Origin of the sequence: Enterococcus sp. UD-01 (assembly GCF_044909655.1) — a bacterium.
Classification (GTDB): domain Bacteria; phylum Bacillota; class Bacilli; order Lactobacillales; family Enterococcaceae; genus Enterococcus_L.
This window is the reverse complement of the sequence record NZ_JBIYEU010000013.1, coordinates 1-104,954: the sequence shown is the minus strand read 5'-3', so window position 1 is coordinate 104,954 and position 104,954 is coordinate 1. Positions and strand designations below refer to the sequence as shown.

Here is a 104,954-nt window from a genome sequence, read left to right as displayed (position 1 = left end):
TAATTATGCTTTGCCATTAGAAAAACACCTCCAAATTTATTTTACTAAATTTGAGGTGCTCTTTTTTAATTGTATCTCATTATAGTGTCAGTTCCAATGTCTTAGGCTCTTTTTTTATATTGATTGTAGTACCGCTTTCATAATTCGTTTGCTATACTTAAAATAGATAAAAAAGGAGTGGGTTTATTTGTTAATAGTATTATTGATTTTAGCAGCAGTTAATTTAATTGTCTCATTGATTGCACAAGTAATCGTTAAAAAGCAAAAGAGAGAAAAAATATATTTTATTCTGTCAATTATTCAAGGTGCTGTTGGTGGCGCAATGGTGGGATTACTGGCAATCCTCGTTTTAAAAGGTTATACATTATAGGCGTTACGGCATTCATTATCTTAATAGAGATGACAGCAGTAAAAGTAAGAACTTTTTTCTTATTTTTGCTGTTTTATTTTTGTTTTGAGCTATTTAAGACAGTAAAAAAGAACAGAAGTGGAAAAATAATTGCATATACGCTAACATAGAAAAGAATAGAGGAAAATGTGTTTTTTCGCTTGGCGCGGAAGGGACAGAAAAGGCAGTGAATAAATGAAAAGAAAACTCAAACAGCTGTTTCAATTGATGAAAGAGCATAGTCTATTATTGAAATTAATTTTTCTGGGTTCAGTACTGATTTTCGTTGCGAATCAGATCACGCATATTGTTCAAGGGATGTCTTGGCAGGATGTTTTTCAAACGATGGGTGCGCAAAGTCGGCTTCGGATTCTAGGGATGATTTTAGCAGGAATTTTTGGCGTTTTGCCAATGCTTTTATACGACCGTGTTGTTGTGCGTGTACTGCAAAAGCAGGGGAAGCCTAAGATGCCGTTTTGGGATTGGTTTGTATCGGCTTGGGTAACAAATACGATTAATAATTTAGCTGGCTTTGGCGGCGTGGTTGGAGCGACACTGCGGGCTAGTTTTTATGGGAAGGATGTTCCTAGGAAAAAAGTTGTAGCCACCGTTTCAAAAGTTGCCTTATTTATGATTTCAGGCTTATCAATGCTGGCTTTCGTAGCGTTTGTGGATGTTTTTTTCATTCGACCGGATAGTATTTTTCGAGAGTATTGGGTTTGGCTCCTAGCTGGGAGTCTAATTGCACCGGCGTTATTTTTATTTGCGCAGTTCAAAAAATATACATTGTTTAAGGATTTTTTCCCGCGTGAGATATTTTGGTTGTTTGGCGCTTCATTGGGACAATGGCTGGGCGCTATGTTTGTATTTTTGAGTGTGGGCGCCTTAATGCAGGTTGATGTTTCTTTAGTAGCTGTGTACCCGATGTTTATTATTGCGACATTAATCGGGATGTTGACCATGGTGCCTGGAGGTATGGGAACTTTTGATGTACTGATGATTTTGGGGCTCTCTCAATTGGGTGTAGGGCAATCGAGTGCTGTGGTTTGGCTGATTTATTATCGCTTGTTTTATTATGTGCTGCCGTTTATTACTGGAATTATTCTCTTCATTCATCAGGCAGGCGTTAAAATTAACCGCTTCTTCGATAATTTGCCACGTTTGTTTTCGCAAAAGGCTGCGCATTTTATTTTAGTAACCGCTCTTTATTTTGCGGGAATTATGATGGTTTTATTGTCTACAATTACTAATTTATCGAATGTGAGTCGGTTATTTGAGCTACTTCTGCCTTTTTCAATTAATTTTTTAGACCAAACCTTAAATATGCTTATTGGTTTTTTATTGCTTGGACTTGCTCGAGGAATTTCTATGAAGGTACGCAAAGCATATTGGCCGACGATTGGGTTATTGATTTTCGGAATTATCAATACGATTTCCAGAACGGCTTCCTGGCAGTTAATCTTAGCTTATTTAGTGATACTTTCCGCCGTATTTTTAGCACGTAAGGAATTTTATCGGGAAAAATTTGTTTATTCTTGGGGCGCATTAGCTTTTGATGGTGGCTTGTTCAGTCTTTTGTTCATTATTTATGCAATTGCGGGCTATTATAGTTCACATCCGGAAAAAAACGGACCGCTGCCGCACATGTTTTTACTATTTCCTTCCGATGATGTGTGGTTTTCAGGATTGCTTGGTTTGGGGATTTCTATGATTGGATTAATTACACTTTATCATTATTTAGCTGAGACAAACAAACGATTAGGTGAAAGCTATCAAGAGGAACGTTTAAACGCATTATTGGCAAAATACGGCGGCACAGAAGGCAGTCATTTTCTGCATTTGAAAAATTATGGCTATTATTACTATCAGGAGAATGGCGAGGATCAGGTGTTATTCGGCTATCAAATAAGAGCCAATAAATGCTTCTTACTAGCTGATCCCATAGGAAATCCGGAGAAGTGGATGCAGGCGACTTTGGCCTTTATGGATGAGGGGGATTTGCTTGGCTATCAGCTTGTATTTTATCGAGTCAGCGAACGATACATTTTAATTTTGCATGATTTAGGTTATAATTTTATGAAAATTGGTGAAGAGGGCTTGATTGATTTTACACAGACAACTTCAGCTTTACTGGCTTCTGATCAAATGGAGCTAAAGCATTTAAGCAATCAGGGCTATTATTTCACTATGTATCATGAGCCTGTATCGTCTGAGCTGTATCAGGAATTAGTACGTGTTTCTGAGGAGTGGCTGAAAAATCAGCGGGAGCGCAACTTTATTAGCGGACACTTTGACCGTAAATATTTAGACCAAAGCGATGTGGGTATTTTTCGTAATGCTCAACATGAAGTGTTGGGCTTTATCACGGCTAAACCAATCACCGCAGGCAAGGAGATTTCTTATGATCTTTTACGTTTTACAGAAGCTGCGCCAGAACAGACAACCGATTTTTTATTGAGCCACTTTATTGCTGAATACCATCATTTGGGCTATACATTGATGGATATTGGCACTGCGCCTTTGGCAAATGTGGGTGAAACGAAATATTCCTTTTTGAAAGAGCGTTTGATTAACATTTTTTATCAGTATGGGGATCGAGCGTATAATTTTAAACATACACGGATTGCTAAGGAAATGTATGTTACCCATTGGGAAGCCCGCTATTTTGCGTATTACAAGCAAAGCAGTGTGCTGTTTGCCTTTATTCAAATGGCGCTCCTAATTGAATATGGTAAAAGGCAGGCCGTTTCTTTAGTAGAAGAAGTCATGTATACTATTTAAAAACACTTAAATGGGAGGAAAAGGATGACAATTGAAAGAGTAACTGTAAACAGTAAAGCAGCGCTAATGGCGGAACTGGACAAAAAGACGGATGAAATCGTGATTGTTGGTGATTTTACTAAAAAAATTGCAGAAATCAAAAAGGGCCAGCTAAATGAAAGTGAAAATCTAGGCTACTTGGTTGGTGCTGAAAGTGATGTTTTTGAATATGCGATCAGCAGACTCTTAGATATGTTTGATCCTGCACCGAAAGAAGATAAGAAAATTTATCAGCAAATAACACGTTTATATACGATTAAACAACAGACAGATAAATCGTTTCTTTTACATTTGAAGCAGTTGGATTATTAAGCAAAGAAGAGCGAAACAAAACTAAAAATGGTTTTGTCTCGCTCTTTTCTTATGGATAAACGGTATCCAAAAGTCATGCTCTTCGGTAATTTCATAAAATCCGCCAATGCGAAAAGCACATTGGTCGTTTTTTATTCCAATTACTCGAGCCTGAACAACTTTTGGTTCAACCTAGGATAAACGGTGTCCAAAAGTCAGGTTCTTCGGCAATTTCATAAAAGCTGCCAATGCGAAAAGCGCATTTGTCATCTTTTACTCCAATTGCTCGAGCCTGAACGACTTTTGGGCAACTTCTTTTTTAAGGTCGTTTGCGTTTACGTGGTCGTGATTGTTTCACTACCTTTAGATCCGGACGTTCGATGAAGCGAACGAAAATGATGAACCCGCCGATACAAACGATGAACAACACAACTCCTGCTACAAAGCCTTCCGGTAGGTAAGTGAAGGTAATCGTGTGTTCGCCTTTTTTGACAGGAATGCTGACAAAGGCTTTTTTAAAGGCTTTAACTGGTACCTTTTTACCATCCACATAAGCTTTCCAGCCTTTATCATAAGGAATAGTTGTCAAAAGTACTTGGTCTTTTTCAGCAGTGACGCTGCCGGTTGCCTTCCGACCTTTCACGTGTAAATCTGCCCCTTTTTCTTGAATAGCAGTAACGGAGCGTTCAAATGCTTGGGTATCCATACCGACAACTTTAGGAGCTATAAAGCTAACTGCCGCTGTTCCGTAAAAGCTTGCTGTAAAGTTTACCGTAGTTTGTTTATCGTAATAGCCAAGGTTGTAATATTGGCCTGTAATGCTAATTTGTGATTTTTGACTTGTTCCGTTTACTGAAATAGTGGCACTAGAGCTTTCTAGCTGACCGAAATCCGTCGGGAATAGACTTAGATAAGCTTGAGTATGCGCTGGCACAGTAACCGTCCAGGTAATATCTTTTGCTACATTGTTTTGCAGCTCCCGATAGGTTACTGAGGTCCCAGTGTCTTCAATTTCGACATTATTTTTAGCGATAATAGTTGGTTGGTAGAATTTAAAATAGTTTTCTTGTTGTCCCGCTAAAGCATTGAATAATTCGGTTTGACTGCTTAGATTATCGTTGGCCGGCTGCTTGACACTATAAATATCGGGATCGGCTAAAAAGCCTAACGGTAAAGCGTAACTATTTTCGTATAATGAGTACTTACCAGCCTTTTCAGTTGGGAAAAACCCGAACTTCAACGGATCATTTTCAGAAATATTGTACTTGATGCCAACAAGTGAATCCATTAAAAGTGTGTTATTCGGATAGCGAATATTTAATGCTGTTCCTCGCGATCTAAAGCCAAGATCATTCAAATACGCGGATGAATGACGGTTTCTGATAGAAGAAAACAAGCTGATGCCGCTATAGCCGTAATTGATACTATCGTTGGAAGACACCGGGTTTAAGTTTTCTAAACGATAAAAGGTGTCGTTGTCTTCTTTGGTTTTATCCACCAGTTTTTTCAAGTCAGGGTATGGCTCACTGTAAAGACTACGGGAAGCGTAATTCCAATCCTCCAGAATCCCATTCAGCATTAGATTTGTATTGATAAATGCTTCAGCGGAAACTAGCAGCAGCAGTAAAACAAGCAGATAATGCATTGGTACCTTTTTCAGCTGATAAAAGATGATCGCCGTGAGATAGAGAACTAAAAAGACGACAGTCAAGATAAAAGCGGAAAGAGGCGCAAAGGTATAAGCATCTGCTTTTTTAGTTCCTTCTGCAAGAGCAAAAACAGCTACCAGCATAATTGTTGAGCCTACTAACAAACCGAGGTCGTCTATCTTGAATTTTTCAAAACCATAGCCTGCCAGTAATACGACCAGAAAAGAAAATAAGAAGCTATAACGGAATAAAAACATATTTGGCGCATGCATGCCGTGCCAGAATAAATTCAATGGCGTAATGTAAAAGCTGGCAATTAAAATGACAAATAAGCTTCCGTATAAAAGCTTGTTTTTTAAGGGGATCTCTCTGGTAACAAAATAGAAGAGACAGAAAATCAGTGGCAATAAACCAACATAAATGAAGGGAATTGATCCGTATTTCGTGGTATCGTAAACCCCAATCATATTTTTAATTACAATATCCCAAAAGGCCGTTGCTTCAGTTTTAAACTGAGTAATTTCAGAAAGTGTTTCACCATTAGCACGTAAATCAAGCACAGCAGGTAAAACTAAAATCATTGATGCACCGCCGGCAAGCAGGGATGTAATGCCGTAAGGAAGAATTTTTTTCTTGTATCGCTGCCAATTAGTCAATGTTCGGGCGACAAAATACAAGACAGAAAAGACGCCGATCATAAAGCCCATGTAAAAGTTGGAAATAAATAATAATAAATAGCTGACGAATAAAAGCTTAGGTTTCTTTAAATCCATTAAACGATGAATGCCTAGAATAACTAAAGGTAAATAAGTAAAGGCATCCAGCCACATGATAATTTCTGAATGTGCAGTGGCAAAGGACATTAACGCATAAGGAACACTAAGCATAACATGTCCCCATTTAGGGATTTTGTAGGTATTTCTGGCGAATACCCAAAAAGATAAGCCAGCTGCACCTATTTTGAGCAGCGTGATGACATACAACGCATCCGGAATGTTCTGATTATTAAAGAACAGCACCAATGGAGTAAAAAGTCCGCCTAAATAATAGGAAATAAGCGAAAGATAGTTTAATCCCAGCGAAGCATTCCAAGTATAAAAAATACTTTGCTTGCCATGCAGCACATTATTAAAGCTGGCATGAAAATTGGAAAACTGGGAAAAGGCATCACTAGCCATCACACTGCGGCTGCTGCCCGGGTAAATGCCCAAACTCAAATAAACAATGACCATTACCAAAAATGGAATAAAAAAGCTGGCAGCCATATACCGCCAATTTTCTTTTGTAAATGCACGAATTCTCTTCTTCATATATAAACCTCACCACGTAATCAATATATCTATAGTTTAGCATATCCCTTGAAAAATTGATTGTCGGAAAGAAAAAATTAAAGAAATTCAAAAGAAGAGGTTAATTTTACTGAAAATCACTCATTAAAAAATCAATAACTAAAAAAATCAAGCTGGAAAAAACTTTGGTGCTTTCTTTTAGCTGAACGGGCGAAAAGGAGACACGCGCAATATCCGTCAGCCAATTACCGTCAATATTAGTGAAGCCGACAATAGGTGTTTCTTTCATCTGCGGCACCGCACACCATTTTTTCAGCTGGTCGTTTTCACCGGAACCGGAAAAACAAATGAGTAGATCTTCTTTAGTCAAATTTTCCATAATGAGATTGGTCAGATCCGAGAAGGGCTCATTCAGCAGAATAAATGATTCTTTTCCCTTTTTCATTAAACAATATTGAAAATATTCAGCCTGTACTTTTTGACTGTAGCCAGTGTAGAGGATGAATATTTTTTTACTAGTTTTCAAAAGTGTGTAAAATTCGCTAAAATCTTGTTTATTCAAGCGTGTGGTTACCTTATGCAAAAAGATGGAAAGGAGCTCTGAGCCTTGAGTATCCTGCAGGCTTGATTCATCCCAATCAATAGAAAATTTAAATTCTGAAAAGGTTTTAAAGCCTAATTTTTCGATGGTGCGCCAAACAGTGGAGTTTGAACTATAGGTGTTTGAACTGATGTCATTCAGTGTTAAATTGATAATTTCATGTTTGTTTTGAATAAAATAAGTACAGATCTTTTTTTCTGTTAAAGATAAATACGTTTCTTTTTGTTTAATTAGATTTTCAAGCTTCATAGTTTTGATAACCCTTTCAATCTGTTGTTACGCTTACTATAGCATGTGAAAAGGGATTAGGATAGTAGGTACAAGAATGCCAAATTTCCTTTATTTAGGAAAAATTTTCAAAATATTTAGCTTTTATGGTAAACGCTTTCTTTGGATAGTATTATTTGTAAAACAGGCCTGTTTTGTAATGACTATCGAAAGGTGATGAAAATGAATATTAGTACTTTTGAAAACCGGTTAGCGGTGATTGGAGATAAGATCTCCCAGCAACGATTTTTATCCACGATTAAAGATGCATTTATGATTTCGCTGCCGCTGACTTTTATCGGCTCTATCTCGCTTTTATTATCAAATCCGCCAATTATGGACGATGCAGCGCCATTTTTACTGCGTATAAGGGAATTCCTTGTTTCCTTGTCATTTTTAAATTTGCCTTATCAGTTTACGACTGGCATTTATGGGTTGTGGATTGCGCTGCTTGCGGCTTATTTTCATGCGAAAAAGTTTGAGTTAAATACAGTGACTTCGATGTTTATCAGCGGTGTATCATTTTTAAGCATTTCAGCAGTTCCGAAGGAAGGCAGCATTCCGATGGACGGCATCGGCTCAAAAGGGATTTTTTCAGCGATGATTGTTGGAATTGCCTGTGTAGAATTGTATAAATTTCTATTGGATAAAAACATTCGCATAAAAATGCCGGACACCGTGCCGCCGATGGTTGGTGCATCATTTGATTCGATTATTGCGTTCTTTATTGCATTGTTTATGGTTATCTCTATCAATCAATTGCTGCTGTTTGCGGTGGGCATGAATTTGACCAATAGCATTTTTGCGATTTTCCGACCATTGGTTTCTAGTTCGGATACCTTAGCTGCAGTAATTATTTCTGTTTTGATTACACGGCTGTTATGGTTCTTTGGCATTCATGGCGGAGCTGTAACCGGCGCTGTGATGACACCATTTCTATTATCTAATCTAGTAGAAAATCAAGCCGCGTATGCAGCAGGAAAGGCGCTGCCGCATGTATTGACGCAAACTGTTTTTCAAGGCAGCTTTTGGGGACAAAGCTTTCTGCCTGCAGCCATCGTCATGATTTTCTTTTGTAAATCCGACCATTTAAAGGCTATTGGGAAGTTAGGCAGTATCCCGGCATTTTGTGGAATTGGCGAGCCGATTAATTTTGGAACGCCCTATATTCTTAATTTTTCGCTGATGATCCCGGGATTACTACAGCCGGTGTTAAATAGTTCGATTGCGTTTCTTTGTATGAAGTATGGACTAATCAATCGAGTCGTTGTTGATCCGCCTTTAGGAACACCGGGGCCTATTGCGGTATTCATCGCTTCGATGGATTGGCGTGCAGTTGTGCTGTGGGTGCTTTTATTGATTGTGAATTGTCTTATTTTACTACCGTTTATGAAAGCTTACGATAAGCAATTATTGATGGAAGAAAGTGGGGAAGCAATTTAATGAAACAGCCGAATATAATCATGTTCTTTTGTGATGAGCTAAGAAAAGACGCTTTAAGCTGCTACTCTCAAGTAAGTCCTGTTATTGATACACCGAATATTGACCGGATTAGTAACCATGGCTTGACGTTTGATGAATGCTACTGCGCTTCACCTGTCTGTGTTCCTTCACGTACAAGTATTATGACAGGCTTGTTGCCGGAAGAAACGGGCGTCTATCACAATGAAGCAATGTTTCCGGATTTTGAAATGGAAAGGCTAGCAACGCTAACCTCTGTTTTAGAACAAAATGACTATTTGACTGTCAACTTTGGAAAAACCCATTTAGCTCATGGCGTACAAGGCTTTATGCTTGATAATCCGGACGGATCGCAGCAATCCTTTACCAAGAAAATTGACCAAGCTATTTCGCCCAAGGGAAAATTTCAGTCTATTATCGGTGGTATTGACGCTTCAAAAGAATATCTTCCTGAACGTGTAACACAAAACGCACTTGCTTGGTTGAAAAATTATTCAGAGGAGCAGCCTTATTTCTTGCGGGTTTCCTATTTACAGCCACATACACCTGTAATCGTCAAAAAAGGTTTTGAAGATCATTATGCTAATGATCCGTTCAAATTAGAGGAGGCAGATAAAGATCAGCTGCAGCTGTTGAGTGCCTTTGAACAGCGTTTTTCAGAAATTATTGAATTAGGTACGCTTTCAGAAGAAAAAATTACTGAAATGCGCAAGTATTACTTCTCATTAGTAGCATGGATTGATCAACAAATCGGCCTGATTATGAACTATTTAGAGGAAAATGATCAGCTGGAAAACACGATTATTGTTTTTAGTTCGGATCATGGGGCTAATAAAGGGGAGCATGGCTGGCTGGGTAAGCAGATTTTTCATGCTCATTCCCATGCAATTCCTTTAATTATTAGCTATCCCGAAAAAATCAAAAAAGGAAGTCGTACCAATCATCTTACAAATACGATTGACTTTGCACCAATATTGTTTAATTTAGCAAATATCGCTGAAATTCCCGCTCAATTTAAAGGAATCAATACTATTGAAGAGGATCAGGAATACATCTACTCGTCGATTGGTTTTGGACAAACTGCAAGTCGCGCTTTTCCTTTAAAGGGCTACGGCACTTACACTAATGACAGCGGCTGGCCAAGAAGAGCCTGTATTCGTACAAAAAATTATCGATTAGATATGAACTGCTTAATTGATGGGCGCAAACCTGTTGACGAAGCGCAAGAGGATATGTTTTTTGTGGATTGTAAAAAATGTCCTCAAGAAAACCGTAATATGAAGGATGATAAAGAATATCATGAAGTGGTTGCTACACTGAAGCAAAAGCTTTCCGAGCATCTGAATTCTATGAAAACAAGTGATCCGCAAATGTTGGCAAAAATTTATACACAATTACAGAAGAAACAGTAAAAAAATAGCTCAAAAACAATGAAAAATTCTGCTTGTTTTTGAGCTATTTTAATCGGATTGTGGATAATTTTTTTAAGAGTTATCCACAATCTTGTTCATATTTAGAGCCAGTGGGTAATTTTATCATAGCCACGTCCCACATCAGATAAGGCATGAGTATCAGATCCATAAATAAAGGGAATCTGTAATGCACCAGCTTTTTGTGTTATCCACAGCTGGGGATAACTCTGTTGATAACCCTGTTTATAAAATCCGGCAGTGTTCAAATCAAGACTATACTGCTTTTCTTTTACTCGGGTTAAAAGCTCAGTAACCAAGGCTTGGTTTTTTGCAGAATAAGCGGTCGGTTCATCGAAAAAACGTTCAAATTTTTGGCATAAGGAAATATGTCCAAGTCGGGTCGGCTTCCATGGGCCCAGATCTGCTTCTAAAGAGCGTAAAACCGTTTGATAATAAAGGGTTTGCGCCTGTTCAAAGCTACCTAAATAATCTGTCACGCCTGTCTTATATTCCTCAAAAGAATAGTCGATTCCCCGTAATCCGTCCCGTCCTTCCAGAAAGTGAACCGATAAAACACCATCATCTGTTTGCGGACCATATTCAGCTAAAAAATCAGTGGTCCAAGCTTCAAAATCAGCAAAATAATCCAATTCAAAGCCGATGTGGATAACAATCTCGGAGGCATATTTTTTTCGTAAAACATTCATCCGTTTGAAATAGTTATCCACATCATTTAAAGCCATGGAAGCAGTTGACCAAATTTCTGAATCTCCAGCCGCTTTTGTATCTATAGCCGGCGGTAAAGGGGCATGCTCTGTAATACTGTATTCCTTAAATCCCAGAGCGATCGCCTGACGAATTAATTGTTCCGTATCCTCCACGTCACTATGAGGACAAAATTCTGTGTGTGTATGACCGTCACGTTTCATGTCGCTTCCTCCTAAACACTTTTTTAAAGGGCTTATTTGCGGTACTGACCTTCACCGTAGACGATATATTTAGTTGACGTCAATTCAGGTAAGCCCATTGGTCCTCTGGCATGTAGTTTTTGCGTGCTGATGCCAATTTCGGCACCAAAGCCAAAAGCAAAGCCATCGGTAAAACGGGTGGAAGCATTCGCGTAAACTGCTGCTGCGTTTACTTGTTTTAAAAATTGCTGCGTAGCAAAATAATTATCACTGACGATACTTTCAGAATGCTTTGTATTATACCGGTTAATATGCTGAATGGCTTCGTCTAATGAATCCACAACCTTTACTGCTAGAATATAATCGAGAAATTCAGTCGCCCAATCTTCTTCCGTTGCGGGAATAGAATGTTCAAATATCGCCGCTGCTGTTTCATCTGCACGTAATTCTACATTGTACTCATTCAAAGCTTTTTCAATGACTGGTAAAAATGCTGCTGCAACTTCCCGATGGATTAGCAGAGTTTCCGCAGAATTGCACACAGAAGGACGCTGGCATTTCGCGTTAACGATAATATTGGTGGCCATCTCTAATTGGGCATCCTTGTCGATATAAACGTGACAGTTGCCAGTGCCCGTTTCAATCACAGGAACGGTCGCTGTCGTTAATACCGTTTTAATTAGATTCGCTCCGCCGCGTGGAATTAAAACATCTAAATAGTCATTTAATTTCATCAGCTGTTGGGCGGTTTCGCGTGATGTATCAGCAACGAACTGGATTGCAAAAGGTGAAATATTTTTTTGTTGTAGCGCTTGTTGTAAAACAGAAACAAGTGCCTGATTAGAATGAAAGGCTTCTTTGCCGCCGCGTAAAATCACAGCATTGCCTGTTTTAAAGCACAGGCTGGCTGCATCCGTAGTGACATTTGGGCGTGACTCATAAATGATGCCGATAACGCCTAGCGGTACACGCTGTTTACCGATCAGTAGTCCGTCTTCATTTTTCCACATTTTTTCTACTTCACCGATTGGGTCAGGCAAAGCCGCTACTTGGCGAATACCTTCCGCCATATCCTTGATTCGTTCTTCGGTTAAACGTAAACGATCAAGCATCGTGTCAGTAATCCCGTTTTCTTTGGCTTGTGCGAGATCTTTTTGGTTGGCTGTCAGGATCTTCTCCATGTTTTTTTCTACTGCCGCTGCCATATGTAGCAAGAGTTCATTTTTGGTTGCTGTCTCCATCAGCTCCAGCTCATAGGCTGTTTCTTTTGCTTGTTTGCCTAATTGAATCAAATCTACCATTGAAGTCCCTCCTTAATAATAATCAGGATCAAGCGGCAAAGCGCTCGCTATCCTTTGAATAAAGTTCCAATCATTTCGCCGTTTAAAATATCAAAAATAATCTTCGGTTGCTTGCCATTTGCCAAAATCATTGCTCCGTTGTGCGCCAAAACACGTTCTGCAGCTTTTAGCTTGCTGTACATACCGCCAGTACCAAAACGACTGCCTTTTCCGCCGGCCAGCTGCAGTAGTTCCTCATTAATTTCGTTAATTTCAGTAAAAAGCTGCGCATTTTTATTCGTATTGGGATTATCTGAAAAGAAACCGTCGATATCAGACAACATAATTAATGCATCAGCTTGAATCAGCTGGGTAACAACCGCTGATAATTGATCGTTATCGCCAAACTTTGTCAGGTGATCCAATTCGTCAACCGCTACTGTGTCATTTTCATTAATGACGGGAATAATGTTCATTTTTAACAGTTGCTCCATCGTGTTGGTAACATTTTTGCGGCTTTCAGGATATTCGATCACATCTCTAGTTAGTAGAAGCTGCGCAATCTGCTGACTGTAGGTTAGAAAGCGCTGATTGTAAATATTCATTAATTCCGCTTGTCCAACTGCCGCAACCGCTTGTTGTTCAGGGATTGTCGGTGGTCGTTTGTCCAGATTGAGCTTGTTTAAACCAACCCCAATCGCACCGGAAGATACCAGTATAATTTCTTTCCCCTGATTGCTCAGATCAGATAAAGTAAAAGCCAATTGATCAATGGCGCTTAAATTAATATTTCCATTAGGGTAAATTAACGTACTTGTTCCCACTTTGATGACGATACGTTTAGCCGCTTTTAATTGTTTTCGCATAGGGTACCTCACTGCCTTTAATTAGCATGGAAAATCCTGCTGTTCTTTAATTGCAAGAAAGCCTGGACAAAAATGCAGCTTTCGTCCAAGCTTCTTTTCTATTCCATTTTACAGCTTTATTCGTTATTTGTCTTTAAATCATGGACAAATAATCCGCTTAATAATTTAGGTTCAAACCAAGTTGATTTTGGCGGCATGATTTTTCCGGCGTCCGCAACATTCAGTAAATCATCCATAGTCGTTGGATATACCGCAAAAGCAACTGTCCACTTGCCGCTATCTACCAGCTGCTCAAGCTCGTTCATTCCACGAATTCCGCCGACAAAATCAATCCGCTTATCTGTTCGAACGTCTTGAATATCAAAAATATCCGCAAAAACGTATTCTTGAAGTAAGGAAACGTCCAGACCCTTGACTGGATCAGCAGATAATATGGTTTCTTTGGCTGTTAACTGGTACCATTGTCCCGCTAGATACATGCCAAAGCTTTTCGGTTGAGTCGGTTTTCCCAGCTCCGTTTTCTTAAGAGTGAAATTTTTTTCCAGCTGCTCAAAGAAATCTTCTTTGATTGTAACTTTCAATACACGATTATAATCCAAAATTTCCAGTTCTTCTTTTGGAAAAATAACGGATAAGAAATAATTAAATTCAGCGGTGGCATCTGCTTCTGGATGAGCGGCCTTTTTCTTTTGACCAACTTTGACCGCTGATTCCGTCCGATGATGACCGTCAGCAATATAAAGAGCCGGTACATGCTGGGCGAAATTATCCACCAGCTGTTCAATGACTTGCGCATTATCTATCAGCCAAACCCGGTGAGTGACCTCATGAAAACCGGTAAAGTCATAGACTGGCTGCTGTGTATTTTTCCACTGATCCATCACTTGTTGAATCGTTTCGTTGCGACGATAAGTCAAAAAGATGGGGCTGGTATTGGCATCGCAGGATTCGATATGTCGGATGCGGTCGACTTCTTTTTCCGGCCGCGTGAATTCATGCTTTTTGATTTTTCCTTCGGTGTAATCGGTAATGGACGTACAAGTAACCAGACCGGTCTGAGCGCGTCCGTTCATTGTTAACTCATATAAATATAAAAGTGGTTGGTTGTCTTGAATCAACCATTGCTTTTGTAAAAAATCCTGTAAATTGCTGGCCGCTTTAGCATAGACTTGATCGTCATAGGGCGAAAGACTTTCCGGCAAATCAATTTCCGCCTTGTCGATGTGCAGGTAAGAATAGGGATTGTTTTCGCCTAATTCTCTAGCTTCGGCAGAGCTGAGGACGTCGTAAGGCAAGGTCGCGATTTGAGCGCTAAATTCCTGTGCGGGACGAATGCCTTTAAATGGATGAATTTCGACCATCAGTAGCTCACCGCCTCGGTATTTTTAATTGTACGAACACGGATGATATTGTCTGCGGCTTGAATTTTTTCTGCAGCCGCCGCTATTTTTGCTTCATCCGTTTCAGTAATATCTACGATGGTATACGCATATTCGTCACGGCTGCGGTTAATCATGTTGTCGATGTTAATATCTAGATTGGCGATTCCGGTAGAAATCTGACCTAACATATTCGGCACATTGCGATGAATAATGGTAAAACGAAACGGTGAATTAAATGACATCTCAACGGTCGGAAAATTAACGGAGCGTTTGATATTGCCGGTTTCCAGAAATTTCTTTAGCGTCCGTGCCGCCATTTTAGCACAATTGACTTCGGCTTCTTCAGTTGAAGCACCTAGATGTGGCAGCACTAAAATATTGTCATTATTCAGTAAACGCTCGTCAGCAAAGTCAGTCACAAAATTACTAATTTCGCCTTGGGCAATTGCTTCAATAACTGCTTCCGTTTCAACCAGTTCACCGCGGGCAAAATTAAGCAAAACAGCAGAGTTCTTCATTTGAGCCAGTTGCTCTTTGCCGATTAGATGATGCGTATTTTCAGATAAAGGTACATGGATAGTGATAAAATCGCAGGTTTTCAGCACCTCATCCATACTTTGGGCACGCTTCACTCGACGGGAAATGCTCCATGCAGTATCCACGGAAACAAAGGGATCAAAGCCTGTCACTTCCATGCCGAGACGATAAGCATCATTAGCCACCATGGCGCCAATTGCACCCAATCCGATGACACCCAGCTTTTTTCCTTCTAATTCAGTTCCGGCAAACTGTTTCTTTTGTGCCTCTGCTTGTTCTTCAGCATCTGGACCGGTTAGTGTTTGAACCCAATTGGCTCCTTTTAAAATAGGTCGAACAGATAAGAGCAGACAAGCGATGACTAGCTCTTTCACCGCATTGGCATTGGCGCCGGGCGTGTTAAACACAACAATGCCCTCTTCAGTGCATTGTTTGACCGGCACATTATTCGTTCCGGCACCTGCACGAGCTACTGCTAGAACAGAGGCGGGAAAATCATATTCGTGAAGCTTTTGGCTGCGCAGGATGATACCAGCCGGAGTGTCTGTTTGATTAATGGTAAACGATTCTGTATCGAAACGCGCCAGCCCGGCAGGGGCAATGGCGTTAAAGGTTTTAATATCGTACATTTATTTCGCTCCTTTATTTTCTGCTTCAAAGGTTTTCATAAGGGCAACCAACGCTTCAACACCAGCTTCGGGAAAGGCATTGTACAAGCTGGCACGCATGCCGCCCACAGAACGATGTCCTTTTAGGTTTTCAAACCCGGCGGCAAGGGCTTCTTGATTGAATTTTTTGTCCAATGCATCGTCACCCGTGACAAAAGGGATATTATTAATAGAACGATCCTTTTTGTTGACCGGTGAAGAAAATAGTTGAGAAGTATCGATTTCATCGTAAAGCAGAGCGGCTTTGGCTTTATTTTGTTTTTCCATTTGGCTGACGCCGCCTTGCTCTTTGATCCATTCAAAGACTAGTTTGGCCATATAAATACTAAAGGTTGGCGGTGTATTGTACATAGAGCCGTTTTTCGCTTGAATCTCATAATCCAGCATGGCACTAAGAATATCTGATTGTCCAATTAGATCCTCGCGTACAATTACAACAGTTAGACCGGCAGGGCCAATATTTTTTTGCGCACCGGCATAAATCAAACCAAAATCAGCTACATTATAATTAACGGATAGGATATTTGAAGACATATCTGCCACCAGCGGAACATCACCGGTATCAGGTAAGTCATAAATCGTCGTTCCTTCAATTGTGTTGTTTGTCGTAATATGCACATACGCTGCATCTTGCGGAATGTCTTCTTTATGAATTTCAGGGATATAAGTGAAGTTTTGATCCTCGCTTGATGCGATGACTTCCACCGTCACATTATCGAGCTTTTGCGCTTCGCTGATGGCTTTTTTTGACCATGAGCCTGTATTGACGTACAATGCTTTTTTATGTTGCGCTAAATTTAAAGGCACCATTGTAAACTGTAAGCTGGCGCCGCCTTGTAAAAATAGGACTTTATAATTATCGGGAATATTCATTAATTCTCTAAGTAAAGCTTCAGCATCTTGGATGATCTTGTCAAAAAGGGAGGAACGATGACTCAACTCCATCACGGACATACCGCTGTTCTCGTAATTCACCAATTCGGATTGTGCTTTTTCCAAAACACTTTTTGGTAAAACGGCAGGACCAGCTGAAAAATTGTAAATAGTTTTCATACATCTATCTCTCCTTTAAGCTTTTCTGTTCATCCACTAAAAATTGTTAGTAAATGTGAAAACCATTATAACAGAAAGCATATATTAAAAAAAGATTAAAATTTGTATTTTGTAATTTATTTCACGGATTTCTCATTTATGTAAAAATAAAAGAGAAATTTCCATGAAAAATGAAGAGTTTTGCGTATTTCTATTTAAAGCACCTTCTAACTCAGTGGATTAATTCCTCTTTTTACTCTAAAGTGGTAGACTATCGTACATAATAAACCGTTTTTTAAGGAGTAGAGTCCATGTCTGTAATGAAACAGTTCTTTCGCAGTGCTTTTCAGGTTACGCCTTTTGTCTTAGCGAATACGATTATTTTTATCCCTTATTTTTTGTTTTTGAGTTTGAATAAAGGCGCGGTATTAGAAGCAGTTTTGCCCTTTGTTTTGTTTTATACGTTTCGGATGACAGGTATTTTTCTTTTGAAAAGTTTTCGGTTGTCTTTATCAAGCTTTACTATTTTAATTATCGCAATATTGTCAGGAGGCGCTGGAAGCTTAATCGGTATTATGGGACAATTTTATTTTCCTTTGTATCTAATTTCTGCGGTGTTCGTAGGATTGAGTGCTTCTTGGCTGCCTGCTGCAAATACTACAGTAAATTTTCATGAAAAGCAGCAAGGAACCGCATTGTCTATTAAGAATAAATATCTCTATATTTTGTTGATATTAGGGGGCTTACTTGCGTCGTTAGCACTGGGAAACGAATGGCGGATTCCATTGGTTTTTGCGGAGTATACTTTGCTATATGTGGGCGCTTACCATACAGTGACACATTATGCTGACTACGTGATTGACTTTAATGAGGTGGATCAGCAGACTATCTCTATAAAGGAATTATTTCTTTTCTTTTTCTTTTTTATTTTGCTATTGCTGATTCGTTCAGCTCGGTTGCTATTTGAGCCTGATTTGCTGACCATGGCGATCATTGTTTTTTCAGTTGTTTTTATCTTGGCAGCATGGTTATTCAATCGTCAGCGGAAAAATTGGCAGCTGCCTCTCTGGTTGAATTTATTGACCTTTGGTAATGGAATGTGTATGAATTTTGTTTTTTTATTCGGTACTTTTTATGTAGCATTGCGATTTGGCGCTGCGTATTTGGTCTTACGTTTGTACATTCCTTATATTTTGGGCGTGCTGGCAGCAGCGCTATTTATACGACTACTTTATCAGCTTTTGCCAAAATTTGAACCGAAAGTCATTCATGCAGGAGCTTATATTATTTCATTATTCTTGTTGCTGTTTCCTTCTTTCTTTTCGCTTGGTGTCTTTTTCCTAAGCTGCAGTATGAATGCAACTAGCAGCTTTTTGAATCGAGTGTATTATCAAGAAACGATACTGCCTAAAGAAAGCCGGATTATCACTAAATACAGTACGCAAACAAAGGGCAGTATTACACATCAGCTGCTTTTAATGAGTGTTCTTTGGCTGATGGTCAAAGAAGAGCATTTGCCGGTTCAGGTAGTCTTACAAATTACTGCCCACCAAGCAAACAGCGCTACAGCAATTCAGCTTGTGGAAGTGATTCATTTGTTGAGCGTGAGCGCATTGCTGTTGTTTTTTGGCGTTGTTTTCTTCAAATCATGGAAAGAGTCTTGAAAATCATGTGAAAACACTAAAAAAGCACAAGAGATTATTAAAGATATTATAAAACTTGAACTGGTTGTGTGTGTAATATGGTAAAATAAAAAATAGTTTACAAGTAGAGGAGATTTTTCATGAAACAACGTGGATTCGAAGTTATTTCTAAGTATAAAGAGCAAGGCATTGTGCTTCCAGAACGAGCAACAAGAGGTGCAGCAGGCTACGATTTTCAAGCAGCAGAAACTGTTACAGTACCAAGTATTTGGCAGCTGCAGTCACAAGGGATTGCACCAAAACCTGTATTGGTTAAAACCGGAATCAAAGCTTATATGGCTGAAAATGAATATTTAGAGTTAGTCAGCCGGTCCTCCAATCCATTGAAGCGCTTTTTAATGCTGGCTAATGGTGTGGGCGTTATTGACAGTGATTACTATAATAATGAAGGCAATGAAGGCCATATCATGTTTCAGTTCTTAAACTTTGGTTATGAAGAAATGGTCATCGAAAAAGGGGAGCGTATCGGTCAGGGGATCTTTAAGCCTTTTCTTTTAGCAGACGAGGATCGTGTGGAAAATGAGCGCATCGGTGGTTTCGGTTCTTCAGGCACAAATTAAGCCTATTTTTGTCTAATATAAAAGGTTAGTTTTAGTCAGGACTATAGATTATATGATAAAATAATAGAATATAGAGACGAGGGGATGACGCATGGCTAAAAAAGCGAAAGTTCAATTTGAATGTCAAACTTGCGGGTATATTTCCCCGAAATATTTAGGCCGTTGCCCGAATTGTGGTCAATGGAATACTATGACAGAAGAAGTAATTCAGGATACGTCGGATCGGCGGACACGTGTTAGTCTAACCGGTAAAAAGACACAGCCTCAGCGTCTGGCAGAAGTAGTCCCTAAAAAGGAACCTAGAGTCAAGACGAAGATGATGGAGCTTAATCGGGTGCTAGGCGGCGGTGTGGTTCCCGGTTCTATGGTATTGATCGGCGGCGATCCCGGTATTGGTAAGTCTACGCTACTTTTACAAGTATCACAGCAGTTAGCCGAAATCGGCGGCAAGGTTCTTTATGTTTCTGGAGAAGAAAGCGCTGAACAAATCAAAATGCGAGCGGAACGTTTAAGTGCTATTGATACAGAATTTTATTTGTATGCTGAAACAGATATGCATGAAATTGCCAGAGCGATCGAGAATCTCGAGCCGGATTATGTCATTATCGACTCAATACAAACGATGACACAGCCGGATGTTACAAGTGTAGCCGGCAGTGTAAGTCAGGTGAGAGAAACAACGGCCGAGCTGTTGAAGATCGCTAAGACCAATGGTATTGCTATCTTTATTGTAGGACATGTGACCAAAGAAGGTTCTATTGCCGGTCCTCGAATGCTGGAGCATATGGTTGATACTGTGCTTTACTTTGAAGGCGAGAAGCATCATACCTTCCGAATTTTGCGAGCAGTGAAAAATCGGTTCGGGTCAACGAACGAGATTGGCATTTTTGAGATGCGGGAGCAGGGCTTGGAAGAAGTAGCCAATCCGTCTCAAGTATTTCTGGAAGAACGGCTGGCTGACGCGACTGGTTCTGCCATTGTGGTAGCGATGGAAGGAACCCGACCGATTTTAGTGGAAGTGCAAGCATTGGTGACACCTACGATGTTCGGCAACGCCAAGCGTACAACAACTGGTTTGGATTTTAATCGTGTGTCTTTGATTATGGCTGTTCTAGAAAAACGAGCAGGCTTGCTTTTACAGAATCAAGATGCCTATTTAAAGGCTGCCGGCGGCGTAAAAATAAATGAACCGGCGATTGATTTAGCCGTAGCTGTCAGCATTGCCTCCAGTTATAAAGAAACGGGGACAAAGCCGACGGAGTGTTTTATCGGAGAAATTGGTTTGACTGGTGAAATTCGGCGAGTCAGCAGTATTGAACAGCGTGTTCGAGAAGCACAGAAGCTGGGCTTTACCAAAGTTTATTTACCAAAGAATAATTTGGGCGGCTGGACGCCTCCTAAAGGCATTGAAATTATTGGCGTTGCCACTATTGGAGAAACGCTGAGAAAAGTATTTCGCTAAATGATAAAATGAGGAAGTGCGGCGGCTGCAAGGTTCAGGCAGATATCCGCTCCTCATTTTTACAAAGAATATATTTATATTGGAGGATGAATCTATGCAAAAACGTGTCATTACGTTGCTGATGATCGTTGCCGGTGCAAGCCTGGGTATTTCGTTATTACCAATGGCTTGGGAAATGGCAAATCAGGCAGATAATGTATGGCTGAACAATAACTTTACAAATAGTCTAATTGGAGCACTTATTTTCTTTATTTTATCTTTAGGACTCGCTAAGTATATTGTTTCAGGTGTTAAAAAGATCGAAATGACTTTAAATGAAATGAGCTTGACCTATCTCTTGTTTGGGAGTGTCGGCGCTATTCTGGGCTTAATTTTAGGGGTAATTATTTCAATTCCTATGTATAATTTGAATATTCCTTTTGTGAACAGTGTCCTGCCGATTTTAGTAATGATTATTTTCGGTTATTTAGGTTTTCGCATGGGAACCACTAGAATTGATGAGTGGCGGAAAATTTTCACTACGAAGCAAAAGAAAGCAGCGACTGAATCAGAAGGAGAAGTCCTTGAACGTAAGGTTGAAGATAATTTCCATAAGTACAAAATTTTAGATACCAGTGTGATCATTGATGGTAGAATTTATGATATTGCCAAAAGCGGATTTTTAGAAGGCGTTATTTTAATTCCTAATTTTGTGTTGTATGAGCTGCAATATATCGCGGATTCCGGGGATAGCTTGAAGCGTGTAAGAGGTCGTCGTGGACTGGATATTTTAAATGCTCTGCAAAAAGAAGATGGTATCTCTGTTGAAATGTACGACGGGGACTTTGAAGATATTTCCGAAGTTGACAGTAAATTAATCAAATTGGCGAAGCTTTTGGATGGTGTCGTTGTAACAAATGACTATAATTTGAACAAGGTTTCAGAATTTCAAAATGTGCCAGTACTAAATATTAATGCATTAGCTAATGCCGTAAAACCAGTTGTGATTCCCGGTGAAACGATGAATGTCATGGTTGTAAAGGCCGGGACGGAGCGTCAACAAGGTGTTGCATATCTGGATGATGGTACGATGGTCGTCGTTGAGGACGGACAACATTATATGAACAAGCATATTTCTGTCGTTGTTACCAGTGCTTTACAAACAGCTGCTGGACGGATGATTTTTGCCAAACCTGCTCATTCTGGACGTGGAATTAATGACAGAGAAGACAGTAAAGCCAATGAGAAGAGCTAAAAATAAAGATGCGGCGCTGGATTATGAGGTGATTTTACTTGCTGCAGGGCAGGGGAAGCGAATGGGCGCCGGACGTAATAAAATTTTGCTGCATTTAGTAGGTAAACCAGTAATTGCTTATTCTCTTACGACTTTTTTAAGTGATCCGGCCTGCAAGCACGTAATTTTAGTAGCGCAGGATGATGAAAAAGGATTGCTTCAAGCTATGATCAAAAAGGAAATAAAGAAAAAAACTATACCTATTACGATCGTTGCTGGAGGCTGCGAACGTCAATATAGCGTTTTTAATGGGTTAAAAGCCTTAGATAATCCGCAAAATATTGTAATGGTACATGACGGTGCCAGACCTTTTGTCACACTGAAACAATTAAAAAAACTACATAAAAGGGTGCGTGAAACCAGAGCAGCTATTCTCGGTGTTCCCGTTAAAGATACTATTAAACGAGTAGTAAATGGCATCGTTGCTGAAACCGTTCCACGTGAAACATTGTGGCAAATTCAAACCCCACAGGTTTTTTATGGCGAAGATCTGCTGTCCGTTCATTTACGCGCAAAAGAAGAAGAATTTCTGGGAACAGACGAAGCATCATTGATTGAAAAATATAGTGATTTGCCGGTTTCAATGGTATTGGGCAGCTATGAAAATATTAAGCTGACCACACCGGAGGACATGATTACGGGTGAATCTATCGTAAAAAGAAAAAGAAGCTAGGTGATAAGATGATACGTATTGGACAAGGATTTGATGTTCATCAATTGGTTGAAGGTCGCAAATTGATAATCGGCGGAGTAGAGTTACCTTTTGAAAAAGGGCTTTTAGGACATTCAGATGCGGATGTGCTGTTACATGCAATTACGGATGCTCTTTTAGGCGCTGCCGGCTTGGGGGACATCGGACATTTGTTTCCCGACACAGATCCGAACTTCAAGGATGCCGATTCAATCAAATTATTAGCAGAAGCTTATCAAAAAGTTTCCGCTGCTGCCTTTACTATTGGCAATATTGATTGTACAATTCTAGCAGAGCAACCTAAAATGAAACCTTATTTGGAACAAATGAAAAAAAATATCGCAGTCGCTTGTCAGATTGAAACAAGTCAGATCAATTTAAAAGCAACAACGATGGAAAAAATGGGCTTCATTGGCCATGAAGAAGGTATGGGAGCGATTGCGGTCGCTTTACTCGAAAAATAGAAAGAGGAATGCACAATGACAAAAGTACGTGTACGTTATGCACCGAGCCCGACAGGACATCTGCATATCGGGAATGCAAGAACAGCGTTATTCAATTATTTATTCGCTCGTCACAATGATGGTGACTTCATTATTCGGATTGAAGATACAGACCAAAAAAGAAATATTGAAGACGGCGAAAAAAGCCAGCTGGAAAACTTAGCATGGTTAGGTATGGACTGGGATGAGTCACCTGAAAAGCCTGGCGAATATGGGCCTTATCGCCAATCTGAACGCGGTGAAATTTATCAGCCGCTTATCGACCAATTACTAGTAAGCAATCGTGCCTACAAATGTTATTGTACTGAAGAAGAGCTTGAAGCAGAAAGAGAAGCACAGCGCGCTCGCGGTGAAATGCCTCATTATGCTGGAAAGTGTGCGCACTTAACACCTTCAGAACAAGCGGAAAAAGAAGCACAGGGCCTACAGCCGGTGGTACGTTTCCGCGTGCCGAGAAATACCTCTTATACATTTAATGATATTGTGAAAGGTGAAATTGTCTTCGAATCAGATAATATTGGCGGCGATTTTGTTATTCAAAAACGTGACGGCATGCCAACCTACAATTTTGCGGTAGCGGTTGACGATCACATGATGAAAATTACCCATGTCTTGCGTGGTGACGATCATATTGCCAATACTCCAAAACAGTTAATGGTTTATGAAGCTTTTGGCTGGAAAGCACCGATTTTCGGACATATGACCTTAATCATTAATTCAGAAACTGGGAAGAAGCTAAGCAAACGGGATGAATCTATCCTGCAGTTTATCGAACAGTATCGTGAATTAGGCTATTTACCAGAAGCAATGTTTAACTTTACAGCATTATTGGGGTGGTCACCGGTCGGAGAAGATGAAATCTTTTCTCAAGATGAGCTGATTAAGATTTTTGATCCAGAACGTTTAAGCAAATCCCCAGCGGCCTTTGATGCTAAAAAGCTGGAATGGGTAAATAATCAATATATTAAACAGTTAGATTTAGACGTTTTAACGAATATGTGTATTCCTTACTTAGCAGCAGACGGACGCATTGAAACAGCTCCTAGCGCTGAAAAGCTGGAATGGCTGAAAAAAGTTGTTCGTTTGTATCAACCGCAAATGAGCTATGCGGCTGAAATCGTTTCTTTATCCGAATTATTCTTTAATGAACATCCTGTCTTGGATGATGCAGCAAAGGAAGTGCTGGCTGGCGAAACAGTGCCGCAAGTATTAAAAGCCTTTAAGGCACAGCTTGAAGCAATGGAAGTAGTCGATGTTCAAAACATTAAAGCTGGTATCAAAGCTGTTCAAAAAGAAACTGGCGTTAAAGGGAAAAATCTTTTCATGCCAATTCGTGTAGCGGTTTCCGGACAAATGCACGGTCCGGAACTTGGAGATACGATTGAATTATTAGGCAAAGAAAAAGCCTTGGATCATTTAAATAAAGTACTATAATAAAAATATAATGATAAGAAGAAGTAAAAAAGGATTGGTCTTTAGAGAAGCTGTGGCTGGTGAAAACAGTTGTCCATCTTTTTTGAAATGCATCTTTGAATAGTTTCGGCGATATGTAGCTGAAAACGGCCAACAACCGTTATCTGTTTAGAGGCAGGGTATCGCTCTGCGAAAAAAAGTGGAACCACGTGTAAACGTCTTTTGATTGGATTTAGTCCGATTGAAAGACGTTTTTTATTTACAACGACCAATGTGAAAGAATTCAAAAAGAAAGGAAATAAAGTCTATGGAATGGCTAAAAAAAGCAGTTGCGGCAATTAAAAAGAATGATCCGGCTGCCCGTTCAACAGCGGAAGCTTTACTTACATATCCAGGCCTGCACGCCTTGTTTTGGCATCGCTTTTCTCATTTCTTGTATCGTCATCATCTGTTTTTGCTGGCGAAGATTCATGCACAGTTCTGGCGCTTTATCACAGGAATTGAGATCCATCCCGGTGCACAGATTGCTTCTGGTGTATTTATTGACCATGGTATGGGCATTGTTATTGGGCAGACAGCCGAGATAGAAGAAGATGTCGTGTTGTTTCATGGAGTGACCTTAGGTGGAACTGGGAAAGATGTCGGCAAACGCCATCCTACAGTCAAAAAAGGTGCAATGATTCATGCACATGCGCAAATTTTGGGACCAGTGACGATTGGCGAGCGAGCAAAAATTGGAGCATCTGCCGTTGTTTTGACAGACATTCCAGATGATGCAACTGCTGTTGGTGTACCTGCAAAGGTTGTACGGATAAAAGGAAAGAAAGTAGAGGGGAAATAATGATTCAGATTTATAATACATTAACGAGAGAAAAGGAACTATTTAAGCCGATAGAAGACGGCAAAGTGCGGATGTATGTTTGCGGACCGACTGTTTATAATTATATTCATATCGGCAATGCTCGCAGCTCTATTGCGTTTGATACGGTGCGTCGCTATTTTGAATACCGTGGCTATGAAGTGAATTATGTATCTAATTTTACGGATGTGGATGACAAAATCATTCGAGCAGCGAAGGAATTGGGAATTACCGCACCAGAAGTGGCGGAACGCTTTATTCATGCGTTTGAAGAAGACACCAACGCACTCAATGTAAAACCGGCAACCTGCCATCCGCGGGTAATGGATCACATGGAAGATATTTTGGCGTTTATTCAAGTGTTAATCGATAAAGGCTATGCTTATGAAGCACAAGGCGATATTTATTACCGCACTCGAAAATTCGCAGGCTACGGCAAGCTTAGTCATCAATCTATTGATGAATTGGAAATCGGAGCTAGTCAGCGAACCGGCAGTGAACAGGAGCTAAAAGAAGATCCTTTAGATTTTGCTTTATGGAAAAGCGCGAAAGCGGACGAAATTTCCTGGGAATCACCTTGGGGAGCAGGACGTCCCGGCTGGCATATTGAGTGTTCTGTTATGGCAACAAAGCATTTAGGTGATACAATTGATATCCACGGAGGCGGACAGGATTTAGAGTTTCCTCATCATGAAAATGAAATCGCGCAAAGTGAAGCTAAAACGGAACAGCCCTTTGCAAATTATTGGATGCACAATGGCTATGTAACGATTGGCGAGGATGATCAAAAAATGAGTAAGTCGCTGGGGAATTTTGTGACAGTTCACGAATTGACACAGCAAATTGATCCGCAGGTCTTGCGCTTTTTCATGGCGACAACACAATACCGGCGCCCGATTCGCTACAATGAAACTACGCTAAAAGAAGCAGAAGTGAATTTACAAAAACTAAGAAATGCCTACGAAAATCTCTCCTTTAGAAAAGCTTCTGCACAAGCAGAGCTCGCTGAAGACGAAGCTAAGCTGACAGAGCTAAATACTTTAGAAGCACGCTTTACAGCTGAAATGGATGATGATTTTAACGCAGCTAACGGAATTACAGTCGTATACGAATTAGCGAAATGGCTGAATCAATACAGTGAACAAGCAGCTGTTTCTGCAGTAGTTGTTGCTGCTGCATTGGAGAAATTCAGTCAATGGTTGAGTATTTTCGGCATCTTCTTTTTAACAGAGGAACTGCTGGATGATGAGATTGACCAATTAATCGAAGAACGGAATCAAGCCCGCAAAGATCGTAATTTTGCCCGCAGTGATGAAATCCGCGATTTGCTAAAAGATAAAGGAATAACCTTGGAAGATACAGCTCAAGGAACTAGATGGAGAAGAAGTGAATGAGAGATTACACGCAATTAAACGGTTTGGCGCTGGCGTATGTTGGGGATGCGATTTATGAAATTTACATCCGAGACTTTCTTGTGGAACAAGGACAAACTAAGCCGAATACGCTGCATCGCATGGCGACTCATTATGTTTCTGCCAAAGCGCAGGCATTTTTAGTACAGGCAATGCTGGCTGAAAACATTTTAACGGAAAATGAAGAAATCATGTATAAACGAGGACGCAATGCTAAAAGTCATACTTCTGCTAAAAATGCGGATATCACTACGTATCGAGTCGCTACCGGCTTTGAATCATTGATGGGCTATCTACATTTAACCAAGCAAACTGAACGCCTTGAAGAGCTGATCGCGTGGTGTATCAAAAAAGTAGGTGAAGAAAATGAGAAATGAAAAAAAGCGTGGATTTAAAGGTAGCAAGCCACCTAAAAAACAAACGCACAAAAAAGAAGTAATACAAGAGCAGCCGCAAAGTCAGGAAGCGGTTGAAGCAAATTTCGTATTCGGAAATCACGCCACCGTTGAGGCTATTCAACAAGGCCGCGGTAATAAATTATTTCTGCAGGAAGACAGCAAAGGAGAAAAGGTGGAGCATTTAAAGCTGTTAGCCAAAGAGCATGCAGTGCCTGTTAAATGGGTGCCAAAACAAAAGCTTGATACAATGAGCGATCATGGCGTTCACCAAGGTATTGTATTAGCTATTACAGCCTATGAATACTTGTCTTTGGATGAATTGCTGGAACAAACCAAAGAACGTACTGAAATGCCCTTTTTCTTAATTTTAGATAGCTTGGAAGATCCGCATAATTTTGGGTCTATTTTAAGAACAGCTGATGCGACAGGTGTGGACGGCATCATTATCCCAAAACACCGAGCAGTTGGCATTACGCCAGTTGTCACGAAAGCATCAACCGGAGCTGTTGAATATATTCCAGTGGCACGTGTAACGAATTTAACGCAGACGATTGCTACTTTAAAGGAAAACAGCTTTTGGATTTTCGGAACAGATATGTCGGGAACGGATTATCGTCAGTGGAATACCCAAGGAGCTATCGCGCTTATTATCGGTAATGAAGGCCGTGGCATGAGTCAGGGCTTACGGAAAGAAGTGGATGAATTATTGACGATTCCGATGACTGGACATGTACAGAGTCTAAATGCAGGTGTAGCGGCCGGCTTATTGATGTATGAAGTTTTCCGCGGGCGTAATCCGCTATAGCTTAGTAAAACAGAACAGAGGCAAACCGTTTTTTTGCTTCTGTTCTCGCTTTTAATGAAAGAAGGTGACGAAGGAGAATGAAAAAGCAATTATTGATTGTTGACGGCTATAACATGATTGGTTCGTGGCCGGAGCTAGTGCAGCTCAAAAAGCAAAATAAATTGGAAGATGCCAGGGAGGTTCTGTTGCAGCGCTTGTCGAATTACGCGAAATACGAGGCATTGGAAGTAATCGTTGTTTTTGATGCGCAATTAGTCCCGGGAATTCAGCAAACATATAAAAAATACCATTCGACTGTTGTCTTTACAAAAGAAGAGGAAACAGCAGACAGCTACATAGAACGGATCGCAGGAGAAAAAAACGATCGTTTAACACAAGTGACCGTGGCAACGAGTGATTTAGCAGAGCAGTGGCTGGTTTTTTCTAAAGGTGCTTTGCGGACCTCAGCAAACGAATTATACAAAACAATTCAAAAAACAGAGCGAACCATCGCTGTTCATGCAACAGACATTCATTTTCAGGATTTTCGTCGAAATTCACCTTGGAATGTAGAACAATTATCAAAATTGTCCGATAAATTAGACGAATTATCCAAAAATAAAGATTAATTATCTTATTTAGTCTACTTTTAATTTGTATTATGCTACGCTTTTTTTAAACGCTCTTCTTTGGTAAAAGAGCGTTTAAAAGGAGGAGAATGGTTTGAAAGAGTATGAAGACATTTTAAAGGGAGACACGTCGGCGTTTGATTCTTTATATCGGGAGTATCATCCGATTGTTTACAAGTTTCAAAAGAAGTACTATATCAAGGATTTTGATCGGGAAGACTGGCTGCAGGAGGGACGCATTATTTTTTATCGTTCTTTGGAAAAATATGAAAGCGGTCATCAGATAACGATTGGTCAGTTTTTTAAATTAAATTTTGAAAATCACATTCGCAGTTTAATTAGAAAACAATGTGCTTTTAAACGGACGATCGATGTACATGCTACCTCTTTGGATCAAAAAATAGAGAATCAGGGAGAATCTTTTTTTGATTATATGGGGACTGAAGAAGCAGATGTATTAGATCAAATGATCATCAGAGAAAAGCTGGAACAGCTGCCGACCGTATTGTCGCCATTCGAGAAAGCGACCTTTCAAGAATATGTAAGCGGTAAGGAGCTGGATCAGATTGTCAAAGATGCTCAAAGTGAAGAACGTATCATCAGAGGCGCCTATGATCGAGCCAAGAAAAAGCTAAAATCTATTATCTATGATTGAATGAGAATTCCCAGTATTTTCACATCAAATAATTATCAATTTCTGAAACATAATTAGTTGCAATTAACTTTGTGCTATGGTAAACTTGATATTTTTATTAATATGTGCTACACTGTATTATGAGGTGAGTGCAATGCCAACAACTTTAGCGTCAATTAAAAAAGATCTAGAATGTCGTATCGGCAGCAAAATCACATTAGTTGCTCAGACCGGCAGAAAGCGTCAAACTGAACGTAAAGGTATTTTAACTGAAACATATCCATCTGTTTTCGTTGTAGATTTAGATCCTGACGAAAACTCTTTCGAAAGAGTTTCATACAGCTATTCTGATGTGTTGACACGCACAGTAGAGATCGAATTTGTGAGTGAAGCAGTCTAAAGAATGAAAAAAATAGGATTAGAATGAAGGTCGTTGCGCCCTTTATTCTAGTCCTATTTTTATACATCATTAAACACGCTTATAAATTAATCTCCTGAAAATGAAAGTCAATCTTTCTCTTTAAGACAAGTTCTTCAATTCCGGCTTCCGTTAATTGAATGGCACGAGAAGCTCCATGCCGTTTAATCCAATTTTTTCTAAAAAACAAGTCCGTCAATTCTTTTCCCAGGCTGCCGGCAAGATGATACTGGCGCTCGCTCCAATCCAGACATTTACGACAAAAGACACGCTTCGCCCGCTGACTTTTCTCAAGATCAATTCCCCAGTCCGACAAAAAGGCAGCTCCCGCCGTGGTTAATTCAAGCTCTTCCGTTGAGTTGAACTGCAAATAGCCGTTTTCTATCAGCCAGAAAGTAACAGATACACCAATTTTTCCTGCTAAATGATCGTAGCAGGTTCTGCCATTATACAAGTGAATATTTTCTATTTTTTGACTTAAATAACGAATGTTTTTCTTAGGGGCAACGGTAGACAGCTGCTCTATGATTTCAGCGACTTCCGCATTTACTAAGCGATAATAATGAAAGCGGCCGGACTTTTCTTCCTTCACCCAATAAAGCTCTTTTAGCTTTTTAAGGTGGTAGCTAGCCGTTTGCTGCTTGATTTGAGCGGCTCTAGCTAATTCATTGACAGTATAACGTTCGCCAGTCATCAGAGAAGTGAGAATTATACTTCTCGATTGATCCGAAAGCAGTTCAGCTACTTTAAATACGTCCACTTGTTTTTGCATTCATAGTCTCCTTTTTTAAATACATGTAGTATTATTGTAAAAGAAATATAGATCTATTTCTATCGATATATAGAATTTGTTCCAAAAAACTGGCAATTTTTTAACTAATATATACTTCTTTAGCAACATATGATAGAATTTAAAAGATTGTGAAGTTGGATGATAGGTAAAAATAGATAGGTGAAAATGAATGGAAATCATAGAAAAAGCACCCGCAAAAATTAATCTGGGGTTGGATGCTCTCTATAAACGTAAAGACGGGTATCATGAATTGGAAATGGTGATGGCAAGTGTAGACTTGGCTGATCGTTTAATTTTTGAGCCATTGGAAGAAAATAAAATTGTAATCGAAACAACGAACTCTTTTTTACCGGTTGATCGCAGGAATCATGTTTATCAAGCGGCTGAACTGCTTAAAAATACCTTTCAATTAAAATATGGGGTTCGTATTACTATAGAAAAGAAGGTACCTGTGGCCGCAGGTCTTGCTGGAGGCAGCAGTGATTGCGCTGCGGCTTTACGTGGACTGAACCGGCTTTGGTCCTTGGACTTATCGTTGGAAGAGTTAGCTGAACTGGGAAGCCAAATTGGGTCGGATGTACCTTATTGCATTTATGGCGGTACAGCGTTTGTGACAGGACGTGGGGAGAAGATCGAATTTTTACCTGCGATGCCGCAATGCTGGGTCGTTTTGGTTAAGCCCAGAATGAGTGTATCGACGAGTTCGATTTTCGGCAGCTTATCCTTCAACAGTATTGAACATCCGGATATTGTCGGCTTAAGACAGGCTGTTGAAGCCAATGACTACCAGCTGATGACGGAACGAATCGGGAATGCACTGGAAGGTGTGACCATTAAGCGGCACCCAGTAATTCAGCAAATTAAAGATCGGATGCTTAGTTATGGTGCAGATGCGGCTTTAATGAGTGGTAGCGGGCCAACGGTGTTTGCTTTGTGTGAAAAAAGAACACGAGCGCAGCGGATTTACAACGGCTTAAAAGGCTTTTGTGATGAAGTTTATCTTGTTCGCACGCTAAAATAAATAAGTGATGAGGGAAGTCAGTTGGTGAAAGGACTTTCCTTTTTTCTATAGAAAAAAGTTTTCTTCATTTTTTACTTGACGGTTATTGCTCCTTCTGTTAAATTAGTTCTTGCTGGTAAATCGTAAATGTTACGATTTGTCATAAGTAAATCGGAATGGAGCTAATTATATGAGAAAAAATAGTTGGAAATACATGCTAGGCTTAGCAGCAATTGCCGGTCTTTTTCTATTGACTGCCTGTGGGCAAAAAAATACCTCTGAAAAAAAAGAAGAAAAGGACAAGATCACTGTTGTCGCTACCTTTTATCCAATGTACGATTTCGCTAAAAATGTGGTAGGTGATGCAGGTGATGTACAGATGTTAATTCCTGCGGGAACAGAACCGCACGATTATGAACCAAGTGCCAAAGATATTGCTAAAATTACAGACGCGGATGCTCTTGTATATAATAGTAATGAGCTGGAAACCTGGGTAAAAGATACTATTGAAAATGTTGATCAAAAGCAGGTCGCAGTAGTTGAAGCCGCTAAAAACATCCATTTGATGTCAGGAGAAGCACATGAAGAAGACACGGATGAAGCGCACGATCACGATCACGATCACGACCACGAGCATGAATTAGATCCTCACGTTTGGCTGGATCCTGTTCTGGCTCAAAAAGAAGTTGAAACGATTCGCGATGCACTTGTGAAAAAATTTCCAGAGAAAAAAGCTGAGTTTGAGAAAAATACTTCGGCTTATTTACAAAAGCTAGCGGATTTAGATCAAGAATACCAAGAGGCGTTTGCTAACGCTAAAAATAAAACCTTTGTCACCCAACATGCAGCGTTCGGCTATTTAGCTAAACAATATGGGTTGACACAAGAATCAATTGCCGGGATTTCTCCTGATCAGGAGCCTTCACCAAGTAGATTGGCAGAATTGAAAAAATATATTAAAGAAAACAACGTAAAAGTTATTTATTTTGAAGAATCTGCTTCTTCTAAGGTAGCCAACACATTAGCCAGTGAAACAGGTGTAGAATTAGCTGTGCTAAATCCGTTAGAAGGAATTACTACTAAAGAACAAGAGCAAGGCGAGAATTATCTTTCTGTGATGAAAGCCAATCTTGAAGCACTGCAAAAAACAATTAAATAGAAGTTCTCAACAGAGAATCTTTGAAAAGGAAGGGAGAGTCGTCATGCATTATCTGGAAGTAAAGGATCTCACGTTTTATTACGATGATGAACCTGTTTTAGAAGATGTGTCTTATCAGGTAGATCCGGGTGAATTTGTCATTTTAACCGGCGAAAACGGCGCGGCAAAGTCCACCTTGATAAAAAGTACACTAGGGCTGTTAAAGCCGACGAAAGGCACGATTACGATCGCGAAAGAGAACAACGAAGGCAAGAAGCTAAGCATTGGTTATATTCCGCAGCAGGTCGCCTCCTTTAATGCTGGCTTTCCCAGCACAGTGCTTGAGCTTGTCCGCTCTGGACGCTTCCCTAGACAGCGCTGGTTTAAGCCGTTAACGAAACGAGATCATCAGCATGTTGAAAAAGCTTTAAAAGCTGTGGGCATGTGGGAGATGCGGCATAAACGGATTGGCGAACTTTCAGGCGGGCAAAAGCAGCGCATTAGTTTGGCAAGAATTTTCGCAACAGACCCTGATTTATTTATTTTGGATGAGCCAACAACAGGAATGGATGAAACCTCCAGAAAAGAGTTTTATCGCTTATTAAGGCATAATGCGCATGATCATGGCAAAGCGGTTTTAATGATTACGCACGATCATGAGGATATTAAGTCTTATGCGGATCGACAAATCCGTTTAGTTCGAAAGGAGGATTCTCAATGGAGATGCTTTCATATGAGTTCATGAGAAAAGCTTTTCTAGCAGCAACGTTTATATCCGTAATCGCACCAATGCTGGGAGTCTTCCTTGTCATTAGAAGACAGTCATTAATGGCGGATACACTTTCTCATGTGTCACTGGCAGGTGTAGCGCTGGGTTTTTTCTTGAACTGGAATCCAGATTTTATGACGCTGGTTGTAGTGATTATTGCAGCGATTATTTTAGAATATTTGCGCATGATTTATAGTACATATTCTGAAATCTCGATTGCAATATTAATGTCCGGTGGTCTTGCTTTAGCTTTGGTATTGATGAATTTGAGCGGCGGGAATTCTGCAGCTAGTATTCAGTCGTATTTATTCGGTTCTATCGTGACAATTACTTGGCAGCAGGTGATTATTTTAGCGGTTCTATTTGTTGTTCTGGTCATCTTATTCTGTTTATTTAAGCGGCCGATGTATGTGTTAACCTTTGATGAAGACACCGCCCATGTGGACGGCTTGCCGATTCACTGGATGTCCATGCTGTTTAATGTGATTACAGGTGTGGCGATTGCAGTGATGATTCCGATTGCAGGAGCTTTGTTGATTTCGGCTATTATGGTATTGCCGGCTGCGATTGGGATGCGGATCGGTAAAGGCTTTAATACAGTTATTATTATTAGTGTATTCATGGGGCTAGTTGGAATGCTGACAGGTCTGACAGGCTCTTATTATTTGGAAACTCCGCCTAGTGCCAGTATCACGTTGATTTTTATCGGCTTATTTATCCTTGTGAGCATTTTCAGAAAATTTATAGTAACGATGCAAAGAAACAAGAAAATGAGCGGAAGATAAGAGGAAAAACGAAAGTTTTTTCTCTTATCTTCTTTTTTGTTTTCTAAATAGCGAACTATTTTGATTTTTTTATAAAAAATACTCGAATTTTTCGGCTAAACCCCTTATAATAGGGAACGATAGCTTTGAAAAGAAACGATTGTTATTACTTAAGTGAAAGAATTGTCTTTATATTGGATAATGCAAGACCATTTTTAATCTTGCTTAAAATAGTAAAAGCATACATTTCAAACTTATAAAAAACAGAGGAGTGACGAATTTGAAAATTCGCAGAAGCGAGCGCTTGATTGACATGACGCAATATTTGTTGGATCATCCCCACACATTAGTTTCTTTAACCTATTTTGCACAGCGCTATAAATCAGCCAAATCTTCGATTAGTGAAGATTTAGCGATTATCAAGAAGACCTTTAAGCAGCGGGGAACGGGAATTTTAGAAACGATTCCGGGGGCTGCCGGCGGTGTACAGTTTATCCCAGAGATTCCTTTTGAGGAATCAAAGAAGCTGGTACTGGACTTATGTGAACGTTTATCAGAGCAGGATCGTTTATTGCCTGGGGGATATGTATATCTTTCAGATTTATTGGGTCAGCCTGATTTGTTACGCCAAGTGGGCAGAATTATCGCTTCTAAATATTTGGGCGAACAGATTGACGCAGTGATGACGGTTGCCACAAAAGGCGTACCGATAGCGCAGGCTGTTTCTTATTATTTAAATGTGCCGTTTGTGATTGTGCGCCGGGATTCTAAAATTACCGAAGGATCAACGGTGAGTGTCAATTATGTTTCAGGTTCTTCTGAACGGATTGAAAAAATGGAATTGTCTAAACGCAGTTTAAAACGCGGCTCCAGAGTTTTGGTGGTGGATGATTTCATGAAAGGCGGCGGAACGGTTAACGGGATGAAGAGCCTAATTGAAGAGTTTGAAGCTGAATTAGTAGGAATTACCGTTTTTGCTGAATCTAAATTTAACGGTCAGCGTGCGATCGAAGATTATACATCATTGTTGTACGTTAAAGATGTAGATACGCAAACGAAGACAATTAATGTGGTACCGGGTAATTATTTTGATGAAGCAAAATAATAAATTGTAAAAAAATAAACAGTTTTGAAAGTAAGCGAAAAAATCGCTTATATTCAGAACTGTTTTTTGTTTAATAATATATCAACTAATCTATAGCATAGGATTTTTTATTGTAGTAAAGACTAACACTCATCAACAACAGAATAGTTCCCCAGTATATCATTGTTACTTGTTCAGTTTCCCCTGTTTTAGGCAGCATTTTTTTATAAGCTGCTGTCTGCGTTTTTATTGGCTTGGCTGAAGTGTTGGTATCAATGTTTTTTGACTCTGCATGAGCGTTGTTGACTGGTTCATTGGTTTGCGTCTGGGTATTTGCTGGAATATTTGCAGTATTTTTTGTATAGACATAGGTTACTGTTTGAGGTGTATCCGTTAATATACCTATAATATTCTTCGGCAGATGTTTTTTGTCCAATGTATAACCGTTAAGCACCAGCTGATAATCTGTAGAAGTTACATCATAAGCTTCACCAATTCTTCCACTAATAATTTTCGGTTTAGCAATCTGCTTGCCCTCTTGATCCACATAATGAATAATGACTTTTTGTGTTTTTTGATTAACAGGGACATTCTCAGGAGTTGCCTTGTAAACATAAGTGACGGTTTGTCTTTTATCAGTAAACTTACCGACAGCATTCGCTGGCAGCTGTGTGTCGTCTAAGGTATAGCCGTTAATAATCAGCTTATAATCCGGCGTAGTGGCATCATAGTTGTCGCCAATCGCTGCTGCGGGAATAGTTTTAGGCTTGGCGATTCGTTTGCCGTTTTGATCTATATATTGAACCGTGATTTCTTTAGCTTGTGCAGCTACAGGTTTATTTGCTGAGGTCGTTTTATAAACATAAGTAACGGTTTGTGCTGTGTCGGTAAACTTACCGATAGCATTTGTTGGCAGCTGTGTGTCGTCTAAGGTATAGCCGTTAATAATCAGCTTATAATCCGGCGTAGTGGCATCATAGTCGTCGCCAATTGCTGCTGCGGGAATAGTTTTAGGCTTGGCGATTTGTGTGCCGTTTTGATCTATATATTGAACCGTGATCTCTTTAGCTTGTGTATTTGCCGGGGTCGTTTTATAAACATAAGTAACGGTTTGTGCTGTGTCGGTAAACTTACCGATAGCATTTACCGGCAGCTGTGTATCATCTAAGGTATAGCCGTTAATAATCAGCTTGTAATCCGGTGTAGTGGCATCATAGTCATCACCGATTGCTGTCGCAGGAATAGTTTTAGGATTGGCGATTGGCATGCCTTGTTCATCAACGTAATGGACGGTCACGTCAGCTCCTACCGCTGGAATGACTCTTGGTTGAGTAATGTATGTTCCGGACATTTTATAAGAGCTTTGCGGATAATTTTGAGTATTATCAATTGTACCGGCAATGACAAAACCAGAGATTTCATCGCCTTCTTTTAGCACGATATTGTCCGGCAGCTGGAAGGTGAAAGAAAAACGGTCAGCATCAATTTTATTAATAGTATAATTAAACATTTGATTGCCGTATTTTATAGGAGAATACTGCTTACCATTAATGGTTATCCAAGCTGCATTTTGATAGGTTTCTACAGGAACTTTGGCCCCGGAAGGTAAAACGCCGTAGCCAGTAAGGATACCGGAAATTTCAGTTTGACCTGCATAGGGTGTATTCAAAACAGGTTCATCAAAAATTAGTTGATCTACAGCATAAGCCTTTTGTGCGTTTGATATGCAAAAGATAAGTACAAATGCAATACCAAAAATAAATGTTCTTAGGTGTTTCTTCATAATCTACCACTTCTCCAAATATTATTTAACATTTATATTATATAATAAAATTATAATAAATAAACCATGTTTTTGTAATTTTTGTCAAAAATAACCAAATATTTTAGATATATAAATAATATATTACAGGAGTTAGAAATAATTTAACGAATTGTTTATTTAGGTGTATAGTTAAGTAATAAGGAACTGGTTTTGTATATAAAAGTTTATTAAAAGAAAGAGGGTTTATTAATGGAAAAGCAAGAAAAAATTCAAATTTTAAAAGATATGGTCGCCATTGAATCTGTAAATGGCAATGAAAAAGCGGTGGCTGAGTATCTAAGCAAATTATTTGCACAGCATGGAATTGACTCCTCCTTTTTAGAATATGCGAAGGAACGGGACAATTTAATTGTGGAAATTGGTGTTGAAAACGCGGAGAAAGTCTTAGCTTTTTCCGGACACATGGATGTTGTGGCGCCGGGGAATTTAGCAGAGTGGACGTCACATCCTTTTAAACCAGAAATTCGTGAAGGGAAAATGTTCGGACGCGGCACCTGTGATATGAAAAGTGGACTGGCAGCAATGGCTATCGCGATGATTGAGTTGAAGGAAGAAGGGGCAGCCTTGAATGGTTGCTTACGCTTATTAGCAACTGTAGGAGAAGAGGTTGGAGAGCTGGGGGCAGAGCAGCTGACAAAAGAAGGTTATGTTGACGATGTAACTGCCATGGTAATTGGTGAGCCTTCCGGTTATGCCGGCATTGTTTATGCACATAAAGGATCGATTAATTTTAAAGTGACTTCTCTTGGAAAAAATGCCCATAGTTCAATGCCGCACTTGGGCGTAAATGCCATTGATCATTTAAATGATTTCTATACAAGAGCGAATGAGTTATTTCGTCAGGAAACGCACACTGATGAAGTGCTGGGAGACTTTATTTATAATGTAACCATGATATCCGGCGGTGAACAAATCAACAGTATCCCAAGCGAAGCCAGCTTACAGGGAAATATTCGAACGATTCCCGGCTATGACAATGAGCAAGTGATCCAAAAAATGCAGGAGCTGATCGCTGAACTAAATCAAAAGGAAACCTATGATTTAAGCTTAACGATTGAAGCAAATAAAATCTCTGTCAAAAGCGACAAGGATTCTGAGATTGCTAAAATTGCTCAAAGCGTGGTCAAAAAGCAAGTAAATGTTGACATTCCGATGGTGGGCGTCTCCGGTACAACAGATGCGGCGGAATTTACGAAGGGAAAACAAGTTTTTCCTGTAATTATTTTTGGACCGGGAAATGAAACACCGCACCAAGTGGATGAATATGTGGAGGTTAAAAACTATCTGGAAATGATTGATATTTATAAAGAGATGGCTGTAACTTATTTAGCATAAAAATCAATTTATTCAACGTGCTGCTGTAAAAAGATGGAGCAAATGGTCCATTTTTTTACAGCTTTTTGCCTTATTCCATGCAAAAGGGGCTAACTGTTGAATAAATTTGTTTATGGGACTACTATTAAGTCACAATTTTGGAAAGAAGGTCGTCCTATGGTAGAAAGAATTTCTTTAGAACAATCAGCTCTTGAATTTAGTGAAGCGAATGCAAAAGAACCATTTATCTATCAGCTCCCTGTAGAAGAAGCCCGCGCCTTACTTGAAAAAGTCCAAGAATCTCCTGTCACGAAGCTGGATGCTGACATCGAAGATCAAGACTGGTCTTTAGATGAACATGGAACCATTAATGTGCGTATCGTAAAGCCAAAAGGGATGCAGGAAAAACTACCTGTAATATTGTATATTCATGGTGCCGGTTGGGTGCTAGGTAGTGCGCATACGCATGATAAATTGGTGCGTGAACTAGCAGTTAGAACCAATTCTATTGTGTTTGTGCCGGAATATGATCGTGCGCCGGAAGCCAAATATCCTGTGGCTATTGAGCAATGCTATGCCGTACTCTTGAAGTTAGTGGAAAATGCTGGCAATCAGTATGATATTCAACGACTGACTGTTGCAGGAGACAGCGTGGGCGGGAATATGGCGACCGTTTTAACAATGCTGGCCAAAGATCGAAAGGGGCCTAAAATCAATCAGCAATTGCTTTATTATCCAGTTACGGATTATTCTTTTGAAACAGAATCTTATCAGCAGTTTGCGGAAAATTACTTTTTAGCTAAAGAAGGAATGAAGTGGTTTTGGGCGAATTATTTACCAGAAGGACAAGATGCTAAAACGAAGACGATTTCACCATTACAAGCAACGAAGGCAGACCTAGAAGGCTTACCAGCAGCGATGATCTTAAATGGTGAAGCAGATGTGTTAAGAGATGAAGGAGAAGAGTATGCGCGTCATTTACGGGATGCCGGTGTAGATGTGACACAGATTAGATTTCAGGGAATGATTCACGACTTTGTTATGGTTCATTCGATGGATCAAAGCAATGCCACTAGAGCAGCGATGGATATTTCGACTGACTGGCTGAATAAACGTAATTAATTAAAAGGCTGGGGAAACTCTCTCGTGAGTATTTTTCCCAGCCTCTCTACTTACAAATAAACGATGACCGAAAAGCCTAAACGACTTTTAGTCTAATCTCGTGCTTATTCTAGTATATTATTTTTTATTATTTAATTTTTGACTTCGTTGCAGTACTACTAATGCGAGTACTCCAAACATCACAACTAAACCAATTAATTCAATAACAGGTGACGTTTTCTCACCGCTATTTGGTAATGATTTTTCAGTGCTTTGTTTTTTACTAAGTGTTTGATTTGTTTTGTAGTTATTATTTCCGTTGTTATTCGTAGAGGTATTATCTTTTGGTTTTGTCACAGGTGCTGCCGGTTCTTCTTCCCATTGTGCAAGTAAGGTTAAGCCACCCGCAGGCATAGTAATCGTTCCAGCATATTTCTTCCCTGTTTTGTCAGCCCAACCAGCAAAGGTATAGCCTGATTTTTTAGGTTTTGCTACTTCGTCAAGTTTTACTTTTGTGTCTGTTGGTTGAACAATCGCTTCTGGTTGAGTAGCACTGTCACCGCCATTGACATCAAAGGTAATGGTTTGATCTAAGGCCTGCCATTTTGCAATGAAAGTAGCTCCGCCAGCTGGTACTATGAACTCACCGGTTACTTGTTGATCGTTTGTGTCAAACCAGCCAATAAACTCATAGCCATCACGCGTTGTTGTGAACTCTTCCATCATAATAGTTGCGTTGGTTTTAGCGACAATAGAATCCACACCAGTTCCACCGTTTGCATCAAAACGAATCACTTGGTCAGTTTCTTCCCATTTAGCTTTTAAGGTTAGACCACCCGCCGGCATAATAATTGTTCCACTTACTTGCGTCTCTCCATCAAACCAACCGACAAATTGATAGCCCGGTTTTTGAGGTGTTTTGACCGCATCAATATCCACTTTGCTGTCTGTTGGTGCAGTGATTTCATTTGGTCCGTCACTTGTTCCACCGTCAAAGTCTAATGTGATAACTTGGTCTAAAGCCTCAAATTGCGCTACCAACACTATGTCGTTAGTCGGCATTTTATCATTTGCGAAATCCCACAACTGATCACTACCTTGCGCTTGCCAGCCAATAAATTTATAACCGATCGGTGCTTGCGGATCAGTAGTTGGCTTAGTAATTAATCCGTTATACTCTACTTCTTCTGTTGTTTGGATTCCATGATCGTCAAAGGTTACTTGATATTTATTAATTACATAGCGAGCATATAATGTCAGATTATTCGCCGGCATGCGATTCGTAATGAAATCCCACTTAGTTCCGCCAGTTGCTTGATCGTACCAGCCGTCAAAAGTATAGCCAGCTTTGACTGGAGTGGTTGGTTCTTCGACTAAGTCATCAAAAAGCACTGACTGTTCAACTGTTTCTCCATCATTATTGAAAGATAATTTATAACTATTTTTTTTGAAATGAGCCGTTAAGTTTAGATCGTTCGCCGGTACCTTGTCTTTGGCAAAATTCCATTCCTCGCCACTTGCTTCGTTAAACCAGCCTTCAAAAATATAGCCTTCTTTGTTTGGTTCTGTTGGTTTGTCTGTTATTAAGGTGTTGTAATTAACTTGAACAGTCTTCACAGATAACTTATCCACCAAATAATTAACTGTGTATTGATTTACACTAAAGTGAGCATACAAGGTTAAGTCGTTGCTAGGCATTTTGTCTTGCGTAAAGTTCCAAGCTCTTCCGCCAGTTCTTTCTGTAAACCAACCTTCAAAAGTATACCCAGTTTTGCTTGGATCAGTGCTTGGTTTTTCGATAAGTGTATCATATTCATAAGCGTACTCAGATGCTTGATCACCTGTATCAAAAGTTACTTTATATGTTGCCACGCCAAAACGCGCATATAAATCTAAACGTTCAGCAGGCATTTTATCTTCAGCAAAGTTCCATGCGTGCCCGCCGGTTGGGGCGGTAAACCACCCGATAAATGTTTGCCCAGTTTTGTTAGGATTCGCTGGTTTGCTTAATAAATCATCATATGTGATGGATTCATGTGTTTCATTGCCTTCATTATGGTAATAAACTTCATATTTATTTTTCTCATAGCGAGCATAGAAAGTACTATCTTTTGTACCAACAGTATACGGAAACTCTACCTTGGTACCGCCATCTTCTTTTGTGTACCAATCTTTAAATGTGTTGCCGGTTAATTCAGCAAGCGGTTTTCCTGTGATTTTTTCATTTGGAAAAAGCTGTATCGTATCATGAGCTGTACTGCCTTTTCCTGCGTTAAAAGTAATCGTAACGGGAGTGATTAGGCCCACATTGATTTGGTCAAAATTACTGCCACTTGGAGTAATGTTCGCAGTCACAGCTTTAGTATGTTCCGCATCAGCTGTAGCCGTTGATCCTTTAGCAGTAGTTGGTGAAAAGCGAATGGTTTCTTTAGTTTCAGGATTATCAAAAACAACATCAACATTTGTAAGTTTATTTAAACCTAAAAACTCATAACAACCATCGACACCATGAATTGTTTTAGTGCTTGTAACCTCTAATTCTGTATTTGTTCCCGCTTCATAAGCATGAACTGTTACACCGTTTTGGCCAGCTTCATTAGAGTCCTTCACACCATTTCGGTTACTATCGTTAAATACTTGACCACTTACTACTCCAGTTTGGAGACGAATTGCAATAGGCTCTGATGGTTTGTAGCCAGCAGCCAGTCCTTCAATTTTACGATAAATACGGGCAGAATAGATATTGGTTTTTCCAGCATTTAAATCTGCTTTTGAATCAGTTAGTGCAAGAGGAAATTCTATAGATTCAGAAAAACTATCCTCAATAGAGTCCGTAGTAGCAACTTTGACCATGCGAATTTCATTTTTATCTTGAATTTCAGCCCACGTTTTGAAGTTTGCCGAGTCCTTATCAACCTCGTAAGTAGTCGCATAAAGAATAGTATAATTTAGTTTTGAATTTGAAAGTGGTTTGATTTCTTTCAATAAAGAAGCAGTCCACACAAAAGCTTCTTTTTGCAAATGAACACTGGGATCAAAGTCCGCCGGTGCAGTTGGGGTCAGAGCTGTTTTCTCACCTTCTTTAGGAATTGGAATCAAAGCGGCAAATCCATCAATTTTATTCCCTGCGTTGTTAGCTACACTTAGTTGATACTTGGCTTGTCCGGCTGGATTAAGATCAATAATTTTTTCATTTGTATCAAAGTCATAGCTTACCCAAGGACCATCATTTAAATTAGCAGCAGTCGTAACTCTAAAATCTCTTTGTTCAATAATTTGAAGACCGATGTTCTCCTGGAAAGTTCCCATTTTTTCGTTTACATCGCCATCACCATCTACATCATATACATCTGTATGGTTACATACGTTTTGAGCTGAATTACTTTGTGGAACTTCCAGACCTCTTGCTGAAATATACAATAATTCACTAAGAGGAATAGAAACTGTCGGCGCACTTGATTTGGCTTTTACATCATAAGTTAAAGCAATCGATGAAAAAGCGTTCAAAGTATTAGATTTTGCAAGTCCCAAAACCACATCCGACAGTTCAACTTTATATACAGGATAGCCTTCGTTATCAACTGTTGGTACTACTGTTAAATTTCCATCCGCCACTCGATACGTTTGTCCTTCGTGCGTAACAGAAATTGTATTCGTATTAATAGATAAATAGTTAGCAGTACGTAAATAAATATCAAAGCCTTTAACTAAACTAGGAGCAGGTGTTAAATAAGGATAAGAACTGATATTTAAATTCCCGCTAATTGTTTTGGTAGTACCAGCAGTTAACGTAGCGGTACCAGCATTCAGATTAGCATTGTTGGCAAAAGTTATATTAGCTGCATCAATAATAGTCATTTCATTTGTGGCTGAAACAGCGCTAGCATCACTAAACTCTTTATCTGCGGCAACAATCGTGGCGTCGGCACTGTACGTTTTTGAAGCAGGAATGTTTAAAACTTTTCCGTAATACGCCAGGGCTAAGGCGTATTGACTTTGTTTTTTCATATTTTCTGCGCCTGCGTACTTACCATACCCTTTGGCACCAGCTTTAATTTTGCCCATATTGTAAGTCACTTCAGTGATATGTTCATCTGCTGCGACTGTACCTATATCGTTTAAAAAAAGTTCAAAACGTGAAAAACCAATAGACTTATGCATTAGATAAGTTTGGGCTATTTGTTCCGCACTTAATTGATCAATAGTAAACACTTGGTTTTTATTGGTTTTTACCTCAATATCTTTAATTGTCCCGTTTTCTTCAAAAGGTAAACCTACCCCTTGGACCCCAATTGATGGATCATCAAAGGTTATTTTAGCTTTTTGTTCATCAGAAGGACCGCCATTATTGACAATTACAAAACCACCGAGAGGAGAGGTTCCTGCTTCGTTCGTTGTTGAGTTATAAGCATATTCATTAGTTGTCGGCGCGGAGATTTTGATATCGGATTCACCAACAACATGAGTTACATGTGGCTCCTTTGTATAGTTGGACGTGTCTTCGAATGTTTTTCCATTGGCTGTGATTTCAGCTTTTGTGACAGTTGTTTTATAGGATCCTAGTGGTGTAGATGCAGCTACTTTATAATCAAAACTTAAACTCATCCAATCTTGAAGACACACAGGTCCATCAATGGTCACATAGGCATAATCGTAATTTTCATTACTTCGATCAAAACTAACATTGAACTCTTCTATAGCTGGCTCAAGTCGAATATCTTGAATTCCAGCTCCCTTTTCAAACTGAAATTCGTATTCTAGTTTATCAACGATCATTTTATCAATAGTTTGTAAAGAAGTAACGCCATTACTATCAGTGATTTTTTTTGTCAAAGTTCCTGATTCTTCATTGTCTGGCTTCAAGTATAGATGTAAACTTGATCCATTTGAGTAAAGTGCCGGACTTGATAATGTGGTCAATTTGTAATGTTCTAATACTTCTGAAGCTGTTACTTGCTCATCTTCAATTTGCTTAACTGAAATAGCATTATCAATAATCTTACCAGCAGCATCAGTGGTATTTAAGGCTCGATCCGAAATAATAGGCAAGCTTAATGTTACTTCTGTTTGCCCTGGACTAAACTCATAGACGACAGTACCAGCTTTTGGCTGATAAATAACCTGATTACGACTATTTTTTATTGCTTCATTTGGCGTATATGCTGCATTAGTAATGACTTTATCATACGTGCTGCCGACCGGCATATCAAATACCCAATTATTTTTGTCCGCATCGGTAGGACTCATACCGGTTAAATCGGCAAAGCCCAAACCATTAGCAAGCGTTATCTCAGCTTTTTTGGAAGTTGATGCATTATCAAATTTTAAATTAATGAGTAATGTTTGGGATACTTTGCTTGAATTATAATTATTCATTTCAACAATGTCATCTGTTCCATTTAAAGAAATATTTCCATTAAAAACTGCAATACTTCCAGCTTCATTAGTTGGTACAACCTTCGTTTCTACTTGAGGTTCTTGACTATTTTCAGTTTCCTGTTTCTCCTCTGGGTTGTCCTTCTTTTCTTGAGTTGAACTTTGATCCGAATTGACGGTCACTGATTCTTGCGTGACGTTGGTGGCATCTGTTGGCTCTGTCAATGTTCCTTCACTTGATTTTGTCGTTGCTTCTTGCGTCATTTCTTCTGCAAAAACACTAAGATTCATTTGAGACAAAGTCATCAATGCAGCCATACCTACAACTACTAGCTTTTTTAACCTTTTTCGTTTCATTTTTTCTCCTTTCGTATCACGTATTTTTTCTTGTTTATGCAAACTTTATAGAAATATGCAAATACTAACATCAAATATAATGTTAATGAAAAACATCTAAATAAATTAATTTTTATAATTAAAATAACAAAATATTTAAATTATATTTACTGTTTTTTTCTATAAAGAATACAACATAATCTTAACAAAAGAACAGGAGTAAATCTATAGAATTTTCTTTTATCTTGTATTTAAAAATCGTTTATTAGACGTTATTAAATGAAAATGTTTAAATGTATTGACTTTTCAATGAAGGTACAATTAAAAGGTTTTTTATAAATTATATTATAAGCAATTGATGTGAATTTCTTTTATTTTTTATTATTTATTTGGAAGTAATTTTATATAAATGGGAACATCGAAATTAAATCATGATTTTTTATGTATAGTACAATTAAATGTTGCGATATATAATATCTAAATATTACAAATAATTTAGTTTTATATCGTTTTCTGGCAATTAATCTTAGCTAACATAAGTTAAAAGCTACTTTCCTTTTTAGACCCTAGCCTCATAACACAAAGCCATAAGCCTCACTCCTAGAAGTTGCCGAGAGCTGGCTTCGTCTACACAAACGGTTACTAACCTAGGCTAAGTGCTATAACAAGAAAAAATGCATAAAAGAGTATGAAACAAAAGCAAAGAACGCTTTTATCTCATACTCTAAATATGTATAACGGAGAGAGCAAAAAAGTTTAGGATGTTTTGCCTCAAGTAATCGCGGAGGGAATAACTATAGCTATGTGTCGATTTCATCTTCATCGATCAGGCAAGAAGAATTGGAGATCTTCGGAAATAAGCCGAAAATGGTGACAACCACGAAGAGTGAGGTGATTCAATATTTGATAATATCTATCGGATCTCAAAAATTTGAACGGCATCTGGGTAGAATGATCTAGTTTGTTTCTCAAGGTTACCCTAGAGAAGGGCCTCAAAAAGTGAACGACCTACAAGTCGCTTCTGTCATCTCTAGTCTGACAGGAAATTGTTTGTAGGTCGTTCACTTTTGTTTTCATTTTGTTTGGTGAAAAGGGCTCGCCATCACGGTGTTTGCTTCAAACCTAGCCACTAATTATGAATAAAAGGATCGGAAACAACTCTTTATTTTTATTTAACGACGACGTACACATCTTGTCCTTTTTCATAAATATCATAATAATAATCAGAGAGTTTCAATGTGCTTTGCTTTTTATCCAAATGATCGAGCTCAAAAGGAAGAATAGTTAAATCCATCCCGCTGTAGGTACGAAATAATACCTGATTTGGAAAGAAAATTGCTGAATTGACTGGAACCAGATCTGTTAAGATTGGATAATTTCTCGCTGTATTGATAAAAACTGGTGAATCTTTAAACAGCATTGTTGCATAGACATTCTTCGTATCAGCAGAAACCACTTGCTTTAAATCCTCAGCTAAAATAACACTTTGTCTCTCAAAAGCTTCTTTTTGATAATGTAGTGAAGAAGCATAAATGAATGGAAATGACAGCAGATAATAGCAAAGTAGACAGATAATTCCTTTAGTTGCCAGCCGAAGCCAAGGATAAGTTTCCAGGTTCTCTAAAAGTAGGAGGAATGTAATCGTCGCAAATACACTAAAACCATAGGCGTAGCGCGGCGCTGCTATCGCTAATTTTTCAGGGAAAATTAAAAATACACCATAGCTTAAAATAGCTCCTAACACTAAATATAATGCAAGAAAGAGCAGTGCTTTTGCAGGCTGGACGTTCGCTTTTTGCACTCCGGTGACGATAAATGCGATCATTAACAAAACAAATAAAATCACCCAAACCTTGGTGCTTTGATCTAAAATAGTGTGCGGATACATACGACTGTTGGCTAAAAATGTTTTAGGGATTTCTGTGATACTGGCAATGACGACATTATTGCCGCGTTGTGCCAGCTCAGGATGGAGCTTCATTTCCAAAAAGTACAGAAGCATGGTAAGAATATAGGCACCGGCAGCGGTAATGATTTTTTTAAGCAGTGGCACAAAAGCGTTATCGGCTAACAATGTTTTTAAAGAAAGTGCCAAGACCATAACGATATAAATGCCGGAAGATGCCTGATACGTATTACACATCATGAAAATGCTCAGCACGGACAAGCCGAAGAACCAACCGCGCTGTTTTTCCCACCAAAGAAACGGCAGAACAGAGCAAAAGACACTCAGTGCCAGATATGGGCTGTCAAAGCGGAAGCTCACGCATTGTAAAAACCAAGGATTTAGTCCGATTAATGTAGAAACTACCAAAGGCAGGACACGCAGCTTTTGGTTATTTAGCGTATAGACAACAATGATGCTTGCTGCTGCTAAAATAAATCCTGTAAGGATGGGTGTGACCAGCCCCATATCAGTTAAATGACGACTGCCCTGAACCAGCCAAGATCCGATTTCACTGCCCCATCGTGAATAGGTACTAGCGAAATCTGTATTTCCGACCCGTTGTCGCACGGTATCGTCCATATAAGGAAAATTAACTACACCGATAGCCAGAATAGCGGCTTGGTAGATAAGGATTGTCATAATTAAGAGAGATTTGTTTTCTTTACACCAGTAATATAATTGATTCAGTTGTTTTTGCACGCCTGGTAGCCCTTCTTTCGTTCATTAAATTAATAAGTAATCTTATTAAGTATAACTGATAGATAATGAATTTTAAATAGGAGAAAGTGAAGCTAGCCGACTGTTTAGGATTTGCAAAAAAGCTAGGACGAAAAACTAAAAATTAGTTTCGTTCTAGCCTCTACTTCTATTCAAATTGATCGAGTCTTATCATTTTTTATGTTAATTTTTACGGAAAATTCTTATCTGGTAAAAGCAACATTTTTTATAAAGTCTTCTAACTCAGCTCTGCGCTCTATATTGTGATTACAGCGGTCACTATCATAGCAGATATAATTACCGCGCTTAGTGTACATACCGTCACCGGATTCCTTCACCTTTGACATAAAAAGGGCGACCTCTGAAGTTTCATGGCAAATTGGGCAAATTCCTTTTTGAACAGTAGGAGAAATGCTTCCTTGAACCCCGACAAACTGGCCGTCGATTGTAGCGACGATGAATTTTTGCTGCTTGCCGCTGTCGTTCCAGCTGTAAAAGGTGTAATCCCGCAAATCTAATGTTTCCCAATCTGGAATTTTCAGTTTTTTCGTCTTTTTAAACAGTTTTGTCAATTGCTGTTTGGACGGCGGGTCAAAAGGAATCACCGCTTCTTTTACGCCCTCTAAATATTGCTCTAATCGTGGCTTGGAGGTAGCTGCTTCCAAAAAGCCGGTTAACAACGGCTGAAATTCCTCGTACTTGTTGCCAAACTGCGCGTTGATTTTTTCTAAAACCACGGCCTGTAGCGTTTTGATAGTATTTTTATCATTTACGGATAAATGAGCCTGTAATAAAATATGTGCTTGTTTTCTTATAAAATTATAATGATAAGGTTGTATTTGTTTATTCATAATGGATTTCCTCTCTCTCAGTCAAGTGACAAGATACTTTGCGTCAAAGGAGATCCTTCCAACAACCAAAGTATCTTAACAATGAAAACCAAACTGGGCTTTTGATTGAGATACGCGCATAGCAAAAAGTATCATATTATCACCCCCTTAAAATAAAAGCGGAATGAGCCGCTTAGCCTTGACGGAAAATAGGAAAAATCGATTGTGGTGCTTTCTGCCACAAACGATTTTTATCTTTTTCCCGAAAGGCTGGCTCATGCAGCTGGATATCAATAATGATCGACACTTTCTGCGAAAGTCTCGTACTGTTCTACATCAGCTCATTTCATTCACTGTGTTTCACAGCAAAAGCGGAACAGGCTCGTTCAGCTCTTCAAAAAGGTACAACACTTTCTTACGAAAGTCTTGTACTGTTCATCATCAACTCATTTCTTTCGTTGTGATTCTCAGCAAATAGGAAAAGATGATTGTGACGCTTTCTGTCACAAACAGCTTTTATCTTTTTCCCGAGGAGTCAGCTCATGCAGCTGGATATCAATAATGATCGACACTTTCTGCGAAAGTCTCGTACTGTTCTACATCAGCTCATTTCATTCTCTGTGTTTCACAGCAAATTTTCTCCTATTATAACGCACATTGCCCTAATTGGTATAGCAAAAAACAAATTGGTTCAGTTGAAAAAGACTAAGGAGTAGGCTAAACTAAAACATGGCTCTAATTTACGCATAAAAACAATGAACAGAATATAAATTCAAATTAATAGGAGTGAAACAATTGGAAAACAGATATGTCATTATCCTTGCAGCTGGTAAAGGCACACGTATGAAATCAAAGCTTTACAAGGTCTTACATCCGGTAGCCGGTAAACCAATGGTGGAACACATCATGGATCAGGTCGAAAAAACCAATCCGAGTGAAGTCGTAACGATCGTGGGGCATGGGGCTGAAGCAATCAAAAGCCATCTAGGAGAACGTAGTCAATATGCACTGCAGGCAGAACAATTAGGAACGGGACATGCTGTTTTACAAGCAGAAGCACTTTTAGCCGGTAAAAAAGGGACTACTCTGGTTATTACAGGCGATACACCGCTATTAACGGCTGAAACACTAACGAATCTTTTTGATTATCATCAAGGAAAAAATGCTAGTGCGACAATTTTAACGGCACATGCAGAAGATCCTACCGGCTATGGCCGCATTATCCGCGATCATGTGGGAATCGTTGAAAAAATCGTTGAACAAAAGGATGCGACTGAGCAAGAAGCACGTGTTCAAGAAATTAATACTGGTACTTTCTGTTTTGATAATGAAGCTCTTTTTCATGCGCTATCTAAAATTAATACCAACAATGCACAGGGAGAATATTATTTAACAGATATTATTGAAATCCTTAAAAAAGAAGGTAAAGCAGTTGCGGCTTATCAAATGGCTGATTTTGAAGAAGCGATGGGCATTAATGATCGTGTAGCATTGGCTTTAGCTAATCAAATTATGCACCAGCGTTTAAACAAGATGCATATGATGAACGGCGTGACTTTTGTTGATGCGGCAACTACCTATATTGATGAAGGTGTGGTGATCGGTTCCGATACCGTGATCGAAGCAGGTGTACAAATTAAGGGAAAAACAGTAATTGGTGAAGATTGCTTTATTGGCGCTCATTCTGAAATTGTGGACAGCATCATCGAAGACAATGTTAAAATTTCTCAATCGGTCATAGAACAAAGTATTGTTCGCAAGAATGCAGATATCGGACCCTTTGCTCATTTACGTCCAAAAGCCGATGTAGGTGAACATGTTCATGTAGGAAATTTTGTTGAAGTTAAAAACGCGACAATTGCAGAGCATACCAAAGTCGGTCATTTAACCTATGTTGGCGATGCTGATTTAGGTAAAGATATTAATGTCGGCTGCGGCGTAGTTTTTGTTAACTACGATGGAAAAAATAAACACCGCACCACTGTAGGCGATCATGCCTTTATCGGTTCTGCAACGAATTTAATTGCGCCGGTCATGGTTGACGCAAACTCTGTTATAGCTGCGGGCTCCACGATAACAGAAGATGTAAAAGAATATGATTTGGCAATTGCTCGAGCGAGACAAGAAAACAAAGCAGGCTATGCGAAAAAATTGCCATATTTAAATGATTAAAAAATAGAAATTGTTTTATAAACAAATAAACGAACTGGAAATCTTTTTAAGAGATTCAGTTCGTTTTTTATTAGCTCTATTGATAGTTTATTTGTATTGTGAAATGTTTTACTACTAAAAAAGTAATTTTTACACAAAAAAATATGTGTTCCTGCACTTTTTTTATGGTATGATTAATTGGTAATGAGAATCATTATCAATTAGAGAGGGAGAAATTATGCGAAACAAGCCCATTCGATTGGCAGAGTTAATTAAGTATGGTAACGGTCAGATCCGCAGTCGTTCTTTGAGTAAGCGCTTAGAGATAGAATTGCCTTTGGTTATCTATTCAGTCGCAAAAGCAGAAAGTATTAGCGCTGAGATGACGAGTTTAACGAAAATCATCCAAATTATTGATGGTTCACTGGAAGTTGCTTTGGAAGGAAACAAGTATGTTTTGTCACAAGGGGAAATGCTAGTTGTTGCACCAAATACGTTACATGAAATTTACGGTATTGATGAGTGCAAATTTTTACAAATCGAAACGAAATAGGAGAGTAGAAACATGAATTATATTGAAAAAATTCCTCATAGTAAAGTATTAGATTTAAAGAAAGAAGTACCTGTAGAAGAAGATCAGGTTTCAAGTATGACGCTTGTTCAAAGAGATGATTTAGGAATGTCTGTTTTTGCGTTGGATGAAGGCCAAAGCATTGGCGGACACTCTTCAAAAGGCGACGCTATGGTAAATATTTTAAGCGGCAAAGCGGAAATTACTATCGACGAAGACAAATATTTGGTGAGTGCTGGAGAATCAATCGTACTGCCAGCGAATATCCGCCATGCACTACATGCAGTAGAAGCGTTCCAAATGCTTTTGGTTGTAGTAAAACCTCAATAAGGAGATCGACATGGGAACGAAGAAAATCGGGCATATATTTTTAGCGGAGCTGGGGAAAAAACGGCTGCGTCCGGGCGGAATTAAAGCAACCAGCTGGCTGCTAGAACAGGTTCAGTTTACAAAGGAAACCAAGGTACTGGAAGTGGCATGCAATATGGGAACAACCTTAATCGAGCTTGCTAAAAACCATCCTTGTTCTATCATTGGCGTAGACATTGACCAGGAAGCCGTAGCCAAAGCACAAGCGGCGATTGAGAAAGAACAGCTGCAGGAACGGGTCACTGTACAAACAGGAAACGCGCTAAAATTGCCTTTTGCGGATAACACCTTTGATATTGTAATTAATGAAGCGATGTTAACCATGCTGGATGATCATGCGAAAGCTAAGGCGCTGGCAGAATATCATCGTGTATTAAAGCCTGGAGGTCATCTATTGACTCATGATATTAGTTTACCGGAAGGACAAGAGGCGGAAAAAGAAGCATTGAGTAAAACAATTAAAACCAGAGTATCACCATTAAGTGTGACAAACTGGCAAAAACATTATCAAACAACTGGCTTTGCCAAAGTGGATTATCAAGTAGGTCCGATGTCGTTAATGAGTCCCAGCGGCATGCTGCGGGATGAAGGAATAACAGGAACCTTCACCATTATTAAAAATGGCTTGAAGGCGAAAAATCGGACACAGTTTCTTGAGATGTTCCGCTACTTTAGAAAACAACAGAAAGTGATGCGCTATATTGTTCATTGCGCGACGAAATAGTTTCATGAAGAATATGAAAAGGGTTGTCTGGTGGCTTTTTCTTTTGGCTGTACCTTTTATTACCGGCTTAATTTGTTTAGGGATGGGGCGTTATTCTCTTTCCTTGACGGAGTCGTTTCAAGTGTTGCTAAACCATTTTTTTCATTTTGGTGAAAGTGTGAGTCAGCAAGCAGTGACGGTTGTGGTGAATATGCGTCTACCGCGTGTGTTGATTGCCATGCTTTGCGGCGCTGGTTTGGCGATTGCGGGCATTTGTCTGCAAAGTATTTTTGCGAATCCGCTCGTTTCACCAGATACGATCGGCGTAGCTTCTGGTGCTAGCTTTGGTGCGGCAATTGCTTTGGCGATTGGGGTTAATTTATGGCTAGTGCAGTGGTCCGCGCTGTTGTTTGGCTTGTTAGCGTTGGCGTTAACGTATTTTGTCAGTACCACCAAGGGCGAACGAACGACGATTATGCTGGTGCTGTCCGGTCTGGTTATTTCCTCGCTGTTTCAAGCGGGCGTTTCGTTGATTAAATATGTGGTCGATACCGAAGAACGGCTGCCGGCCATTACTTATTGGTTAATGGGGAGTCTCAGCAATACAACGTACCGCAGCCTGCTGGTTTGTTTTCCCTTTATCGCAGTGAGTATGGTGGTCGTGTATTTGTTGCGCTGGAAAACGAATCTGTTAATGCTGACAGAAGACGAGGCACGTTCTTTAGGCGTAAATGTGTCGCGATTACGTTTATTGCTGATATTGGCTGCCACCTTTATTACAGCTGCGGTTGTTTCTGTTTGTGGTCAAATTGGCTGGGTTGGTCTGCTGATTCCCCACGTCAGTCGCATGCTGTTTGGAAATAATAATCAAAAAGCGATTCCGGCGGCGATCAGCTTAGGCGTCACCTTTCTTGTGGTGATTGATACTATGGCTCGGACAATGATTTCCTCTGAAATTCCGATTTCTATCTTGACGGCAATTATTGGCGCACCTTGTTTTATCTTTTTACTGAAAAGAACGGGAGGGAATTGGTAATGGAATTAAGTGTCCGGACAGGCAGTTTTGCCTACAATCATTCTTTATTATGGGAAGATGTATCTTTCGATGTGAAAGATGGCGAAATCTTAGCTATTATGGGACCAAACGGAGTCGGGAAAACCACTTTGCTGCGCTGTATCATGAATTTACTCCCCTTTAAAACAGGAGGTGCTTATCTAGATAAGCAGCCAGTAAAGGAACTGCCGTTACGGGAGTTTTGGCAGAAAATTGCGTATGTTCCGCAAGCGAAAAAGGCCCCTTCATTTACGGTAAAGGATTTTGTTTTAATGGGACGAAATGTGTACATTGGTTCCTTTGGCAAACCTTCAAAGTTGGATGAACAAAAAGCACTGGAAGCAATGAAAGTAGTCGGCGTAGCTGATTTAGCGCATAAAACTTGTCAGGAGCTGAGTGGCGGGCAATTTCAAATGATACTGGTAGCTCGTGCATTGTGTGCGGAGCCTAAATGCCTGATTTTGGATGAGCCGGAGTCGAACCTTGATTTTCGCAATCAACTGTTAGTTTTACAATTAATGGAACGTTTAGCGAAGGAGCATCAAATTGCGTGCATTTTCAACACACATTATCCTGAACATAGCTTAAAGATTGCTGATAAAACAGTGCTGGTTTATAAAAATGAACCGGCAGTAACCGGTAAGACCAAGGAAGTTGTAAACAAAGAAAATTTAGAGCGTCTATTTAAGGTGAAGGTAGATATTGCTGAACAGCCTTATGAAGACAGCTATTATCAAACAATTATGGCATTAGAATTACTAAAAGGAGAAAATTAATGAAAAAATTTGGGTTAATGGCGCTAGCTGTGCTGAGTTTGTTTTGGATGACTGCCTGTAATCAAGGCAAAGAAGAAGCAAAAACCGAAGCTAGAGTGATTGTGGATCACTATGGCAAGGAAGTAACCTTACCTGACAAGATTGAAAAAGTCGCAATTTTGGAATTGCTGCCACTGCCTTCAGTGCTGGCTGTGTATCAAGGGGGCAATGTAGATAATTTAGTCGTGATGCCGCCGGATTCATTAAATGCCGCAGAAAATTCCATTTTGGCAGACTATGCGCCGGGGATATTAAAGGTTTCAACCGATGCTTATAAAAACGGATCAATCAACATGGAAGAGCTAATGAACCTTGAGCCGGATATTATCTTTTATTCTGGTGAAGAGAATACAGAGAAGCTGAAAGAAACGGGGATCCCGGCAGTTGGTTTTTCACCAACAGCGGGCGGAGTAAGTCCGTTGGCAACGACAGAAAAATGGCTGGATCAATTTGAAGAAATTTTCCAAGCGAAAAGTAAAGTAACCGGTATTGTGGAATATGGAAAAGAAACCGAAACAGAAATTAAAAAACGAATTGCCGCAATTCCGGAAAATGAACGAGTCGATGTCATGCAGATTGCGCACTACAACGAAGGAACATTGACGGTTGCTGGTAAAGGTACCTTTGGCGAATATTGGGTAGACATTACTGGCGGCAATAACGTGGCTTTATCTGCGAAAAAGAACGCAGTCAATATGGAGCAGGTCTATGAATGGCAGCCGCAAAAAATCTTCTTGTCCACATTAACTTCAGTGATGCCGGAGGATTTGTATAACAATACTGCGATTGAAGGACATGATTGGAGTAGCATTGAAGCGGTTCAAAACAAAGAAGTTTACAAGTTCCCATTAGGGATTCATCGCTGGTGGCCACCTTCAACCGATGCACCGTTAACCTTGTGGTGGTTAGCGAAAAATACCTATCCGGAGCAATTTAAGGATATTAATTTAGAAGAAAAAATGACTGACTATTACAAAGAATTCTACGGACTTGAGTTGACGAAAGAGCAGGTAAAACAAATTCTTAATCCGCAAAGTAATGTCGGACGTTTGGCGTTTCAATAGGAATCGCTAAAAAACAATAAAGCCAAAACGAATCCCGTTTTGGCTTTATTGTTTTTTTAATAGTTAGTTAGCCAGCTTTACGTTTCCGGTTGTACGCATAAATGAGATAACCTGATGCACCAATAACTGCGAGGCCAAGTCCGGAATAAGCAAGAATCGCTTCACCCATTTTTGGATAAGTTCCGGTTTTTTTGTTTGGCTTTTCCTTAGGTTCTGACGTACTTGGATCGTCATCATCCGAGGTTGCCGGAGCTGTTGGATCATTCGGTTTCGGATCTGGGTCTGGGTTCGGTTTAGGGTCTGGCGTCGGTACTGGTTTTGGATCCGGTTTGCCTTGAACTTTAAAGTCAGCTTCAGAAATGGAAATAATGCGTTCACCAGGAAAAGGCTCTTTGTATTTAGCCAAGTCCACGTTAGTTTCTGCTCTATAAAGACGTAGTTTAGTCGCGCCTTGCATATAATCCATTAATACAGTATCCAGTGACGGTCCTTCTTCTCGTTCGCCACCCAGCATGTCGTAGCCGTCGCCGCCGGCAGCTAAAAAGTCATTTGTTGCCATATAATAAGTGGCTTTGTCATCAATAGGTGCAAATTTACCAGTTTTGCGGTCTTGCATATCAATTTGCAGCACACGTTCACCAACGATGGTTTTGTCTGTGTCATTGCCGTCATCTGCTGGCAATAAGGAGCCGCGTTTGGTGGAATCATAATAAACGTGAATCGTGCTGGAAACATGTAGGAAACCACCGTTTGCGCCTAGTTTTGGCTGTTTATACTCATCAAGAATAACATTGCCGTCCGCATCTTTTTGCGCCATAGAGCGTAAGGACAGCTCGAACATTTCTTTAACCTGAGCACCACTGACCTTAATTTGAGAAATAGAGTTCCCAAAAGGCAGTACCGAAATAATATCGCCGACAGTGACCTTGCCTGGTTCAATATTGGCACGAATACCGCCACCATTTGAAACCGCGAAGTCAGAAGGATGACTGAAGCCTGTTTGACCGTAGGCAAGCATAGCATCGCCAATTAAATTACCTAAATTTGTTTCGCGTGTACGGACATTATCGCGCTCACCGTTTAATTGATACGGGTTATTTTCAATGACTGTTTCTGAGCCCCATGCTTCGAAGTTTGCTCTAGCTTCGTCAACCAAGGCTTTCACAGCAGGATTTTCAGCAAGATCAGCTAAGGATTTGGCAGAGGTCAATGAAGCTGCTTTTTGACTAGGATCTGCTAAATTGATTGTTGCTAACCCAACGTTATTTAAATAGTTGCCTGTCTGCGTGTAAAGGACATTGCCGAAACGTTTGCCGCCATCAACTGCGGTATGTGAGTGACCATCCAATACAGTAATATTTTCTGTGAATTCTTTACTCAACGCTTCTGCTAAAGTATCGCCACGCCATTCATGAGGTGTTGTTTCATCAATTCCCAAATGTCCGGCAATGATATAAGCATCAATCGCTTTGCCGGATGCTTTAATTTCATTAATTGATTTCTTTGTTTCTGTAATTGGATCACCAAAGGTAACGCCAACGACATTTTTCGGATGCGTTTTGGTTGCTGTTTCCGGAGTAGTGACTCCGATAATCGCATAGGTCTTTCCGTTTTTTTCAATAATTTTATACGGTTCAAAAGCAAGCTGGCCATCTTTAAAGGTATTGTTGGACAACAGCGGGAAATTTAAAGCAGCTTTGTAGCTCATTGCTGTATCAAAGCCAAAATCAAACTCGTGATTTCCCACAGCCATGGCATCATAGCCGACCTCATTCATTACTTTTGCCATATCCATTCCGTTTGAAAAATTCGAGATAGGCAGCCCTTGGAAAGCATCACCGACATCAATCATTAGATCAGGATTGACTTGATCTTTATAGGTTTTTAGCCGTGCCATGCCTAAAACATCGTTGCCGTTGCCCTCTAAACGACCATGAACATCATTGGTATGCATAATCGTGACAGTGTCTGTCTGTGTATCCTCCGGGCTGTAGCCAGCATTCAGTACGTCCTGCTTAGTGATTGGTTTGACATTTGGTGTCCGACCATCTGGTGCGGGTTCAGTTTTCAAAACGTCTTCATTGACTAGCTTTACGGCTAAATCACGCCATTTTTGATCGAAATGGTAACCGATAATTTCCCAGTTCTGTTCAATTTCTTCCTCTGGATTAATGGTTTGTTTTTCACGAATATAATCAGCAATCAGTCCGCGCAGAGTTTCCGGATCTGTTTCAACAAGTGGATCCTCTGTAACAATTCCTTGAGCTAACAGCCCTTCATAGCGGTAGTTATTCATAGCCATGGTATAGGTTGCTGTAGGATCTACCGGATTTCCTTCAATTGTGGGATTGACAATGCGACTGCCGCTTGGTTTCGACAGATCAATCTTGTAGGTAACACCAGAAATAATATCGTAGTTATATACGCGAATGTTTGGATTGAAACTAATCGTTAAATCATCCGGTCCGGGGGCATTGTAATAATCGGCTTGATTTTCCATGTATTTCAGGAGATTCGCGCCAGTAATATTCACGCTGACCAGTGTATTTGGGTATTTATAAATATCAAAAATATTGGAATAGGAGATGTCGCCGGCGTTAAGCTTGCTATCAGCTTTAAAGAGAGCAGAAGCAGCTAATTGTGCGCCAGTGGCTTTGCGCTGTACATTGTTAATTAGCGAAATCATCGCAGTCGGCTGTAGCTGCGCCTCCGGAATCCCCTTGATCTCTTCCGGCGGTAAAAAATCACCGCTGGCTGTACCGATTTTTTCGGAAATAAAGCTTCTGGTTTTATCATGATAGGTTTTTGTTTGTGCCTTTAATTCCTCATCAGCAGCAACCGTTTTAGTATCAACGATGGCAGCATTGGTGGTGGCTACTTGCCATTTATCATTATTTTTTTCAACCGACAAATCCAGTCGAACCAGCTCTGTGCCTGTATCCTTTGGTCCGCCGACCGGAACAAGTCCGTTTGGTCCTTGCAGCAGTTCTGCAAAAGAACGGTGATCGTGACCTAAAATATACGCATCAATGCCGGCAACATTGGCAATGACCTGATCGGCACTGGCAGCAGGATCAGAATTTTGTCGTCCAGCATGAATAGAAGCGATAATCAGATCTGTGTCGCCTTGTAATTCAGCGACTGCTTTTTCTGCTTCTTCTTTTAAAGGTTTAAAGGAAAGGCTATCTACCTTAGCGCCATCCCACAATGGAATTTGCGGAGTTGTCAATCCGATAATTCCCACGGTGATATCCTTGGTGCCATCACCGTCTAGATCAAGCTCTTTTTTTACGGTGCTACCAACGAAATGGTTATTCGTACTTTTTTCATAGGTGTTTGCCGATAGAATTGGAAAATTCGCTTCGCTTTCAAGCTTTTTAATCAAATCCAGGCCAAAATTAAACTCATGATTTCCTAAAACCATCGCATCGTACTGCATATAATTCATGGCTTTAATCATCGGATTCGGTTGTTGAACTAAAGGTGCTTTATTATATAGATCATCTGTTAAAATAGTTCCCTGATTCACATCCCCATTGTCAATCAGAAGAGTGCCGTTTGGATTTTCTGCACGAACATTTTTGACAACTGAGCTTACTTGAGAAAGACCGACAGGTGTTTGCTTGTCGTCTTCGTAAGACCAGTTCCAAAGCTGACCATGAACATCAGAAGTGCCTAAAATAGTGATTTTCTTTGTAGCAGAAGTGTCCTCCGCAGCTTTTGCTTCAGAGTCTGCGACTGCTGATTCCGTGGCTTGCGTGTTGCTTGAAGCACTTGACTGACTAGTCCTCTCTGTTGCAGCAGACGTGCCAAATTCTGTGGTGCTGTTCGACGAATTTTCAATCGCCAAAACCGTTGAGGCGGAAGTCCCCGCCAATAAGGTACTGACCATCAGTACCTGTAACCCTAGACGTAGATTCTTCAAAACAGATTTTTTCACAAAATTCCTCCTTAATATAAAAGCGGAACAAATCGCTTAATCCTGTAGAAAATTAGGAAATTGACATTGAGACGCTTCTTGTCTCACTGGCAATTTATCTATTTTCCTAAGGATTGATTTGTGCAGCTAGATAACAATAATGATCAACACTTTCTTGCGAAAGTCTTGTACTGTTCATCATCAGCTCAATTTCATTTCGTTGTGATTCACAGCAAGTCTTGTACTGTTCATCATCAGCTCAATTTCATTTCACTGTGATTCACAGCAAGTCTTGTACTGTTCATCATCAACTCATTTCTTTCACTGTGATTCACAGCAAGTCTTGCACCGATCGTCATCAGCTCATTTCTTTCCTTGGGTTTTGCTGTAAAGAAATAAATAATGCGCTTTCATATAAAAATATATTTAAATAGTAATATAAATTCTAAAGATTGTCATTAAAAACTTCTGAATTTTTAGAGGGAAATAACATTCCTTATTTATTTTTAGTTCTCTTGATTTTTTTCAGGGAAAAAAGGTTCTGTTTTTATGAGAAAATCGTATTAATTTCAATGAATCCCTCAAAATCACTTGATTTATTTGGAAAAAGTGACTACTATTTAAAAGGAAACTATTGTTCAGTAAAAGAAAGCGGAGGTCCCCATGTCAAAACATTATTTTGATCCAAGATTGAAGATTTTTTCTCTTAACTCCAATCGTCCATTAGCCGAAAAAATTGCGGAAGCTGTGGGTGTTGAGCTAGGAAAATCATCCGTTACTCAATTTAGTGATGGTGAAATTCAAGTAAATATCGAAGAAAGTATTCGTGGTTCTCATGTGTATGTTATTCAATCAACCAGCAGTCCAGTCAACGACAACTTGATGGAATTATTGATTATGATTGATGCATTAAAACGTGCCAGCGCTAAAACGATTAATGTCGTGATGCCTTACTACGGCTATGCACGTCAAGACCGTAAAGCTCGTGCCCGTGAACCAATTACAGCGAAGCTTGTCGCAAATATGCTTGAAAAAGCAGGCGCAACAAGAATGTTGACATTGGATCTGCACGCTGTCCAAATCCAAGGATTTTTCGATATTCCAGTGGATCATTTAATGGGAGCGCCATTGATTGCAGATTATTTCCTTGAGCGTGATATTAAAGGGGATGATGTCGTTGTTGTATCGCCTGACCACGGCGGTGTGACTCGTGCTCGTAAGTTGGCTGAGTATTTAAAATCACCGATTGCTATCATTGACAAACGTCGTCCGAAAGCAAACGTTGCAGAAGTAATGAACATTATTGGTCATGTAGAAGGTAAAACCTGTGTGTTGATTGACGACATGATCGATACAGCGGGAACTATTTCATTGGCAGCTAATGCATTGAAAGAAGCTGGAGCGAAAGATGTTTATGCTTCATGCACACATCCAGTGTTGTCTGGACCTGCTTTACAACGTATTGAGGATTCTGCGATTGAACGTTTAGTGGTAACAGATTCTATTTACCTGTCAGACGATCGTAAAATCGAAAAAATTGATGAAGTCAGTGTTGGTGAGTTAATCGGGGATGCCATCAAACGAATTCATGAAAATAAACCTGTAAGTCCATTATTTGAAACAAAGCATCGTTAAGAAAGATAATTGAAAAAGACGAGGCTGGAACAGAAGCGTTTAACTCCGAGAAATAAAAAGGAGTTGCTTCTGCTGCCGCCGTTTATTCGTAAATAGAGAGCGAGGCAAAACTGTTTTTTTAGTTTTGTCTCGCTCTCGTCCTTTTTCTTGTGAATTATTAATAATGTCATGAACTATTTAAAAAACAATTGTTTTTGCCTCGTTATTTATTTTTTTGTAAATTGATAGGAAAAACGCTCGTTTAATATTGTTTTTAGCATGTTTTTTATATAATTTGTAAATTATATTGTTTTTAAAATAATAAATTGATAAAAAACAGATTGGAATCAATAAGAATTAAATGCTATCATATACTGAGAAAAATAAAGGGGGAAGTAAGTGTATGTTTTTTAAAAAGAAGTATGAAGTACCAAAGGAGATCGAAGATTTTAACAAGTTTCCAGCCGATAAAGAAAAATTACTTTGTATCGGTGCTGGAGTGTCAAATCATGCGGTAGTTAGAGGCGTAGCTCGTCCTGAGTATCTAAAATTTTACTACACTTCTAAAGAGATAAAGAATTCACAAAAATATTGGTTACCAATGTTTGGTATTTCAAATGGAAATGATGCTAGAAATTTAATCGAAAGCTGGATTTCCAGCAATAGTTATACTTCGGTAACAGCACCTGAAGTGAAGGCGAAAATCCAAAAAGAAATCGAAAAAGCAAGTAAGAAAAGTGAAATGGATGGCAGCGCACTATTGCAGAGCTTAGAAAATATTAATGACACTGGTGCGTTTGATTTAGAGCGTCTGGGCTATATGACTCGTGTTTGCTTTACACTTGGCTTGCTGACGGAAGAGCAAGCATGGCATTATTTAGAGCAATTATATGCTTTAGCCAGCGAGCATTATAATAGCTGGGATGATTATATAATCAGCTATACGAATGAAAACACTGCACAATCTACTAACTGGTATTATCCAATCCTTGAAGATTATTTGACAATTAAAAAGACAAAACAAAACCTTTTTGATAAATATCCTTTAGGAAAATAGTAGAATTATTTAGATATAAAAAACAAGGTCGGGTCAGAAGTGCTAAGCCCTGAGAAATAAGAAGAAATTCACGAAAATTGTTTTTTAAATTTTTGTGGATTTTAGCTTATTTCCGAAGGGGCTGCTTCTGTTCCCGCCGTTTATTCGTGGTGCGGCAAAAGTGTTCTTTACTTTTGTCTCACATTCGTTAACTTTGGCGTTACCCAATAGTTCTGAAACATTTTTTATTTTTCTGTTGCTGTGGTTTGCTCTGCATACAATTTTCCATCATACATCTTGAAAAATGGATAATAGCAGGCAATAGAGATAGCCAGATTAATAAAGCCGATCAACACAGCTCGGAAATCGCCGCCGGTTCCAAGAAAGGCGCCAATACCAACTGGCGAAATCCAAGGAATTCCGGTGATTACTTTACTCACTAAGCCCCAGGAAGTTGCAAAGTAGGCGACAGTGACATTGATTAATGGCGTTATAATGAAGGGGATGATCAAGTACGGATTATAGACAATGGGCGCCCCGAAAATAACGGGTTCATTAATATTAAATAGTCCCGGTAAAATCGCCGCTTTCCCCAATACCTTCAGCTGATCTGATTTTGCAGCAAAGATCATTAGTAATACCAAGCCTAATGTACTTCCCGCTCCGCCAATAAAGATGTACATATTAACAAAGTCACCAGCGAAAATATTCTTGCCACCGTCGATATTTTCTGTTAAAGCCACCAATAAAATAGGGTTAATAAAGCTGTTTTTAATGACGGCTGTTCCATGAACCCCAACAGCCCACAATAAATGAATAAGCAGCATAATAACGATAATTCCTAACCAAGAACCAGTTAGATCTTTTACAAATTCAAACGGTTTTGATAATAACCCATGTAAGTCTGTATGGAAAGCAGCTAAGCTGGTGTTAATAATTAGCATCACGAAAGCAATGAAAATCGCTGGAATTAAAGAAGCGAAGGCTTTACTGACACCATCAGGTACACCTTCTGGCATCCGAATAGTAATATTCTTCTTCACACATAAACGATAAATTTGAACCGCTAACACAGCCGTAATAATCCCGATAAAAATCCCCACGCCGCCAAAGCGTGTAACCCAGCCACCAAGTGCTACGCCGTTATAAGTAATGGCTGTTTCACTTTGATTTTGAACAAGCTGCGCACTGCCGTCCACGATATCTGTCTGCACAATCGTCATTAAAAAGGCAAACAGCCCCAAAATCGCTCCGACAAAGCTGCTCAAGCCGGCATGCTCTTCTTTTCGGTAAATGTCCGTTAAATAATAAGCTGTTGCTAAGCAATAAAAAATGGCAATAGAACCGATCGACATGGTTGTGCCTACGTTATAAATCGGCGCAAATTTTAAAAGTGTTTGCTCAAAAAAAGGAGCAAGCGGCGGTATAATTTGCGGTAAATTGTTAATAATCAGAAAAATCGACCCAACAATCGTAAAGGGGACCGTAATAATCCCGGCCTGCATAATCGCTCGGATAAAGCGCAGATTGGCTACTTTGTTCAGAGGCGGCATCAACTTTGTTTCTAAAAATGTAAATACTTTATTCATTTTTTTCTCCTTTCCTTATGAAGGTAGCTGATTTGTTTTAATTAAGCTTTGGTACCAATAGAAACTGTCTTTTTTATGTCTAGCCAGTGTTTTTTCATCATGCTCCGTCCGATCTACATAAATAAAACCGTAACGCTTACTGATACCTTCATGAACACTGATTAAATCGATCGCAGACCAGGGGCTGTACCCGATTAAATCAACGCCGGCTTCAATTGCTTGCTGACACTGTTCGATATGTTGCTGTAAATAATTAATACGGTATGTGTCGTGTACCTGTCCGGCTTCCGTTAGCTCATCCTTAGCGCCTAAGCCGTTTTCGGTAATAATAATGGGTAAATGATAGCGGTCGTACAAGGTTTGCAGGGTTGTTTTCAGTCCATCAGGATCGATCGTCCAGTTGAATTCATTTTTTTGCAGATATGGGTTGGTAAAGCCTTTGTAAAAGCCCCACTCCATGATGTCTTCACTCTGCTGATCGCTGATGCCGTTTGCCATGCCGTCTTTTTGCGTTGGTTTTTCGACAGTCACTGTCGTATAAAAGTTCATCGCTACAAAATCCGGGAAATGATTTTCCATCAATTCTTGATCTTCCGGAGCAAAGGTAATTTTGACATTCTTGCGTTTTAAATAATCTTTAAACACTGCGTTATAGAGGCCAAAGCAAGAAAAATCCAGATAAGCCCAGTTCCTTACACTATTAAAATAAAGGGCTGCCTGATTGTCCAAAGGCTTGCTGGTAGCTGGATACACAAGAGAAATATTCGGCACCGGTCCAATTTTGCCGTCGTCAATTAGTTCGTGACATCGTTTGAAGGCATATTTTTCGGCAATCATTAAGTGATGAAACTGTTGATATTTTTCCTGTAGCGGAATTTCCTTTCCTAAGATTTTTTTATCAACCAGCAGCATAATATTCGGCTCATTGATTGTCAGCCAATTTTTTGCGCGATCGCCATAGGCACTAAAGACTGTTTCAGCGTAAGTTACAAAAGCATCCACCGTAGTGCGTGCGCTCCAGCCGCCTTCCTCTTCTAAGGCTTGCGGCAAATCAAAGTGATTCAGGGTGATGTAAGGCTGTATATTATACTTTAGCAATTCGTCAATCACATCGCTGTAATGCTGTAAGCCTGCTTCGTTTACCTCACCGCGTCCATTAGGAAAAATTCTTGTCCAGGCAATGGAGAATCGAAAAATCTTGATCCCCATTTCTGCCAATAAGCGAATATCCTCCTTATAGCGATGATAGTGATCGACAGCTACTGTAAAATCAGCGATCTCATGATTATCACGCTGACGAGTGTCTTGCACGCTAAGCCCCTTGCCATCACTTTGATAAGCCCCTTCTGTTTGATGAGCGGAAATCGATGCCCCCCATAAAAAATTATCTGGAAATCTGTGTGTCATTTGTTTCTCCTATCTCGCTTTGTAAAGCGTTTTCTTGCATTTAGAATAAGTGAAGCCAAAAGAATTTTCAATACAATGAAAAGAACTGTTCATGAAAGTATTTTTATGAACAGTTCAATCAACGTCTGCTTTTTGTTTAAAACAGTGCGATATTCAATTATAATCGATTAACCGCTCTACAGTAATCTTATTTGCCTGATACAATGCCAAAACACTGTCTGGTATAGCTTCGTCTGTATACAAACGATCAAATAAAAAGGTTCGATCAATCATAAAATCACTGACCGTTTCTAAATTACAAGCTGGCGTGTAAACGAATTTCAGTCCGTCTGTATGCTGACGCATTGTTCGATAGACGAGCGATTCATTCAAGGTTTTGGTTGACACCTCATGCGTATTAAAGCCCTCTGCTTCAATAATGCAGTAATCCGCGGTAACCTTGTTGAAAGAATGAATGGCAAAATCACCTACTAATGCTTGTGTATCTTTTTCAAGCTCCCCACCGCAAATAGAAATAATAGCTTTTTGGTTTGGACGGGTGAGTGAAAATGCTCTGGCATCATTGGTTAAAATACAAATATCATACGGCAACAACGCATAAAGAAGCTCAGCTGAGAAATGACCTGCTCCAACAAATAGCTGCTTGCCGGAATGCAAAAGTGGCGCTAGCTTTTCTACAAGCGCCTTAATAGGAAAAGTGGCTATTTCTACTTGACGGTAAGTAGCGCGTTTTTGAGGTGAAAGCAGACGAACACCGCCATAATAGCGCTCAATCATTTTCTTTTTTTCCAAAAACAATAAATCACGTCGGATCGTTACCGCTGACACCTTAAAATAAGCAGCCAATTCATTTACACTCAACCGTTCCTGCTCCTTCAATTTTTCAATAAGCTGCTCTCTTCTTCTAAAGACATCCCCTTGACTTACTTTCATTATTGCTCCAATCTCGGATAATTTTGATTATAGTATAGTCAAGTTATGGCTGGAAATACAGCTATTTTTCGCAAATTTTGAGAAAAAAGCCTATATTTACGGCGTTTTTTTCAAGATCAGCTCATGAATGGTTCGTAGAATGTTCCTCCATAAGTAATTATCCAGCAGATTTTTAACGAAAATAGTCGGTAGTGCAGAGGTGTTGTAGGCAGCGGCATCGCTGATCATTAAATCGGCATGGGTGACATCATCAGTAAAGCGAATTAATTCGTTGTTAAAAAAGGATTGCAGGCGATTTTTGATGAACTTTTTTGTCACAATATCTCGGCCTAAATCCAAACAAATAGTAATGGAAATCTGCATAAACATAGCGGCTTCTAAATAGAGTAAGTTTGCAAGATAATCGAATTGATTTTCATAAAAGAAAGTTTTGTCGAAGGTTTTTACTTGGCATCTTTCTATAGAGGTAACTAAAAAATGAACAATTTTTGCCATTAACTGATCATCAACTGTCATGGTTTTAAGAGTGATGACCTCAATATTCCAAACATAATGCACATTGGTATTAATCAAAATGGGCAGGTTGTAAATAAGAACGCATTCGTACAAAAGCTTATAGTAATGACTTTGCGGCATATTTGCGGCAAACGTTTCCTTAAATGAGTGCAGGAGGCTAACAAAAAAAGCGGTCATTGCTTCTTTCGATTGACTTAGCTTCTTGCCGCTTGAAAGAATTTTTTCTTGGGAAATCATATTTGGGAAAAGAATGCGGACAAAAAAGCTGATGTAAAGTGTTTCGATTTCAGCCGCGTTTGTTTCGAAAAAGAGGGCATTAAAAAAATGACAGTTCTTAAACTCTGCTTCAGATAAAAATGTATAATAGCTTAATATATCCAGTGACTTTGGTGTTCTTTGAGCCAAAAATTTTCTCTTGCTGATTCGCTTTTTGATAATAGCGAAATAAGAAAGGAAGTCGAATATATTGACACTATCTAACGCACTTTCGGGAAATAGCGCCTGCAATTCATAACGTAGCCTGCTTTTAGGGATAGAAGGAAAAAGCCAGCAGTCACTTGGAATACAAGTAGTCAAAAACTGAAATATGAATATGCGAATGTCAATCTCCTGTCCTTCAAACTCCAACAAATTTTTATGATTATTTTTCACTTGAAGATTAAAACGTTCAAGTTTTTCATTCAATTGATGAATTGAACGATACGCATGTGAAACAGAAATATTCAGCTTTAATGAAAGAGCAGTAATGGAAATATCGTCTAATTTTATTAATAATTGGCATATTTGAAAAGAAACAGAATGTTGGGCGTACAAAAAAATCAGCTTTTTATTCATCTCTGTAAAAGACGGCAATGGTTTGGAGCAATAATATTGATGATTCGCTTTTTTACGGATTGTCCCTTTTAGTCCAAGTAAAGCCAGTTCTTGATTCAACTGATCTATGTACTTTTTGGTGGCGGCCAATGAAAGTTTGCATAATTGACTTAATTCAGAAAGAGTCAACCCTTGTGAATTATACAATTCAATGAAAAGCTCTCGTTTTCGCTGTTGTCCTTTGTTTGAAAATAAATCATACATTATGAACACCTTCTGTCATCTTTAAATTGTTATTTGTAAGATATATTATACTAAAAAGGTTGGGTTTAGCAATATATTTCTTTTTTATTTCCAAATTAGAGAATCTAACTGCTCGTGATTATAGTATGATAAGTATCTCGCGAGGGTATGAAAAATAGTAATCATGATTATGGGAAAAAAGTACAATTAAATTAGAAGGAGGCTTTATATGTTAAAGAAAGTAGTAGTTAGTCTTGGTATTCTTGGTGCGGTATTGGGTAGTTCACTTCCGGCTTATGCAGCATCTGCTCAAGAGATTGATGTAAAGAAGGAATTGGAAAGTGTTGCAAAAGATTATGGAAAAACCTATCATCAATTGACGAATTCCGCCTTTAATTTAAATTGGATCATTCGAAATGATAGTTATTATTTAAATAATTTAGGTGAATATAGTGAAAATTGGGCTTCGTTGGATAAAGTAGAAATGGGCCAAAGTAAATCTTTGACAGCAGGAACAAAAACGCTAGAAAATTCGACCAGTAAAGAACAACCGCTGACGACAGATTCGGTTGCCAAAGAATATGCCAATTCATTGAGCACGGCAACAACGCATGGAGTAAAATTAGGATATTCAGCTACCGCTACTATGAATTTTCCTTTTGTAAGTGGCTCAATGACTGCATCTGCTGAATATAATTTTTCCAACACTGCTACTGACACGAAAAGTGAAAAAATAACGTATGTTTCGCCGTCACAAACATTTAATGTTCCCGCTCACACCACCTATATCGTAGAGCAGTCTTTAGAAATCGGCAAAGCTAAAGGAACAATCTCACTAAATAGCCGTATTTCACCTGATTTCAGAGAATGTTACGGACGGATCATCACATCTAATACCGTTAATTATCCAACAGTCAAAGTAGGTGAAGCTTTAAGACAATTAAGAACACGTAATGCGTCGGCAGCACCTAACCTGATTTTGGAAGAGGACAACTCGATTGTCGCTAAAGGTACCGGCACCTTTGAAGCAGAATATGGGACTAACTTTAAAGTAAAAGTCTATGAAGTTCAAAATGTTAAAGGCAGAAGTTTATTAACAAAGAAAAAACTTGTTAAAGAATTAACCGTACCTGCGGAAATAACTGGCAACAAACAGTAAAGAACCAACAAATTTATAAAAAGCGAAAAGAGTAGTTTTTTACTTGGGGAAGGAAAAAAATAATTGCTCAATAAATTTCATGTAGTTACTTAGTAGAGTAATCGTCTAAATTTATGTAAAAGAGATCGGGACAAACATGCATGAGGGCTATAGCCTCATATATGTTTGCCCCGACATCTTTCCTACGATTAGTTAAGAGGAAAAGAATAAAAATTAATTATTGAATTCCTGATCAAATTCCCCAGTAGTTTGTTGCTACAGGCTACGGTCGCAACCTTATCCTTTTTGGATAGAGGTTGCGTTTTAATTTGTATTAGTAATCTAGGACGTGATTCGAAGTAACAGCTTGTTGGCGGATCATATTTTATTATGGCATCATACCTTTAGCAGCTGTTCCACCGTTACATCAGTCATGGAAGCCACCTGCAAATCCGCACCTGCCAATTTTTCCGTCGCTGAAATTCCGACTGCGTACATACCCGCTGCTTTAATGCCGGCAATGCCTGCCTGAGCATCTTCAAACCCGATCGCTTCTTCTGGCGCAATGTGGATACTTTCCGCTGCTTTGATAAAGATTTCCGGATCAGGTTTGCCTTTTTTTAGACTTTCCGGATCAACGATATGAGCGAAATAATCAAGGACGCCCAGTTTTTGCAAAATCATCGGCGCGTTTTTAGAAGCAGAGGCTAATGCACAGGGAATCGAATGGGCTTTGGTTTGCACTAAAAAGTCGTGAACGCCCGGTAATAGATCAGCTTCCGTAAGATTGGCCAGCAACTTAACATATTCGTCATTTTTTTGTTCAGCTAAACGTGTTTTTTCTGCTGCCGTATAGTCTTTTTCCTTGTGTCCGTATAAAAGTATTCTATCTAAAGAATCCATTCGGCTGATTCCTTTTAGTGTTTCATTGAACGCCTCATCAATCGTGATGTCTAAGCTGGCGGCTAAATTTCTCCAAGCAGTGTAGTGAAATTTGGCAGTATCAGTAATGACGCCGTCTAAGTCGAATACAAACCCTTTTTTCATATATAGGCTCCTATCTTTTTTAGTAGTTAATCGTTGTAGTAGTCTGTGCAGTTAATGAGTGAAGCTGATTGTTTACCAGAACAGTGGTGTCTTTAGAAGGCTGAATTTGTACGCATTCTTTGGTGATCCTTAAGTGATAGTGCACACCTTTATGCTCTAATGTAAACGTCATATCTGTCCAGTGCTGTGGTAAGTTTGGCTTAATAGAAAGCTGTTTTTGTTTAAGCTCAACGCCGGCATAAGTCGTCAGTGTGACATAAATAGTGGCTGCCATTACACCCGTATGAATGCCTTCAGCTGTCGTACCGCCTTGAATATCCTGATAGTCAGAATATAGAGCTTCTTGATACAATTGCCAGGATAGTTCGTGATGAGCGACTTCCTCGGCTAACTGGGCATGGACAATTCTGGAAAGAGTAGAACCGTGAGAGGTACGCTTTAAATAGTACAAAAGGTTCTTTTCTAAATAATCCTGCGGTAACTCATAGCCAAGATCTGTTAAAATTTCGTCGATTTTTTCTTTGTTCAAATTGTAAAACAGCATTAGTGTATCTGCTTGCTTGGCGACTTTATAATCATCCGGCGATTGCCCTTCGGCTTTCAAAATCCGATCCATCCGATAGATATTGCCGTACTTGGCTTTCGCTTGTTCCCAGTCGATTTCTTTTAAGTCAAAATAGCCTTCATATTGTGCAATGATGCCTTCGTCGCTGACTTCAATCGTTAAGTGTTTACGAATATCCTTCATCGTTTCCAAATTTTTTGAAGTAATTCCAGTTTTTGACAATAAATTCGCTTTTTCCTGCGTACTTAATAGTGAGAGGATATTTTCAAGTTCTTCAAAGAGCCAGACTACCATCAGATTAGTATAGGCATTATTTTTTAGTCCGCTTTCCGTGCTATTCGGGTAAGCTTCATGAAATTCATCTGGTCCCATGACTTTATCGATGTAATAGCGTTTGGCGGCTGCATCATAGGTGGCTGCACTCCGCCAGAAGTTGGCGATTTCCAGCAGCATTTCAGCACCATAGTTTTTCATAAATGAGTCGTCATCTGTGTTATGCCAATACATCCAGACATTATAGGCGATGGCCAGTGAGACGTGTCGTTGTAAGATACTGTGATCTTCGCCCCATTCTCCATTTAAGGGATTTAAGTGCAGCTTTTGTGTGTCTTCACTGCCGTCCAGTCCTGACTGCCAAGGGAACATAGCTCCTTCGTAATGACTTTCCGCCGCATTTTTTTTCGCCTTTTCCAAGCGGTTGTAGCGATACATTAGAAGCTGCTTGGCAGTTTCCGGAAAATGCAAAATATAAAACGGCAATATAAAGATTTCATCCCAGAAAATATGACCGCGATAGGCTTCACCATGAAGTCCGCGTGCTGTCACGGATACATCCAGCTCATTATTACTGAATGGAGAAGCGGAGACCAGCAGGTGATAGATGTGCGTACGTAGCAGTTTTTGCGACATTAGATCGCCGGATAGCTGTATGTCTGCTTTGGTCCATAAGGCTTGCCAGGCTTGTTTACTTTGTGCTAATTCTTTGTCAAAGGCTTGCGCTTTAGCACTCGGCTGTTGCCAGCTTGCTTCAGCGATGGAGGCTTGGACTTGTACATGCTTTTCCAAGGTGTACTCCTGCTGTTTTTCGGCTGTAAAGGCAACGATCTGACTAATTCGCTCCGTTTCAACGATTGATTTCACAGCTTCTGCTGTAAAGAAGTCGCCGCTGATGGCTGCGGTTTGGCGAATCCGTATATTAGACTGATTGGTTTCGACTTCGATAAACGAATCTGCCTGCTGAGCTTGAATTTGTGTCACATGAAAATGCTTGGCGGTCAGATTGCGGTATCTCTCTACGTTATAGTTATAAACAGAAGCGTCCGATAAGGTTTTTACTGTGATTTTGTCTGTAAAGTTTAAAGGTTTGATAATGTATTTGATGCTGTAGTTGTTCATTTTAGCCATATTAACCAGCTTATAAGCGGTCAGTTGGATCTGTTGTTGTTTGTCTTCAATAATCATAGTAGAGGTGAACAAACCGGCTTTTAAATCCAAGTTTCGGTGCAGCTGCAGCAAATTAGCCTGATCTAAAGTTAACCAATCACCGTTTTCACCGATTTTAATGAAGATCGCTTGATTATCCGGTGTGTTAACAAAGTCTTCGTTGGCAACGAGTTGTCCTGCAACTTCTGATTCTTCTTCGTTATATAAACCAGCGATATAAGTAGCGGGATAGTGTTCTTTGGAAAGCGTCATATCTGGTGTCGTACCGCGTAAGCCCATGAAGCCATTGCCGACCGTCAGCAGTGATTCAACAGAATATTCTTCTTTTCCGGGCGTGTAGCCATAATAATCCAAGTGCCAAACCAGTTCTTCCCATTTTTTTGAAAAGGCTGCTTCTTCATCATCTGAAGCTAATTCTGCTTCTGTTAAAATCGGCATGTTCAATAATTCCGAAAAAGCCTTTATCAGATTTTCTATGCTAGTGTTTAATAAAGTTGTCCGCGGGTTTTCATGATAAAAAGCAGCAGGGACTGCTTTAAAAATGCCGCCGCTTGCTGCAGGAAAGCGTTCCTTAATCTGTTTTGCTAAAGCAGCAGCTGTCTGTGGTAAGGAAAAATCTGAAAAAGAGAGTGCCAGTGCTGCTTTGTTTGTTTGCGGTTTTTCAGTAACATGTAATGCTGTTGCGGTGAGGTCAAATTGTAAATAATTCATCATCGTAAGCTCCTGACTATATTTTTAACTTGTATAGACATGTTGATGTTTTCGTTTTCATTATAGTATGGATGTCTTGTAAATACAAGTGCGAAGTGGTAAAAATCAATTAGGTGTCGCTGTATGGTTAGGGAGAGAGCTATTTTTTTAAGGGAGAATATGCTATCATTTTCAGTAAATATCCTAGTGCGGAGGGATGACATTGAATAAATTTCATGATATTTTTTTAGAATTGGAAAAAGGAATTCTTGAAGGGGTTTATCAGCCCGGAACACTTTTACCAAGTGAGAATCAACTAGTCGAACAATATTCAGTTTCACGTGAAACGATTCGTAAAGCCTTGAATTTGTTAATTAATGCTGGCTACATTCAGAAAAAACAAGGAAAAGGCTCCATTGTTTTAAATGTTAGAAAGTTTGATTTGCCGATTTCAGGCGTAATTAGCTATAAAGAACTGCAGCAGGCTCAAAAAATGCAAAGTATAACAAGAGTCGTGGAATTGGCAGAGGATCAGGTCAGTGAATCTTTGGCTCAGCTGACTGGCTGGACCAAAAATGCGCCGATTTGGCGATTAGTCCGTCAACGCGAGATTGATGGAGAAGTGGTGATTGTGGACATTGATTACTTGCTGAAAGAGATCATAGAAGAGTTGCCCAAAGAGCGAGCGGAAGATTCGATTTATGATTACTTTGAAAATGATTTAGGTCTAGCGATTAGTTATGCGCAAAAAGAAATTACAGTGGAACCAATCACAGAAGCAGATCAGCGTTTAATGACACTTGATAAGGATACGCATGTTGTCGTTGTACGCAGTGTGGTTTGTTTAGAGGATACCCGTTGTTTTGAATACACAGAATCCAGACACCGGTTGGATAAATTTAAATTTGTCGATTTTGCTCGGCGCCGCAAAGCATAATTACAACGATAATAGTGGAATTGTACGTAGCTGCAGGAATAAAGGAGGGCAATGTATGGACTATCAGGTAAAACATTTTTCAGAATTGACGACAAAAGAATTTTATGAAGTGGTGAAATTAAGAACTGCCGTTTTTGTAGTGGAGCAACAGTGCCCTTATCAGGAAGTAGATGCTGCGGATGAAAATGCATGGCATACATGGTTGACAGAAGGAACAGAGCTGATTGGTTATACACGAATCATAGATCTTGGTGCAGCGGTCACTTTTGGCAGAGTGTTAATTAAAGCCGAGTATCGCAAAAGAAATTTAGGCGCCAAGCTAGTTGCGGAAACCTTGAAGGCCATAGCAGAAAAATATCCACAGCGACCGATTAAAATTGGTGCGCAGGCGCACCTGACTGATTTTTATGGAAGCTTTGGTTTTAAGCCAGTATCAGAAGTATACTTGGAGGATGGGATTCCTCATGTAGACATGTTAAAGCAAGCTTAGGTGTGATCCACGATTATGAAGGGAGTCGGGAGTTATGACAGATATTCGCACAACGATTGCCGACACACGATTTGATGTTAGAGTGTGCGGGTTATTGCTTGATGGCGAGCGCTTTGTAGTTTCTACTGAAGAGGACGGCACCAGGACTCTTCCCGGCGGAGCTGTTAAAATCGGGGAAACGACTGAAGCAGCGGTTATTCGCGAATTTTACGAAGAAACGAATCTGCAAGTTCAGCCCAGATGTTTACTGGCAATTATTGAAAATCACTTCGAATTAAAGCAACAGCGGCACCAACAGATTATTTTTGTTTACGAGCTGACAAAAAGCAAAGAGGATCAGATTTTGCAAAAAGAAGCAGTTTTAGCACAATGGCAGCCCTTAACAGAAATAGTACATCTAAAGCCGACAGGGCTAAAACAGCTGCTAGGAAGCAGTGAAACACCTTTACATATTATAAATAAAGAAGGAACCATTGCCTAAATTCATAACAAAAAAAAGCTCGAAGAACATAACAATGTCTCCGACCTTTAAACTCATTTCTTAGTCTATGAAGCTTGCCGCTTCTATTATTATAATTTTGGCTCTTTTGGTACTTGCTCGTGTTTGATTGTTGCTTGTGCCTGATTTTGTGCCGCTAACAAATCGCGAATTTGTTCTAAATATTCTTCGCTGGTAGGTGTTGCTTCGGCTGCTTCCGGCTCTGGTTTTTTCTTAAATTTATTTGCTGCTTTTACAATTAAAAACAAGACAAATGCCGTGATTAAAAAAGTGATAATGGCACTAATAACATCGCCGATTTTAAATTGAACCCCTTTTACCGGGAAAACAAGTGCACCTAAAGCATCATCCGCACTTTGTTTGCCTGTCGTTAAAACAAAGACTAAGCTGACTAAGGGTGTGATTAATCCCTCTACGACTTTTGTAACAATTGCCGTAAAAGCAGAACCAATAACGACCCCAACGGCTAAATCAAGTACGCTACCGCGCATAATAAACTCTTTAAATTCTTTAATCATTAGTTGACCTCCCTTTCTCACCATTTAGTATACAGAAAAATACAAAAATTTTAAAATGAAAGACTCTTACATAAAGGAAAGAGTAGTAAGCTATGCTATAATTAAATAGATACGAAACTTTAAAAAAACATTTAAAAATGACCAGAGGATTGTAATAAATGCTGGTCTTTATTATGATGAAATCACAGAGGAGCTGACAAGATGCCGATTGCACTAGCACAAGGAGTCAACTTACACGTTGTCCCAACTGAAAAATATAAAACTGTCCGGATTTTAGTTCGGTTTAATACACGTTTAAATAAAGAAACCATTACTAAGCGTACGCTTTTATCCAGTTTATTGGAAACTAACAGCTTGAACTATCCCGATCAGGTAAAATTAAGTGAGAAACTCGCAGAATTATACGGCGCCAGTTTTGGGATTAACGTAAACAAAAAAGGAAATCTACATTGGTTAAATCTGTCGATGAATTTGGTTAACGACAAGTATTTGGAAAATAGTCATGTACTAAAAGACGCAGTTGATTTTGTCAAAGAGATCTTATTTTATCCGAATATTACGGCTGGTAAATTTGATCAGGAAACCTTCCAGCGCGAAAAAGAAAATTTAAATGCTTATTACGAGAGCGTATCAGAAGACAAGCAGACGTATTCTGCCTTGGCGCTACAGAGTCTTTATTTTGAGCGCTCTGAAGATCAACGTGTGCCAAGCTTTGGGACAGCTGCTGATTTAGCTAAAGAAACGGCTGAAAGCATTGCCGTCTATTACCAAAAGATGATTCAGGAAGATCAAGTAGATATTTTCGTCTTAGGTGACGTTGAAGAAGCAGAGGTTAACGCGTTGTTCAGCACGCTGCCGTTTACCGATCGTGAAGCGGGCATTGCGGATATTTTCTACACACAGCCGGCAACGAATGTTATCAAAGAACGGTCAGAGCAAGAACCTTTAGCCCAATCAAAATTAAATCTAGGCTATCATACAGATGTGTATTATGGCGATGAAAACTATTTTGCTTTGCAAGTTTTTAACGGAATTTTTGGCGGATTTCCGCATTCTAAGCTATTTATGAATGTCCGTGAAAAGGAAAATTTAGCGTATTATGCATCGAGTAGCTTTGATACCTTCCGTGGAGTGATAAATGTTCAGACAGGAATCGATGGGAAAAACCGAAACCAAGTCCTTCATTTAATTGCAGCGGAACTTGAAAATATCCGTTTAGGAAAAGTCACAGATTTAGAAATTCAACAAACAAAAGCGATGTTGAAAAATCACTATTTACTTTCATTGGATAATCCCGGAACCCTTTTGGAAAACCGCTATTTAGATGATTTAATCCCGCATTTACGTTTGGATGATGATGAATGGCTGCGCCGCTTAGAAGCCGTTTCTCTAGCAGATGTCCAACGTGTGGCCAAGAGGATTCAGCTGCAGGCCATTTTCTTTTTGGAAGGAGTGAAGACCGATGCATAAAAAAGAATATCCACAAATTAAAGAGGTTCTTTATACAGAAATATTGGACAACGGCTTGACTGTCTATTTACTACCTAAAAAGGAATACAACAAAACATACGGTTTATTTACGACAAATTATGGTTCTATTGATAATGAATTCGTACCGTTAGGGCAAAAAGACTTTGTGGAAGTCCCGGATGGCATCGCGCACTTTTTAGAGCATAAAATGTTTGAAAAAGAAGAGGGTGATGTGTTCCAACAATTTGGGAAGCAAGGCGCTTCTTCCAACGCCTTCACCAGCTTTACGAAAACCAGTTATCTTTTTTCTAGCACTGATCAAGTGGAAACGAATTTGAAAACCTTACTGGATTTTGTACAGGCACCTTATTTTACCGAAGAAACTGTAGAAAAAGAAAAAGGCATTATCGGTCAGGAAATTCAAATGTATCTGGATGATTCCAACTGGCGTTTATTCTTTGGAATTTTAGGTAATTTATATCCTAAGCATCCGTTGCATATTGATATTGCGGGGACTGTTGAAAGCATTGCCGATATTACAGCAGAAGATTTATATACATGCTACAACACTTTTTATCATCCGAGCAATATGACTTTGTTTGTAGTAGGTAAGATGGATCCTGTAAAAATGATGGACTTCATTCGTGAAAATCAAGCGGCTAAAACGTTTGCTGAAGCACAACCGATTCAACGTAAATTTCCTGAAGAAACAGCTGCGGATATTGTTAAAGAAAGCTCTATTGAGATGGCGATTAGTCGTTCAAAAGTAATTGTCGGGCTAAAAGGCTTAGACGAAGCACCAACAGACGGTAAAGAACTACTAAAATATAAGTTAACAGCGAATCTGTTATTCCAGCTGCTTTTCGGTAATACCTCACAAAATTATTTAGATTTGTATAATGAAGGACTGCTGGATGACAGCTTTGGTTATGAATTCAGCTTAGATCGCAGCTTCCACTTTGCTGATTTTGGCGGAGACAGCGATCAGCCTGAGAAATTAGCTGAGCGTATCGAAGAAATTCTTTTAAATGTGGAGCAGAGCAAAGAAATCACTCCTGAAAATCTCTCTCTCTTAAAGAAAAAAATGATCGGGAAATATTTCCAATCCTTGAATTCTCTAGAATACATCGCTAATCAGTTCTCACAATCTTTATATGGAGAAACGACCTTGTTTGATACACCAGAGGTTATTGAAAGTATTGAATTGGCAGATGTGAAAGCTTTAGCGGAGATCTTGATACGTAAAGAAGCGTTGAGCCGTTTTTATATGTATCCTAAAAAATAAATGTGAACTTAGACAATTAAAACACAGGGGTCAAAAGCACTGGCAGAAAATCGCTTGCTTTTGTTCCCGCCTTGTTTTTAGATAGAAGTAATTGGCGGCTAATAATATTTAGAGCTATTAAGTAGGGAAAATCAAAAAAGTTTCTAATTTAGTTGAAAACTTTCAAAAATGTTATCCTCAGCAGGATTTTTTTATGGTATGCTTAAATGGTTAGAGACAGTAAATTCGTTTGTTTTTACGCAATTTTAAGCAAACAAGATGCTAGGCGTTTGCTGCTAATTATACATAAGAAAATCTTTCATAACATAGAGCGTTATTACATTAAACGAACTCAAAGTAATTTGAAAAATACCTGTAAAGCAGGTGCTTACCGATAAATTAGAAAGACTGGAGAAGATGGACGAGTGGCCAGCGTAAATATTGGAAAAAAATTAAGAGACGCACGACTGCAGCGAAATATGTCATTAGACGAACTGCAGCAAATTACGAAAACACAAAAACGCTACTTAATAGCGATTGAAGAAAATGATTTTGATTCTATGCCGGGCACTTTTTATGTGCGCGCGTTTATTCGTCAATATGCAAGTGCGGTTGGCTTAGATGGAAATGAATTAGTTGATATTTATAATGGGAAAGACGAAGAAGAGGATATAGAATCAGCGATTCAATTTGAGACATTAGACGAGTCTCGTACGCAGATGTATGATGAAAATAGTGGATTTAAGCGATTTACACATAGCCTGCCTGCTATTGTTTTTTCTCTGATTGGGTTGGCTATCGTAATTATTGTATTTTACATTACTTGGCAAAATCGTCAGGCTGGTCCGATTATTACACCGCCTCCATCAGAAATCATCACAGAATCTGAATCTTCTGAAGAGCGAAGTACTGAATCAAGTCAGACATCAAGTACGACGACAGAATCAACAACGACAACTTCGTCGTCTGAACCTGCGCCAACTGCTGAAGTGACGTTTTTAGGTGAATCAGGTACTACGGTAAATATGAGTGCCGCAAATGTTACAAATCCTGCAAAACTGGAATTTACAGCTACAACGGGTTCTTGTTGGGTAGGCGTATACATTGCTACAGCAGCTAATAATGATAATGGCTACTTCTTTCAGGAAACGATTCAGCCGGGAGCCCCTAAGTCTGTCGACATCCCGGAAGGAACTACTCAAATAGTTATTAGCTTAGGCGCTTCTGAGTATATGACCTTTAAAGTAAACGGTCAAAATGCAACATTTAACCCGAATAATTCAGGTATTGGTCCTAGAAACATTAATATGACCTTTGCTTATGCCCAGACAGCAGAGACTTCTGAGTCATCTGAGACATCTCAACCAGTAGCGCAGTAGTTTATACGAACAAAATGATAATTATAAGTGAGAAAAATAGCGGCTATTTTATGAGTAAAGCGGCTACTTTTCTCACTTATTTCTTGAAAAAAATTTGTTGTACAGAAAGTCTGTCTTTTTTCGTGACAGTTCTTATTAGATAACGTAAAATATATAGGAGAAGAGAGGGGTAACAATTAGTGAATCTACCAAATAAGTTAACCGTTATTAGAATTTTTATGATCCCGTTATTTATTATCGTGGTGAGTGTACCAATGGATTGGGGCAGTATCAGCGTGTTTGGTACAAGCTTAGCCATTACCCAATTAGTGGGAGCGATTATTTTTGCTGTTGCGAGTATTACAGACTGGCTGGACGGTAAAATTGCCCGAGCAAGAAACTTGGTGACTAACTTCGGTAAGTTTGCCGATCCTTTAGCAGACAAGATGCTGGTAATGACAGCATTTATTGTTTTAGTTGGTCAACACAAAGCACCGGCTTGGGTTGTTGCGATTATCATTTGTCGGGAACTGGCAGTTACTGGCTTGCGTTTGCTCTTAGTTGAGGGCGGCGAAGTAATGGCTGCGGCTTGGCCGGGAAAAGTGAAAACAGCAACACAAATGGTTGCCATTATTCTATTATTTATCAATAATATTCCCTTTGTGGCTATTGGGCTGCCATTGGATCAAATAATGCTGTATCTATGCTTGCTGTTCACAATTTATTCTGGCGTAGATTACTTCGTCAAAAATGCAAGTGTGTTTAAAGGCTCAATGTAAAGCGTAATAAAAAAATCTGATTTTCACTCCTAAAGAGTAGAAAATCAGATTTTTTTGTTAAATCCAAGGACCGCTGATCATACTCCACACTGCTGCGCCGAGTCCTAGAAGGAGTAAAATAATTCCAATTGCTATTAAGGGATTAAATCGTTTTTTCTCTTTTGTTAACAATTTAGCCAAAGCTAAAAATAGAAAACCTAAAATAAATAATAAGCCGTTAAAAAAGAAGGTAGAAACCCAGCTTTTATTTTGACTTTGACCGGTTAAGGCTTGCTTAATTACTTCCTGCTTAGACAGTTGATAGTTTGCGCTGGGTGCCGGGATAGTCGGTGATACTTGGGTCAGTCCACTGTCGATCGATAGCTTGCCTGCATTAAGGGTAAATGCGGGTGTCGTATTTTTTTGAATTAACGCATAAAAGTCCTGCTCCAGCGTCAGCTTGTCCTGATTAATTGTTTGTTTTCCTGCAGTCAACAGCTTTTTGTATTCATAAGTCGCAAAAGCACGATCAAAAATGGCGTTACCAAAGGCGTGGCGCTGTAGTTCGCCTGTCTGATCATCCCAGTTTCCCACTCCTAATACAATTTCAATTAGACGGGTGTCTCCACGCTTGGCCGTCGCTGCATAATTAAAGCCGCCGCTTGGACTAGACCCTGTTTTTAAACCATCTGCGCCTTCATAGCCATAGGCTAGGCCCGGCAATGAGTAGTTGTGATTTTCCAAAGTTTCAGCGTAAGGCGTGTTTTCCATGATTGTCATTTGTGTCGGACTTGTATAAGTAGTAGTCTCAGGATAATTCTTTAATAAATGATAAGATAAAATAGCTAAATCACGTGCGGTTGAACTATTATCTGCGGTTTGGTCAATGCCTTGCGGGCTGTAATAGCCATTAAAAGAGCTTGTTTCAGCTCCGCTGCAATTGTAAAAAGTGGTATTCGTCATACCTAATTCTTTTGCTTTATCGTTCATCATATGAATGAACTTTGCTTCGTCACCGTTTGTGACTAAATTGGACAGCATAACCGTTGCTACATTTGAGGATTGAACCAGCGTAGCGTAAAGCAGATCGCGGACTGGGTAATCAACGCCGGAAACGATCGAGTTGTTACTTAACGCATAGATTTGCGAAATGGCTTGATCGTTATCATTAGCTTTTACAGTTGTATCTAATGTAAATTGACCATTTTTAATAGCTTCAAATACGAGATATGCGGACATTAGCTTAGCGATGCTTGCCGGATTCCATTTCAAATCGGGATTGTCCTCCCACAGCACCTGCCCGGTATCCGCCGAGATTACGATGGAGGCTTTGGGTCTATATGCCTCACTGGTTTCATACCCGGCATTTTGTGTAATGGTTAAAATATCTTCTTGCGCATAGGCGTTTACCGCCGTAAATAAATTTGAAAAATAGCCGATAAATAATAATAATGCGCTGAATTTCAATAACATACATCTTTTCTTCATGTGAACATCCTTTGCAATTAATCTTGTTCTTTTAAAATATTTTTAGTAGTGCCATAATAAGCTGATTGAAAACAACTTTTTCATATTTTCAGAAAGGCAGTCAGTGTATTGTAACAAATTTTTCAGCTTCTTGTCAGAGAATACCTCTTTTTTATAAAAAACTTAGTTGCTTTTGCCGAGGGAATTTGCGTGCGTCAAGCTGATAAATTTTATCAGCATTAACGAAACACTTGAATGTTGCTGTCAACGATGGTCTGTCGTTGTCTCCCAGCAGGAAACTAAACTATTGGAAGTTCCCAAATCGATTCCTATTATTCTCATAAATACTCCTTTTTAACCAACATCTGTTTCTTTTTTTAATATATTACTTTCATTTTACGTGAAAAATCTGAAAAATTATAGTTTTTTTTAATGACTTTAAATAAAAAGTAATTTTCACATTAATTTGGTATACTTAAGTGGACGGAGGTGTTTTAGGATGAAAATGGAGCAGGTCTTCGCCTCGCAATGGAAAAAATTTGCAGCTTATGTCGATCAGGGAGAGTTACTTTTGCCTTTTTATCCTAGTCATACTCAAGCAAAACTGCATTTTTTGGAAAAGGTACAATCCAATGACGGCACAGCTTTTGTCGCTTATGAAGGAAAACGGCCACAACTCTTTTTTTGTGTGGAGCAAGGACAGGTAACTAATGCTTTTGTTGCTTCAACGGCAGAAATTAGCTGGTCAAAATTTTTCCAAGGAATTGAATATTTTTACAAACAACGATTTCAGTGTGAGATCCGCTTCGCTTTTTCTGAACCTTTGAATAACTATTTGCAGGAATGCTTCAGCAAGCAGGGCTATGTTAGAGAGGACAGTACTTTTGTTAAAAAGCTGAGCTACAATACCGCTTTAGTACTGGGTGGCGGTGGTGCTAGAGGTGCCTACCAGATTGGTGTTTGGCAGGCCTTGAAAGAGCTGGAGATTCCTATCACGCTAATTACAGGAACATCCGTTGGTGCACTGAACGGAGCGTTGATTCTACAGGATGATTTTGACGCAGCCAAAGAGATGTGGGAAAAAATCACAACGGAAAAAATTCTTTCTTTTCCGGTAGCGAACAATTCAGCGGATACGTTTGGCGGTCTGTTAAATCAGATCAGTGCCTTTACTTTAGCGGCGATTCAATCAAGAGGTGTATCTACACAGCCGCTGCAGCAATTAATTAAAGACACATTTTCACTTGAAAAAATGCAGCAAAGTCCGCTTGATTTTTATTTGGCGGTTACAGAGCTGCCCGGTATGACGGAAAAGGTTGTTCGTTTTAGTGAGTGTCCCGATCAGTGGCAAAGCTGGTTGTTGGCTTCCGCCTCTTTTTTCCCGGCGATGGCTGCTGCTCGGATTGACGGCCATTATTTTGTAGATGGCGGCTATCGTAACAATATTCCGGTGGATTTAGCTTGTGCTCACGGTGCGACTGAATGTATTGTTGTTGATGTAAAGGGCCCAGGGATTACAAAATCTGTGAAGGTTCCCAGAGAAATGAGTCTTTCCCTCTTGCAAACGCCGTGGTCGATGGGCAACGTGCTGCTGTTTGACGGTATGCGTTCCATGCAAAATATTCAATTGGGATATTTAGAAGCAATGAAGAAAATCGGACACAAATATCTGGGCTATTGGTATACCTTTGATGAATCAGCGGATAGCTTAAAAGAATTTCAACAGTCTTTTTTTCGCTTTCTGAAAGAAAATTACCAAATAAAAATTGGACAAGTTTTTAAACAGCAAAATAAAATCTATAAAAAAATGCGTAAATTATATAAAGACAGGGTGTACACTGAAACACTTGGTTTAGCTTTACTTGAACTGCTAGCCAAAAGCAATGAACTTTCTGCTGCCAAGCTATACACAATTCAAGAGCTGATCGAACAGCTGCAACGAAAACAACAGCTGCAAACGCCGCTGACTGATACACTCGGCATGATTTCTGTTCAGGAATGGCTGAAAAAGTATTATGATGATTACTTTTTACTTTCAGATAAACAGCAGTTATTATTGTTGAGTCATTTATTGAACGCAGATCTAGAAGACAAGCAGCAACGCTTAGTCTTTTTAATGGATAAGCTGCCGGTACAAACATTACAAATTTTAATGAAAGAATTCATACAACAAGGAGTGAAGGAATAATGGCACAAGAATTTTCATACGAAATCGTTAAAGAAATAGCTGTATTATCAGAAAGCGTCAAGGGCTGGCGCAAGGAATTCAATTTAGTAAGCTGGAATGGTCGTCCGCCAAAGTTTGACTTGCGGGAATGGGCGCCAAACCATGAAAAAATGGGAAAAGGCATCACGTTAACCAACGAAGAATTTGCTCAACTATCAGAAGCAATAAAATCTATGTAGAAAGGACACCCTGTCGATGAAAAGTATGACTGGCTTTGGTAAAGCAGCCTTTTTAAATGAAACGTACCAAATAGATGTAGAAATTAAAAGCGTCAATCAACGTTTTTTAGACCTTCAGCTGCGGATGCCTAAAGAGGCAAATCCTTATGAAATGGCGATTCGCCAAGTGATGAAAGAAACCTTGCAGCGTGGCAGAATTGAAGTGTATATTACTATTCAAAAAAACGGCAGCCCCAACAAAGAAGTGCAGATTCACTGGGATTTAATTCATCCGCTGATTCGTGAGATGCAGCAGGAGCTGGCGGCCAACTATCCGCAGGCGCAGCTTGATCCGGCGCAGGTTGTTCAAAACTTAGTGAATCATTCAGAGTATGTTGAAGTGACAGAAAAGCAGGAAGTAGACGAAGTTTTCGGCGATTTTTTGTTGGAAACGGTCCAAGAAGCAGTAAAAAAAGTAGATCGCAGTCGTCAAATTGAAGGGGAAAAAATTCAACAGGTACTGCTTGCGTATTGTCAGGATTTTACTCAGTTAACTACGGAGATTACGTCCTTTGTTGCGGAATATGAAAAAGATTATCGTGAAAAATTTGAAGCGAAGCTGAATGAATGGCTAGGCAGTCAGGTTGATGAAGCGCGTTTATTAACGGAGATGGTTATCTTGCTTGAAAAAGGCGACATCCATGAGGAATTGGACCGTTTAGCCATTCATATAGCTAAATTAGAGGATCTGCTGGTTCAAACGACACCTGTCGGGCGGGAGTTGGATTTTCTGATTCAGGAAATGAATCGGGAAGTAAATACGATCGGTTCTAAATCAAGCCCGATTACAATCAAAAATCTTGTCGTACAGATGAAAACGATTCTTGAAAAAATTCGTGAGCAGATCCAAAATGTGGAATAAATAGTAATTAATTGGTGATTTACCTCTTTCAAGTTATAATAAAAGAGAAGAAAACAAAGAGGTGACTAATTATGCCAAAATATTATGATGTAACCTTCCATGAGCTAAGCGGGAAATCTGTCATAAAAAGACAAATCGTTTCAGATAAAGAACCCTTTGACGTATGGGAGGATGCCTGCGAGTCATTCACTGAAAATGAATTGAAGATTCGAGTGAACGAAGCTACTTATATCACGTTAAATCGTCGTTTTGTTGTGCGTGTGGATGCGGAGGAAGTAGACGGTCCGGTCGATAAGCAAATTAAGCGTCATGATGAACTTATGGGTGTGGTAAATACCTTGTCTAATATGGGCTTTTAAAAAGAACAGAATTGATTTTTTACTTTTGAGGTGACCACAAAAGTTGTCCGTGAAAACGACAACTTTTGGCGGTCTCCTCATTTTAGTATTATCAATTTATAAAAAGAGTAAAATCCCTAGAGCTGCCAGAAACAAGCCAAAGCCTAAAACAGTCAATACGCGTGTCAAGGCAGTACCTCTGCGTTTGCTGACGCTTCTGCGGCGGACTTCTATGACAGGACGTTTTAAAGTTTGTGATAGAATCAACGCTACGACACCTAGAACAGTCAACAATAGACTCAGCAGGTAGTGAGAATCCTTCTTTTGGGACTTTATTTTCTTTTTTGTTTTTTCCTGCGGCTTTCTGGTCAGTGGCAATTTTTTTGTTATTTGATAAGCAACGCTTGGTGCTGCAATCTTTTCAGAAACCTGACCGTATTCGCTAGCTAAAGTTAACTGTCCGTCATTTAGCTTGAAGTCGGGCGTGCTGGATTTTTTGACAAGGCCATAGAAATCCTTTTCTAGGTCAATGGTTTCTTCATTAACGGTGTGTTTTCCTTTAGGTAATAATTTTTTGTATTCATAAGTCGAAAAAACATGATCTAAAATCGCATTTCCTGCTACATGTCGTTCATATTCACCTTCTTGATCGCTCCAGTCGCCAACGCCTAAAACCACTTCTATAAGACGTTGCTTCCCTTTTTTGGCTGTTGCAATATAATTAAAACCGCCACTTGGACTGGAACCTGTTTTTAAGCCATCCACGCCGTCATAGCCATATTTAGCGCCTGGAAGTGAATAATTGTAAGTTTCAAATGTTTCAGCGTGAGGCGTATTCTTCATGGTGGTTACGACAGGTTCATTGGTGAAGGTTAAAACCTCAGGATAATTTTTAATAAGATGATACGTTAAAATCGCCAAATCTCTAGCTGTCGATTTGTTGTCGCCATTAGGATCAATATCCTTTGGTGCATAGTAGCCGTCAAACGCACTGACTTGGGCACCGCTGCAATTGTAATAGGTTGTATTTGTCATTCCTAATTCAGCGGCTTTGTCGTTCATTTTCTTAATAAAGGCTGCTTCGTCATTATCTGAAACTAAATTAGCAACCATTAGTGTTGCTACATTTGAAGAAGGGACCACCATCATGGAAAATAGCTCGCGCATAGGATATTCAACGCCGGCAGTGATGTTATTGTTGCTTAACGCATAAATTTGAGAAATGCTTTGGTATTTTTCATTGGCAGTAATGGTGGTATCCAAGGTGAATTTTCCTTGCTCCATCGCTTCAAATGCTAGATATAAGGTCATCACTTTAGCAATACTGGCTGGACTCCATTGCAAGTCAGGCTGATCAGACCACAAAACCTGACCAGTGTTGCCATCGATTACGATAGAAGATTTTGGCAAATACTCTTTTTTTACTGGAAAATCGGTTTCTTTGGAAAATGTCAATATGTCTTCTTCCGCATGGCTGACGGCGGCAAAGCTTCCCAATGATAAGCAAGCAGCAGCTAAAAACAGGACTACTTTCCTAAAATATTTTTTTCTGAACATATACCTAAATCCCTTCATTTTTAATACAGTATGTAAAGAAGCTATGTACGAAAATAAGTAATACTTTCATTTTACTTGAAAAAGTAGCAGACTGTATACCTTTTTTTCAATAAGAATTGTGACAATTTTGATAGGTTGAAGAAAAGTTTTCATTTAAATACTGGAAAGTCTTGAAAAATAGGTAAAAAAAGTGCATTATAGAACTAATACTTAATTGATATCCAACTGTATGAATTAGCAGCTTGGTTGAGGTTAAAAGTTGACTAGGAGTTGACTCAGAAAGTGATTCTTATTTTTTTTGGAATTCTTTTGAGTAAAGCTTCAAATGAAAGGAAGTCGTCATGTCAGAGCGTGGGTTATTAATTGTATTGTCAGGTCCTTCTGGAGTTGGTAAAGGAACAGTCCGAAAAGCGATTTTCGATAGTGAAGAAAATGATTTTCAGTATTCAGTATCGATGACTACCCGTAAAAAACGGGAAGGAGAAGTTGAAGGCGTCGATTACTTTTTCCGGACAAAAGAAGAATTTGAAGCAATGATCGAAGCTGGGGAAATGTTGGAGTATGCGCAATATGTGGGGAATTACTACGGGACGCCATTATCTTATGTCAACCAGACGCTTGATGAAGGCAAAGATGTCTTTTTAGAAATCGAAGTACAAGGCGCGGAGCAGGTTAAAGAAAAAGTGCCCGATGGTGTATTTATCTTTTTAACGCCGCCTGATTTAGCAGAATTAAAATCCCGGATTGTCGGTCGTGGTACGGATGCTCATGAAGTGATTGAAGAACGCATGCGTGTTGCTCGCGAAGAAATCGAAATGATGGCATTATATGATTATGCTGTTGTTAATGATGAAGTGCCTCTTGCGGTAAAGCGAATCAAAGATATTATTGCAAGTGAGCATTTTCGCGTGGACCGCGTGATTGGTAAATATATAAAAATGTTAAAGGAGATGTAGCCTTATGATGCTAAAACCATCTATTGACTCATTATTAAAAGAAGTACCTTCAAAATATTCTCTTGTGATTCTTGCAAGCAAGCGTGCCCACGAATTAGATGAAGGCGCACAGCCAACCTTGGAAAGCTTTGAATCAGTGAAAAGCGTCGGCAAAGCCTTAGAAGAAATCGATGCGGCGACTGTCGTCAATGATCCAAAGCCGGATGAAAAGCGTGAAAGAATGCGTTTGGCTAAAGAAGAACAAAAAGTAAGACACGACCAAGAACAAAAAGAACTTGAAAATCGCATCCGCGACGAAAAAAGTTTATAATACGCGCAAGAGCTGAGATGAAACTTTACCCGTTTTATCTCAGCTCTTGTCTGATATCAGACGTTTATTTTACTACTAGTCATTAATTATTAGTAACAATAATAATAGAGGCAAGACAAATAAAAGATTCTTTAGTACAATAAGCAAAGAAAAGCTGGATGCACTAAAGCTAAGAGCTGATTAATGGAAGGGAGGCTTCACGATGAGGAAAGCGGCACAAGTAATTGTAGATGTACCAACAATGCAGACGGATCAGCCGTTTACTTATTTGATTCCTTCTGATGTAGAAGGACAATTAGCCGTTGGTATGCGGGTAGAAGTTCCTTTTGGAAAAGGCAATCGACATGTTCAAGGCTTTGTTTTAGCTATTGAAGAAGTCGCAGAGACCAATCTTTCAGCGCAGGCTTTTGAATGGAAGGAAATTCTTTCTGTGTTGGATTTAAAGCCGGTTTTAAACACTGAGCTGTTGGCGCTGGCCGATTATATGAAAGAAAAGACCTTTGCCTTTAAAATTACTTGTCTACAAACGATGCTGCCTAGCGTGATGCGGGCTGATTATCGAAAATACATATACTTAACAGACGAACTGGAAGAAACATGGCAAGAGGCGCTTTTTGACGGGTTGGATGAAATTGCGTGGGAGGATGCCGTAGCCAAAAATATTTTACCGCAGCTGATGCAGCTTCGCCGCCAACAAAAAGTTGATATTCGCTATGAAGTAAACACGCGCAACAAGGTGAAGAAAATCCGCCATATTTCAGCACAGATGACGTTTGAGCAGCTGGAAGAAGCACGGCTGGATTTACGCAAAAACTCGCAAAAGAAAGAGCAGCTGCTCACTTATTTACAACAATTGGGTTCGGAAGCATTAACCTCTGTGAAGGAAATGAAAATGCTGGGGTTCAGTACTGCGGTGCTGAATGATGCGGCTAAAAAGGGCTGGCTGACCTTCGTTGAGACGGAGACCTATCGCGATCCTTTTGCTGACCAAACCTTTGAAAAAACGACGGCACTTTCCTTAAATGATGAGCAAAAAGCAGCGGTAGATCAGATCCTAACTTCTGTGGATCAAAAAAATAATAAGACCTATTTGTTGGAAGGGATTACCGGCAGTGGCAAAACCGAGGTTTACCTGCAGGTAATTGCCGAAGTGCTGACACAAGGCAAAACGGCTATGATGCTGGTTCCTGAAATTTCTTTAACACCGCAAATGGTTCAGCGCTTTAAAAGCCGTTTTGGTGAACAGGTCGCAGTCATGCATAGCGCACTTTCTCAAGGAGAAAAATATGACGAGTGGCGTAAAATTGAACGTGGTGAAGCACAGGTCGTGGTTGGTGTTCGTTCCGCTATTTTCGCTCCATTGGATAATTTAGGTGTTATTATTATTGATGAAGAGCATGAGGCTAGCTACAAGCAGGAAGAAACACCGCGTTACCATGCACGGGATTTAGCCATTTGGCGTGGGGCGTATCACCATTGTCCAGTTGTTTTGGGGAGTGCGACGCCTTCGCTGGAATCGCGTGCCAGAGCGCAGAAGAATGTATATGAACGGTTGATTTTGACGCAAAGAGCAAATCAGACGGCTACCTTGCCGACAATTGAAGTCGTTGATATGCGGGAAGAGATTCAAAATAAAAATAACTCTTCTTTTTCTCTTGCTTTACAGGAAAAATTGCAGGATCGTTTTGTTAAAGGTGAGCAAAGTGTACTACTTTTAAATCGTAGAGGCTACTCTTCCTTTGTGATGTGTCGTGATTGCGGGTACGTATTGCCTTGTCCCAACTGTGATATTTCCTTAACACTGCACATGGATACGAAAACAATGAAGTGCCATTATTGTGGACATGAAGAACGTATTCCTTACCGTTGTCCTAACTGTGACGGCGATAAAATCCGTTATTATGGAACGGGGACGCAAAAGGTTGAAGAAGAGCTACAGCAATTATTTCCTGAAATGCGTGTGTTGCGTATGGATGTGGATACAACACGCAGAAAGGGCGCTCATGAAAAGCTATTGACAGCTTTTGGTAATCATGAAGCCGATATTTTGCTGGGAACACAGATGATTGCTAAGGGGTTGGATTTTCCCAATGTGACCTTAGTCGGTGTTTTAAATGCGGATACTGCGTTGAATCTTCCCGATTTTCGTTCAAGTGAACGGACGTTTCAGTTGCTGACTCAGGTGAGTGGACGAGCGGGACGTGCAGAAAAGCCGGGCGAAGTGATTATCCAATCCTTCAATCCGGAGCATTACGCTATTCAACTGGCTAAAGCACAGGATTTTGAGGATTTTTATCAAAAGGAAATGTACGTTCGTCATCGTGGGGATTACCCGCCGTTTTACTATACTGTACAAATTACAGCCAGTCATCCGGAGGAAAATCAAGCAGCGAAACAAATGTTTGAAATCGTCAATGAGTTGAAAAATGGCTTGTCGGATCAATGCATCTTGCTTGGCCCAACGCCGAATGCTATTATGCGTGTGAATAATCGGTATTTCTATCAGGTCATCATTAAATACAAAAATGAACCTAATCTGCAGCCTATCTTGAAAAAGATTTTAACCGATACGCAGCGAGCGACTGCGCACGGGCTGAAATTATCCATCGACAGTGAGCCGATGAACTTTATTTAATTTATGACACTACGAAAGGAGACTTTATGCGCTATCCAATTGTTATCCACCCAAATGAACGGCTGACGAAAAAAGCGCAGCCGGTGACAATGATTACAGATGAAATTATTGAGCTTTTAGAAAATATGTACGAAACAATGGTGGCCCACGACGGTATCGGACTAGCAGCGCCGCAAATCGGCAAGGACCTGCAGCTGGCAGTTGTGGAAATTGATGAAGAAACGGGCTTGTTTGAATTAATCAATCCGGAGATCATTGAACGCAAAGGTACGGATATCGATGTGGAGGGCTGCTTAAGTATTCCTGAAACATTTGGTACAGTTGAACGGGCGGATGAAGTAACCGTACGTTATTTTGATCGGGAAGGCGATGAGATCGAGGTGACAGCTTATGGCTATTTGGCCAGAGCTTTTCAGCATGAAATCGATCATTTGAACGGTGAATTGTTCATTGATAAAATCATCGATCCGATTAAACCGGAAGATTTAGAGGCATATATGGAGGAGCATTTAAATGACTAAAATTATCTTTATGGGAACACCAGCCTTTTCGGTGCCTATTTTAGAAGGACTAATAGAAAACGGCTATAACATTCAAGCGGTTGTCACCCAGCCGGACCGCCCTGTTGGCCGTAAAAAAATCATTACCCCGACACCAGTAAAAGAAGCAGCGCTCAAGCATGACTTGCTGGTGCTGCAGCCGGAAAAAATTTCTGGTTCAGCCGAAATGGAAAAAATTATTGAACTAGCACCGGATGTGATTGTTACGGCTGCTTTTGGCCAATTTTTGCCGGAAAAAATCTTACAGGTGCCAACGTTTGGTGCAATTAATGTGCATGCTTCTTTATTGCCAAAATACCGCGGCGGCGCACCTGTTCATTATTCAATTATTGAAGGAGAAAAAGAAACTGGCGTGACGATTATGGAAATGGTGAAAAAGATGGATGCCGGAGATATTCTAGCACAAAAAGCCATTCCTATTACTAAACAAGACGATGTAGGCACGATGTTTGAACGGTTAAGTATTGTAGGAAAAGAGCTTTTGCTAGAAACCTTGCCGAAAATTCTAGCCAAAGAGATTACACCGATACCACAGGACGAAAGTCAAGTGACCTTTTCACCAAATATTACTAGAGAACAAGAAAAAATCGATTGGCAGAAAACCGCTGAGCAGGTGGACAATCAGGTGCGCGGTATGCGACCATGGCCGACGGCGTTTACTACGTATCAAGCAACCAACTGGAAAATCTGGGCGGTTACGCCGTTGGAAGAAACAACAACAGCGGCTCCCGGTACGATTGTGAAGCGCAGTAAAAAAGAGTTGTGGATTGCTTGCGGTCAGGGAACTGTTTTAGCTATTAATACCCTGCAGCCGTCCGGTAAGGGAAAATTATCCATTCAGGATTTCCTCAATGGTGTCGGTAAAGCAGTAACAGAAGCGGATAAGGTGGGCTAAAAAGAATGGGAAAAAAGATACCAGCAAGAGTAAAAAACTCCGTTCGTTACGTAGCGCTTAGAACAATTGAACGTGTCGATAACGGCGGAGCGTATTCCAACCTGCTGCTCAACGAAATGATTAACAAATCCGCGCTAAGTGAAAAGGATAGCCGCCTGTTTACAGAGCTTGTTTATGGAACAATCAGTCGGAAGCTATTATTAGAATATTACTTAACGCCGTTTATTCAAAATCCGAGGAAGGTCGACAGCTGGGTGAAAAATTTACTAAGTTTGTCTGTCTACCAATTAGTCTTTTTAGATAAAATTCCAGATCATGCCATTATCAATGAAGCGGTGGAAATCGGTAAACATCGCGGCAATAGTGGTATCGGCAAGTTTGTTAATGGTGTGCTGCGGGCTTTTCAGCGTGAAGGCGTGCCGAGTTTAGAAAAAATCAAAGATCCGGTTGACCGTTTGGCAGTAGAAATCAGTATGCCAAAGTGGCTGACAGAAAAGCTAATCAAGCAATTAGGTAGCGAAGAAACCAGAAAACTGGGCTTGTCCTTATTCGAGAAAAGTCATGTCAGCGGTCGCGTGAATATAAATGAAATCAGCATTTCCGCTGCATTAGATGAATTAAAAAGAGAGGGCATCGAGGCTTTGGCCAGCGAAGTATCGCCTTATGGCATTGTTGCAGAAAAAGGCTTTTTAGCCGGTAGCTATCTATTTGAAACAGGCCAGCTGACTATTCAGGATGAAAGCTCCATGCTGGTAGCTCCTGCCATGCAGATTGAGCCTAATCATGTTGTACTGGATGCTTGTGCTGCTCCGGGAGGAAAAACAACGCATATCGCAACCTTCTTGGATGCTAAAAAAGGCGGTCGTGTAAAAGCTTTGGACATTCATTACCATAAAATAAAGCTGATTAAGCAAAACGCAGAACGTCTGCAGGTGAAAGCTGTCGTGGATACAGAAAAGCTGGATGCACGTAAAGTAGGCGCGGAATTTCCTGCTGAATATTTTGATCGGATTTTGGTGGATGCCCCCTGTTCTGGACTTGGCTTGATGCGACGTAAGCCAGATATCAAGTATCATAAATCAGCAGAGGATTTTGAGCAATTACCTAAAATTCAGTTGGAAATTCTGGAAAGTGTTGCCCGCACATTAAAACAATGGGGTATAATGGTCTATAGCACATGTACCATTGCGCAGGAAGAAAATCAAGAAGTCGTTTCTGCATTTCTAAAGAAACACCCTGAATTTAAAAAGATCGATGTTGTTGTAAACGAAGTGGTTCAGTCTGCGGTTCAGGAGCAAATGCTGACCTTATACCCGCATCAATTAGGAACAGACGGCTTCTTTATTTGCTGTATGCAGAAAGTTTGTTAAACGAGGTGAAACACAGTGAAAATCAATTTTCAAACAGATGTTGGACGAAAACGCAATACAAATCAGGATTATGCTAGTGTCTTCGAGAATCAGGCAGGCGTTTCGCTGGCGATTTTAGCTGACGGAATGGGCGGCCATCAAGCAGGAGACGTAGCCAGTCAAATGGCGGTCAACAACATTGGCGGACGTTGGCAAGAAAGTGCGGTAGATTCCTCGGAAAAAGCAGCACAATGGCTGATTAAAGAAATTCAAGACGAAAATGAAACGATCTACCAAAAGGGTCAGTCAAAACCAGAATATCTGGGAATGGGTACGACAATTGTCAGTGCTGCTCTTTTGGAGCAGTCCTTTGTGCTGGCTAATATTGGTGACAGCCGGGCCTATTTAATCCGCAATGGATTACTGCTGCAGCTGACAGAGGATCATTCTTTAGTCAATGAATTAGTTAAATCGGGCGAAATCACACGGGAAATGGCTGCGAATCATCCGCGGAAAAACGTTTTGACCCGTTCACTTGGCATGCCTGGAATGGTGGAAGTTGATGTAACGAATCATCTTTGGGTACCCGATGACTATATTTTACTGTGTTCCGATGGTTTGACAAATATGGTTTCAGAAGAAGATATTTTAAGTATTTTATTATCAGAAACGTCCTTGAATGAAAAGGTGTCTACTTTGATTCAAGCAGCAAACGAGGCGGGCGGTGCTGATAATATTACTGTGCTGGCAATACATTTTGACGAGAAGGAGGAGAACCAATGATCGAGATTGGCAGGAAATTAAATGGCCGTTATCATATAATCGGTAATATCGGCAGCGGCGGCATGGCCAATGTTTTTCTAGCACATGACCTGATTTTAGATCGTGATGTGGCTGTAAAAGTACTGCGTTTTGACTTCCAAAACGATCAGGCTGCCATTCGCCGGTTTCAGCGGGAAGCTTTGGCTGCTACTGAATTGGTTCATCCGAATATCGTCAGTGTTTATGATGTCGGCGAGGAAGACGGCTTACAATATTTAGTAATGGAATACGTAAAGGGGATGGATTTAAAACGATATATTCAAACTCAATACCCAATTCCTTATGCAAAAGTTGTCGATATTATGGAACAAATTTTATCTGCAGTATCTTTGGCTCATGAGCATCGCATTATCCATAGAGATTTAAAACCACAAAATATTTTGATTGATGAAAGCGGCGTTGTGAAGATTACTGATTTTGGTATCGCAATTGCTTTAACAGAAACCTCCATTACGCAAACCAATACTATGCTGGGTTCTGTTCATTATTTATCACCTGAACAAGCGCGCGGCAGTATGGCAACGAACCAGTCCGACGTTTATGCAGTGGGAATTATTTTATATGAAATGCTGACAGGCAACGTTCCGTTTGATGGTGAGTCTGCTGTGACGATTGCGTTAAAGCATTTCCAAGAAGATATTCCTTCCGTGAAAATATTTGATCCGAATATCCCACAGTCATTGGAAAATGTGGTCTTGCATGCGACAGCTAAAGATCCAGCCGATCGTTATAAAACTGCGGAAGAAATGTCCCGCGATTTATACACTGTCTTAGCGGCAAATCGTTTAGACGAACCTAAATGGGAACCAACTGGTTTGATGGGGGAAACGAAAATATTAACGCCAATTACTGACGATATGCCGATGCCTTCTGCTTTTCAATCAATGGAAACACCAACTGAAGAAAACGAAGCGGAAACACCGGAAGAACCAGCACCAAAGAAAAAGAAGAAAAAACGCTGGATTATTTTAATCATTCTTTTGGTAGCAGCGTTACTGATTGGCGGAGGATTATATTGGGCAGGACGTGGCAACGGCGAAGTCAAAGTTCCGGATGTGTCAGATAAAACAGAAGCTGAGGCACGTTCTTTATTAGAAGAGGCCGGGCTGAAAGTAAAAGCTGAAACAAAAGAAATTCCTGATGATTCAATTGAAGAAGGTAGAGTTGTGAAAACTGATCCAGCTGCAGAAGCAACAGTAAAGAAAAATCGTGAAGTAGAGCTATACATCAGCTCCGGAAATAAAAAAATCAAGCTTTCCGATTATACCGGTCAGGAGTATAAAGATGTTATTGAATCCTTAGGAAAACTAGGCTTCCAGGAAAATCGCATTGAAATTCAAAAAGAAGCGAACAATAAAGTAGACGAAGACGAAGTAATTCGGCAAACACCAGAAGCCGGTGAAGAAGTAGATCCGAAAACGGATGAAATTACTTTGGTAGTAAGTGAAGGTCCGGATGATGTTTATTTGGACAATTATGCCGGATACAGCTATGAAAATGCCGTCAATGCGTTAATCGCTTTAGGGATCAAGGAAAGCAATATCACGCGCTCTGATGTAGAAAGTGATACAGTTGAAGCTGGAGCAGTCGTTTCTCAAACACCGGCTGCCGGTTCAGCGGTCAATCCTAAAAACGGTAAAGTGACGCTTCAGGTCAGCAAGGGTTCTGATAAAGTAACTATTGGTAATTACGAAGGCACGACTTATGCAGATGCGGAAGCTGCTTTGACTAGTTTAGGTATTAATAAAAGTCAAATCGTACGTGTAGATGAAGAAAGCGATAGTGTCGAAAGCGGCGTAGTTATTTCCCAAGATAAGGTTGCTGGTTCTGCGTTCAATGTGAAAACAGACAAGATCACGCTACGAGTCAGCAAAGGCTCAGATAAAGTAACTGTACCAGATGTTGCTGGGTTATCTAAAGCAGATGTGCAAGCGAAGCTAAGTCAAGTTGGCCTTAGCATGGTTGAAGCGCAAGAACCATCTTCAAGCATTTCCAAAGGCTCGGCGATTCGCAGTACACCAGGTGCAAATGAGAAGGTCGCTAAAGGAGCAAGCATTACAGTTTACTTCTCATCAGGTGACGACAAAAAAACAACAAATGATAATGGTACAAACAATAGTTAAAGAGGAAGAGAAGCTGATTCAAACGGCTTCTCTTTTCTTTAGTAATGATGAGTATTCCATTGAAGTGCATTTAGCTTTTTCACAACCTGTGGTAAAATAAAAACAATAGAAATGAGGAGGTGGCATTTCTGAAAGGTCAAATCAGAAAAGCATTAAGCGGATTTTACTATGTCTATGCTGAAGGCGAAACGTTTCAAACCAGAGCCCGCGGCAATTTTCGGAATCGTAAAATTACTCCGCTGGTAGGTGATGAAGTAATCTTTGAAAGCGATAACGTAACAGATGGCTACTTGCTTGAAATATTACCAAGACAGAATGAATTAGTTCGTCCGCCAGTTGCCAACGTAGATCAGGGTGTTATTGTCATGAGTATGGTAGAACCGAATTTTTCCTATAATCTGCTGGATCGTTTTTTAGTGACGCTAGAGGAAAAAGGCATTGAACCCATTATTTATTTGACTAAAGTAGATTTATTAACCGGGACAGAAGCAGTCAGCGTGGCTTCAGTAGAAAAAATATACACCCAGATCGGCTACCCTGTTATTGCCGCCAAAAATGAAGATGACCGTCAAGCGGTGCAAGAGCTGGAACAATATTTTCCGGAACGACTGACCGTTTTTATGGGGCAATCTGGTGCGGGAAAATCCACCTTGCTTAACAAGATTTCACCTGAATTGCAGTTGGCAACGAATGAAATTTCCGAGTCGTTAGGCAGAGGAAAGCACACCACTCGTCACGTAGAATTATTGCCCTTGTATGATGGCTTAGTAGCAGATACACCCGGCTTTAGCTCAATTGACTTTTTAGAAATGACACTCACTGAGCTGCCAAAACGTTTTCCTGAATTTGTAGAAGCGGCTCCCGCATGTAAATTCCGAGAATGCATGCATCACAAAGAACCGGGCTGTGAAGTAAAACATCAGGTAGAAACAGGCGCTATTGCCCAAACACGCTACGATAATTATTTGCAGTTCCGTCTGGAAATTGAAAATCGCCGACCAATCTACAAGAAGAAGTAATTTGCGTTGTAACGCCAAATTAAACTAAAACTCATTCAGTTGCAGGATTGTGGAGTTTATCAGGCAGCTGATGAATGAATAAATAACAGCAGAAATAGGGGAGATAATTATGAAACTAGCACCATCGATTTTAAGCGCTGATTTTGCCAATTTAGAAAGAGACATCCAATTAGTCGAAAAATTAGGAGCTGATTATATTCATGTCGATGTAATGGATGGGCAGTTTGTACCTAATATTACCTTGGGACCAAACGTTGTTTCAGCGATTCGTCCAGTGACGAAATTACCGCTGGATGTGCATTTAATGATTGTACAGCCGGAAAATTATATCGAAGCGTTCGCAAAAGCCGGAGCGGATATTATTACGGTTCATCAAGAAGCGACACCGCATATTCATCGTGCTGTTCAAATGATTAAAGCAGCAGGCGTAAAAGCCGGTGTTGTGATTAATCCGGGTACACCATTGTCTGCGATTGAATATGTGTTGGATTTAGTGGATCAAGTTTTAATCATGACTGTTAATCCGGGCTTTGGCGGACAATCATTCATCGAAAGCTCCTTAGACAAAATTGCGCAATTAAAGGAATGGAAAGAAGCGAAAGGCTATACCTATGATATCGAAGTCGATGGTGGTATCGATCCGACAACGGCGCAGCGTTGTAAAGAAGCGGGTGCGAATGTCTTTGTTGCGGGTTCTTATATTTACAACTCTGAAAGTCCGAAAGAACGTATTGATGCATTGAGAGCCGTGTTGGATTAATGGAAATTTTACTTGTGGCCGGTGGCACACCGGAGCAATGGCCGGTTCTGGATGGACAAGAGTTCGACTATTTTGTTGGAGTGGATCGCGGCTGTCTTTACATTTTAGAACAGGGCTGGACGTTGGATCTGGCAGTAGGGGATTTTGATTCTATGACCGAAATAGAACGTCAAAAAGTCCAAAAGTCGGCACATGAGCTGCAGCGGGCTCAAGCTGAAAAGGACGACACAGATACGCAACTGGCATTGGCACTGGCTTTTGAAAAATTTCCGCAGGCAAATGTCACGTTGGTCGGTGCTACAGGTGGTCGGCTGGATCATTTTTTAGCGAACTTATGGCTGCCCTTAGAGCCAAGATTTCAGGCTTTTGCTTCACAAATTAAGCTTAAGGATGCGCAAAATAGTATCGCCTATTTTCTGCCGGGAAGCTACAGTGTAAAAAAAGCAGCCGGGATGACCTATTTAGCCTATTGTTGTTTGACTCCTGTAACGAATTTAACTTTAATCAAGAGTAAATATACCCTAGATCGGGTGGACGTAGCAGTTCCTACTTCTTATGCTAGTAATGAATTCGTTGGCGAAACCGCCGAATTTTCCTTTGATACAGGAATGATTGCAGTGATTCAAAGCCACGACCATCAATAAAAAAAGCTGGACGGCTAAGCCGTTCAGCTTTTTGTTGTTATTCGATTAAACACGCTCGATTTTACCAGATTTCAAAGCACGAGTTGACACCCAAACTTTTTTAGGTTTACCGTCTACTAATACACGAACTTTTTGTAGATTAGGTTTAACAGTACGTTTAGTTGCGTTCATCGCATGTGAACGGTTATTGCCGCTTTTTGTTTTACGACCAGTAAAGTAACATACTTTTGCCATTTTTAGTTTCCTCCTTTGCTTTGATCTCGGAGCGATAGTTTTCTGCTCATACTAGCTTAATTTATCATAGATAAGAATAATTTGCAAGAAGATTTTCTAATTGTGTGAAGGTGGAAGATTTATGTTTACAACTCAGCCTGTTTTATTGAAATAAAAAAGTCGCTTATATAACAAAAATCGCTGAAAAAGCAGTGTATTTGTGCTGGCTTTTTCTCTTGAATCACCAATTGACTTTTCTTTTTAAACCATGTAAATTATTAAAATATTGGCAAATGTAATGAAACGCTTAATAATCTGTCTATCTTCCTTTTCATTGGCGAACGGCTATGTTAGAATGTTATAGAAGAAAATAGGGCAATTATGCTCTTTAAGGAGGCTTTCATCAATGGCTGTAAAAATCAAAACACCAGCAGGAACCATTGAGATTACCAATGAGGTTATTGCCACTGTGGTCGGCGGAGCTGCTACAGATATTTACGGAATCGTCGGTATGGCAAGTAAAAACCAAATCAAAGATAATTTAAATGGCATTTTGCGCAAAGAAAATTATTCTAAAGGTGTTGTCGTACGTCAAGAAGAAAATGGCGTTGCGGTGGACGTATATACAATTGTAAGCTATGGAACCAAGATTTCAGAAGTTTCTCGAAATGTACAAGAAAAAGTAAAATACAACCTTGAAACATTACTGGGCGTAACGGCAAATTCCGTCAATGTATTTGTGCAAGGTGTTCGTGTGTTGCCTGACTAGGTAGCCGACTGTTAAATAGAAGAATTTTTTCAACTATTTACAGGAATCTAAAGGAGGATTTTTTAGGTGAATGTAACAGAAATCAGTGCAAGTCAGTTCCAAGAGATGGTACAGGCTGGTGCGAGTCGTTTGCATGTGAATGCAGAGTATGTCAACTCATTGAATGTTTTCCCTGTGCCTGATGGTGATACAGGAACGAATATGAACTTATCTATGACAAGCGGAGCGAAAGCTGTAGCTGATTCTCGGTCTGAAAAGGTCGGCGAGCTAGCAACCGTTTTATCAAAAGGCTTACTAATGGGAGCTAGAGGAAACTCTGGCGTTATTTTATCGCAATTATTCCGCGGATTTTCTAAACAAATTCCGGATGTCACAACCTTAAATGCTAAGGATCTGGCTGCAGCCTTTACACACGGAGTGGAGACAGCTTACAAAGCTGTAATGAAGCCTGTAGAAGGAACGATTTTAACCGTTTCTCGTGAAGCAGCTCGTTCTGGTGAGCGCAAAGCAAAAGAAAGCGATGACTGCATCGAAGTGATGTCAGCTGTTGTCAAAGGTGCTAAACGTGCTTTAGCTAAAACACCTGATCTTTTACCTGTTTTAAAGGAAGTCGGTGTGGTGGACAGCGGCGGTCAAGGTCTGCTATTTATCTATGAAGGCTTTTTAGAAGCGTTATCTGGCGAATTCGCTGCAAATGAAGTCTATGAACCAACGCCAGGTGAAATGGACGAAATGGTGAATGCAGAGCATCACCGCGGCGTAAGCGGACATGTCGCTACGGAAGATATTAAATTCGGTTACTGTACGGAAATTATGGTTAAAATTGGTGAAGGCCCAACAGTAGACAGCGCCTTTGACTACGAAACTTTCCGTAATTACTTAAATGAACTAGGGGATTCATTGCTTGTGGTAAACGATGACGAAATCATCAAAGTTCACGTGCATACAGAACATCCTGGAGAAGTAATGAACTATGGTCAAAAATTCGGTTCATTAGTAAAAATCAAAGTAGACAACATGCGCCTACAGCATGAAACACTGGTTGAGCATGATGCTCAGGCAGCACAATCTGCTGTTGTTCAAAAACCGCGCGTACCTTTTGCTGTTATTGCAATTGCCGCCGGTGAAGGCGTACAAGAATTATTCCGTAGCTTGGGTGCCAGCTATATTATTAGCGGCGGTCAAACGATGAACCCAAGTACAGAAGATATCTTAAAAGCGGTAAAAGAAGTGAATGCGGATCAAGTCATCATTTTACCAAACAATAAAAATATCTTTATGGCAGCCGATCAGGCAGCTGAGGTTGCAGATATTCCGGTAGCGGTTGTTCCAACAAAAACAATTTCGCAGGGAATGACAGCAATGCTTGCTTTTAACGATCAGCAATCGCTTGAAGAAAACAAAGCAACAATGACTGAAATGATCGAAAGCGTCGTGAGCGGACAAGTCACAACGGCCGTGCGTGATACGACAATTGATAATGTTGAAATCAAAAAAGACGACTATCTTGGCATGATTGACGGAAAAATCGTTATTTCAGAACCAGAGATATTCACTGCTTCTTTAGATACTTTAAAACAAATGATTAACGAAGATACTGAAATTGTTACCATCATCGTTGGCGAAGGCGGTACGATGAAAGAAGCTGAAAAATTGGCAGAAACACTAACTGCTGAACATGAAGAGCTTGAAACAGAGCTTCATGAAGGCGGACAGCCAGTCTATCCGTACCTGTTTTCAGCTGAGTAATAAGTTGATAAATGTCAAAGCTGAAATCCACGAAAATTGTGCTGCAATTTTTTGTGGATTTTCGTTTATTTCCAAAATAAAATATAACTGCATTTTTTCACTGAAAAAGTGTTTATTTACGTATATTAATGAGAGGAGGAAAATTGATGGACTTGTCGGATGATATTCATTTATTATCGGGTGTCGGGCCAAAGCGTGCTGAAAATTTAAAAGAATTAGGGATTCAAACCATCGAAGATTTATTGACCTATTATCCGTTTCGTTATGAAGATATTAAAGAAAAAGAATTGAACGAAATTCAGGATCAGGAAAAAGTCACCTTAAAAGGGTTGGTGGTTTCCGAACCAGTTGTCAGTCGTTATGGTTACAAAAAAAGCCGCATGATGTTCCGGATGATGCAGGAGCATGCAGTAATCAATGTTTCCTTCTTTAACCAACCTTACTTAAAAGACAAGGTCATTTTATCTGAAGAAATCGCTGTTTATGGCAAATGGGACGCAAAACGCAAAGCACTTAACGGCATGAAGATTTTGGCTGCTAAAAATGACGGAGAAGATTTTGCGCCGATTTACCATGTAAATAAAAAAGTTCGTCAAAGCAGTCTGATTCAGTTGATACGTGCCGGTTTTGATACCTATGGTCACTTGATTCCGGAGATTTTACCGGAAGAATTACTCGAAAAATATCGTTTGATGCCACGAAAAGAAGCCATTTTTGCGATGCATTTTCCCAATAATCCAGATGAAAGCCACCAGGCGAAGCGTCGTGTCGTTTTTGAAGAATTTTTCTTGTTCCAATTGAAGATGCAGGGATTGAAAAGGCAGGAAAAGGCCGAAAAGAACGGCTTAAGTATTCATTACGATGTCGAGCGTTTAAAAGCTTTTACGCAAAAGCTACCTTTTGAACTAACTAAGGCTCAAAAGAAAGTGACGAATGAAATTTGTCGTGATTTAATGAGTCCGAATCACATGCAGCGCTTACTGCAGGGAGATGTCGGCAGTGGAAAAACGGTAGTAGCTGCAATTGCTTTATATGCGACCATGACCGCTGGCTTTCAAGGTGCATTGATGGTGCCGACAGAAATTTTGGCGCAGCAGCATATGGAAAGCCTGCAGCAGTTATATGATCCCTTAGAAGTTCATACTGCATTATTAACTGGCTCAACCAAGGCAAAAGAGCGCCGGGAGATTTTAATGCAGCTTGCCAATGGCGAAGTTGATATTATTATAGGAACACATGCTTTGATTCAAGAGGATGTGGTTTTTCGTAACCTAGGACTGGTAATTACAGATGAACAGCACCGGTTTGGTGTGAATCAGCGGAAAATTTTAAGAGAAAAGGGCTTAAAGCCGGACGTGCTGTTTATGACGGCAACACCGATTCCAAGAACCCTAGCGATCACAGCTTATGGCGAAATGGATGTTTCCATTATCGATGAAATGCCGGCTGGCCGGATTCCGATAGAAACTCGCTGGATTCGACCGCCGCAGCTGGATACGGTATTGGAATGGATGCAAAAGGAATTGGCACGAGGGCATCAAGCATATGTGATCTGTCCTTTAATTGAAGAATCTGAAGCACTGGATGTAAAAAATGCCACAGAGATTTTTGAACACATGTCGGCATTCTTTCAGCCGAATTATCAGGTGGGGCTGCTTCATGGCAAAATGAAGAATCAGGAAAAAGACGAAATTATGCAGGAATTTAAGGACAACCGGCTACAACTGCTGGTTTCTACGACAGTTATAGAAGTAGGGGTCAACGTGCCGAATGCTACGGTGATGCTGATTATGGATGCTGATCGCTTCGGTTTGGCCCAGTTGCATCAGCTGCGCGGACGTGTCGGACGTGGCTCTGAAGCTTCCTATTGTATTTTAGTTGCGAATCCCAAAAATGAAATGGGGGTTGAACGCATGAAAATCATGACAGAAACAAACAATGGTTTTGTTTTGAGTGAAAAAGATCTGGAGCTGCGTGGGCCGGGAGAAGTGTTTGGTGCCAGACAATCGGGCATTCCGCAATTTGCGGTTGGCGATATTGTGACAGATTTCAATATCCTTGAAGTGGCTCGTCAAGAAGCAAATGCTGTTTGGAAGAAAGAACAATGGTGGGTCTTGCCGCAATATCAGGGTCTTGCAGACAAAATTAAGCCGCATGAGGCTCAAGAGCAATTCTTTGATTAGTCTGGGCGGACTTGGACCTTTGTGCATTTCTTGTTGCAAATAGCCCATTTTTATAAGCGTAAAAGGGTTTGCTCGGATTTTCATTATGTTATACTAGCTAGTGAGAATATTTTAGGAAGGACGAATGTATATGAAAATTGCCGTTGATGCAATGGGCGGCGATCATGCACCTCAAGCGATTGTTGAAGGTGTTATGCTGGCCAAAAAAGATTTTCCGGACATTGAATTCTTATTGTACGGAAAAGAAGCTGAGATTAAAAAATACGTAACTGATGAAAAAAATATTACCATTATTCATACAGATGAAAAAATTGATAGTGACGACGAACCGGTTAAAGCCATTCGCCGGAAGAAAACAGCCTCAATGGTTTTAGCTGCTCAAGCAGTTAAAGAAGGAGCAGCGGATGCGATTTTTTCAGCGGGAAATACAGGAGCGCTGTTAGCAGCAGGCTTGTTTATTGTCGGTCGAATTAAAAATGTCGAACGTCCGGGATTAATGTCTACCCTGCCAGTGATGGGGCAGCCGGATAAAGGCTTTGATATGCTTGACTTAGGAGCGAATGCCGATAATAAGCCCGAGCATCTTGTGCAGTATGCCGTTTTAGGTTCTTTTTATGCTGAAAATGTTCGCAATATCAGTAATCCTAGAGTAGCACTTTTAAACAACGGAACGGAAGAAACAAAAGGCAGCGAGTTGACGAAAAAGGCTTTTGAGCTGCTTTCACAGGAAGCAGGCATTAATTTTATTGGCAATGTGGAAGCTCGTGAGTTATTGAATGGACAGGCAGATGTGGTAGTGACAGATGGCTTTACTGGAAATGCAGTGCTGAAATCAATCGAAGGAACAGCCATGAACTTAATGAGCTTATTAAAAACGTCTATTCTTTCTGAAGGCGTTAAGGGCAAAATGGGTGCATTGCTGCTAAAAAATGCCTTAAGAGGAATGAAGGATGAAATGGACTACTCCAAACATGGCGGTGCTGTTTTATTCGGGTTAAAAGCTCCAGTAATAAAAACACATGGATCAACGGGGCCAGAAGCCGTTCGTTATACGATTCGTCAGATTCATACGATGCTGAAAACAAACGTTGTACCCCAATTAGTCAGCCACTATGAGGCAAAGGACTAGTCCGGTGCGCAACCTAAATGCAATTAATTTGTAACAATAATGAAAAAAATGATGGACAAATCAATCAATTGTGAGTACAATGAACCATAGCGTTTGAATTTTAGAAAAAAACGCTTTTCAAAAACAGTGGAGGTGAATACAGTTGACTCGTGAAGATGTACTTGGAAAAGTAGCGAAGATTATCTCAAACCACTTTGATATTGAAGCTGAAAAAGTGACAGATCAATTAAACATTAAAGATGACTTGAACGCAGATTCAATTAGCGTAATGGAATTTGTTTTAGAGCTGGAAGATGAGTTTGGTACAGAAATTTCTGATGAAGATGCAGAACAAATCGAAACAGTTGGCGCTGCTGTAGATTATATTATGAATCACTTAAATTAAAACTAAAAATAGTCGGGAAAAGGCATTTGGATGGTGAAATTTAGGATGAGCATGAAAAATGGTTTTTTCCTGTTTTTTGTGTTTTCTAAAAAGATGCAGCCAATGATTTTCCCATTGCTTATTTGAATGTAAACATACTAAGATTAGAGGAGAAACTTATCGACGGATGAGTTTCTCCTCTATTTTCCTTTTTTAGGTTTATAGTAGAGAGTGAAAGGAAGATCG

Annotated in this window: 86 protein-coding genes, 1 pseudogene and 1 other annotated feature; of the genes and pseudogenes, 63 read left to right on the top strand and 24 right to left on the bottom strand. The window is 39.8% G+C overall.

What is annotated here, in order from left to right; all coding sequences use genetic code 11:
• Positions 1–187: 187 nt before the first annotated feature.
• The 3 genes from ABH902_RS11490 (at position 188) to ABH902_RS11480 (ending at position 3,520) form a co-directional block, all read left to right on the top strand.
• Positions 188–370 carry a hypothetical protein gene (locus ABH902_RS11490; RefSeq protein WP_404590858.1) on the top strand — a complete coding sequence of 61 codons (183 nt, stop codon included), beginning with the start codon at positions 188–190 and terminating at the stop codon, positions 368–370.
• Positions 371–583: 213 nt separating this feature from the next.
• The gene (mprF, locus tag ABH902_RS11485) at positions 584–3,169 is read left to right on the top strand and encodes a bifunctional lysylphosphatidylglycerol flippase/synthetase MprF (protein WP_404590857.1); all 2,586 of its coding nucleotides are present in this window, start codon (positions 584–586) and stop codon (positions 3,167–3,169) included.
• A 24-nt stretch (positions 3,170–3,193) separates the two neighbouring features.
• Positions 3,194–3,520, top strand: a complete 327-nt coding sequence (locus ABH902_RS11480; RefSeq protein WP_404590856.1) for a hypothetical protein — start codon at positions 3,194–3,196, stop codon at positions 3,518–3,520.
• Between the two features lie 298 nt (positions 3,521–3,818).
• Here ABH902_RS11480 and ABH902_RS11475 read toward each other — a convergent pair whose 3' ends face one another.
• Positions 3,819–6,458 carry a YfhO family protein gene (locus ABH902_RS11475; RefSeq protein ID WP_404590855.1) on the bottom strand — a complete coding sequence of 880 codons (2,640 nt, stop codon included), beginning with the start codon at positions 6,456–6,458 and terminating at the stop codon, positions 3,819–3,821.
• Between the two features lie 106 nt (positions 6,459–6,564).
• Positions 6,565–7,287, bottom strand: coding sequence for a MurR/RpiR family transcriptional regulator (locus tag ABH902_RS11470; protein WP_404590854.1), 723 nt, complete (start codon positions 7,285–7,287; stop codon positions 6,565–6,567).
• Between the two features lie 201 nt (positions 7,288–7,488).
• Between ABH902_RS11470 and ABH902_RS11465 the strand changes: the two genes are divergently transcribed.
• Entirely contained in the window at positions 7,489–8,748 is a 1,260-nt protein-coding gene (locus ABH902_RS11465; RefSeq protein ID WP_404590853.1) for a PTS sugar transporter subunit IIC, read from the top strand.
• The gene (locus tag ABH902_RS11460; protein ID WP_404590852.1) at positions 8,748–10,178 is read left to right on the top strand and encodes a sulfatase; all 1,431 of its coding nucleotides are present in this window, start codon (positions 8,748–8,750) and stop codon (positions 10,176–10,178) included. Before ABH902_RS11465 ends, ABH902_RS11460 begins: the two co-directional genes overlap by 1 nt.
• A 101-nt stretch (positions 10,179–10,279) precedes the next feature.
• Here the strand turns inward: ABH902_RS11460 and hisJ are convergent, their stop codons facing one another.
• From hisJ to serC, 6 genes are all read right to left on the bottom strand, one after another.
• Positions 10,280–11,107, bottom strand: a complete 828-nt coding sequence (gene hisJ / locus ABH902_RS11455; protein WP_404590851.1) for a histidinol-phosphatase HisJ — start codon at positions 11,105–11,107, stop codon at positions 10,280–10,282.
• A gap of 32 nt (positions 11,108–11,139) precedes the next feature.
• The gene (locus tag ABH902_RS11450) at positions 11,140–12,387 is read right to left on the bottom strand and encodes a glutamate-5-semialdehyde dehydrogenase (protein WP_404590850.1); all 1,248 of its coding nucleotides are present in this window, start codon (positions 12,385–12,387) and stop codon (positions 11,140–11,142) included.
• Between the two features lie 47 nt (positions 12,388–12,434).
• A complete protein-coding gene (gene proB, locus ABH902_RS11445; RefSeq protein ID WP_404590849.1) occupies positions 12,435–13,232 on the bottom strand; it encodes a glutamate 5-kinase in 798 nt (265 codons plus the stop codon).
• Between the two features lie 116 nt (positions 13,233–13,348).
• Positions 13,349–14,593 (bottom strand): DUF1015 domain-containing protein, encoded by a 1,245-nt coding sequence (locus ABH902_RS11440; protein ID WP_404590848.1) that lies wholly within the window; start codon positions 14,591–14,593, stop codon positions 13,349–13,351.
• Positions 14,593–15,780 (bottom strand): 3-phosphoglycerate dehydrogenase family protein, encoded by a 1,188-nt coding sequence (locus tag ABH902_RS11435; protein ID WP_404590847.1) that lies wholly within the window; start codon positions 15,778–15,780, stop codon positions 14,593–14,595. Before ABH902_RS11435 ends, ABH902_RS11440 begins: the two co-directional genes overlap by 1 nt.
• Positions 15,781–16,872 (bottom strand): 3-phosphoserine/phosphohydroxythreonine transaminase, encoded by a 1,092-nt coding sequence (gene serC / locus ABH902_RS11430; RefSeq protein WP_404590846.1) that lies wholly within the window; start codon positions 16,870–16,872, stop codon positions 15,781–15,783. It lies immediately after the preceding gene.
• Positions 16,873–17,162: 290 nt separating this feature from the next.
• On the opposite strand from serC, the gene ABH902_RS11425 reads away from it, so the two are divergent.
• From ABH902_RS11425 to ABH902_RS11360, 14 genes are all read left to right on the top strand, one after another.
• Positions 17,163–18,515, top strand: a complete 1,353-nt coding sequence (locus tag ABH902_RS11425) for a hypothetical protein (RefSeq protein WP_404590845.1) — start codon at positions 17,163–17,165, stop codon at positions 18,513–18,515.
• Between the two features lie 119 nt (positions 18,516–18,634).
• Entirely contained in the window at positions 18,635–19,114 is a 480-nt protein-coding gene (locus ABH902_RS11420) for a dUTP diphosphatase (RefSeq protein ID WP_404590844.1), read from the top strand.
• A 91-nt stretch (positions 19,115–19,205) separates the two neighbouring features.
• On the top strand, positions 19,206–20,576 hold the full coding sequence (gene radA / locus ABH902_RS11415) for a DNA repair protein RadA (protein ID WP_404590843.1): 1,371 nt from the start codon (positions 19,206–19,208) through the stop codon (positions 20,574–20,576).
• A gap of 94 nt (positions 20,577–20,670) precedes the next feature.
• The gene (locus ABH902_RS11410) at positions 20,671–21,810 is read left to right on the top strand and encodes a PIN/TRAM domain-containing protein (RefSeq protein ID WP_404590842.1); all 1,140 of its coding nucleotides are present in this window, start codon (positions 20,671–20,673) and stop codon (positions 21,808–21,810) included.
• On the top strand, positions 21,773–22,522 hold the full coding sequence (gene ispD, locus ABH902_RS11405; protein ID WP_404590841.1) for a 2-C-methyl-D-erythritol 4-phosphate cytidylyltransferase: 750 nt from the start codon (positions 21,773–21,775) through the stop codon (positions 22,520–22,522). The genes ABH902_RS11410 and ispD overlap by 38 nt, the downstream gene beginning before the upstream one ends.
• 8 nt (positions 22,523–22,530) lie before the next feature.
• Complete coding sequence (ispF, locus tag ABH902_RS11400; RefSeq protein WP_404590840.1) at positions 22,531–23,004, top strand: 2-C-methyl-D-erythritol 2,4-cyclodiphosphate synthase; 474 nt, start codon at positions 22,531–22,533, stop codon at positions 23,002–23,004.
• A 15-nt stretch (positions 23,005–23,019) separates the two neighbouring features.
• Positions 23,020–24,477: a glutamate--tRNA ligase gene (gltX, locus tag ABH902_RS11395; protein ID WP_404590839.1), complete on the top strand. Its 1,458-nt coding sequence runs from the start codon at positions 23,020–23,022 to the stop codon at positions 24,475–24,477.
• 1 nt (position 24,478) lies between these two features.
• Positions 24,479–24,682, top strand: a binding site (T-box leader).
• Positions 24,683–24,763: 81 nt separating this feature from the next.
• Positions 24,764–25,297 carry a serine O-acetyltransferase EpsC gene (epsC, locus tag ABH902_RS11390; protein WP_404590838.1) on the top strand — a complete coding sequence of 178 codons (534 nt, stop codon included), beginning with the start codon at positions 24,764–24,766 and terminating at the stop codon, positions 25,295–25,297.
• A complete protein-coding gene (gene cysS, locus ABH902_RS11385; RefSeq protein WP_404590837.1) occupies positions 25,297–26,709 on the top strand; it encodes a cysteine--tRNA ligase in 1,413 nt (470 codons plus the stop codon). The genes epsC and cysS overlap by 1 nt, the downstream gene beginning before the upstream one ends.
• Positions 26,706–27,104, top strand: coding sequence for a Mini-ribonuclease 3 (locus tag ABH902_RS11380; protein ID WP_404590836.1), 399 nt, complete (start codon positions 26,706–26,708; stop codon positions 27,102–27,104). Before cysS ends, ABH902_RS11380 begins: the two co-directional genes overlap by 4 nt.
• A complete protein-coding gene (rlmB, locus tag ABH902_RS11375; RefSeq protein WP_404590835.1) occupies positions 27,094–27,930 on the top strand; it encodes a 23S rRNA (guanosine(2251)-2'-O)-methyltransferase RlmB in 837 nt (278 codons plus the stop codon). Before ABH902_RS11380 ends, rlmB begins: the two co-directional genes overlap by 11 nt.
• 77 nt (positions 27,931–28,007) lie before the next feature.
• A complete protein-coding gene (locus ABH902_RS11370) occupies positions 28,008–28,538 on the top strand; it encodes an NYN domain-containing protein (RefSeq protein WP_404590834.1) in 531 nt (176 codons plus the stop codon).
• Between the two features lie 94 nt (positions 28,539–28,632).
• Positions 28,633–29,193, top strand: a complete 561-nt coding sequence (locus ABH902_RS11365; protein ID WP_404590833.1) for a sigma-70 family RNA polymerase sigma factor — start codon at positions 28,633–28,635, stop codon at positions 29,191–29,193.
• A 133-nt stretch (positions 29,194–29,326) separates the two neighbouring features.
• Positions 29,327–29,572: a Veg family protein gene (locus ABH902_RS11360; RefSeq protein WP_069663217.1), complete on the top strand. Its 246-nt coding sequence runs from the start codon at positions 29,327–29,329 to the stop codon at positions 29,570–29,572.
• A 79-nt stretch (positions 29,573–29,651) separates the two neighbouring features.
• Here the strand turns inward: ABH902_RS11360 and ABH902_RS11355 are convergent, their stop codons facing one another.
• On the bottom strand, positions 29,652–30,362 hold the full coding sequence (locus ABH902_RS11355; protein ID WP_404590832.1) for an ArsR/SmtB family transcription factor: 711 nt from the start codon (positions 30,360–30,362) through the stop codon (positions 29,652–29,654).
• Positions 30,363–30,552: 190 nt separating this feature from the next.
• Between ABH902_RS11355 and ispE the strand changes: the two genes are divergently transcribed.
• From ispE to purR, 5 genes are all read left to right on the top strand, one after another.
• The gene (gene ispE, locus ABH902_RS11350; RefSeq protein ID WP_404590831.1) at positions 30,553–31,404 is read left to right on the top strand and encodes a 4-(cytidine 5'-diphospho)-2-C-methyl-D-erythritol kinase; all 852 of its coding nucleotides are present in this window, start codon (positions 30,553–30,555) and stop codon (positions 31,402–31,404) included.
• Positions 31,405–31,573: 169 nt separating this feature from the next.
• A complete protein-coding gene (locus ABH902_RS11345) occupies positions 31,574–32,542 on the top strand; it encodes a metal ABC transporter solute-binding protein, Zn/Mn family (RefSeq protein WP_404590830.1) in 969 nt (322 codons plus the stop codon).
• A gap of 43 nt (positions 32,543–32,585) precedes the next feature.
• The gene (locus tag ABH902_RS11340) at positions 32,586–33,266 is read left to right on the top strand and encodes a metal ABC transporter ATP-binding protein (RefSeq protein ID WP_404590829.1); all 681 of its coding nucleotides are present in this window, start codon (positions 32,586–32,588) and stop codon (positions 33,264–33,266) included.
• Entirely contained in the window at positions 33,239–34,075 is an 837-nt protein-coding gene (locus tag ABH902_RS11335) for a metal ABC transporter permease (protein WP_404590828.1), read from the top strand. Before ABH902_RS11340 ends, ABH902_RS11335 begins: the two co-directional genes overlap by 28 nt.
• 259 nt (positions 34,076–34,334) lie before the next feature.
• Positions 34,335–35,159 (top strand): pur operon repressor, encoded by an 825-nt coding sequence (gene purR, locus ABH902_RS11330; protein WP_404590827.1) that lies wholly within the window; start codon positions 34,335–34,337, stop codon positions 35,157–35,159.
• A gap of 85 nt (positions 35,160–35,244) precedes the next feature.
• Here the strand turns inward: purR and ABH902_RS11325 are convergent, their stop codons facing one another.
• Complete coding sequence (locus tag ABH902_RS11325) at positions 35,245–36,921, bottom strand: MucBP domain-containing protein (RefSeq protein WP_404590826.1); 1,677 nt, start codon at positions 36,919–36,921, stop codon at positions 35,245–35,247.
• 231 nt (positions 36,922–37,152) lie between these two features.
• Between ABH902_RS11325 and ABH902_RS11320 the strand changes: the two genes are divergently transcribed.
• Positions 37,153–38,298, top strand: a complete 1,146-nt coding sequence (locus ABH902_RS11320) for an ArgE/DapE family deacylase (protein ID WP_404590825.1) — start codon at positions 37,153–37,155, stop codon at positions 38,296–38,298.
• Positions 38,299–38,454: 156 nt separating this feature from the next.
• Entirely contained in the window at positions 38,455–39,399 is a 945-nt protein-coding gene (locus tag ABH902_RS11315; protein ID WP_404590824.1) for an alpha/beta hydrolase, read from the top strand.
• 117 nt (positions 39,400–39,516) lie between these two features.
• Here the strand turns inward: ABH902_RS11315 and ABH902_RS11310 are convergent, their stop codons facing one another.
• The 3 genes from ABH902_RS11310 to ABH902_RS11300 form a co-directional block, all read right to left on the bottom strand.
• The gene (locus ABH902_RS11310) at positions 39,517–45,111 is read right to left on the bottom strand and encodes an InlB B-repeat-containing protein (protein ID WP_404590823.1); all 5,595 of its coding nucleotides are present in this window, start codon (positions 45,109–45,111) and stop codon (positions 39,517–39,519) included.
• Positions 45,112–46,258: 1,147 nt separating this feature from the next.
• Positions 46,259–47,737 (bottom strand): glucosyltransferase domain-containing protein, encoded by a 1,479-nt coding sequence (locus tag ABH902_RS11305; protein WP_404590822.1) that lies wholly within the window; start codon positions 47,735–47,737, stop codon positions 46,259–46,261.
• A gap of 221 nt (positions 47,738–47,958) precedes the next feature.
• On the bottom strand, positions 47,959–48,606 hold the full coding sequence (locus ABH902_RS11300) for a FusB/FusC family EF-G-binding protein (protein ID WP_404590821.1): 648 nt from the start codon (positions 48,604–48,606) through the stop codon (positions 47,959–47,961).
• A gap of 774 nt (positions 48,607–49,380) precedes the next feature.
• Between ABH902_RS11300 and glmU the strand changes: the two genes are divergently transcribed.
• The 7 genes from glmU to ABH902_RS11265 all read left to right on the top strand — a co-directional run bounded on the left by glmU (position 49,381) and on the right by ABH902_RS11265 (position 55,312).
• The gene (glmU, locus tag ABH902_RS11295) at positions 49,381–50,757 is read left to right on the top strand and encodes a bifunctional UDP-N-acetylglucosamine diphosphorylase/glucosamine-1-phosphate N-acetyltransferase GlmU (protein WP_404590820.1); all 1,377 of its coding nucleotides are present in this window, start codon (positions 49,381–49,383) and stop codon (positions 50,755–50,757) included.
• A gap of 217 nt (positions 50,758–50,974) precedes the next feature.
• Positions 50,975–51,289: an AraC family ligand binding domain-containing protein gene (locus ABH902_RS11290; RefSeq protein WP_404590819.1), complete on the top strand. Its 315-nt coding sequence runs from the start codon at positions 50,975–50,977 to the stop codon at positions 51,287–51,289.
• A gap of 12 nt (positions 51,290–51,301) precedes the next feature.
• Entirely contained in the window at positions 51,302–51,637 is a 336-nt protein-coding gene (locus tag ABH902_RS11285) for a cupin domain-containing protein (RefSeq protein ID WP_154776895.1), read from the top strand.
• Between the two features lie 10 nt (positions 51,638–51,647).
• The gene (locus tag ABH902_RS11280; RefSeq protein ID WP_404590818.1) at positions 51,648–52,400 is read left to right on the top strand and encodes a class I SAM-dependent methyltransferase; all 753 of its coding nucleotides are present in this window, start codon (positions 51,648–51,650) and stop codon (positions 52,398–52,400) included.
• Between the two features lie 43 nt (positions 52,401–52,443).
• Positions 52,444–53,415, top strand: coding sequence for a FecCD family ABC transporter permease (locus tag ABH902_RS11275; RefSeq protein ID WP_404590817.1), 972 nt, complete (start codon positions 52,444–52,446; stop codon positions 53,413–53,415).
• A complete protein-coding gene (locus ABH902_RS11270) occupies positions 53,415–54,209 on the top strand; it encodes an ABC transporter ATP-binding protein (protein ID WP_404590816.1) in 795 nt (264 codons plus the stop codon). Before ABH902_RS11275 ends, ABH902_RS11270 begins: the two co-directional genes overlap by 1 nt.
• Entirely contained in the window at positions 54,209–55,312 is a 1,104-nt protein-coding gene (locus tag ABH902_RS11265; protein WP_404590815.1) for an ABC transporter substrate-binding protein, read from the top strand. Before ABH902_RS11270 ends, ABH902_RS11265 begins: the two co-directional genes overlap by 1 nt.
• 67 nt (positions 55,313–55,379) lie before the next feature.
• On the opposite strand, the gene ABH902_RS11260 is transcribed toward ABH902_RS11265, so the two are convergent.
• The gene (locus ABH902_RS11260; RefSeq protein ID WP_404590814.1) at positions 55,380–59,252 is read right to left on the bottom strand and encodes a 5'-nucleotidase C-terminal domain-containing protein; all 3,873 of its coding nucleotides are present in this window, start codon (positions 59,250–59,252) and stop codon (positions 55,380–55,382) included.
• Between the two features lie 642 nt (positions 59,253–59,894).
• Here ABH902_RS11260 and ABH902_RS11255 point away from each other — a divergent pair.
• Together ABH902_RS11255 and ABH902_RS11250 are read left to right on the top strand one after the other, a co-directional pair.
• Positions 59,895–60,866, top strand: coding sequence for a ribose-phosphate diphosphokinase (locus tag ABH902_RS11255; RefSeq protein ID WP_154776890.1), 972 nt, complete (start codon positions 59,895–59,897; stop codon positions 60,864–60,866).
• A gap of 382 nt (positions 60,867–61,248) precedes the next feature.
• Positions 61,249–61,902 (top strand): DUF1266 domain-containing protein, encoded by a 654-nt coding sequence (locus ABH902_RS11250; RefSeq protein ID WP_404590813.1) that lies wholly within the window; start codon positions 61,249–61,251, stop codon positions 61,900–61,902.
• Between the two features lie 224 nt (positions 61,903–62,126).
• Here ABH902_RS11250 and celB read toward each other — a convergent pair whose 3' ends face one another.
• From celB to ABH902_RS11230, 4 genes are all read right to left on the bottom strand, one after another.
• Positions 62,127–63,470, bottom strand: coding sequence for a PTS cellobiose transporter subunit IIC (gene celB / locus ABH902_RS11245; RefSeq protein ID WP_404590812.1), 1,344 nt, complete (start codon positions 63,468–63,470; stop codon positions 62,127–62,129).
• Between the two features lie 15 nt (positions 63,471–63,485).
• Positions 63,486–64,877: a glycoside hydrolase family 1 protein gene (locus tag ABH902_RS11240; RefSeq protein WP_404590811.1), complete on the bottom strand. Its 1,392-nt coding sequence runs from the start codon at positions 64,875–64,877 to the stop codon at positions 63,486–63,488.
• A 153-nt stretch (positions 64,878–65,030) separates the two neighbouring features.
• Positions 65,031–65,810 (bottom strand): DeoR/GlpR family DNA-binding transcription regulator, encoded by a 780-nt coding sequence (locus tag ABH902_RS11235; protein ID WP_404590810.1) that lies wholly within the window; start codon positions 65,808–65,810, stop codon positions 65,031–65,033.
• A 96-nt stretch (positions 65,811–65,906) separates the two neighbouring features.
• Positions 65,907–67,403, bottom strand: a complete 1,497-nt coding sequence (locus ABH902_RS11230) for a helix-turn-helix domain-containing protein (RefSeq protein WP_404590809.1) — start codon at positions 67,401–67,403, stop codon at positions 65,907–65,909.
• Between the two features lie 208 nt (positions 67,404–67,611).
• Between ABH902_RS11230 and ABH902_RS11225 the strand changes: the two genes are divergently transcribed.
• Positions 67,612–68,541: an ETX/MTX2 family pore-forming toxin gene (locus tag ABH902_RS11225; protein WP_404590808.1), complete on the top strand. Its 930-nt coding sequence runs from the start codon at positions 67,612–67,614 to the stop codon at positions 68,539–68,541.
• A gap of 375 nt (positions 68,542–68,916) precedes the next feature.
• Here the strand turns inward: ABH902_RS11225 and pgmB are convergent, their stop codons facing one another.
• Both pgmB and ABH902_RS11215 read right to left on the bottom strand, forming a co-directional pair.
• A complete protein-coding gene (pgmB, locus tag ABH902_RS11220; protein ID WP_404590807.1) occupies positions 68,917–69,567 on the bottom strand; it encodes a beta-phosphoglucomutase in 651 nt (216 codons plus the stop codon).
• A gap of 19 nt (positions 69,568–69,586) precedes the next feature.
• Positions 69,587–72,327: pseudogene (locus ABH902_RS11215) on the bottom strand (glycoside hydrolase family 65 protein).
• Positions 72,328–72,488: 161 nt separating this feature from the next.
• Between ABH902_RS11215 and treR the strand changes: the two are divergent.
• Genes treR through ABH902_RS11200 form a run of 3 tightly spaced genes read left to right on the top strand, consistent with a single transcriptional unit; the run spans position 72,489 to position 74,173 of the window.
• Positions 72,489–73,202 carry a trehalose operon repressor gene (gene treR / locus ABH902_RS11210; protein WP_404590806.1) on the top strand — a complete coding sequence of 238 codons (714 nt, stop codon included), beginning with the start codon at positions 72,489–72,491 and terminating at the stop codon, positions 73,200–73,202.
• Positions 73,203–73,257: 55 nt separating this feature from the next.
• Positions 73,258–73,692 (top strand): GNAT family N-acetyltransferase, encoded by a 435-nt coding sequence (locus tag ABH902_RS11205; RefSeq protein WP_404590805.1) that lies wholly within the window; start codon positions 73,258–73,260, stop codon positions 73,690–73,692.
• 34 nt (positions 73,693–73,726) lie between these two features.
• Positions 73,727–74,173, top strand: a complete 447-nt coding sequence (locus ABH902_RS11200; protein WP_404590804.1) for an NUDIX hydrolase — start codon at positions 73,727–73,729, stop codon at positions 74,171–74,173.
• Positions 74,174–74,262: 89 nt separating this feature from the next.
• Here ABH902_RS11200 and mscL read toward each other — a convergent pair whose 3' ends face one another.
• Positions 74,263–74,709: a large conductance mechanosensitive channel protein MscL gene (gene mscL, locus ABH902_RS11195; RefSeq protein ID WP_404590803.1), complete on the bottom strand. Its 447-nt coding sequence runs from the start codon at positions 74,707–74,709 to the stop codon at positions 74,263–74,265.
• 201 nt (positions 74,710–74,910) lie between these two features.
• Between mscL and yfmF the strand changes: the two genes are divergently transcribed.
• The 4 genes from yfmF to pgsA all read left to right on the top strand — a co-directional run bounded on the left by yfmF (position 74,911) and on the right by pgsA (position 79,580).
• Complete coding sequence (gene yfmF, locus ABH902_RS11190) at positions 74,911–76,179, top strand: EF-P 5-aminopentanol modification-associated protein YfmF (protein WP_404590802.1); 1,269 nt, start codon at positions 74,911–74,913, stop codon at positions 76,177–76,179.
• Positions 76,172–77,464, top strand: coding sequence for an EF-P 5-aminopentanol modification-associated protein YfmH (yfmH, locus tag ABH902_RS11185; RefSeq protein WP_404590801.1), 1,293 nt, complete (start codon positions 76,172–76,174; stop codon positions 77,462–77,464). The genes yfmF and yfmH overlap by 8 nt, the downstream gene beginning before the upstream one ends.
• 404 nt (positions 77,465–77,868) lie before the next feature.
• Positions 77,869–78,822 (top strand): helix-turn-helix domain-containing protein, encoded by a 954-nt coding sequence (locus ABH902_RS11180; protein ID WP_404590800.1) that lies wholly within the window; start codon positions 77,869–77,871, stop codon positions 78,820–78,822.
• A gap of 179 nt (positions 78,823–79,001) precedes the next feature.
• Complete coding sequence (gene pgsA, locus ABH902_RS11175) at positions 79,002–79,580, top strand: CDP-diacylglycerol--glycerol-3-phosphate 3-phosphatidyltransferase (RefSeq protein ID WP_404590799.1); 579 nt, start codon at positions 79,002–79,004, stop codon at positions 79,578–79,580.
• A gap of 57 nt (positions 79,581–79,637) precedes the next feature.
• Here the strand turns inward: pgsA and ABH902_RS11170 are convergent, their stop codons facing one another.
• Positions 79,638–81,047, bottom strand: a complete 1,410-nt coding sequence (locus ABH902_RS11170) for a DUF1958 domain-containing protein (RefSeq protein WP_404590798.1) — start codon at positions 81,045–81,047, stop codon at positions 79,638–79,640.
• 478 nt (positions 81,048–81,525) lie between these two features.
• On the opposite strand from ABH902_RS11170, the gene ABH902_RS11165 reads away from it, so the two are divergent.
• The 4 genes from ABH902_RS11165 (at position 81,526) to ABH902_RS11150 (ending at position 84,692) form a co-directional block, all read left to right on the top strand.
• Positions 81,526–83,214, top strand: coding sequence for a patatin-like phospholipase family protein (locus tag ABH902_RS11165; protein ID WP_404590797.1), 1,689 nt, complete (start codon positions 81,526–81,528; stop codon positions 83,212–83,214).
• A complete protein-coding gene (locus tag ABH902_RS11160) occupies positions 83,214–83,432 on the top strand; it encodes a YdbC family protein (protein WP_404590796.1) in 219 nt (72 codons plus the stop codon). Before ABH902_RS11165 ends, ABH902_RS11160 begins: the two co-directional genes overlap by 1 nt.
• 16 nt (positions 83,433–83,448) lie before the next feature.
• The gene (locus tag ABH902_RS11155) at positions 83,449–84,333 is read left to right on the top strand and encodes a YicC/YloC family endoribonuclease (RefSeq protein WP_404590795.1); all 885 of its coding nucleotides are present in this window, start codon (positions 83,449–83,451) and stop codon (positions 84,331–84,333) included.
• Between the two features lie 71 nt (positions 84,334–84,404).
• Positions 84,405–84,692, top strand: a complete 288-nt coding sequence (locus ABH902_RS11150) for a hypothetical protein (protein WP_404590794.1) — start codon at positions 84,405–84,407, stop codon at positions 84,690–84,692.
• A 96-nt stretch (positions 84,693–84,788) separates the two neighbouring features.
• Here the strand turns inward: ABH902_RS11150 and ABH902_RS11145 are convergent, their stop codons facing one another.
• On the bottom strand, positions 84,789–86,228 hold the full coding sequence (locus ABH902_RS11145) for a DUF1958 domain-containing protein (protein ID WP_404590793.1): 1,440 nt from the start codon (positions 86,226–86,228) through the stop codon (positions 84,789–84,791).
• A 341-nt stretch (positions 86,229–86,569) separates the two neighbouring features.
• On the opposite strand from ABH902_RS11145, the gene gmk reads away from it, so the two are divergent.
• The 11 genes from gmk to ABH902_RS11090 all read left to right on the top strand — a co-directional run bounded on the left by gmk (position 86,570) and on the right by ABH902_RS11090 (position 98,301).
• Entirely contained in the window at positions 86,570–87,184 is a 615-nt protein-coding gene (gmk, locus tag ABH902_RS11140) for a guanylate kinase (RefSeq protein ID WP_404590792.1), read from the top strand.
• 4 nt (positions 87,185–87,188) lie between these two features.
• Entirely contained in the window at positions 87,189–87,494 is a 306-nt protein-coding gene (gene rpoZ, locus ABH902_RS11135; RefSeq protein ID WP_404590791.1) for a DNA-directed RNA polymerase subunit omega, read from the top strand.
• A 202-nt stretch (positions 87,495–87,696) separates the two neighbouring features.
• On the top strand, positions 87,697–90,129 hold the full coding sequence (gene priA / locus ABH902_RS11130; protein WP_404590790.1) for a primosomal protein N': 2,433 nt from the start codon (positions 87,697–87,699) through the stop codon (positions 90,127–90,129).
• A 26-nt stretch (positions 90,130–90,155) separates the two neighbouring features.
• Positions 90,156–90,650 carry a peptide deformylase gene (gene def, locus ABH902_RS11125; RefSeq protein WP_404590789.1) on the top strand — a complete coding sequence of 165 codons (495 nt, stop codon included), beginning with the start codon at positions 90,156–90,158 and terminating at the stop codon, positions 90,648–90,650.
• Positions 90,643–91,584 carry a methionyl-tRNA formyltransferase gene (fmt, locus tag ABH902_RS11120; protein ID WP_404590788.1) on the top strand — a complete coding sequence of 314 codons (942 nt, stop codon included), beginning with the start codon at positions 90,643–90,645 and terminating at the stop codon, positions 91,582–91,584. The genes def and fmt overlap by 8 nt, the downstream gene beginning before the upstream one ends.
• A gap of 5 nt (positions 91,585–91,589) precedes the next feature.
• Positions 91,590–92,954, top strand: coding sequence for a 16S rRNA (cytosine(967)-C(5))-methyltransferase RsmB (rsmB, locus tag ABH902_RS11115; RefSeq protein WP_404590787.1), 1,365 nt, complete (start codon positions 91,590–91,592; stop codon positions 92,952–92,954).
• Positions 92,955–92,969: 15 nt separating this feature from the next.
• Positions 92,970–93,716, top strand: coding sequence for a Stp1/IreP family PP2C-type Ser/Thr phosphatase (locus ABH902_RS11110; protein WP_404590786.1), 747 nt, complete (start codon positions 92,970–92,972; stop codon positions 93,714–93,716).
• On the top strand, positions 93,713–95,878 hold the full coding sequence (gene pknB / locus ABH902_RS11105) for a Stk1 family PASTA domain-containing Ser/Thr kinase (RefSeq protein ID WP_404590785.1): 2,166 nt from the start codon (positions 93,713–93,715) through the stop codon (positions 95,876–95,878). The genes ABH902_RS11110 and pknB overlap by 4 nt, the downstream gene beginning before the upstream one ends.
• A gap of 119 nt (positions 95,879–95,997) precedes the next feature.
• Positions 95,998–96,897 (top strand): ribosome small subunit-dependent GTPase A, encoded by a 900-nt coding sequence (rsgA, locus tag ABH902_RS11100; protein ID WP_404590784.1) that lies wholly within the window; start codon positions 95,998–96,000, stop codon positions 96,895–96,897.
• 109 nt (positions 96,898–97,006) lie between these two features.
• The gene (rpe, locus tag ABH902_RS11095) at positions 97,007–97,657 is read left to right on the top strand and encodes a ribulose-phosphate 3-epimerase (protein WP_404590783.1); all 651 of its coding nucleotides are present in this window, start codon (positions 97,007–97,009) and stop codon (positions 97,655–97,657) included.
• Positions 97,657–98,301, top strand: coding sequence for a thiamine diphosphokinase (locus ABH902_RS11090; RefSeq protein WP_404590782.1), 645 nt, complete (start codon positions 97,657–97,659; stop codon positions 98,299–98,301). Before rpe ends, ABH902_RS11090 begins: the two co-directional genes overlap by 1 nt.
• A gap of 45 nt (positions 98,302–98,346) precedes the next feature.
• Here ABH902_RS11090 and rpmB read toward each other — a convergent pair whose 3' ends face one another.
• A complete protein-coding gene (gene rpmB, locus ABH902_RS11085; protein ID WP_154776855.1) occupies positions 98,347–98,535 on the bottom strand; it encodes a 50S ribosomal protein L28 in 189 nt (62 codons plus the stop codon).
• Positions 98,536–98,920: 385 nt separating this feature from the next.
• Here rpmB and ABH902_RS11080 point away from each other — a divergent pair, with 385 nt between their 5' ends.
• The 5 genes from ABH902_RS11080 to acpP all read left to right on the top strand — a co-directional run bounded on the left by ABH902_RS11080 (position 98,921) and on the right by acpP (position 104,729).
• Positions 98,921–99,283, top strand: coding sequence for an Asp23/Gls24 family envelope stress response protein (locus ABH902_RS11080; protein ID WP_010761897.1), 363 nt, complete (start codon positions 98,921–98,923; stop codon positions 99,281–99,283).
• A 66-nt stretch (positions 99,284–99,349) separates the two neighbouring features.
• A complete protein-coding gene (locus ABH902_RS11075) occupies positions 99,350–101,032 on the top strand; it encodes a DAK2 domain-containing protein (protein ID WP_404590781.1) in 1,683 nt (560 codons plus the stop codon).
• Between the two features lie 143 nt (positions 101,033–101,175).
• Complete coding sequence (recG, locus tag ABH902_RS11070; RefSeq protein ID WP_404590780.1) at positions 101,176–103,215, top strand: ATP-dependent DNA helicase RecG; 2,040 nt, start codon at positions 101,176–101,178, stop codon at positions 103,213–103,215.
• A 130-nt stretch (positions 103,216–103,345) separates the two neighbouring features.
• On the top strand, positions 103,346–104,344 hold the full coding sequence (gene plsX / locus ABH902_RS11065; RefSeq protein ID WP_404590859.1) for a phosphate acyltransferase PlsX: 999 nt from the start codon (positions 103,346–103,348) through the stop codon (positions 104,342–104,344).
• A gap of 142 nt (positions 104,345–104,486) precedes the next feature.
• On the top strand, positions 104,487–104,729 hold the full coding sequence (gene acpP, locus ABH902_RS11060; RefSeq protein WP_404590779.1) for an acyl carrier protein: 243 nt from the start codon (positions 104,487–104,489) through the stop codon (positions 104,727–104,729).
• Positions 104,730–104,954 lie beyond the last annotated feature (225 nt).

Coding starts and splice junctions, on each gene's coding strand:
- mprF (WP_404590857.1), top strand. CDS start 584: ATGAAAAGAAAACTCAAACAGCTGTTTCAATTGATGAAAGAGCATAGT.
- ABH902_RS11480 (WP_404590856.1), top strand. CDS start 3,194: ATGACAATTGAAAGAGTAACTGTAAACAGTAAAGCAGCGCTAATGGCG.
- ABH902_RS11475 (WP_404590855.1), bottom strand. CDS start 6,458: ATGAAGAAGAGAATTCGTGCATTTACAAAAGAAAATTGGCGGTATATG.
- ABH902_RS11470 (WP_404590854.1), bottom strand. CDS start 7,287: ATGAAGCTTGAAAATCTAATTAAACAAAAAGAAACGTATTTATCTTTA.
- ABH902_RS11465 (WP_404590853.1), top strand. CDS start 7,489: ATGAATATTAGTACTTTTGAAAACCGGTTAGCGGTGATTGGAGATAAG.
- ABH902_RS11460 (WP_404590852.1), top strand. CDS start 8,748: ATGAAACAGCCGAATATAATCATGTTCTTTTGTGATGAGCTAAGAAAA.
- hisJ (WP_404590851.1), bottom strand. CDS start 11,107: ATGAAACGTGACGGTCATACACACACAGAATTTTGTCCTCATAGTGAC.
- ABH902_RS11450 (WP_404590850.1), bottom strand. CDS start 12,387: ATGGTAGATTTGATTCAATTAGGCAAACAAGCAAAAGAAACAGCCTAT.
- proB (WP_404590849.1), bottom strand. CDS start 13,232: ATGCGAAAACAATTAAAAGCGGCTAAACGTATCGTCATCAAAGTGGGA.
- ABH902_RS11440 (WP_404590848.1), bottom strand. CDS start 14,593: ATGGTCGAAATTCATCCATTTAAAGGCATTCGTCCCGCACAGGAATTT.
- ABH902_RS11435 (WP_404590847.1), bottom strand. CDS start 15,780: ATGTACGATATTAAAACCTTTAACGCCATTGCCCCTGCCGGGCTGGCG.
- serC (WP_404590846.1), bottom strand. CDS start 16,872: ATGAAAACTATTTACAATTTTTCAGCTGGTCCTGCCGTTTTACCAAAA.
- ABH902_RS11425 (WP_404590845.1), top strand. CDS start 17,163: ATGTCTGTAATGAAACAGTTCTTTCGCAGTGCTTTTCAGGTTACGCCT.
- ABH902_RS11420 (WP_404590844.1), top strand. CDS start 18,635: ATGAAACAACGTGGATTCGAAGTTATTTCTAAGTATAAAGAGCAAGGC.
- radA (WP_404590843.1), top strand. CDS start 19,206: ATGGCTAAAAAAGCGAAAGTTCAATTTGAATGTCAAACTTGCGGGTAT.
- ABH902_RS11410 (WP_404590842.1), top strand. CDS start 20,671: ATGCAAAAACGTGTCATTACGTTGCTGATGATCGTTGCCGGTGCAAGC.
- ispD (WP_404590841.1), top strand. CDS start 21,773: ATGACAGAGAAGACAGTAAAGCCAATGAGAAGAGCTAAAAATAAAGAT.
- ispF (WP_404590840.1), top strand. CDS start 22,531: ATGATACGTATTGGACAAGGATTTGATGTTCATCAATTGGTTGAAGGT.
- gltX (WP_404590839.1), top strand. CDS start 23,020: ATGACAAAAGTACGTGTACGTTATGCACCGAGCCCGACAGGACATCTG.
- epsC (WP_404590838.1), top strand. CDS start 24,764: ATGGAATGGCTAAAAAAAGCAGTTGCGGCAATTAAAAAGAATGATCCG.
- cysS (WP_404590837.1), top strand. CDS start 25,297: ATGATTCAGATTTATAATACATTAACGAGAGAAAAGGAACTATTTAAG.
- ABH902_RS11380 (WP_404590836.1), top strand. CDS start 26,706: ATGAGAGATTACACGCAATTAAACGGTTTGGCGCTGGCGTATGTTGGG.
- rlmB (WP_404590835.1), top strand. CDS start 27,094: ATGAGAAATGAAAAAAAGCGTGGATTTAAAGGTAGCAAGCCACCTAAA.
- ABH902_RS11370 (WP_404590834.1), top strand. CDS start 28,008: ATGAAAAAGCAATTATTGATTGTTGACGGCTATAACATGATTGGTTCG.
- ABH902_RS11360 (WP_069663217.1), top strand. CDS start 29,327: ATGCCAACAACTTTAGCGTCAATTAAAAAAGATCTAGAATGTCGTATC.
- ABH902_RS11355 (WP_404590832.1), bottom strand. CDS start 30,362: ATGCAAAAACAAGTGGACGTATTTAAAGTAGCTGAACTGCTTTCGGAT.
- ispE (WP_404590831.1), top strand. CDS start 30,553: ATGGAAATCATAGAAAAAGCACCCGCAAAAATTAATCTGGGGTTGGAT.
- ABH902_RS11345 (WP_404590830.1), top strand. CDS start 31,574: ATGAGAAAAAATAGTTGGAAATACATGCTAGGCTTAGCAGCAATTGCC.
- ABH902_RS11340 (WP_404590829.1), top strand. CDS start 32,586: ATGCATTATCTGGAAGTAAAGGATCTCACGTTTTATTACGATGATGAA.
- ABH902_RS11335 (WP_404590828.1), top strand. CDS start 33,239: ATGGAGATGCTTTCATATGAGTTCATGAGAAAAGCTTTTCTAGCAGCA.
- ABH902_RS11325 (WP_404590826.1), bottom strand. CDS start 36,921: ATGAAGAAACACCTAAGAACATTTATTTTTGGTATTGCATTTGTACTT.
- ABH902_RS11320 (WP_404590825.1), top strand. CDS start 37,153: ATGGAAAAGCAAGAAAAAATTCAAATTTTAAAAGATATGGTCGCCATT.
- ABH902_RS11315 (WP_404590824.1), top strand. CDS start 38,455: ATGGTAGAAAGAATTTCTTTAGAACAATCAGCTCTTGAATTTAGTGAA.
- ABH902_RS11310 (WP_404590823.1), bottom strand. CDS start 45,111: ATGAAACGAAAAAGGTTAAAAAAGCTAGTAGTTGTAGGTATGGCTGCA.
- ABH902_RS11300 (WP_404590821.1), bottom strand. CDS start 48,606: ATGAATAAACAAATACAACCTTATCATTATAATTTTATAAGAAAACAA.
- ABH902_RS11290 (WP_404590819.1), top strand. CDS start 50,975: ATGCGAAACAAGCCCATTCGATTGGCAGAGTTAATTAAGTATGGTAAC.
- ABH902_RS11285 (WP_154776895.1), top strand. CDS start 51,302: ATGAATTATATTGAAAAAATTCCTCATAGTAAAGTATTAGATTTAAAG.
- ABH902_RS11280 (WP_404590818.1), top strand. CDS start 51,648: ATGGGAACGAAGAAAATCGGGCATATATTTTTAGCGGAGCTGGGGAAA.
- ABH902_RS11270 (WP_404590816.1), top strand. CDS start 53,415: ATGGAATTAAGTGTCCGGACAGGCAGTTTTGCCTACAATCATTCTTTA.
- ABH902_RS11265 (WP_404590815.1), top strand. CDS start 54,209: ATGAAAAAATTTGGGTTAATGGCGCTAGCTGTGCTGAGTTTGTTTTGG.
- ABH902_RS11255 (WP_154776890.1), top strand. CDS start 59,895: ATGTCAAAACATTATTTTGATCCAAGATTGAAGATTTTTTCTCTTAAC.
- ABH902_RS11250 (WP_404590813.1), top strand. CDS start 61,249: ATGTTTTTTAAAAAGAAGTATGAAGTACCAAAGGAGATCGAAGATTTT.
- celB (WP_404590812.1), bottom strand. CDS start 63,470: ATGAATAAAGTATTTACATTTTTAGAAACAAAGTTGATGCCGCCTCTG.
- ABH902_RS11240 (WP_404590811.1), bottom strand. CDS start 64,877: ATGACACACAGATTTCCAGATAATTTTTTATGGGGGGCATCGATTTCC.
- ABH902_RS11235 (WP_404590810.1), bottom strand. CDS start 65,810: ATGAAAGTAAGTCAAGGGGATGTCTTTAGAAGAAGAGAGCAGCTTATT.
- ABH902_RS11230 (WP_404590809.1), bottom strand. CDS start 67,403: ATGTATGATTTATTTTCAAACAAAGGACAACAGCGAAAACGAGAGCTT.
- ABH902_RS11225 (WP_404590808.1), top strand. CDS start 67,612: ATGTTAAAGAAAGTAGTAGTTAGTCTTGGTATTCTTGGTGCGGTATTG.
- pgmB (WP_404590807.1), bottom strand. CDS start 69,567: ATGAAAAAAGGGTTTGTATTCGACTTAGACGGCGTCATTACTGATACT.
- ABH902_RS11205 (WP_404590805.1), top strand. CDS start 73,258: ATGGACTATCAGGTAAAACATTTTTCAGAATTGACGACAAAAGAATTT.
- ABH902_RS11200 (WP_404590804.1), top strand. CDS start 73,727: ATGACAGATATTCGCACAACGATTGCCGACACACGATTTGATGTTAGA.
- mscL (WP_404590803.1), bottom strand. CDS start 74,709: ATGATTAAAGAATTTAAAGAGTTTATTATGCGCGGTAGCGTACTTGAT.
- yfmF (WP_404590802.1), top strand. CDS start 74,911: ATGCCGATTGCACTAGCACAAGGAGTCAACTTACACGTTGTCCCAACT.
- yfmH (WP_404590801.1), top strand. CDS start 76,172: ATGCATAAAAAAGAATATCCACAAATTAAAGAGGTTCTTTATACAGAA.
- ABH902_RS11170 (WP_404590798.1), bottom strand. CDS start 81,047: ATGAAGAAAAGATGTATGTTATTGAAATTCAGCGCATTATTATTATTT.
- ABH902_RS11165 (WP_404590797.1), top strand. CDS start 81,526: ATGAAAATGGAGCAGGTCTTCGCCTCGCAATGGAAAAAATTTGCAGCT.
- ABH902_RS11160 (WP_404590796.1), top strand. CDS start 83,214: ATGGCACAAGAATTTTCATACGAAATCGTTAAAGAAATAGCTGTATTA.
- ABH902_RS11155 (WP_404590795.1), top strand. CDS start 83,449: ATGAAAAGTATGACTGGCTTTGGTAAAGCAGCCTTTTTAAATGAAACG.
- ABH902_RS11150 (WP_404590794.1), top strand. CDS start 84,405: ATGCCAAAATATTATGATGTAACCTTCCATGAGCTAAGCGGGAAATCT.
- ABH902_RS11145 (WP_404590793.1), bottom strand. CDS start 86,228: ATGTTCAGAAAAAAATATTTTAGGAAAGTAGTCCTGTTTTTAGCTGCT.
- gmk (WP_404590792.1), top strand. CDS start 86,570: ATGTCAGAGCGTGGGTTATTAATTGTATTGTCAGGTCCTTCTGGAGTT.
- rpoZ (WP_404590791.1), top strand. CDS start 87,189: ATGATGCTAAAACCATCTATTGACTCATTATTAAAAGAAGTACCTTCA.
- priA (WP_404590790.1), top strand. CDS start 87,697: ATGAGGAAAGCGGCACAAGTAATTGTAGATGTACCAACAATGCAGACG.
- def (WP_404590789.1), top strand. CDS start 90,156: ATGCGCTATCCAATTGTTATCCACCCAAATGAACGGCTGACGAAAAAA.
- fmt (WP_404590788.1), top strand. CDS start 90,643: ATGACTAAAATTATCTTTATGGGAACACCAGCCTTTTCGGTGCCTATT.
- rsmB (WP_404590787.1), top strand. CDS start 91,590: ATGGGAAAAAAGATACCAGCAAGAGTAAAAAACTCCGTTCGTTACGTA.
- pknB (WP_404590785.1), top strand. CDS start 93,713: ATGATCGAGATTGGCAGGAAATTAAATGGCCGTTATCATATAATCGGT.
- rpe (WP_404590783.1), top strand. CDS start 97,007: ATGAAACTAGCACCATCGATTTTAAGCGCTGATTTTGCCAATTTAGAA.
- ABH902_RS11090 (WP_404590782.1), top strand. CDS start 97,657: ATGGAAATTTTACTTGTGGCCGGTGGCACACCGGAGCAATGGCCGGTT.
- rpmB (WP_154776855.1), bottom strand. CDS start 98,535: ATGGCAAAAGTATGTTACTTTACTGGTCGTAAAACAAAAAGCGGCAAT.
- ABH902_RS11080 (WP_010761897.1), top strand. CDS start 98,921: ATGGCTGTAAAAATCAAAACACCAGCAGGAACCATTGAGATTACCAAT.
- plsX (WP_404590859.1), top strand. CDS start 103,346: ATGAAAATTGCCGTTGATGCAATGGGCGGCGATCATGCACCTCAAGCG.